The following is a 115343-nucleotide window of genomic DNA, read 5'->3' as shown; positions in this document are numbered from 1 at the left end:
TATGAAAGAATATAAAACCAAGCAACAGCGAAAGTTCTACGATAAATACAAACGGGATAAAGAAGCGAAGAAGTTCTATGATAGCACAGCGTGGCGAAGGTGTAGAGAGTTAGCATTGATACGAGACAGTTACCGTTGCCAAGAGTGTATGAAGCATGATCCATTGATACCAGTACCTGCTGATATGGTCCATCATATCAAAGAAAGAAGTGAATATCCTGAACTTGCATTAACATTAGATAACTTAATTAGTTTATGTAATGCATGTCATAATAAAGAACATCCTGAAAAGGGTGGAGGGAAAAAGAAAAGCAAAAGGAAGATTCAGTTCTTAAAAGTAAAAGCGAACAAAGAATTCATATAGCCCCCCTCCTTTTATTGTTCAGAGTCATTTCTGCCCAGACCGGACGCCTCCTTCGTGGGTAGCGCAAGTGATTTTTCTAAAGGGGGGTAAAGCCTGAAAATAAGAGCTTTTTATTTCTGAATTGGTACTTTTTATCCATAAAATGTAAGTGAGGTGATATCGTGGATAAAGGATTGATTGAGAGGAAACCACCTACGCATTTAAAAAAGGTAGGAAAAGATACTTGGATTCGTATTTGGTCTGTTTTAGAAGTTGAAGGAAAGGCTGATATCAATGATCCTATTGTAGTTGAAGCGATTGCCTTCAGTTATCAAATGTTTAGAGAGATGGCAGCTAATGTTAAAAAAGAAGGTCTGACGATGGAGTATACAAATAAAGCTGGTGCTACAAATCTGACTAAGCACACTTTGATACCAGAGATACCTAAGTATTTACAACAGATTCGACAATATTTAGGGGAGCTAGGGTTGACTGGGGCAAGCCGAAAAAAGCTTCAGGAAGAGCTAACTGGAGATTCTGATGATGATTACGACAACTTCTAAGCCTTCTGAAATAGCTAAGTGGTATAAAAATTGGCGAAATGAGCAGATACAGCATTTTAATATTTTGGTAGATCCATCTCCTGAACTAAGAACAACTTGGTATGCAGAACAAGTTGTGAAAGGAAACATAATAGCTAGTAAGAAAAATGTCTTGTCTTGTCAACGTCATCTAAACGATTTGAGGAGACAGGGGACTGAGGAGTTCCCTTGGGTTTTTGATGAAGAAAAAGCGCATCGACCTATACGATATATCGAAAAGTTTTGTCGTCCATCAAAAGGTGATTATAAAAAGTTGGTTCTTCAACCGTGGCAACACTTTGTTATAGGTTCTTTGTATGGATGGATTCATAAAGATACAGGTTATAGGCGCTTTCGTGAGGGCCTTATTTTTATTGGACGTAAAAATGGAAAAACTACAATGATTTCTGGTTTATCTAATTATGCTGTTGCTAAAGATAATGAACCAGGTGCTCGTGTTTATGTTTTAGCAAATACAAAACAACAAGCTGGGGAGTTATTTGATGAAAGTCGTGCAATGGTTCAAAAATCACCCCTTCTTCGGAAACATTTACGCGAAAATCAGAAAGGTATTTTCCATGATAAAACGCATTCTAAAATTGAACCTCGTGCATCAGATAGTAAGAAACTAGACGGATTAAATACACATCTTGGTATTTTTGATGAAATACATGAATTCAAAAACTTTAAGTTAATTAATGTTATAAAAAAATCACGTGGTGCACGTAAACAACCAATGATTGTTTATATTACTACGGCAGGATATCAGCTTGAAGGACCACTTGTTCAATACTATGAAATTGCAACGGATGTTTTAGAAGGAGTTATTGACCAAGATAGAAAGTTTTATTTCATGGCTGAAATGGATAGCGTGGATGAAATTGAAAATCCTGAATTATGGATTAAAGCAAATCCTAATATGGGAGTTTCGTTAGATCTTCCATCGCTTATTGATGATTGGAATACAGATAAGCATACTGATGCTGAAAAGAATGACTGGATTACAAAACAATTTAACATCTTTGTTGATAATGATGAAATGTCCTTTGTTGGTATTGAGATATTAAAAAGGAATGAAGAAGTTATTGATATAAAGGGATTAACTGGTAAAGAATGTGTTGCAGGTTATGATTTATCTGCAACAGAAGATTTTACAAGCGCTTGTTTAGAGTTTCCTTTAGATGATGGAAATGTTTTTGTGCTATCTCACAGTTGGGTTCCGCAGGCTAAAGTTGATCGTGATAACGAAAATATTAGTTTCAAAGAGTTTAAAGACAAAGGTTGGCTCACTATTATCCCTGGTGAGTATGTGAAATATGAGTATGTTTATGATTGGTTTGTTGAGCAATCCGAACACTATTTCATAAAGAAAATTACTTATGATCCAGCAAATGCCTATCGTTTAAATGAAGATTTGAAAGCATATGGATTTAAAACTGAACCAGTTCGACAAGGGCATTTAACTTTAAGTCCAGCATTAAAGGATGTAAAAGAATTGTTGTTGGATGGAAAAATAATCAGTAATAAAAACCGTCTCTTCCGTTGGTATATGAACAATGTAAAGCTTGTGGAAGACAGAAACGGGAACTTTTTACCATCTAAACAGAGTAAATATCGAAAGATTGATGGCTTTGCAGCGTTTTTAAATGCTCATACAGAAGTAATCCCTATGTTATCTCAATTACAAGGTGATGGAAATATTGAATTTATATCAGTCAACGATCTTTTTAAATAGAAAGGCGGTGAGAAATTGAAACTGATAAATCGTGTTAAGGGAGCGATTAAAGGAGCTTCATTGGGATGGAAAGGTGCTGGATATAACTTTTCTTCATGGTTTGGAAGGAAGTTTTGGGGTATTGATAATACAAAATTAGCTACAAATGAGACGATTTTCAGTGTGATTAGTAGATTATCTAATACGGTAGCATCTTTGCCATTAAAGCTCTATAAGGATTATGACACTGTTGTTAATCAAGTGTCTGATGTTGTGATGAATGAACCTAATCCAAACATGACCGGATTTGAATGGATAAATAAAATTGAAGTTTCAAGAAATGAAACTGGAAATGGATATGCAGCTATCATTCGTGATATTAGATTTCAAGTGGAATCATTAATCCCTATTGAATCTACTTATGTAACGCCTTTTTTAAATACGGATGATAATAATTTGTGGTATGAGGTACGTGGGATTGAAGGAACGTATTACATCCACAATATGAACATGTTTCATGTCAAACACATCACAGGTATTTCAAGATGGAAAGGTATTTGTCCAATTGATGTTTTGAGAAATACTCTTGAATACGATAAGGCAGTACAAGAATTTAGTTTGTCAGAAATGCAGAAGAAAGATAGCTTTATTTTGGATTATGCGACGCAGGTAGATAATGAAAAGAGACAAAAAATCATTGATGATTTTAGACGGTTTTATCAAGAGAATGGTGGTATTTTATTCAGGGAACCAGGTGTCAATATAGAAGAGATGGAGCGGAAATACTTCGCTTCAGACACGTTAGCATCCGAACGAATTACACGTTCACGGGTTGCTAACGTTTTTAATGTTCCGGTTACATTTTTAAATGACACGGAGGGACAGAGTTATAGCAGTAATGAACAGCTGATGATTCAGTTTGTTCAAATGACTTTAACTCCTATTGTTCGCCAGTATGAGCAAGAAATGAACCGTAAGTTGCTGAATAAAAAAGAACGACAAGAAGGCCATTACTTTAAATTCAACCTTGGAGGACTGTTAAGAGGTGATACAGCTTCAAGAACAGCTTATTATCAAGCCGCAATTAGGAGTGGATGGTTATCACAAGATGATGTTCGTCAAAAAGAAGATGAACCGCCTGTGGGTGGTAATGCTTCAAAACTTTGGGTAAGTGGTGATTTATATCCTATTGATATGGACCCAACTCAACGGAAGGGGGTGAAAAACGGTGGCAAAGAACAAACAGAATAAGTTTTTTCAAATGAAAGCATCGGCGAATGGTAAAACAGCTGATGTTTTTATTTATGGAGAAATTACAAAATATGCATGGGAAGAATATGGCGAGGTGTCATCTATTACTTTCAAAAACGAATTGGAAGCATTGGGTGATGGTATTGAGACTATCAATCTATACATTAATAGTCCTGGAGGTAGTGTGTTTGAAGCAATGGCTATTATCGCTATGTTAAAACGACATCCAGCCGATATTATATCGCATATTGATGGGGTAGCGGCATCTTGTGCATCTGTTTTACCAATGATTTCAAAACGTATTATTATGCCAAATAATTCATTAATGATGATTCACCATGCAATGACAGGAGCTTGGGGTAATGCTAAGCAATTAAGAAAAGCGGCTGATGATGTGGAACGTATTAGCCAGGCAATGTGCCAGTATTATCTTGATCGATCTGGTGAAAAAATGTCAGAAGAAATGTTATACGAAATGCTTGAAGAAGATACATGGTTAACAGCCGAACAATGCTTAGAATTAGGGCTTTGTGATGAAATTGTTGAAGCTAACCAAGCTGTTGCATATGCATTTGATGACAAGTGGGCGAAACAATATCAGAATGTGCCACAACAACTATTACAAATGCAAACCGATAAATCAATTATGAGCACAGAAGAAAAGGAATTACGAGAAAAAATTGTTGCAGATTCAAAAGCAAATCTTGCCTATTTAGAAACAATATTTTAAAAAAACGGGGGAATTAATTTTATGAAAACCATTTATGAGTTAAAACAAGCAATGGCAACAATTGGCCAACAATTGGCGAAAACAGAAAATGAACTAGCTACAAAGGCTATGGATCCATCAGCCTCGTTAAATGATATCAAAGTATTGCAAACATCAAAAGCAGACTTACAAGCTCGCTTTGATGTTGTAAAACAACAACATGATCAACTAGAAGCAGAACAAACAGCTAAATTTGCTCAACAGAAAAATGTTATTACTGGTATTGAAGATCCGAAACAAAAAGAAGTAGCGGCAAAAGCAGAATTTATTCGTGCGGCAGTACAAGGTCGAGCAGTATCAGATGATGTTAAGGCTTTAATTGCTTTACCAGCTGGTAATTCAACGGGAGGCGATAAGTTTTTCCCAACAAATATGCAAAAGGAATTGGTACATGAGCCTTTTGCGAAAAATCAATTACGAGAAGTTTCTCAAGTAAGTGCGATTAAAGGCTTAGAATTACCTAAAATTTCATACACACTTGATGATGATGATTTCATTACAGATGAAGAAACAGCGAAAGAAATGAAGCTTACAGGTGATACTGTGGCATTTGGGCGTAATAAATTTAAGGTGAAAGTGAAAATTTCTGATACAGTTATTCATGGTACCGATGTTGAACTCACACAATATGTAGAAAATGCATTACGTTCAGGATTAGCCGCGAAAGAGAAGAAGGATGCACTAGCAATTACACCGAAATCTGGTTTAGGTCATATGTCATTCTATAATGGATCGGATGTAAAACGTGTGTCAGGTGAAGATTTATTTGAATCTATCACTAATGCAATTGCGGACTTACATGAAGATTATCGTGAAAATGCTAAGGTTGTTATGCGATATGCAGACTATTTGAAAATTGTTAAATCGTTATCTAACGGAACAACAAATTTCTTTGATACACCACCTGAAAAAGTAATGGGTAAACCTGTAGAATTCGTTGACGCGGCAGTAAAACCGATTGTAGGAGACTTTAACTTTTTCCGTATCAACTATGATGCAATGACATATGACACGGATAAGAATGTGGATTCAGGAGAATATCTATTTGTATTAACAGCTTGGTATGATCAAAAACGTTCTTTAAACTCTGCATTCCGTATCGCAGAAGTTAAAGTTACGCCCTAATCCACCCCAAACTCCAACAGGATTAAAAGTTGATTCTGCAACAGTAACAACGGCCAACATTAGTTGGTCTCCTGTTGTGTATGATGGGGGCATTAAAGAATATCAAATATTACGTAATGGCAAACAAGTAGGAACGTCAGTAGCAACAACTTATAAAGATACAGGATTAACAGGTGATACAACATATTCTTATCAAGTGAAAGCTGTTGGGAATAACGGATTAAGTTCAACGTTAAGCGTTGAATTATCAGCAAAAACAAGTGCTTCAGGATCGTAGGTGATAGCATGCTGGAGCTTATAAAAGGAAAATTAAAAATTGATGGGAATGAAGAGGATACAGTTATTCAACTTCTAATTGATGGAGCAAAAGAAGCTTTACTAGGTTCTGGTGTTCCTGAAAGTGAAAAGGCCCTTTACAAAATAGCGGTAATTACACATGTTTTATTAAACTATGAGAATCAAGATAAATCATTAAATGTCCCTGCGTTAAAACAGTCATTAGAAACTACTATATTACAATTAAGGGACTATAATAACGGTGATAATCATGAATCCAAGTAAATTAAATAAACGAATAACAATTCAAAAGGAAATTACAAATAAAAAAGATGAAGAAGGGAATCCAATTCCACCAGAATGGAAAGATGTTGTCACTGTTTGGGCAAGAGCAAAAACACCATTTGGAAAGGGATTTAACTATGAAATATTCGCTGGAAATACTGAAAATGCCGTGCGTACAGTGAATTTTTTTATGCGATTTCGTAAGGGAATTGATTCGAAAATGCGAGTCTTATATGATGACCGACTCTTTGAAATAAAAGCTGTTGTAGATGTTGATGAACAACATCAAGAGACATGCTTGGTGTGCGAGGAGCGATCTATATGGCAGAAGTAACAACCTTTGGAATACAAGAAGCAATTCAGCGTTTTGAAGCTTTAGGAAGAAGTGTAAAAACAATTGAAAACTCAGCATTAAAGAAAGGTGCTGAGGTAGTAAGGGATGCTTTAGAGGTAGAAAGCCCAGTAAGTGCACATCCAAAGCCACCTTCACCAAAAGAATCATGGAGAACAGGTAAACATGCAAAGGACGAGGTGCTTGTCGGAAAAATAAAAACTCGAAATGGAGTCAAATCAATTAGTGTGGGGTGGGAAAGAGATGATAATTCCCCACACTTTTATATGAAATTCCAAAACTGGGGAACAAGTAAAATGCCACATCCACCACATAAAGGCTTTATTGAGAAGACAGTAACTCACACGGAAGTAAAGGCAGTTCATGAGATGCGAAATGTCTTTGCAACGGCATTGCATATCGTATGAGATTCTTAGAAAGAGATGTGTTACGTGCACTTACAACGCCTTTTATTGTAGAAAAAATTGGTGGAGAATATATCTACAATATGATTCGTGGTGACGATAACGGAAAAACATGGATTACTTATTCTGAGTTAGATAATAGTGCTAGGAGATACGCGGAGGGTGCGGAATCTACTAGCACTATTTTATTTCAAGTAGACATTTGGTCTTTTAGCCCTGTTAAGGGTGATTTAAAAGAAGCAGTAAACACTTCTATGAAAAATATAGGGTTTCAGCGTATTACAACAGCAAATTTATATGAACCCGATACGAAAATCTATCATTATGGTATGAGATTTCGTACAGAATTAAAAATTTAGGAGGAAAACAAATATGGCAATTGCAGTCGATTTTAGAGATTTACATTATGCGATTTTGACAGAAACACCAGATGGTAAGTTTACGTATGCAGCACCTAAGAAAATTGGAGATGCAGTAAGTGGCAAGGCTTCACCTAAAAATGAATCCGTAACGTTCTACGCAGAAGGAGGTCCACTAGCAACAGCAAGTGCCTTTGGTGGTGTGGAGATTGAACTAGAAACAGCGGATATTTCATTATCTACTTACGCTGAATTATTAGGAAAGAAACTAATTAAGGGTCAGGTAATTGATAATGTAAATGATGTTGCTCCATATGTAGCGTTATTATATCGTTTACCAAAAGACAATGGGAAAAATCGTTTTTATTGCTACTACAAAACGAAGTTTGAAATTCCTGAAGATGAACACAAGACAGCAGAAGACAAACCGACTTTCCAATCAGCTAAAATTAAATGCAAAGCGATCCAACGTTCAGATGGAAACTGGAGACATCGTTTAGATGAAGAAGAAACAGGATATGATGCAACTGTTGCATCGAACTGGTTTAAAACAGTTCCAGCACCACCAACAGAAACGGCACCATCACTTAGCAAATAAAATTATAAAAAGGGTACAGCTCAATGCTGTGCCCTTTATTTATGAAGGGAGATTCAATTATGCAAGAAAATCAAAAGACAGAATCGTTTAAATTGGTTTTAAATCTACCCACTGGTAAAAAAACTTTCTTTTTACCAACATACATTTCGTCTACTGATGGTTTTGAAGCAGCTGAATGGACAGAGAAATTGAGTGTTGAGAATGTTCACTTTGATGTACTAAAAGAAGCTACTCATTTTGTTGTTAAAGTGTTTGGAAATCGATTTACAGTGGAAGAGTTTCTTGAAGGAGTACACATTTGGTTTTTAACATCAACTATCTATGCAATTTGTTTAGCGATTGTAGGTCGTATTGCTGAGGCTGTGGCAGTTATTAATGCTATTGATTCAAAGACAAATACAGCAAAAAAAAAGAGACAGAGGAACAGAAAGAACCGTTCAAACCTACAGAAATGATGTTAGGGATATATAGTATGTTACAAGATTCTGGCATGTCCCAAGCGGATATTAATCAGATGGATCTAGTACTTTTCTTTAAAACGTTAGCTTATAAGAAAAAGCAAGAAGATAAAAATGTAGTCCGTACAGCAAATCAAGCACCAGATTGGTTGTAAAGGTAGGTGAGATAAATGGCTGGAGATATGGAAATTGGCGCACGAGTCACGTTGGATACCCAACGTTTTGAAAATGGAGTAGCAGGAATTAATCGTGGTTTACGTTTGTTAGATTCAGAGTTCAATTTAACAAGTGAAAGAGCTAGATTACTTGGTAATTCTGTTGAACAGTTACAAAATAAGTTAACTCATTTGAATGAAAAATTTACATTACAAGGACAAAAGGTAGAACATTACCGCCAAAAGATTGAACAAGCAAGACAAAAACAAGAACAATTACAAGCTTCAAATTTAACATTGGCGGCATCGATGGAACGTCTTGAAACACAGTATGATCAGGCTGTACAAAATTTCGGACGTAATTCCCAAGAAGCCAAACAATTAAAGCAAGAATTAAAACAACTTCAAGCTGAATACACATCTAACGGTCAAGCGCTTCAACGATTAAATACGCAAATCGATAACAATACGATTGCTATGAATCGTGCTGAAACAGCTCAAGAGCGAATTCAAAATGAAATAAGAGAAACAAACCGTGAATTAGCCGAGCAACAAAATCGTCTTCATCGTACCGGAGAACGGATGCGCGATACAGGAAATAAAATGCAAGATGTAGGCGGACAGGTCGGTACTACCTTTGCAGCCATGACTGGGGTTATTGGTGCTGGACTTGCGATGGCTGTAAAAGAATCTATGAATTTCGAGCAGAAGATGGCTGATATTCAAGCAGTTTCTGGTGCAACTGGCGATGAAATGAAGAAAATTAGCGAACTTGCAGTACAGATGGGAGAAAAAACAAAATATTCATCTGTGGAAGCAGGGCAAGGTATTGAAGAGCTAATTAAAGCAGGGGTAAGCCTAACTGACATTATTAACGGCGGTTTAGAGGGTGCCTTGAACTTAGCGACAGCTGGGGAATTAGAATTGGGGGATGCAGCAGAAATTGCTTCTACAGCTTTAAATGCATTTAAGGATGATAACTTATCAGTAGCACAAGCAGCTGATCTATTAGCTGGTGCAGCAAATGCTTCAGCAACTAGTGTTGGAGAAATGAAGTTTGGGTTATCGATGGTTTCAGCGGTTGCATCTGGTGTGGGACTTAGTTTTAAAGATACAACAACGACATTAGCTTTATTTGCACAGAACGGCTTAAAAGGTTCTGATGCAGGTACGTCATTGAAGACAATGTTAGCAAACTTAATTCCAAAATCTAATGAAGCTTACGATATGTTTAGTGATTTGGGATTAATAACAATCGATACTGGCAAAGCAATGCAGTTTCTTGGAGAAAAAGGGATTAAACCAACTTCAAATTCATTTAAAGATGTAACTGGTGCTTTATCTGAGTACGCAGCAAAACAAGCCGGTGTGAAAGTTGGATCTGAAAAAGCAGAGAAGGCGTTTCAAAAATTAACTTTTGAAACGGGTATTATGACAAATGCTTTTTTCGATTCAAATGGTAATTTGAAAGAAATGTCCGATATTGCTGAAATTCTTCAAATGGCAATGCAAGGATTAACGGCTGAGCAAAGACAGTCGTACATGTATACATTATTTGGGTCAGATGCTATTCGTGCCGCTAATATCCTTTATAAAGAGGGCTCAGATGGTGTGAAAAATATGTATACGGAAATGTCAAAGGTAACAGCATTAGAAGTTGCTGAGACAAAGATGAATACAACAAAAGGAAAAATTGAAGAATTAAGTGGTGCTGTAGATACTCTTAAAAAGTCATTTGGTGATGCGTTATTACCTATTTTAGTTGATGTAGTATCTGGTGTTCAGGGTGTCGTAGATTGGTTTAACAATTTAGATGAATCGACACAACAAATGATTGCAAAAAGTGCTTTATTGGCTTTCGGGATAGCAGGAGTAACGACCGCTGTAGGATTTTTAGCAATGGGGATAGGTGCTTTATTAGCAAACCCGATTGCTTTAGCTATTACTGGAGCTGTTCTTGCAGTAGGGGCGCTAGGTATAGCAATAGTTGATCTGAACGAAAAATCCAAACAGGCACAAACTGATATGGATAAGTTTGGTCAAAGAGTAAGTGACGCAACGAGTAAAGCAGCTGGTGCTTATGTGGATTTAAAAGATAAAGCTATCAATAACATGATGGATTTAAAACTTAAAACAGGTGAAGAAGCGAATAAAGCAGCGGACGAAACCATTAAAGCTTTTCAAAGAATGACAAATGAAGTTATTAAAGAGTTAGAAGGAAAGAAAAGCGAATTCAATAAAATGTTTAGTCAGTTGATGGGAACTGTTCCTGAGGGTGCTAAACAAACCCTAGAACAAGTGAAAAATAACGTCATCGAATCCATTAATAAAGAGATTGAAGTTGCTACACAAGCGGAAAAGATTTTGGAAGAGGGTATTAAAAGGTATCAAGGAGATACCATGAAAATGCCAAAAGATTTCGCTCAAAAATTCGAACAAGCATTACAGGTTGCTGATAAAAACGTTCAACAATTTTACACAAAAGCAAAGGAAATCACTTCTATTTCGAAAGAAATTGAAGCTGGCGGCATGCTATCTTTAGATGCTGGAAAAAAACGGTTTGAAAGCATCATAAAGGTTTATGAAGATGGTGTTAAATCTTTAGAAAAGCAAACCAAAGGTTGGCGTGAAAATGTAGAAAAAGCATTTAAATTAGGCGAAATTAAACCGGAAGAAAGAAAAGCGACATTAGATGCTATTGCACTTTATGAATCGAAGCATGTAAATGACTTGCAGACAATTAGAAATGATGGATTTAAAGTGTTACAGCAACATATGAAGGAAGAAGATTCAGAAGTTTTGGCATCACAAGCTAAAAGGATAGAAGCAGAAGATAAGGGATGGGGCGAAAGGTTCAAAGCGGCATATGGATTCCGTGAAAAATCGGCTGATTTGGAACAACGCTTTAGAAGTGATCAAGAGAAAGCTGAAAAAGATTATCAAGATAAATTACTTCGATACGAGTTGCAATATGGCAAATCTAAAATTGAAAGTATAGGAATGTATCTTTCTGAATTACAAAAGGGTACAGAATCATCTAGATTGTTAGCCGAATCAATGGCAAAAGAAATTGATGGCAAAATGAAAATTGATTTAGGACCAGCTGGACAATTCACAATTGATACATTCTTACAGAAGCTTCAAAAGGGTGAATTAGATTCTTCAGCTGTAGCCACCGCAAATGCTAATAAGTTAAAAGAAGTTTATAAAGTGGATTTATCACAAAGTGGTATTGAATCCATGCAAAAATGGATCGATGGTATTAAAACAAAAGATACTGGTGAAGTAAGAGAATTCCTAAGTAAAAATATGCAAGGTAATACCACAATTGATTTAGGAATCTACGGGAAAATGACAATGGACTCGTGGATTACAGGACTTCAAACAGGGACTTTATCTTTTGATACTGTATTCCAATTCTTTCAACAAAACGTTAAAAACGGAATGAATGTTGACGCTACTCAAGAAGGTCAGAATAACATTCAAACGTTAATTAATGGAATGCAAATTGGGGCATTATCTTTACCGCAAGTCGCACAGACTATGGGACTAGATATTAAAAGTAATGTTCAAGTGGATCTTGGTGAAGCAGGACAATTTAATGTACAGACACTCGTTCAAGGTATGCAAAATGGATCCATTAACGCTGAACTAGCAGCGAAAGCAATTGCTTTACTAGTTGAAAATGGAGCGAAGTTAGATTTAACGCAAGTTGGATTTGATATTAGTCAAACGCAGGCTAATGGTATTTCTGGTAATATGGCTCCTGAGAATGCGGCAACCGGAAAGAAACAAGCTGTAGAAGGGATTATAGGAAGTACTACAGATGGTGGCGGTGGAAGTAAGAGTGGCAGTGAACTAGGCCAAGGGATAATAAGTCAAGATGGTTATATCAGGGGGAGCGCTTTGCAAGTGGTTGCTAGTGCTCATAATGCTTTTAGCACTATTAATGGAAACCCAGCTGGTAATCAAGGTGGACAAGGTGTGGGGAGTGGCATTGTTAATCAAAAAGGATATATCAGAGGAAGTGCTCTAGAAGCTGTAGCTTCAGCTCATGCTGGTTTTAATACAGTCAATGGTACTCCACAAGGGCAAAAGGGTGGTAGTCAGTTTGCTCAAGGTATGGAAGATACAAAAGGGCAAGCGAGGTCGAGTGGTTCTAATGTAGCGGAAAGTGGTAATTCTGGTCTGAAAAGCGTTAGTTCAGTGAGTCCTGGTGAAGCATTTTCCAGTGGATTTGCCAAAGGTATTTCTAATGGTGAATGGAATGTACAAAGTGTAGCGTCTAGTTTAGCAAGAGGTGCATTTGAAGCGTTAAAAGCTACATTAGATGTGAACTCTCCGTCAAAGTTAACTAGGGATCAAGGGGGGAAACCTTTTAGTGAAGGATTTGCTCTAGGTATTCAAAAAGGATCTTATATGGCTGAACGTGAGAGTCGTACGCTAGGTTCAAGGGCAAATAATGCTTTAGTAAATGAATTAGCGTTAGGTAGCAGTTCAAATAAAATGCTATTTACAGGCGTTCAAATGGCAAGTGGAATTGCAGAAGGGATTAAAACGCAATACTCTGTTGTACGGGATGCATTACAAAATACAGTATCTGGAGCTATTGATAGTATTCGGAGTATAAAACCAGAAGAAATATTTAGTTTCCAAGGTGATGACCCACTAACAAAGTATTTTAATGCAATCTTTGTAGATGGAGATTGGCAAAACGATTGGATCACTCATATCCCTGAAAGTATGCGTGATATGGTAAGAGAAATTGGACGTCAAATGGAACGCTTTGAAGGACTTTCAATCCAGGATGTTGGTAATCTTTCTAAGTGGAGAGAAGTGCTATCTGACAATCCTAATGTCATACAATACAGACCTGACAATGATAATCCAGATAAGCAACCATATATGAAACCAGAACCTACTTATATTGAAATTCCGGTCATACTAGAAGGAAGGGAAATAGCGCGTGTGAGCCATCCGTATGTAACTGAATATCAAAATAGAGCACAAGCAAGAAACTCAGTCTTTTAGATTTGGGTTTCTTTTCTTTTGTGCAAAAGGAGGGAGACAATGAGTTCCTTTGAATTTAATGGAGAAAGAAAAAGTTATATTCATATTGAAAGAGGATGGAATCCTCCAACATGGGCACCTTTAAGGAGGAATTTTCTAAAAACCCCCGGATATCCAGGCGCAAGGTTATTAAGTACAGATACCGAAACCCGTCCTCTTCCTGTGCCTGTGGGGGTTATTGTTCCAAATGGGACAAATTTAGAAACATTAAAAGAAGAAATAGCGGAGTGGCTTATTACTGAAAATCCAGCAGAACTGATTTTTGATGTAATGCCAGATAGAACATATATGGCAGTTGTAGACGAAGATTTTGATATTGATAAATTTGTAGATATAGGACAGGGTATTTTAAAGTTTATTTGTCCAATGCCTTATAAGTTAGGACCTACTAGAACGGTGGAATTTGAAATGGACGGTCGAGGATTAATTGCAAATGTTCAAAACAAAGGAAGCGTCGAATCTAACCCGATTATCGAAATTGAAGTAACGAAACCTTCCACATTTCTTGATGTATGGAATGGCCCGAATTATTTTCGCATTGGATATCCGTTGAAAGCAGATCAGGTTCCGGTAGAAAGGAATCAACGTGTGTTATGGGATGAAATGGGGACAACCATAGGATGGACAGATGTTCCTAAAACAGAAGATATGACTGGTGGAGGAAAGTTTAAATCGGATGGATACCGTTTTATGGCCGAGTATCTAGGTGAACCTACAGTAAAAGGATGGCATGGTTGCATAGCTAAAAAGAATATCCCACAAGGACCATTACAGGATTTTATCATGCAAGCTTATGTACACATTAATAGTTATCATTGGGATCAAATGGGGCGTGTGGAAATCGGTCTTCTTGATGAAAATAGCGATTATGTAGCCCGTATATCAATGAGTGATGTCCAATGGGAAGCGGAGCAAAACAGTGGATTTGCTAGTGTGGGTAACAGTAAGAAACCTGGTGGACAAGTTTTGATTAATGAACATGGAGATCATCCAGATACTTGGACTAATTTTAGAGGGCGATTATGGCTCGCTAGGACCGGTAATAGATGGGAAGCGTATATTTCTAAGTTTATATTAGGTACTGAAATCGATGATGCTGAAAGGTTTGTTGTCTGGTTTGATGAAAATAACGTGAATATGAACAAAGTAGCCCAAGTTCAAATTAGCATTTCGCAGTTTTCAAATAACATGTTTTGTTCGCAAATGTCTATTGATGATTTGAAAATCTGGAAAGTAAACATGAATACACAAAATAATCCGCCTTATATCTTTGATGTTGGTGACAAAGTAGTTATAGATACCGAGCGAAGCCTTGCATCAATCAATGGTAAAAAAGCTATTAATCTAAAAGACATATTCAGCGATTATCCTGTTATTCATAAGGGTTCTAATAAACTAGAAATCATGCCTTCCACTGTCGGAACAGCCAAAGTAACGTATAGGGAGCGATTTAGATGAGGACACCAAGTGGGATCTTACATGTTGTTGATTTTAAAACGAGTCAAATTGTTTCCAATATACAACCAAAAGACTATTGGGATGATAAACGACATTGGGAGATAAAAAATAACATTGATACATTAGAGTTTAAAGTATTTGATAATACAGAAGACGCAGCTACACTTATGCAGCAAAATATAGTTTTAAAAGAGGTAAGAGATGGACGGATTGTTCCGTATGTTATTACTGAGACTGAAAAAAATTCAGATGATAGATCAGTAATTGCTTATGCATCTGGAGAATGGATTCAACTAGCGAAAGCGGGCATTATCAATCCTCAGAAGATTGTGAGTAAAACAGTTAATGAGTTTATTGATATGGCTCTTGTGGGCACGAAGTGGAAAAGGGGGAAAACAGAATACGCTGGCTTCCACACGATGACAATTGATGAATTCATAGATCCACTGAAGTTTTTAAAAGACATTGCTTCTTTGTTTGAATTAGAAATTCAATACCATGCAGAAGTTGTAGGCTCTCAAATTGTCGGTCGTTATGTGGATATGGTCAAAAAGCGCGGGCGTGATACTGGTAAAGAAGTAACTCTTGGTAAAGATTTAATGGGTATCAAACGAATTGAGAATTCTCAAAACATCTGTACGGCCTTATTAGGATTTGTTAAAAAAGAGGGTGGGGACTTTATAACCATCTCAAGTATTAATAATGGAATCCCTTATCTTGTAGACAATGATGCATTCCAACGCTGGAATGAAAAAGGACAGCATAAATTTGGATTCTATACTCCAGAGACAGAACAAGATATAACACCACAACGTTTAATGACTCTTATGAAAACAGAGATAAAGAAACGCGTTAATTCATCTGTTTCTTATGAAGTGAATGCACAAAGTATCGGTCGTGTATTTGGACTAGCTCATGAGCTGATTAATGAGGGGGATACAATCCGAATAAAAGATACAGGATTTACACCGAAACTTTATTTAGAAGCACGGGCAATCGCTGGTGATGAATCATTTACTGATCCTTCACAAGATAAATATGTGTTTGGAGACTATCGTGAACTTGTTGATCAGTCTGAAGAATGGCGTCGTTATTATAAACAATTGGTATCGCAACTAGGTGGAAAAGCAACACAAGATTATGTTGATCAATTGAAATTAATCGCCGAAAAAGCTGAAGCAGACGCAGCACAAGCAATAATTGACGCTAATCTAGCCGATAGAGTAGCACAAAAAGCGAAAGAGGATGCAGAATATGCAAAGGCGTTAGCGGATCAAATTAATAAGGATTCTGCAACCTGGCAAACAGTCATAATAGAAAGCACTAATGCACCGACAACGGGACTAGTTGCAGGAAAATCATTGTGGCTGGATATCTCAAAAGGAAAGCCAGGAATTTTGAAAAAGTGGAATGGCACAACGTGGGAAGCAATCGTTCCAGATACCAAACAACTTGAACAAGATGTGCAAACTTGGGTTAATGGCGAGTTAGACAAGATCAAAGGCGATATGGAGGATTTAGTCGATATTAACTGGCTTAATCAGCAAATGGAAGGTAAAGCAAACAAAGCAGACACCTACACAAAAACAGACGTTGACACAGCTTTAAATGGTAAGGTTTCTAATAGTAAATATACAACGGATCAGCAGGGTGTTTTACAGAAATTTGAGAACCAACAAACGCAAATTAACCAAAACGCGAAAGATATCACACTAAGCGCAACTAAAACGGAATTATCAACGGTTGATGGAAAAGTTACTACGGTTGACGGTAAACTAAACACGACAAACGGAAAAGTCTCAGGTTTAGAGGGCGATATGGTCAACGTGAAGAAGGAAGCAAGTGAGTTAAAAGTCGAAGTCGGCAAAATCAGTACGAGCGTTTCAGAAGTGACGGGCAAAGTTAACGGGATGAAATTCGGCGTTGAAAACTTGTTAATCAGATCAAAGGATAATGAAACGCCTTTCTGGGCAATAACAGGCAATACAAAAACTGCTGAAAAATATCTCGATACGAGTGTTTGGTCGTCAACTGAAGCATGGAGCGGGCTTGAATATTTAACTGCATATTTACGAGATCAAGGTGTACAGAAGTTACAAACGGACTACACATTCAGCATGTATATGCGAGTAGTTAGCCCAAATAGTGACAAGAAAGTCGATGTGAAGTTCTACTGCGGATCAGCTACGGACAATGGGAAAACAGTTGCAAACGTGGGCGCTGCATGGCAACGAGTAACACATACTTTCAAATGGATCAGTACGTCCGATGATCGTTTACGTTTCGAACCGATCAACACGGCTACGGAAATTGGAGCAACTAGGTTCGAATATGCAGCTTATCAACTGGAAGAAGGAAATATCGTTTCTAGTTATAAACCATCATCAAAAGATGCGTTCACATCGGGTGGCGGTAACGTTATTCGAAATTCGAGTTTTGATCGCGGTCTTATGGATTGGGACTACAATAATTCAACCGCTAAAACAAAAATAACTGTTCCGCAAAATCCAGATTTAGGATCAGTTTTAAAGATTGCTAACACGGGCGCTTCTACTGATCAATATTTAGGTGTTAAACAACAATTGATCGATCTGATCCCTAAAAGTGGTCAAGTAGGCGAGCAGATTTCTATTTCGTTCTTTATTAAATGGAATTCAGCAGCAGCCAATCTTAATGATGATCAATTTGCAGTAGAATTACAGGATACAACGGATTCTAACAAGCCTTTCGTATCGAACCTGTATGTTACTAGAACGGCGGTTCAACAATGGAGAAAAGTTACACACACGTTTGTAACTACGAAATCATTTAGAAACCCACAAATTGTAATGTGGTTACGTCGAAATGGTGATATTGAAGTATCTAACTTCATGTTAAACCGTGGTAATTTACCGCTCGAATGGTCGCCGTCGCCGATGGATCGTCAATTGTCCGGCGGTACTAACTTATTGTTAAATTCATCGGGTAACAACGAGTTTGTAAAACATAAAGGCGCAGCGAAACATTTCACGAATAAAGCAACCGTTACAAACGTGGGTGATTATATTCACATGGTATGTAACGATTACACCGACTCTTTCTATCAGTTCACGGATATAACAAGCGCTAAAACGGAAATGTACGGTTTTAAAGCTGATACAAATTACGTTCTATCATTCGAAGCCGACACGGATTCAACCGATATGAATTTCGTATTGTTTGAATATCTATCGAATGGGACGTTAACAGAAGTTAATACAAAAACATTTGCTTGTGTTTCGAATTGGAGAAGATATGAAGTCAGATTCCGAACTACTGCGGGCATTACGGGTTTATTCTTCAGGTTACGTTTTCCGAAAAATGCAGCATCAAACGGAAAGATTTTCAGATTTAAGAAAGTTCAAATCGAAGAAGGAGAGATTGCATCCGACTGGAATCGAAATGCCGATGATCTTACATTAAATACCGAGTTCGTCAAGAAAACATCCGAGATTATCCAAACAGTGGACGGAATCACTCAACGTGTGGAAAATACGGAGTCTGGTTTAACAGGCGTCAAAAGCCGTGTAGGGACGTTAGAAACTACATCTACTGATATTACGGCGCGTGTAACTGAAGTTGAAAAAGTGAATACTGCACAAGGCAACACGTTAACGTCACAAGGACAAACGATCACAGAGCATACGAGCGAAATTAACGTACTGAAGAATCAAATCACTTTAACCGTTTCTAAAGACGAAGCGCAGGGATATGTTTCGGCAGCAGGAAGAGAGAACATTATTAAAAACGCGGTTCTGTCTAGCGGAAAGTATTGGGGATTTCATGCAGGTGTTTCGCATGATCCGGCTTTAAATTACAAAGGATATGGCGTTTTAAAAACTGTACAATCTGGTTTAACTACTGATTCATGGCGTGGAGCGTATACAGACAGATACCCATGTGTAGGTGGTAATTATTACGTAGCGAGCGCGTGGGCGTACAGAACAACGGCAATGGATCGCGGTGCGTCGTATGAAATTCAGTTCTTTGATAAAGCGGGCAATCGAATTGGTACGGCTTATTCATCTATTACAGATGCAAACCTTCCTATCAATACATGGAAGAAATTCCAAACGGATGAATACAAAGCACCAGATAGCGCAGTTTCGATGTTTTTCCGTTTCCATGTTGTAAGAAATGGAACATTGATGATTTCGCAGCCTACGTTACAAGCGGGGAAAATTGCGTCAACTGATTTTTACCCTTCACCTTTTGATTATACGAATCAAGAGCAATTAATCAGCGACGTTTCAAATAAAGTCAATACTTCAGACTACAACCAAAAGGTAACGCAGATTGATAATCGTTTAACCATCAATGAGCAAGGATTAGATTTAAAGGCTTCAAAATCAGAAGTATATACACAAACTCAATCTGATGGTAGGTATGCTAAAGATGCATATGTAAAAGAGCTAGAAGGGCGTGTTCAAGTTACTGAGAAAAATATTCTTAGTACTGTAAAAAAAGGCGATATTATCTCTTCTATCAATCAAACGGCAGAGCAAATAACAATTGATGTTTCAAAGCTTGCTATTAACGCAGCGACAATTGTAAAGTGGCTTACGGCTGAAGGAATTGATACCAACTTTATATCTGTTCGTGGTGATAAAATTATCATCGATAAAAACGGTGTAACTGTTAAAATGCTAGACTTCCTTTTTGAAGATGAATGGGGAACGAAAACAACTGCAGTATCAAGGCGAAATCTAATAGCAGATCCCGACTTTTCTAGTGTTACAAAGAAGAACATTGGGAATGCAGATTATTATGGATTTGAAGGTGGATATGGTCTTACTTGGAAGTCATGGGGAAATGTCGTAATAGAAAAGAATACACATATATTTGATTACGAGCAAATGGTGAATGCTACAAGGGTAGATATGTATAACTATCCAGAAGCTATCGTGAATAATGGGATACATCCTGGAAATGAATACACAGTATCTGCTCATTTTAGAACAGCAATGATAAATGGGGTACGTAAAACAGGGAAGCCGCGTTTACAAGTATGCTGCGTTACATTCCGAGACAATGTAAGTTACGATACATGGCATGAACAAAAAATGGATTTTCCTGAACCGTCTACCTATTATGGAGAAATCAGAAGATACTCTTTCACTTTCAAAGTGCCAACAAACTATATTCCGCAACAGCACGCATTAATTATTAAGGTTTGTTCTGGAAATGCTGACATGAGACAAGGGACAGCGGTCTGTGTATCGGGTGTAACGCTATACAGTGGTAAATATGCATCTATGTATAACTGGGATCGAGCAGCAGCCGAAAGGGCCGATGGCCTTCAACCGTTTAATAGAATTGCTATAGGCGGTGTAAATAACAACATAGGTCCAGCTGATAACGGGCAGACCTTTGATATAAGTACAGAAAAGGATGTATTCATACATCAACCTATTCTAACGCAGGGAATAAATTTAGGACGTAATAGAATGGGTCAAGCTGGGTCCATTCGTTTCTTTGATGGTGGTCAAGGCTATGGGTTTTATTTTATGGGCATGGCAGGACAATGGTACAAGCTACCTAACGTTTAGGAGGAAAATATATGGATGATTACAAAGATTTACAAGGTTATCCCTTACAAGCAGGGCAAGGTGCTCCGTTTGCTGGTAGGTTAGTAGATTCAGAAAGAAACGAAAACGGAGTATTTGTGCGAATTCCTTTTGATATGCTAAACAATGCCGGTTTATATGGTGCGAATAAAGTAGAGGTGTGGGGGGAAACGGATGGAACGATATATTTCCGTATTGCAACAAGATGCGAAATATGTAAACGTGGCGCGCGTTTGTACCTACTAGATATGGGGTTTGCGAAAAAAAACATTTGTTTAGATTGTTATACATCACTTACAGGGAATTATCCATCTCAAGAACCGCCAACACCAACTAATGAAAATAACACACATACAGAACTGGGGCAGCAATAGCTGGTCTTTTTTTATTTTGTACAAAATACGGCTTTTATAAGAAAAGAGGGGCAAATAGATGTCTCTCTTTTTATTTTGAAATGAGGTGGTCAAAGTGGAAGGATTACAAGAAGTAAGAAGTGATGTTCAAGAAATAAAGCAAGATATTAAGGACATTCGCTTAGAGATTAAAAGTTTAGAAATGCGGACAACAGGTAACGAGAAAGACATTATCAATATCAATAAGCAATTAGATAAGATTAGCGCTAATACTACCTGGATCTTGCGACTTATTGTAGGTGGAATTATAGGCGCAGCACTCACTTTCTTAATGAAAGGAGGTGGTATGTAATGTTTGAAATTACTGTAATGATTGGAATTATAGTTGGTCTTTCACAGATTGGAAAAACAATTGGATTACAAACAAAATATGTTCCGTTACTAAATTTAACGCTTGGCATTGTGCTAGGCGTTTTATTTTTGGGCGGAGATATCAAAACAAATGTATTTCAAGGAATCATCATTGGACTGTCAGCAAGTGGATTATTTGACCACACAAAAATTATAAAAAAGGATGTTGATGCTAAATGAAAAAGACAATGAAACATATTACCTCGTTCCTTATGATTCTAGTACTTGCTGTTTCTTTTGCTACAAGTGCTTTTGCTGATAGAACACTTATTATTCCTGACTTACCAAAACAACCATACCGTTATGGTGTAGGTGCTTATGAGGGTGTTGTAGCACATTCTACAGCAACTCCAGAAGCTCCAGCTATTAACATTCAAAAATATGAGTCTCGTACATGGAGAAATGCTTTTGTTCACTATGCAGTCGATTGGGACGAAACAATCCAGATCGCTGATACAAAGTACATTGCTTATGGCGGTGGACCTGCTGCTAATAAACGATTTGTACATGTAGAGTTATGCGAAACAGCGGACTATACAAAATTCAAACGCAGCTATGACAAATACGTTAAGTTACTAGCTAAAATCTTACGTGACCGTAGTTTATCTGTAGAAAAAGGATTGTGGACACATAGCGATGTAACTCATTACCTTGGCGGTACGGATCATGAAGATCCAATTGATTACTTAAAGTCTCATGGCGTTTCAGAAGCTCAATTTAGAGCAGATGTACAACGAGCATACAATAATTCTAGTGTGGATGTTTCTGTTCCTGAGAAGCCATCTAAACCAGCGGAAGTACCAACAGCAGTAACAGACGGTATCGCCTATATTGAAGGTTTCAACGTTAACTTACGTAAAGGACCAGGTACAAGCTATTCTAAGATTCGTCAGTTAAACAAACCAGAATCTTATATTGTGTGGGCTGAAAAAGACGGGTGGTTAAATCTCGGTGGAGATCAGTGGATTAAGAACGATCCATCTTATGTGAAGTTTAATAAGAAAAGCACCGTAGATTCTTCTATTGTTGGAAAGCGCGTTATTTCAAAAGTTAACAATCTACGTTTCTATGATGCTCCATCTTGGCAGGATAAAGATGTTGCTGGTTTTGTAGATGCAGGTTTAGGATTTACGATTGATGCGAAGGTAAGTGTAAATGGTTCACCACAGTATAAAGTGAAAAATAGTAGAGGCAAAACATACTATGTAACAGCTAATGAAGCCTATGTACATGTGAAGTAGGAAGAGAGAGTCTGCTTATATTGAGCAGACTCTCTCTTTGTTTAAAATGATTAAATATAATAATCAGGATTTTCAACCATTTTATTTATAAATTCCTCTAAAGAATCCGCTATTTTTGTAGAACTCGAGTAAATAGGACATTGGCCTAATTCATTTTCTTCTTTGAATTTAATTGTTAAAAAATTCAATTCTGTTACTTCAAAGAAAACCAGCGATTCTTCATCATCAACACCATCTATGTTGGGGTTGTATTCATAAATATCTTCCCTTAAACGAAAATCAGAAACCGAAAATGGGTCCATAAATCTATTAAAAAAGAACCTATCTGATGCTTCTAAAAAACCATAACCAATTTCCTTGTAAAAATCTTTTAATTCTTTAGGGAATTTCATTTTTAACAACTCTTCTGCCTCTTCTATTTCCTCACTTTTTAAAGGATAGAAAATAGGTGTTTTGTCAGATTTTACACCTTCATTAGCTACAACATACTTTTTCAAAAAATCAAACATAGCTTTCGTTACCTCCATTAATTACTTTTTAAAAATTTCTCTTGAGATACTGTCCTTAGCGTGTATACCACCTTGATGTTCATCAGGGTATTTAGCTGGGTGCATATTCCACCATTCATGTTCTCCGCCATGTGCATTTTCAACAAAATGATGTGCATCAAATGGCTTATCAATTCTCCGTGATACTTTACCTCTTCTCGAAATAACTTCCTCCGTATATGTAGGCCATGTTTGGCCTGTTTCTTTTTCCCATTCAGCTATCAGCTTATTTTTTAGAGTATTGAACTCAGCCCTTCTTTGATCTACTTCTTCTTTGCTTAATCGTTCATAAGCATTCTTTTCTAAAGCTTCCTGAAGTAATTCTCTTTGATTTTCAGGGATTTTTCTGTTTGTTATTTCTTCTACTTGGCTAAGATATTCTTGGAATCTAGGTGTATTTAAATTACCAGGGTCAGCAAACATAAATGTATTACGTGCTTCTTCTAAAGAATTAAAAGAAGTTTTTGGAATATCTCTAAACTCACTAACGCTAGCATATGCAAAGCGATCTCCCATTTGCAATTTATTTGTAAAATGCGAAATACCTGCTGAGAATTTTGCTACACTCGCACCCTTTGCGAGTGTAGTGACTTTGCTTATTCCTTTATCACCAATAAGTCCTAAACCAACTTGAGTTAAAGCATAACTTCCCCATTTTGCACGACTTTCTGCGTCACCATTTATTACATCATTAATAAATGAATCTGACAATACATTATACATGGTACTAAGGGTATCAATAGGGTGCAGGGCGGCATTCCCCATGTTTTCCCACGTCTCCCATTTACCAAGTGCCTTAAATCCTTCTAGTGTATCTTCAACAGCTTGTCCCGTACCTTCTACAATACCATCCCAAACCTTTTCTATTGTAGATTTTCCAGGGGGTTTACCACACATTGCCCCTTCTTGGATATTTCCATCATATGAAGTATCTGTGGTACGGAATTTCTCAGCAATTCGTTTTAATTCTTCTTCCACATTTGTGATTGCATTGATAGAGGTAAATGCTTTTGGTCTTGCACCATTGAACATTTGGACGAAATTTTGATTAGAAGCACCTACCCATTGATAACATAAATAATCAATTTGATTACATAAGTCGTTATGTATGGATTCTAACGCGTTTCTAGTGTTATTTGCACGATTAGCAACTTCTTCTAGCATTTCAGGTGTTACTTTGATTTGAACCATTTCTTTCCTCCCTTTCCCCAATTAAAATTATGAGATAAAAAGAAAAAAATGTAAATACAGAAACTTTGGATTAGTATAATAATATTTACGTGAAATAAAATCTGCTTAATTGTAAATGAAGCCTATGTATATGTTTAATGTTTTTTTACAAAAGAATAGTTTTATAAAAATGTTATCTGATTCTATAGGTAGGTACGTATATCTTGATTTTCATCTTTATAGATGTTAGTGTAAATATACACCGTTTCTTATTGATCTATGAACCAGTATCTGTAGAACGAATAGATTAATTTAAAAAATCCCCTTTTGCATCCATATGCAGAAGGGGATTTTTATTTTTATGAGATTTAAAATTTACTTTTAGATAATGCTTTAAGTACGGGTTTTACAATTAAACCTATTAAACGAAATCCTTTGAATATAGAGCGTACAACCTTCATAATATACCCTCCCTAAAAAATAGTCATTCTATTTATTTATTTTATTTAAAGCTTTATCCATTTGGCGTTCGTTTGCTTGTGTAGCACTACTTGTCGCATTTTCTACACCGCGGTAGTTGTATTTAGAGTTTTGCCAGAAGTCGAAAGCGAAATCTTTTAATGGCTTTTCTGATGCATTTTTATCAACAACTTGTGATTTGAAAATATTCGTTAACATGTACTCATGGTTAGATATATCTTTAATATAATTTTTATCTTTATATTCTTTAATAATGGCATCGCCAAACTGTTTTACTTCATCTTTAGATGGTTTGTAATCGTGAGCATATTTACTTACCTCATCAAACTTCTCATTTGGATTTTTATTACTTAATGCAACTTCTTTAATTTTTTCTTCCCATTTAGCTGTTGATGTAACAGTTTCCTTTGTTTTGTCTTTTGATTTTGGGTCGTCATTAGCGATATCGATAATCATTATGACAACAAGGATTGCAAAAATCGCAATAATACCTAGACAACCAAATTTGAAAAATTTCTTCATAAATTGTTCCCCCTAGTTAATGTTAATAACTGTATCATTATATCAAATTTTAGGGATTTCTGTATTATCTATATTATCTAAATAAAAACGAGCTGAATGGGAGTCCAACTCGTTTTGTCCCTTTTTCTCAGTGACGCCCCACATTTGCCCCACTTTATAGAAAAAGATAGAAAATGATTAGAAAAGCTCATGGACTAAAACGTTGATATAGCAAGTTATTTGTAATGATAAAAAAACAAATAAAAGGGGGGTATGTATTTTTAGGGCGAGTACAATAAAAGAAATAAAAAAGTGCTAACAAGTTTGCAAACGAACTTGCTAACACTTATACGGAATAGGCATAAAATATCGCTGATATGTCACCTTCAATAATAGTTAAAATCAATTAGAAAACACTAAATCGAAATGCTTATAAAATCAAATTGAATATACGTGGTATTGTAATAAATTCAAGCGCAATTTGCTTTGGATAAAAAAGTATTTGAGTTAAATCTAGAGCATGTATTAATAGTATCATGAAGCTTGTAAGAATGATAAAACTACCCCAAAAGAAACTTTTTGAAGTGTTGCGGAAATCTTTTATTAAAGAAAAGAATGAAAAAAATGCGGTAACAATGAGAATAAAAAATTTATACTTATCAGCCATTGTGATCCTCCTAAAGAACAGTAATTTATATTATATCGTATTTTTCAATATTATTATAAAAAGATTTTAAAGTGAATAATAAGAAAAAAATAAAGCCATAACTTAAAATCTTAGTTTAGGTTCTATTGTTTGAATTCTTTGTTTTAGAAGGTATAAAATCTGAAATTGAAAATTTTCCAAATGAACTACCATTTTTTATTTCTGATCCAACATCAAGTGCTTAATGAAATGGTATGAAAGATTATAGGCTAGTGATACGAGATTAAATAAGAGGAATTTCCGTGCAGCAAGAGTTCTAGCTCAGATTTCTACTAGAGAAAAGTATTTAGTTGGAGTTGGTATGTTAATAAAAAACGGATGGATGTCGAAACTAAATATTCATGACATTAAGGACAAAGATCAGGAAATATAATTTGGTATTCTGGGAATAACCGGAGATCCGTAGTTAAGGTTGCATAGTATTTGTATTTTTTTTCTAATTTTTCAATTGTTGTTAAGTGATGAGAACCTAATCCGCGTCGTACACTATGTTGAGAAAGAGTAGGCCCGATTTGTAATTTTCGTTTTTTCATTGCATCGTTCCATGGACTATAAAAAAATTTAAAAATAAAAGCAGGTTCCATGTAAATGCTATAAGGATAATGCGAACCATGTCTCCCGACTCTATAGTTCCCGTGCGAATTATTGTGAATTAATCTACCGTTAAGATATAGTTGGTTTGGATTAGGTTGAATTATTATGCCGTGATAACGTTGTTTAACAAGCGGAGAGCTATATCTTGGATTAGTGTAGCCATGAGTCGGTTCATCAATCATCATAATCATTCTTATTGAAAACATATTGCCGCCCATAGTGTTAAGTGATTTGAAAAATTGTTCTTTATTATAACAGCACAGGAATTCTGTCGTATTCAATACCATTTTCCATCCTGTAATTTCTCTTTCAATTTCCATAACTTCTTGATCAACTAAATAAGCATCAAATTCGAATGATTTTGAGTTTCGTATTTCCCAATTAGGAGCGAATGTTTTACAGATTTCAACTGAACGATCAGTGGATCCACGGTTAATAAGAATGCCATGATCAAATAGCTTTGTATGGTGCATTAACCACCACGGAAGTAAATATTCTTCATTGTAAAAATGAGAAATTAAAGTAGTCTTAATCAAAATCACCTCCGTATTTAACCTGCTTCTTATTTAATATAATATGGAAGGAAACCTATTGTTAGAAGGTTTCCTCTTAAAAGTTTTAAACCACATAGGGTATGTGGATGGATTAGTATGTAAAGTAGTCTGAATGATAAAGAGTGGTATTAAAAAGTACAAAATCTAAAATGAGCATCGAATTAGTGTATAACGATTGAAACGGCACTGAAAACTAATAAAACAGCCATAATGATGTTAAATAATTGATTATGTTTTAATAAAAGTTTTTGGAACATGGAACCAAAAAGGCTCCAACTAAATGTACTCAGTAAACCGACTATACCTAGAAATAATGAGAAAAGTAGAAAACTTGAATATGAATTGTAGTAAGGGAGTATAAAAGTAGAGACTACTGTGAGTCCGAATAATATTCCTTTAGGGTTAATAAATTGAAGGAAAATACCCACTGTAAATAAGTTTTTATTATTTTTTTCATTGTGACCGGCACCGCCTTTACTAGTAATTATTTTAAAGGCTAAATATAGCATATACGCGACACCTAAAATTTTTAAAGGAAATTCAATTATAGGGATAATATTAATTAATACAATATTAAAGAAACTGCATAAAGAAGTGAGGATGAAAAAACCGAATGCTACTCCAAAGCAAAAGTTTATGCTTCTCTTTAATCCATGTTGATTTGCGTATGTCATAGCTAAGAAATTGTTGGGACCAGGTGTGAAGCTACTTATAAATACAAATAACAAAAAAGAAAATATAGGCATTTCAAAACCCCCTATTTTTTGTGTGTTATAATGACTGAAAAGAACAATATAACGTGTGCTTTTTATTATACATAACGGTCGTTATATTGTATACAGTGTAGGAGTGTTTTTTATGGAAGAAATTCAACTTATTCTGGCAAAAAATTTAAAATCAATACGTGAAAAAGAAAAATTAAGTTTAGAAAAGGTCTCTCAATTAACAGGTGTAAGTAAAACAATGATTGGACAGATAGAAAGAGGAGATTCAAGCCCGACACTAACAACAATATGGAAAATTGCTAATGGTTTGAAAGTATCATTTACCTCTTTAATTAATAATCCACAGCCTGATACGAAAGTAGTTTTACGAAATGATGTTCAAGTATTGTCTGAAGACAATGGGAGATATAAGGTGTATCCCTCATTTCCTTTCCAAGATAATAGGAATTTTGAAATCTATATGGTTGAAATTGATACAGAAGGGAAATTAAGTTCAGAAGCGCATAAAGAAGGAACAGAAGAGTTTATAACGGTATTTGAAGGGAAATTGACAATTGACATAAACGATTGTCAATATACGTTAAATAATGGAGACTCAATTCGCTTTAAGGCGGATAGACCGCATACTTATACTAATTCAGGAAGAACATTAACGCGGTTAAGTATGACTATTTATTATCCAGCTTTATAAGCTGGCAATAATATAAAGAGTAAATGTGTATTGTTAAAACCATCTATAAGAGATGGTTTTATTTTTTGAATATAAAAAAAGACACTCAATTGAGTGTCAATATAGTATTGCTCTCGCGTATAGGATTGGAGATGTTCCTCAAATACATATTGAGATGGTCTGTAAAGAAGAAACGATCTTCATCTTTAATGTAACACCGACATGGGGGAAGTGTAAATTGATAATATATATACGGAAAATTTAGTATAGATGTTTTCTACTATGGATATAGTACAATTTATTTTTATTACGTCATCACTCTCGTAATATTTACCAATTGAGTATTTAGATTGTTTATTATAAAAAGAATGAATCATTTTTTAATCAATTCGTATAATTGTAAGAGAGGCACCTGTTGATCCACCTCCAACTAAATTCACGACAGATAATATACCAAATAATTGTAGTGAAATTGTATTACCAGCATTTAAATTAGTAATTAAATTATTACTATAATTTGAAGTTGATAAAGCGGGAGAAAAAATAGAGCCAGGAATTGGCGTAGAAGCGTTTAATAGTAGTCTAGTTCCAGCAAGTAGAGCGGTTGTCGTATTAACTTGATAGGTTAAATGATATCTTCCAGTTACAGGAATTGTAAATACGTCATTTGAAGCGTTAACTGTAAAATTACCAAGACTTTGGTTATTTGAAAGTGGAATGTTTGTTCCTCCTAATATGACTGAAACAGGACCACCTGATGTATTATTAGCGAACATAGAGTTTGTTGTAACGATAGACCCAGTACTTCCGGTAGGCCCAGTACTTCCGGTAGGCCCAGTACTTCCGGTAGGCCCAGTACTTCCGGTAGGCCCAGTACTTCCGGTAGATCCAGTACTCCCGGTAAGCCCAGTACTTCCAGTAGACCCCGTAGGTCCAGTAAGCCTGTAAGGGAAAATAATGTCAAGGGCCATTGACATTATTTCTTTTTTTCTAATTTCATTATTATCTTGAATATAAATCACCTCATCTTTTTAAATAAGAATGTAATAGATTTAGTACTTTTTAAATAGAATGATTAATTTATTATATTAATTAAAGCGGTTATAGCAACGGTAAAATGTTTAATATATGTAATAATTCTTTGGGAAGAAAAAAGAGAATAGTTATAAAGTTATTCTTTAATGATAGGGTCATAATGATGTGTATGAATTAAAAAACATGTGGAATGAGGTATTAAATTGAAACGCAATGACAATTTATCATTGAATAAGGGGATGATAGGCCCAGAAAATATTGGACCTACATTTCCGATTCTTCCACCAATTTATATTCCAACCGGAGCAACAGGCCCGACTGGAATAACGGGGCCGACCGGAATAACAGGCCCAACCGGAGTAACAGGCCCAACCGGAATAACGGGCCCGACCGGAGCAACAGGTCCAACTGGAGAAACGGGACCAACCGGAGAAACGGGGCCGATCGGAGTAACAGGCCCGACTGGAATAACAGGCCCAACCGGAGCAACAGGCCCGACTGGAATAACGGGCCCGACCGGAGCAACAGGTCCAACTGGAGAAACGGGCCCGACTGGAATAACGGGACCAACCGGAGCAACAGGCCCAACCGGAATAACGGGCCCGACCGGAGCAACAGGTCCAACTGGAGAAACGGGCCCGACTGGAATAACGGGACCAACCGGAGCAACGGGCCCGACTGGAATAACGGGACCAACCGGAGAAACAGGCCCAACCGGAGAAACAGGCCCGACTGGAATAACGGGCCCGACCGGAGAAACAGGCCCAACCGGAGAAACAGGCCCGACTGGAATAACAGGCCCAACCGGAGAAACAGGCCCGACTGGAATAACAGGCCCAACCGGAGCAACAGGCCCGACTGGAATAACGGGACTAACCGGAGTAACCGGGCTAACCGGAGAAACAGGACCAACCGGAGCAACGGGCCCGACTGGAATAACGGGACCAACCGGAGCAACAGGTCCTACCGGGGGGATTGGCCCTATAACAACCACCAATTTGTTATATTACACTTTTGCGGATGGAGAGAAGCTTATATATACAGATGCTGACGGGATACCTCAATATGGTACAACGAATATTTTGTCTCCTAGTGAAGTTTCTTATATTAATTTGTTTGTTAATGGAATACTGCAGCCACAACCATTATATGAAGTGAGTACTGGTAAATTAACTTTATTGGATACGCAACCACCATCGCAAGGATCTTCAATTATATTACAATTTATTATTATTAATTAAAAGGACAGATCCTTAATGAAAAGGAATCTGTCCTTTTTGTTTTATATTTAAATAGTTAAAATTAAGTGAAGGTACATTCAATTTCTAGCTGTCATAAATGGTTGAATGATAGGAATTTTAACTTCAATTCTTTTCATAGTGTATTGGAATAAAATATAAAATGAATTTTTCAATATAGTATATGAGAGTTCTCTATAATACAAAGGGCTTCATGTTTAAAAAGAGAACACAATCTTAGTAAAGAAATAATGTATATTTATATGAAAAAATGGCACTGTTAATTGTTGAGTATATTCAAATTAATATGTGTATTTAAACCTAAGAGATAAACGTGGAAAAATAAAATAAACCCGTAAGTTTAGGTATTTAATCTAAGCAGTCAATTATTAAAAACATATAATTAATATGTGAGTCATGAACATAATTAAATAACGTTTTTAAGTTTAATTATATTTCATGTTTCCTATTTTAAGTCAATATATAACACATACTCTTTTACAACTTTATGATCCTTATAATAGGAAAAACTCAAATATAAAACAAGTAAGGAGGACATAAATGACAAGTAATAATTGTTTCGGTCATAACCACTGCAATAATCCGATTGTTTTCACTCCAGATTGTTGTAACAATCCACAAACAGTTCCGATTACTAGTGAGCAATTAGGTAGATTAATTACTTTACTAAACTCTTTAATTTCGGCTATTGCAGCGTTTTTTGCAAATCCAAGTGATGCAAACAGATTAGCTTTACTCAATTTGTTTACTCAACTATTGAACTTACTAAATGAATTAGCACCTTCTCCAGAAGGGAATTTCTTAAAACAATTAATTCAAAGTATTATTAATTTACTACAATCTCCTAACCCAAATCTAAGTCAATTACTTTCTTTATTACAACAATTCTACAGTGCTCTTGCACCATTCTTCTTCTCTTTAATTATTGACCCTGCAAGTTTACAACTTTTATTAAACTTATTAACTCAATTAATTGGTGCTACTCCAGGAGGCGGAGCAACAGGTCCAACAGGTCCAGGAGGTGGAGCGACAGGTCCAACAGGTCCAACAGGTCCAGGAGGCGGAGCGACAGGTCCAACAGGAGCAACAGGCCCAACAGGAGCGACAGGTCCAGCAGGTACTGGTGGAGCAACAGGTTTAACAGGAGCAACAGGCCCAACGGGAGCAACAGGTTTAACAGGAGCAACAGGTTTAACAGGAGCAACAGGTTTAACAGGAGCAACAGGCTTAACAGGAGCGACAGGTCCAACAGGAGCAACAGGCCCAACAGGAGCAACAGGCCCAACGGGAGCAACAGGTTTAACAGGAGCAACAGGCTTAACAGGAGCAACGGGTGCAACTGGTGGCGGAGCTATTATTCCGTTTGCTTCAGGTACAACACCAGCAGCGTTAGTTAATGCGTTAGTAGCTAATACAGGAACTCTTCTTGGATTTGGATTTAGTCAGCCTGGTATAGCATTAACGGGTGGAACAAGTATCACATTAGCATTAGGTGTAGGTGATTATGCATTTGTAGCACCACGAGCAGGGGTTATTACGTCATTAGCAGGTTTCTTTAGTGCAACAGCTGCATTAGCTCCATTATCACCTGTTCAAGTGCAAATACAAATATTAACTGCACCTGCAGCAAGCAATACGTTTACAGTACAAGGCGCACCTCTTTTATTAACACCAGCATTTGCCGCAATAGCGATTGGTTCTACAGCATCAGGAATCATACCTGAAGCTATTCCAGTAGCGGCTGGGGATAAAATACTGTTATATGTTTCATTAACAGCAGCAAGTCCAATAGCTGCAGTTGCTGGATTTGTAAGTGCAGGTATTAATATCGTTTAATTTGTTACATTTAGTAGGAAATTAAACAGGGGTTTGTATATAGTCCTTCCTAATAAATTTAGGAAGGACTATATTTTTTGGGGAAATAAGTAATAAATCCATTGAACAATTACTCTTTGTTAAGTTCGTATAAAAAAGTATAATTTACCCTTTCTCATTTAAGGAATAAGTTATGTAACTTTAAAAATTTCCGATCAGCAAAAAAAGATGAATTCTTTTAAAAGAATTCATCCATAAAATAAACTATTTATTTTTATTACAGTTACATCCTTTTTTCTTTACATAGCCTTGCTCGGCTAAGTCTCTTTGCGATTGGGAATTGGAAGATTGAGAATTGGAAGATTGAGAGGATGCTGAAGAGCTACTATTTTTATTATAAGAGTAGTTTTTTCGATAGTTATAATTACTCATAGTACTATCACCTCCAATTTAATATATAAATATTATATGTATGTACACTATCAATTGTTACTATTATTAATAGGAAGAGAACATACAATAAAAAAATCTCCTTGGTATTTTCCTAGGAGATAAATGATGATTCTTTTGAAAATTTACAAATTAATAGCCCCAGTAAAGAGGAAAGTAATAAGAATCTTGGTGATACGGATTCTGTTGTTGAGCGAGGGGCTGGGTTGGATAATTTTTCATTTCACGGTTTTGATTGCAGTTTGCCGGAGGACCAATTACGGTAGTTGATTGGATAGGGGAAACCGCTTGTTTCCATTGTTGTTCATTGAGACAATAAGTATGGGCCATCATATGAGCTGGAGTTAACCTTAAAATGTCAGAACCGAAAATAACTTCTGGAGTTGGAGCATTGAAAATAGCTAATAAATGAGTATTATCTGCTGTAGCAATTTCATAATGCCACCACGCTTGTGGAATGTTGGCAACTTGCCCGGGTTTTATCGGTAAGTTTAATATTTGATTCGTAAATGGATTAAGTAAAGAAACAACAGCAGACCCTGAAATACAATAAACAAGTTCAGCTGCATTTTGATGAATATGTGGTTCTACAACATTTCCTGTACTTAAATAAATATCTAATAAAGAAGTATTTTCTAAAGTGTTTAATTGTTTAATACCAAGTACATTTATATAATTTTGGGCATCTTTCCGAAAAAAATTACTTTTATTTACATCATAAGTAAAATTGGTTGAGGGGGAGGTATAGTCGATGTTGGCAGTCAATTGTATTACCCGCCTTTCTATAGGTAAGTTAGGTTACAAAATTAGGATATGTGTCTAGTCTTTGTTTTGTGCTGTTGTCGGTAGCTTAATAAATTCACTTATTCCATAAAGAATAAAGTATAAAGATTAAACTATATTCGTATTCCCATTCATACTTTGGATTGATGGAAAAAAGTAATGAAAATGTTAATTTAAAAGTACATCAATCATTTATAAGGAGTGAATGTTCATGTCATTTAGTGAAATGATTAGAAATGAAGTACTCAGCTGGGCGGGTGTTTCTGAAAAACCGCATCGATTTGGTGGTATTGAAATAAATTATGGCAAGAAAGAACTTGGCCATCTTCATGGTGATAAATTAGCTGATTTACCATTTCCGAAGTTAAAGCGAGATGAATTAGTGAAGCAAGGCTTGGTAAAACCACATCACGTATTACCTGAATCAGGATGGATCAGTTATTATTTAAAGAGTGAAGAGGATATTCCATTTGCAATTGAGTTATTTCGTATGCAATATGACCGAATTAAAAAGTAATGAAATATAGTAGGGTAATAAAAATTTATTTTTATGTCACATCCCTCCTTAATCGTTCGTCTTGTATGTAGAACGATTAAGGAGGGATTTTATTATGAAGAAATTTGATGTAGCAATTGTTGGCGGTGGGCTTGCTGGATTAACAGCATCTATATATTTAGCGAAAGTTGGAAGGAAAGTGATTGTATTAGAAAAGTCCAGTCAATTCGGTGGCCGAGGGATGACTACAAATAAAAATGGAGTCTGCATGAATCTTGGTGCACATGCTTTATATAGAGGCGGGGCAGCGTTTATAACTTTTAATGAGCTCGGTATGACTCTTCCAGGTGGAATACCATCTACAAAAGCACATGGAATATGGAAAGGGGATATATTCACCATCCCAACAGATTTTCGCTCAATTTTATCAACACCACTACTTTCTTGGTCTGCAAAAGTACAATTCTCACGTCTTATGATTCGTTTAGGAAATTTAGATGTAGGAGAAGTTCCGAAAATGAGTCTAACTACATGGGCAGAAAATGAAATAAAAGATCCAATGGTTCGCAATATATTTTATGCGCTATGCCGGACAACAACATATACGTTTGCTCCTACAATACAATTAGCATCATCTGTACTAAGGCAAATACAGCTTTCTATAAAAGAAGGAGTGCTTTATGTAGATGGTGGTTGGGAGACGATAATAACAAAATTAAGAGCTATAGCAAATGATATCGGGGTGCAGTTTTTGGCTAAAAAGCATGTTGTGGAAATTGAGCATTCCGAAGGTAAACAAAGAATACATTGTGTTGATGATGAGGTTTTTGAAGTAGGTACAGTCATCGTGACGACTCCGCCGAAAGAGGCTTGTAAAATAATAAAAGGTGCAGAAGGAACAAGTTTGCATAAATGGAGTGAACAATCGGTACCGGTTACTGTTGGTGCATTAGATATTGGCTTGAGACAATTACCCAATCCTACACATCAATTTGTATTAGGATTAGATCAACCTATATTTTTCACAAATCAATCGAGAGCAGCTAAATTAAGTGAAGACGGATCAATTGCAGTGAGTCTAATTAAGTACCATAATCCTGTGCTAGAGATGAATCATATTCATGAAGATAAAGAACAGTTGGAAAGTACGATGGAGTTGTTACACCCAAATTGGAAAAGAGAAGTTGTTGCACAGCAATATTTACCGAAAATAACAGTAGTACATGATTTTCCTCATATTGACCGTGTTGAAAAGCCGGGTCCTAATATACCTGAAATGCCAGGTGTTTATGTTGCAGGAGATTGGGCAGGGCATGATGAAATATTAGCTGATGCTGCGGTAGCAAGCGGGAAACGTGCAGCGTTACACATTTTAAAGCAATATGAAAGTGAGGCAGTTCATCATGGAAACGGAGCAGTTATATGAAGCGTATCAACCATTATTATTTTCGTTATCATACAGAATCCTTGGGAGTGTTATGGATGCTGAGGATATCGTTCAGGATGTATTTATATCGCTAAATAATATAGAAGATCCACAATCTATAGAAAATATGAAAGCATATTTATGTAAGATGGCGACAAATCGTTCAATTGATAAATTACGATCGGCAGCGCATAAACGTAACGTGTATGTAGGGATGTGGTTACCAGAGCCACTTGTAGAAGAGAGTGATGAGCCATCAAAGTCATTTATAATGAAAGAATCCCTTTCCACCGCATATTTATTACTTTTACAACAACTATCTGAGGTAGAAAGGATTGTTTTCATATTAAGAGAGGTTTTCAGTTATGAATACGAAGAAATAGCTTCAATTGTTGATAAGAGTAGTGTGAACTGCAGGAAGATCTTTCAACGTGCACGAAAAAGCATGTTGGAGAAACCGAAGCAATCAAAATTAAGCACGGAGAAAATGGCTTCTTATGTTGAAAAGTTTGTAGCATCATTACAGTGTGGGGATACGGAAGGTATGTTGGAAGTATTAAAAACAGATGCTATACTCAAAGCTGATGGTGGCGGTAAAGTTACGACTGCGATCAATCCAATTTATTCTGCAGATCGAATTATACGTTTGTTCTTTGGAATTGCACAACGATTGACAGAAGAGTACACTGTTGATTTCAAAATGGTAAATGGTATACCAGGAGTTATAGTTACAATAAATAATAAAGTAACATATGTTCTTTCGTTTGCATTTGAGGATGAGAAGATTTCAAATATTTATATGATGGTTAATCCTGAAAAACTTATGCATTTAAATGTAAAAATATAAAAAAGCGCATTTCTTCAGAAATGCGTTTTTTATTATTTTTCTAACATTTCAAGAGGTACATCTTTTTCGCCAGCTACCTCAAATTTAATTTCCCCGTCTTCTTCATAAATACGTGTAATAATCGGTATAGTAATCATTAATTTTTTATGCTGCTTTCGTTTTCGAGCAGCATCTAAGCTAATCACGTTCATTTGTAAGCATCCTTTCTTCTGGAAATATATAAACAAAGAAAATGCGTCCGAAAAGGGCGCTTAATTGAATTTGAAATACCGATTCATTTAAATGGGGTTTATATAATTTAATAACTGCAATTTTTATATGAAATAATATGAATGGAATAATTGCACGTAGAAATTAACTTTACCAAAAAACGAAACAATATGCTATAAAAAATTATAAATCTTTGTCATATAACAGGAAAAAGGTTTTTGTTTCGCATATAATAAAAAGTAGACGGGCAGCAAGAGTTTTTTCATCATATTGCTTGGAAAGGCGATGAAAAGAATGGATACAGTAGATTCATTATTATTGCAACTTGAACAATATGGAGAAGAGCATGATCGAAATAAAAAAACAAGGGAAGAAAAATTACGGAATGTTTCTCGTGAGATGGGGCAATTTTTATCAATTTTAGTAAAAGGGTGTAATGCAAAAAATATCTTAGAAATTGGAACTTCTAATGGTTATTCTACATTGTGGTTGGCTAATGCGGTAGAAGAAACAAATGGAAATGTAACAACTGTAGAGCTTTCTTCAGAACGAGTTGGAGAGGCACTTGTCAATTTTGAAAAGGCAAACCTGTTACAAAGAATTGATATTCATAATCAAGAAGCAGGGGCATTTTTAGATTCCCAATTAGATCATTCATTTGATTTTATTTTCCTAGATTCAGAGCGCACGCAATACATGTGGTGGTTTGAGCATATAAAACGTATGTTACAACCAAAAGGCTTTCTTGTTGTTGATAATGCAACTTCTCATGCAAGTGAATTAGATGAGTTTATAAAAATGATTGAAGAAGATGATACGTTTGAAACAGTGTTATTAGCGTTTCAAAAGGGAGCATTTGTAGCTCGCAAAAATAAATAGAAGTGAGTGTAATAGAATTATCACATTGAAAACGGGTGAATGTCAAAAGATTGAGTGTAGCACGATTAAAAGAACGTAAATTATTTAGGAAATATATGAAGAATCCGCCTTCAGCATGTAGTTCTCTAGGTCTTAAGTCTGAGGAAAATTATGTTGATTACAGGTATACTTATAGTAAGAAACAGGGAATGACTGCATAAACAGACATTTCTAAAAAAATCGATTTCAAGCAATCAGAATGTGTATGAAATACGATATAATTGATGAAATATAGTGCATATAAATTCGCACATATAAATAAAGGAGCGATTTTGTTGACTGAACTCGAGAAAAAAGAACCTGTATCCATTGTGAAAGATAATAATGTAGAAGTAGTAGTTGATACAGTTATAAAAGATGAAGAATTAGAGGAACTAAATAAAGAAGCTGATCTTTATGTACAAAAGTTAAATAGCGAGCAAAATACAGATTTATCAAAAGTATTATCTCAGCTAGGAGATTTAGGGGATAAAGAGCAACAAGCAGCAGGACAAACGTTATCAGCTTTAAAACGCCCTGTAACAGCGATGATGAATGGGAAAAATGAAGAAATTCCAAATACATTGTTAGAATTACGAAAAGTGGTATCAGAGCTTGATCCCAATTCACTTAAAGCAAGTGGTATGAAGAAAATAATGTTTAAAGTATTCAAGAAAAATCCACTTGAAACATACGTGCATAAATATCAATCTATAGATAAACAAATCGAGGAAATTATTAGATCCCTTCTAATTGGCCGTGATAACTTACAAGAGGACACAGTTGGTCTTGAAATGTTAAAAGAACAATCGCACGATAAAATTCATGCGCTTGATAAACAAGTATACTTAGGGAAAAAGCTTGCTGGCATGCTTGAAGCTGAGAAACAAAATCCAGAGCGTCAAAGGGATATTCCGTTAATTAACGATGCATTAGAAAAGATACTTGTACGTACACGTAATATGCAGCAAGCGAAAAGTGTATTATTACAATCTATAGCTTCTGTAGACATCATTAAGAAAAATAATGAAAAATTAACAGAGGCAATACGTAATGCGATTACGATGACACAAAACGTTGTAACAGTTTCAGCTGCTATTCAGCTTGCATTAACGAATCAACGGAAAACAATTGATGCCGTAAATGCGACGAATGAAGCAATTGAATCGATGGTATTAAGTAATTCTCAAGCGTTAAAACAAAATACAGAAGAAACGACGAAATTGCTTGAAAACCCTGCTATTAGCATGGATAAATTACGTGAATCATTCCAAAATGTGTTCGCTGCAATTGAAGCATCTGAAAAATCGTCAGAACGTATTATTGAGTCAAGCAAGAAGTTCGTTATTGAACTAGACACATTTAATGATGAGATGAAGCAGAAACTCATTCAGCGTCCAAGGAAATAACGGATTATTAGAGGAGGTGAACAAATGAGTTTCATTCAAACAGTACTATTACTACTCGGTACATTGCTTTTAATAGCATTTACTGTCGTTGTTTTAGTCGTATACTTCGGGCGGAAACTGTATTTTTCATGGACGAAGCCATATAAAAGAGCGCAAGATTCTTTAGATAAGATATCAAACAAATCAATACCGTTTCTACAAGAATTTACACAACATCCACTGTTTTATCGCTGGATTCGCACCGAAGGAAAGAAAGAACAAAATACATTAAATACTCTATTTTGTGCATCAGGTCAACGTACGAGAGAGCAAGTCTTCTCGATGTTACCGAAAGAAAAGCAGAAAAAAGTGCATGTAATGGCAAAAACTACGAAAAAGCTTACGAATGAAGATATTGATGTGGCTGCGATGAAAGTGAAAGATTTCTTAAGACAAGAAGCGCAGCAAACTGTAAAACCGACAGACTTATCATTTTACAAATTGTATTTTTATGACCGTTATCCAGACGCATTAAATACAATTCAAGCGTATAAACGCTCAATAAATCCTTCATTACAAAGAACGGTTGATGATATTACAATTTCAGTATTAAATGCACTTCCGTACTATCAAGAGCAACGCATGTTTGAACAACAACATAAACTTGAAACATTCTTAATGAAAGATTTAACGGCCATGTTATCGTTGGTAGTACAATTACCACCTTCACAAAGACCAGAGAAGGAAGAAGAACTGAAGATCTACTTGGAAAATTTCAAAAAAGAAATGGAAGTAGTAGAGCGAGATATTCGCGACTCAATTGATCACGATTTAAATGTGAAGATGAGAGCAGCGACTGAGAAGTTTAAGAATAAATAGAAGAGATCGCCTAAAAAGTTGAATGTTTCAGCTTTTAGGCGTTTTTTTTTTGTAAATTGAGAGCGTTTAATCTTTTGTAAAATTGTATATGCAAACGTAAATAAATGGTAAAATATAGAGTTTTTTTTTGTACTTTGTGTAAATAATTATTATAAAAGGGGTATGGTATTGTGTTATTTGAGTTAGTCATCCTATTTGTAATTTTATTTTTATTTCTGGGCTATCCCATTAGTAAAGCTTGGGATAGTTTCCAATCGAAGAAGGAAAATTCCTCAAGTATACTAAAGTTCGAGCCACAGGAAATATTATCAATATGTTTGAGTTATTTTATATTTGGTTTAGGCATTATGTGGAATGCAAATGATGTAAGAGGAGGAATACCATTACATAAATTTGAAAAGAACGGAATGATGTCTGATCAATATGCTTCTTTAGCACATGACCACATTGCTATAGTAGTTCTCTTAGTTATTTTAGGTGCGGTTTCGTATTGGAGATTAACGAAAGGCTTAACAAAACTTTCACCAATATTTTATATTTTTTATAGTACTTTAATGATAGTAAACATTGTATATACATTCATCTATATTACCCATACAGGCTTTGCCTTTTATACGGAACTCGGAGGATTGAGATACATTCCAGTCTTTTGTATTCAAGTTGGGATGCTTGCATTTAGTCTATTATTCTTAGCTAAATTAAGAAATACATTAGATTATTTCATACAATCTCAGCATGAGAAAGATTATACGCAGAGCAACAGAATTATATTATTGCTGTATCGTATTTCTTTTGGATATCAAAAAATGGCTACAGTCTGGATGATAAGTTTATTTCCTGTCTTGTTAATTGTTCAATTTATTTTAATACTGTTTGGCCAAAAACCAGATAGTTTTATAAGAGTGTTTATGGAAACAAGTAGTTTTAATTATTCTAAGATTCCTGCCCCAAGTCCTCAAATTGTCTCCGGGGATGGGCATTATTTATGTACAGTTTCTGTGAAAGGCCATAAAAACATCGTTAAGCCATTACGAGCATGGGGAAAGAATTACAGTTAATCGACAGTTATTAATTGCGAACGCTTTTGAAAATGTAATTGAGGAGCGGGTACCAAAATGTCATAAAGTGATTCGTAATTTTTATGATAAATACGGTTATCCAATTAGTAAACATATTAATACGAAATGGTCGGCTGATTTTGTTTATATTTTAATGAAGCCACTAGAATGGTTCTTCTTATTTGTACTTTACACAGTAGATAAAAATCCTGAGAATAGAATTCATATTCAATATAGTGAACTACGAAAATAAAAGTAAGAGCCCCCATTTTTTTGAATGCGGGCTCTTACTTTTATTTTGCTTGAATAGTAGATTTACTAGAAGCCACACTTTCATTATGCAATCGATCAACTGCAGTTACGACATAGGTATACGTTTCTCCGGAAATAGCGGTTTTATCTACATAAATTTCTCCAAGTTTTGTTTTTCTTACAGTAGTAAGTAAATTTTTGGGATTTTGTATATCCACTTCATTTTTCCCATTCACGCGGTAAATAGCGTAATAAGCAGAATCATTATCTCTATTGTCAATGATACCGATTGCAATACCTTCATCTCTTGGAATGGCGCCTTTTAAAGTCGGTTGTTTTGGTGGATCATGATCAAGCCAAGGCATAGGCGGGATTAATGCAGGATGTTTATATATGTTTTTTGAAAGTCTATCTTTAACTCCGAGTGGATTGTTATTAATATCTTTTAAGCTAAAATGCATACTACCTTTTATATCAGGATATAGCCGGTTTAATGCAATTTGTTTTGGATATTCTTCTGGATCAGACCAAGCAGGGACGGAGTTATTATTAATTTTATAGGCCGCTTGACCGATGTATAGGTGAAGCGGTTTGTTATTTGTTTCTTTAACCCACCAATCTACTAATATGTCATATGCAGCTGGGGTGAAACCTATATTCCAATATATTTGCGGTGTAATGTAGTCAATATATCCTTTTTGTATCCACTCACGTGTGTCAGCATAAAGGTCATCATAGTTTCTTTGGCCTGCGGTTGTGTTAGAGCCAGTGGGATCGTCAGCTATATTTCGCCATACGCCGAACGGACTAATGCCAAACTTTACATATGATTTTTCTTGTTTTATAGCAGTATTTAAATCTTTTACAAGTTCATTTACATTATTACGTCGCCAATCTTCTATATTTGTAAATCTACCATTATTATATGTTTCGTATGTTTTCTGATCTGGAAATTCTTCACCGGCTACTTTATATGGGTAAAAATAATCATCCATATGCAGCGCATCAATATCGTAATTTTGTACGATTTCTAAAGCGCCTTCTGTTATAAATTTTTTCACTTCCGGAATACCGGGATTGTAATATAACTTTCCGCCATAAGTGACAACCCAATCGGGATGTTGCCTTGCAGGGTGATTATTTGATAATCGATTTATATCGGTGTGATTCATCGTTATTCGGTATGGGTTAATCCAAGCGTGGAATTCTATATTTCTTTTATGAGTTTCTTCAATCATAAATGCGAGCGGGTCATAACCAGGATCTTTTCCTTGTGTTCCTGTAATGTATTCAGACCAAGGACCGTAATTTGAAGGATAGAAAGCATCAGCGGTTGGTTTAATTTGTACAACAACTGCATTCATACCAGTGCTTTTTACATCGTCTAATAATCTTATAAATTCTTGCTTCTGTTTTTCAATAGGTAAGCCAGTTTTTGAGGGCCAATCAATATTCAGAACTGATGCGATCCATACAGCACGTAATTCATGTTTTTTGTACGTAGTATTTACTTCAGCATAAGTAGAGTGAGGGGGAATGAAAGAGAAAGGGATGAACAAGATAACGATACAACATATCATTAATAAACGTTTAACGATCATTTATACGCCTCCCTATCATATGATTATTTAAAATAATATCTGAGGCGAGGTTGACCTTGCAATAGAGAAAATTGCATATTGAAACATTAATTTAATAGGAAAAATATTTTTAATGAAATTTACTTTCATTATAACTAAATTCATTTACTACTTCATATGCTTGTTAGTAAAGTGAAACTTCCTTTTATTTGAAGGGTAATAAATTATAAGTATAGGAGGATTAATAAATGAAAGTTTTGTTCGTCTGTTCTGGAGGAATGTCCAGTGCAATTGTTGTAAACGCTTTAAAAAAAGAAGCGGAGAAAAATGGTGTGAACATGGAAGTGCATGCAATTGGAACGAATGAGGTAGAGGAAGAAGTAAAGAATGGCTGGGATGTCGTAATGGTGGCACCTCAAATAAGACACCGATTTGACTCTGTAAAAAAATTTGCAGAGGAGGAATCTATTCCGTGTGGCATCATACCGCCGCAAGCATACACACCGCTTGGCGGCCCGACTTTATTAAAAACTGTAAATGAATTAATCAGTTAGGGGGAAACGTTATGAATAAGTTTGTCACGTTTCTTGATAAAAACTTATCTGGACCGATGGCAAGGCTTTCTGAGCAGAGACATTTACAAGCAATCCGTGATGGAGTTATTTCGGCGTTACCATTTATTATAGTAGGAAGCTTCTTTTTAATAGTAGCATTTCCACCACTGCCGAAAGATAGTTTTATATCAGTTTGGGCATTAAAGAATCAAACAAGTATATTGATACCATATCGTTTAACCATGTTTATTATGTCCTTATATATCGCATTTGGAATAGGATATAATTTAGCGAAAAGTTATAAATTAGATGCTTTATCAGGAGCACAGCTCGCGGTATGTTCACTACTTTTAACATTAACGCCTGAGTTAATTGATAAAAAAGGATTCATGCTTCCGATGACAAATCTCGGAGGTCATGGATTATTTGTGACGATGATTGTTTCTATTTTATCCGTAGAGATTTTAAGGTTTTGTAAGAAGAAAAATGTAATGATTAAAATGCCAGAACAAGTACCGCCATCTGTATCGCGTTCATTTGAAGCACTTATACCTGCAGCATTCGTTATTATTATAATGAGTCTAGTAACTGTCGTTTTTAGCATTGATTTACACCATGTTGTTGATAAATTAGCAGCACCATTAGTAAAAGCTGGGGATAGTTACTTCGGTGTAATGATTCCAGTGTTTTTAATTACGTTTTTTTGGTCATTCGGAATCCATGGTGTGTCGGTTGTTGGAACTGTTGCTCGGCCATTATGGGAAGTATACCTAGGGAAAAATGGTGAAGCAGTTGCTAGTGGAGCAGATCAGTTGCCATTTATTTCACCAGAGCCGTTATATCAATGGTTTATATGGATTGGCGGTTCTGGTGCGACGTTAGGGCTTGTATTAGCTATGATTGTATTTGGTCGATCGAAATATTCGAAAGCATTATCAAGAACTTGTATTGTTCCGGGTATTTTTAATATTAATGAACCAGTCATATTCGGATTACCGATTGTACTAAATCCAATTTTAATTATCCCATTTATCATTACACCACTTGTAACAGCAACTGTTGCATATTCAGCAACTGCGATGGGATTTGTAACACCAACGCATATTATGCCGCCATGGACATTACCTGCTCCAATTGGTGCATATTTAGCAACAGGTGGAGATTGGCGTGCGATTGTATTAGTTTTTATAAATATAGCAATATCGTTCCTTATTTATTTACCATTCTTTAAAATGTACGACAAAAATATGCTTGAAATTGAAAAAAATGGTGACGGGGAATCTGTTAATCCTTAATCTGCACGCTGTTATTTTGAGTGATAGACTTTTTGTCTATCACTTCTTTCACATTAAAACTAGAAAGGGGGAAATAGAATGAATATAAAATTTAGTTATAAAGGTGTATTTTTATTATTATTTGGAGTGATTTGTGCAAATTTACTTTTTGTCCCTTTATTAGGCATGCTAAATCTATCACAAATGCATAGTATCTGGCTTGTTACAAGTATTGCGGCAAGCGTTTTGCTTACGGTAGTTGTTTCTTTCATTGATGGATCGTTTGCATCGAAAGCTCAGTTGTTTTTTAGATTTATATTGTTTTCGATTGGTTGTACGTTCGTTACTTACATGATTGTTTTTTAGTAAATAGGAGGTCATGCACGTTATGTATATTGCAGGGGTAATGTCTGGTACTTCATTAGATGGAATAGATGTAGCGCTCGTTCATATAGAAGGAAGTGGTGTAGATTCTAAAATCGAACTCATCCATTTTACTACTGTTCCATTTTGTAATGATATGAAAAATGAGATCCAACAAGCGTTATCAATTGAAACTTCGAATGTCCAACTTATATGTAGTTTAAATTTTAAACTTGGTTTATGCTTCGCCAATGCTGTAAAGGAAGTTTGTAAAGAGGCCAATTTTCCTTTGAGACAATTAGATTTAATAGGCTCTCACGGACAAACGATTTATCATCAGCCAAAGCAAGAAGGGAATATTATTTCTTCAACATTGCAAATTGGGGAACCAGCAGTAATAGCATATGAAACGAACACGACGGTTATCTCGAATTTCCGAACGATGGACATGGCGGCAGGGGGACAAGGTGCACCACTTGTACCATATTCAGAGATTATTTTATATCGGCATCAAACTAAAAATAGACTACTACAAAATATTGGTGGGATTGGTAATGTTACAGTGGTTCCAAGTAAACGAAGTAAAGAGAGTGTTATTGCTTTCGATACTGGACCAGGCAACATGGTAATCGATGAAGTATGTCAAAGATTATTTCATGTACCATATGATCAAAATGGTTGGATTGCAAAGCAGGGGGTAGTTGTAGATGAAATTTTAACATACTGTATGAACCATCCATTTTTGAACATGAAACCACCAAAATCAACAGGTAGAGAACAGTTTGGAGAAGCGTTTGTGACTGAATTATTGAATCGATTTAAAAAGCATAGTAAAGAAAATATATTGGCAACTGTCACGATGTTTACAGCATGTTCAATTGTTCATCATTATAAGGCGTTTATTTTGCCGTATTATGAAATTGATGAGGTGATTTTAGGTGGTGGTGGAAGTTATAATAATACACTTGTTGAAATGTTACGGAATGGATTAAGAGAAGAGAAATGTAGCATATGTATACAAGAAGATATTGGTCATTCTTCAGCAGCGAAAGAAGCAATTGCATTTGCTATTTTAGCAAACGAAACGTATCATCGTAATCCGAGTAATGTGCCGAGCGCAACAGGTGCTAAGAATTCCATAATTTTAGGGAATATAACATTCCCTCCATACGCAAATGAAAATGAGGCGAACATATGAAGTATATGATTGGAGTAGATGGCGGGGGAACGAAGACCGAGGCAATTGCATTTGATAAAGACGGAAATGAACTTGTAAGAGCTACCAGTGGTTTTGGAAACATATTAATAGATTTTGAAGAAGCTCTTGTGCATATTATGGAAGCAATTAATCAATGCCAGAAGAGTTTAATAAATGGGCATTGTGTTTGTGTTTGTTTAGGATTAGCTGGTATAAGCGGAGCGAATACAAATGAATTAACATTACGTTTAAAAAAGAAATACGGAACAAAAATTGAAATTTTTAATGATGCAATGATCGCACATGCAGCTGCTTTAAAAGGTAAGGATGGAATATTAACTATAGGTGGTACAGGTGCAATTTGTATAGGAAAAAAAGGAGAAGTATATCAGTATAGCGGTGGATGGGGACATATTTTAGGAGATGAGGGGAGCGGATATTGGATTGCATTACAAGCTTTAAAGAAAATGGCAATTCAGTTCGATCAAGGAATCAGTCTTTGTCCATTGAGTTTGAATATTCAAAGGCAGTTTCAACTTTTGACACCGTCTCATATAAAAAGCTTAGTATATACTTCTTCTAAAGATAAAATTGCAGCAATCGCCCCATTAGTTATTCAGGAAGCGAGAGATGGCAATGATGATGCGCATGAAATTATGATGCAAGCTGGAAAGGAATTAGCAAGGATTACAGTAAATGTTTATAACAAGTTGAACTTTAAGCACTCAACGCCAATTGCAGTAAGTGGCAGTATATTGCGTTTAGTTCCTGAAATATTTGCTGTATTTAAGAAATGGTGTGAAGAAAGTATGAAAGAAATTACATTCGTATCACAAGCAGAAATGGCAGTGAAAGGAACATATTATTTAATGAGGGATATATATTTTTAAAAATAGGTATGAGAATTTTTGTATGATTTGTAAAAATATGATGTTAAAATGTATAAAGGGATGTATGTTAAAAACGTACAATATACGTAGTAATTGAATATTGTATATGTATTCCCATGTAGAAAGTGAATGATTACATGATTAATAGTATGCAGTTTTTATATTTGGTGGCTTCTTATTTAATTGGAAACATATTGACCGCATATATAGTAACAAAATTGAGACATAACGTTGATATTAGGGATGAAGGAAGCGGAAATCCTGGCGCAAGAAATATGGGGCGCGTATATGGAAAAGGGTATTTCATCGCTACATTTTTAGGTGATGCAATTAAAGGGGCAATCGTTGTTGCTGTAGCAAAATACCTTTTTGAAGATCCTACATTCGTAATGTTAACATTATTGACCGTTATTATTGGACATATTTATCCAGTTTTATTTAAAGGCAAGGGCGGTAAAGGTATTTCAACATTTATAGGAGGACTAATCGCATTTGATTATTTGATAGCGCTTACCCTCTTATGCATTTTTATTGTATTTTATTTAATATTTAAAGGGTTTACGAAGCCAGGACTAATTACGATTGCTTGTTTACCAATTTGTATGATTCTTTATTCTTATTCTATTGTTACCACTATATTAAGTGGAATAATTATTGTACTCATTCTATATGTAAATCGAGAATAAAATGAATGTTTAATAAGTGGGGATAATCTCCACTTATCATTTTTTATTAAATAGATAAAGGAGATAAGGCATGGGGTTAATTTATAAAGTTGCTGATCAAGATTGGGAATTTGAAAGTATACATAAATTGAATTATAAAACTTTTGTAGAAGAGATACCACAACATGAAGAAACGAAAGAACGGTTTCGTATAGATCGGTTTCATAAAGAAAATACATATTTAATTTGTTTAGATGAGGATAGATTAGTAGGTATGGTCGCAGTGCGGGGAAAACGACCATTCTCGTTAGATTATAAAATTTCAAATTTAGATATTTATTTGCAAGAGCATGGAGAAAAAGTGTATGAAATTCGTTTACTTTCAGTAGAACGTGAATATAGAAATGGAAGAGCGTTGTTAGGATTAATTCGTTTTCTACATCGTTATTTGCTTCTAAATGGATATGAATTAGCACTCATTTCTGCAACAACACGTGAACTAGCTTTATATGAGCAAATGGGATTCAAATCTTTCCATACGTTAGTTGGTACAGAAGAAGCAGCCTTCCAGCCAATGTATGTTACCCCTGCTATGTTTGAAGAGTCGAGTGTTGGGGGGATTATGACGAAAGAATATACGTTTTTACCTGGTCCAGTAGATATTGAAGAGAACGTTCGAAAGGCATTTTCTACGCGACCTATTTCCCATCGCTCTAAGTCATTTCAAGTGATGATGGACAATGTGAAAAAACGGTTACTTCACATGACAAAAGCAAAACATGTACAGCTTATGTTAGGAACAGGGACGTTAGCAAATGATGCGATTGCTTTACAGTTACGTTCTTTAAAAGGGAAAGGACTAGTATTAACAAATGGGGAATTTGGTAATAGATTAGTTGGACATGCAAAACGAGCACGGTTACATTTTGATACGTATAAAAAGGAAATGGGAGATCCATTTATTTATACCGAATTAGAAGAAATTATGACAACTGGAAATTATGAATGGATTTGGTTTGTTCATCATGAAACATCTACTGGAATGTTAAACGATTTAAACGAGCTAAATACTCTTTGTAACGAGAATCAAATGAAACTGTGTGTAGATTGCATAAGCTCAATTGGAGCAATACCATTAGACTTGAAGGATGTGTATTTTGCAAGTGGTGTTAGCGGTAAAGCGATTAAATCATATACAGGAATTTCTTTCGTTTTTCATAACCACATTGTAAAAATAAACGAGGCTGTGCCGGCCTATATGGACATTGGCATGTATGAAGAAAATGAAAGTATTCCATACTCACAATCATGGAATTTAATTTATGCATTGCAAGAAGCGTTGAAGAGATTTGAAGATGAAAAGGCATTTGTAAAAATTAAAGAGACATATGATTATGTTGAAGAAGTTATTACTGATATGGGTTTAAAGCTTGTTTCACCTAAAGAACATGCCGCGCCAATTATACTTACTATTGTATTGAGCGAAGATTATTCTTCTAAAGTAGTAGGCGATACATTAGCATTACAAGGATACATCGTTCATTATGAGTCATCTTATTTACAAAAGAATAATTGGATCCAAATTGCATGTTTAAATCATTATAAAGAACGCGATATGAAGAGGATGTTAAATTGTTTGCAAATGTGTTTATTTCAGAGTGGGGTACATATATAAAGACTTTTTCTTTTCGTATAAAGGAGCTACGACTTACGAAAACTTAGGAATAGAACATTGGAAGAGGTGTCAGTATGATAACTAGAAAACTACCATTACATATAGACGATATTAAAAAAGCTCACAAAATTCTAGATAGAAATGCTCGTAAAACGCCATTAGTAAAATCTTTTTACTTGACTAGTAAAACGGGTGGAGAAATTCATTTGAAATTAGAAAATATGCAATTAACGGGTTCTTTTAAATTTCGTGGCGCATTTAATAAAATGTCGCGGCTCACGGATCAAGAAAAAGAAAGAGGTGTAATTGCATGTTCAGCAGGTAATCATGCACAAGGAGTTGCATTATCTGCTCATTTACTCGGTATTAAGAGTAAAATTGTTATGCCAATTTCTGCACCTCAGGCAAAAGTTGAAGCAACTAAAGGATATGGATCTGAAGTGATTTTACATGGTGAAACCTTTGATGATGCAAAGGCAAAATGTGAAGAAATTATAAGAGAAACAGGTGAAACATACTTACATCCATATGATGATGTAGAGGTAATGGCTGGTCAAGGTACAATTGGATTAGACATTCTTGATGATATGTGGGATGTAGATACTGTCATTGTACCAATTGGTGGAGGCGGAATTATTTCTGGCATTTCTGTAGCATTGAAATCTTTTAATCCATCCATTAATATAATTGGTGTCCAAGCAGATAATGTTCATGGAATGAAGGCATCTTACGATAAAGGAGCAATCGTAGAACACTATGAGGCGCCTACTATTGCAGATGGTTGCGCAGTTAAAATACCAGGTGAATTAACATTTGAAATTGTAAAAGAATTAGTAGATGATATTGTAACTGTATCAGAAAAAGAGCTGGAAGTAGCGATGAAAGATTTATTACAACGTGGGAAAGCTGTTGTAGAAGGTGCAGGTGCATTAGCAACTGCTGCACTTCTTGCAGGGAAAGTTGATAGTTATATAAAAGGGAAAAAAGTAGTGGCTGTTATATCTGGTGGGAATGTGGACTTACAGCGCATATCAAGTGTATGTGAGCACTTTTTTGTCGCTAATGAAGTGAAATAGTTTTATGAAAGAAGAGCTAAGAGAAAGGATCTTAGCTCTTACTTTTTGTCTACCGTTTACTGTAAGTAGAAATAAACTTGCAAAATTTGCTGTTTAAAAATTATTTTATTTAAGCGCCTATTTTTACACATATCTTTAATGTTATAATAATTATTTCAATATTGTCGAAACGTAAGCAGAAATTTAATATAATAGTTTTAATGTGCTAATGAGCGGTGAGGAGGGCAGGGCATGAATAAAGAAGAACAGGTCATGAACGGTTTCAGGGAATTATATAATAAGCTGGTTTGGCTTAATAAAGATAAGATGGAAGAGGGTCTTAAAGGTTTTAAGTCTTCTGAAGTCCACTGCATTGAATATATTGAAAACAATGCAGATTCTAACGTGACACAACTCGCAGAGGCTTTTTATGTGACTCGCGGTGCTATAAGTAGAATGACTAAGAAGCTCATACAAAAAGGCCTTGTTGAAAGCTACCAAAAGTCAGAAAATAAGAAAGAAATTTATTTTAGGCTTACCGAACAAGGGAAAGAAATTTATAAAATCCATGAAAATTTGCATAAAGAGTTTCAAGAGCGAGATAAAGCTGTATTTGAACAAGTGACTGAAGAAGAATTCAACAGTATAATTAGCTTTGTGGAAAAGTATAGTAGACATTTGGATGCAGAAATAAAGAAACAAGGTATACATATTAAATCGTAATATATTTTAATAATAAAGTGAAACTTTAATCAGTGAGGGGCTTCATCTCCACTGATTATCAGTCCTCACCAATCGGGCTTTTACGGGCAGCCTTACTCTAATGAGAATAGGCTGCTTTTTTATTATTTTATTTTTGTTGACTAATCAACAAAATAGAGTTATTATTTTGTTGACAAAGCAACAATTTTTTTTAGGAGAGAAGTTAAATGTCTATATTTAGATTGAAAAATGAAAGGGGAACTGAAAAAAGCATAGATAAACATGCTTTACTATTCGGACTTATTTCTGTATTTCTTTGTGGTATAGGTTTCAGCATCATCATGCCTGTAGTCCCATTCTTAGTACAGCCATATACAAGTAATCCGGAAGAACAAGCATTGGTTGTTACACTACTAACTTCCGTATATGCGGCCTGCGTGTTTTTAACTGCACCAGTACTCGGAGCTTTAAGCGATAAGTATGGCCGTCGTCCATTACTTTTAATATGCTTATTTGGTTCTGCAATTGGGTACTTAGTTTTGGGAATAGGAGGAGCTTTATGGGTACTATTTGCTGGACGCATAATAGAAGGTATAACAGGTGGGAGCATAAGTACTATCTTCGCATATTTTGCAGACATCATTCCAAAAGAACAGAGAACGAAATATTTTGGATGGGTGAGTGCAGTTGTAGGTGCGGGAACTATCATTGGCCCAACCATTGGGGGGATACTTGCCAAGTTTGGTGATACTGTACCTATATATTTTGGTGCAATCATAACGTTAATAAATGTTGTATATGGGATCAAATATATGCCTGAGAGCCTTGAAAAAAATAATAGGTTGAAAGAGATTACGTTTGTAAGGTTAAATCCTTTTGTACAGCTAGCAAACATACTTTCCATGAAAAATTTAAAGTGGTTACTTGTCTCAGCGTTTTTACTTTGGATACCTAACGGATCTTTACAAGCAATTTTCACGCAATTTACAATGGATACTTTCAGTTGGAAACCTGCATTAATCGGACTTATGTTTTCAATTTTGGGCTTTCAAGACATTGTTTCACAAAGTTTTATCATGCCAAAGCTTTTGATCAAGCTTAGTGATAAACAAATAGCAATTCTTGGGATGGTTTCGGAGATTATAGGATACAGTTTTATTGCGGCATCAGCTTTGTTTTCACTCTATCCACTACTTATCGCTGGGATGCTGATGTATGGTTTTGGGGATTCAATTTTCGGACCTTCATTCAACGGGATGCTTTCAAAGTCTGTCAGTTCTAGTGAACAAGGAAGGATTCAAGGTGGAAGCCAATCTATTCAAGCTTTAGCAAGAATGATTGGTCCTATTCTTGGAGGACAAATCTATGTATCACTTGGTCATGCCGCACCTGCTTTTATGGGTATGATTCTTATAGTAGCGGCAATAGCAGTTTTATATAAGGGAACGCATGAAACTGTATAACAGATAGATATAAGAATAAATAAAAGGGAGTCAGAACTTAGGAACAAGTGCTGATTCCCTATTTGTTTACGGTTTGAGGACTAAGAGAAATTCTTTTACTGTTTAGGAATTTATTCTGCAATGCTCTCATGGTAAATGACTAGATAGTTTCATTATGCTTGTGCTGAAGTAAATAATGACTCCATCTTTACTTTGCTCTTCTCTCGAATTTCAGCATCTGCGTGTCTCATCACGTATTTATGCGCTACAGCGATTGCTAAAACATCATCTAATAAGCCGATCCCAATAATAGCAGCTATATCTGGAATGAAATCAATTGTTAATACGTAATAAGATAAAGCGGCTAATATTATGAATTTCGCTTTATTAGGTAATTCTTTCTTTTTCATTGTATAGAATAAAATAATACTTTCATATACGCTAGATTTACCGAGGTTTACAGAGCTTTTTTTGAACTTTTTCCAAAGGGTCTGTTTCTCCATATAAACACTCCTTTTACAAAAACATAGATTTTTTTAAAGGATGGACAAAGAAGAGAGAGATTAATCAATTTTATTGTTTTTCTTAATTATATATTTCCATAAAAATAGGGGAATACCTGTTCAAAATAATATAATGTGGATTATGTAACGATTCACAGTGTTCCGCTAAATAGTATATATATTGTAAGATGTATGTGGATGATTTAGTTATTATTATGCATTTTATAAGCGGTATGGGGGAAGAAAAATGAAAATAATAGAACTACCAATTGAATTCGAATTTAACGGGCAAAAACAATGTATTTATCCAAGTTTAATTATATTACATAATGAATTAACGTTAGTCGATACAGGATATCCAAGTTTTTTACCTTTAATTGAAAATGCAATATTAAAACATGGATATGAGATGAAAAACATAAAGAATATAATTATTACCCATTATGATGACGATCATATAGGGGCTGTATATGATTTTAAAGTGAAATACCCAAATATTAATGTTATTGCTAGTGAAATTGAATCTAACTATATTAGTGGTGATATAAAATCAGAGAGGTTAGTTCAAGCTGAAGAAATGTTAGAACGTATGCCAAATGAAGAAAAAGAATTTGGTAAATGGTTTATACAACAGTTAAAAAATATAAAACATATTTCCGTCGATGAAAAAGTGCATGATGGTCAAATGATTTTGAATAATGAATGTCAAATAGTAGCGACGCCAGGACATACTTCGGGGCATATTTCATTATATTTTCCGAATTTAGACTGTGTAATTACGGGAGATGCGGCTGTTCAAGAGAATCGTGAGTTAGTAATAGCTAATCCGAATTTTTGTTTGGATATAGAAAAAGCGAAACAGTCTTTAAATAGGATTAAAAGTTTTAAAGCAGCACAGTATTATTGCTATCATGGAGGAAAGCTTACTGTATAAATTAATGAAAAGCGGTCTTTCCTAAATCGAAAAGATCGGTTTTTTAGTTCATATATTTTGCGATTTCAACCAAATCAGTAACATTATATTTCGGTAAAATTGAAATATATATGTAAAGAAGAATATATATAATTTGAGCAAGGGTATAGGGGGGAGAAAATGGGTTCGTTATTTGATGTAATAGCAGATATCATTTTATTTTATCCTCGAAATGACATGAAATTGAAACACCATATCGCAAAATTAAGTGAATTAGAGTGGTTTCGAAATCTAAATGAAGATCCGAAGTATACAAGTTTAATTTGGAGTAATAGAAAAATTAAGAAGTTCATTTTGTCTTCTACTAACATGGAAACATTAATAAAATCTGAGAAAAAGCAAAAAGAATTTGTTCATCTAGTACAGGATGAATATAAAAAAAGAAGATAAGAATTTTTTTATTTTTCATATTTGGCGAAACAAATGGTACAATGAAAGCTAATGTGAAAAATAAGGAAAAGAAGTGGTCTATTTGAAAAACTTTTTAGAATTAGGAATTAGTGAAACTTTTAATCATACATTACGTGAAAATGGAATTACAGAAGCAACACCAATTCAAGAGAAGGCAATTCCAGTTATTCTGTCAGGTAAAGATATTATTGGGCAGGCGAAAACAGGAACGGGTAAAACGTTAGCATTCGTGTTACCGATTTTAGAAAAAATCGATCCAGAGTCTAGTGATGTTCAGGCTTTAATTGTTGCACCAACAAGGGAACTAGCTCTGCAAATTACAACTGAAATTAAAAAAATGCTTGTTCAAAGAGAAGATATTAATGTACTAGCGATTTATGGTGGGCAAGATGTAGCACAACAATTGAGAAAATTAAAAGGTAATACACATATTGTTGTTGCAACACCAGGACGATTATTAGATCATATACGACGTGAAACAATTGATTTAAGTAATCTTTCAACGATTGTACTAGATGAAGCGGATCAAATGCTTTATTTTGGTTTCTTATATGATATTGAAGACATTTTAGATGAGACACCAGGTAGTAAACAAACGATGTTATTCTCAGCAACGATGCCAAAAGATATTAAAAAATTGGCGAAGCGTTATATGGATGAACCGCAAATGATTCAAGTACAAAGTGAAGAAGTAACGGTTGATACAATTGAGCAGCGTGTCATTGAGACGACAGACCGTGCAAAGCCAGATGCACTTCGTTTTGTTATGGATCGTGATCAGCCATTTTTAGCTGTTATTTTCTGTCGTACAAAGGTTAGAGCAAGTAAGCTTTATGATAATTTAAAAGGACTAGGTTATAATTGTGCTGAACTTCATGGTGATATACCTCAAGCGAAACGTGAAAGAGTTATGAAGAGTTTCCGCGAAGCTAAAATTCAGTACTTAATCGCAACGGATGTAGCAGCTCGTGGACTTGATGTAGATGGTGTAACGCACGTATTTAACTATGATATCCCTGAAGATGTAGAAAGTTACATTCATCGCATTGGCCGAACAGGACGTGCAGGTGGATCAGGTCTTGCAATTACGTTCGTTGCAGCGAAAGATGAAAAACATTTAGAAGAAATTGAAAAAACGCTTGGTGCACCAATACAAAGAGAAATAATCGAACAACCGAAGATAAAACGTGTAGATGAAAATGGAAAACCGGTACCAAAGCCGGCTCCGAAGAAATCAGGTCAAAATCGTCAAAGAGATAGCCGCGAAGGTTCAAGAAGTGATTCAAGACGTGATTCGAGAAATAGCTCAAGAAGTGATTCAAGAAATAGTTCGAGAAATAGTTCTAGAAATGAAAATAACCGATCATTTAATAAGCCAAGTAATAAAAAAGGTAGTACAAAGCAAGGTCAGCAAAGACGTGGTCGTTAAATGGTTATAATTGTAAAAGAGTTGCAAAATATTGTGGCTCTTTTTTTGTTTGAATACAACAAGGATGATGGCAAGAAAAAATTTCATTCACCGTATTTGAAATTTATAAAGGGAATTTTATAGTTCAAAACCAGTAGAGCAAGGGTATTACTGTCATTCAGCAGAACACTTTGGTTAAAAGAAAAGGTATTGAAGCGAGCGAGTATTTTCATTATACATTCCGCAATTATCGAAATAGAACAAGAGAAGTTTATGAAGGATTAAACTCGTATTGGTGTACGATCGTTGGAAACTGGAAAACTAATTTGTTAGTTTTTATCGATGAGGAACTCGAGAAGCACCACTGCCATCCTTATGGGGAAATTGCTTACGACGACGATGAAGGTAATGTAGTGATAATATGCGAAATAAGAAAAAAGGACTAGCAGTCGTACCTGCCGTCCTTTAATAGGAGAAAAAGTAATCTTGTTTAGAACTACGCATAAACAGAAAATCTGCTTGTAATTAGTTTTACCCTAAATATACGTGTCTATACAAAAAAGGGATAAGTAAAAAATACTTATCCCCGGAAGGGAAATCCCAAGTACCAAAATGGCTCGTATTGGTCTGCAGGTTCAAAAGTAGTATATGTAAAACGAAAAATCTCATACAAAAAGCAGACAACGATTTTGGTTGTCTGCCAGTGAGTTCAATGAGTTAGCTAATTGTGATAATTTGCATCCCCATTGCGAGAAGAGTGAAGCTGCTAGTTCAAACAGCTTGTTGGTATTATTTTCGATTTCTTAAAAAATATACATCAAAAGAAAGAGGTATTAGCCATGGACACGGCAGCTTGAAAGTAGTATGTATTTTTATTTGAAAAATATTCAAGGGGTGAAGAAACATGGAATGTTTAATAAAGGTGTTTGTTTTATTAATCAGTTAATTAATAAAACAAAATAGTTATTTGGGAGAAAGGGAAAATGAATATGAGATGAATTGAAGCTGTTGAAAAATTACTTGAAGTGATGAAAGAATGCTTTTGGAACGGAACATCTTTAAAGGGTGAAGCTAATGATTTTAATATTGTATCTTGGCTGATTGAAGAAGCGACGCGTAAAACAAAATAAAAATTTCATTTTGTAGCAAAGGGGAATAGATATGTGTACTTATTGGGGAAAAGTAGATAAAGAGTTCTTTAAGAGGCAAGAACCGGAACAAAATAAAAGAGCAGCTAGCAAAAGCTAACTGCTCAATACAAGGAGATACAGAGAAGACTACTTTAAATGAATGTTGGCATACAGCCTACATACAGTATTGACCGAATATTTATTTTAAATTCAATTTATTTAAAGTAAATATTCCAACAGATAAAATGGTTGCGCCTGCTACAGAACCTAGCCAGTCTCTCCAGCCTAATGTATTTAAAGATGCATCTGTTAAATCCGTAATTAAGAAGATAGCAAACATTAATACACCAAATGCTAAGCATCCCCAAAATGTTTGCAAATATTTAATCATTTTCTTTCGGAACTTGCTCATATAAATCACCCTTATTAATAATTATATTTTTATAAATAAATTATCGCATGTGCAAAAATTAAAAGTACAAAATATGCAATATTACATATTGGAACTCAACAAAATACTCCATTGATAAGTACATAGATCGAACGAAGGCATCGTTCTTTTCCTAAAATGAAAGGTGACAATAAGAAACATGAGATACGTTTTAAACAAATTGAGCGGACGTTAAAAAATAAAAATTTATAAAGGAAATAGAAAGTATGGTGTTGTATATGTACGATAATAGGAAACTTTTTGCAAACTAAACATATAATTTTAATAGACCGACAGTCGGTCTGGTGGGAAGGAGAACTTGAATGCGAATTGTAAAGGAGTATGAGGAGCGTAGAAAGGAAATTTTAGAAACAGCTGAGCGTTTGTTTCTTACGAAAGGTTATACGAAAACAACCGTGAATGATATTTTAAAAGAAATTGGTATAGCAAAGGGGACGTTTTATCATTATTTTAAGTCGAAGGAGGAAGTAATGGATGAAATCATTATGAGGATTATTAAAGAGGATGTCACTAAGGCGAAAAGGATTGTCTCCAATCCCGATATCCACGTTTTAGATAAGTTATTTAAAATTTTAATGGAACAATCACCAAAATCAGGAGATGTCAAAGAAAAAATGATTGAACAATTCCATCAACCAAATAATGCAGAAATGCATCAGAAAAGTTTAGTGCAATCCATTATACATTTATCTCCTGTATTAACGGAAGTTTTAGAGCAAGGAATAGAAGAAGGCATATTTTATACTCCATACCCACAAGAAACAATTGAATTATTACTCTCTTCAGCACAAGTCATATTTGATGATGGTTTATTTCAGTGGAAACCGGAAGAAATGATGAGAAGAGCTAAGGCTTATATTAAAATGATGGAAGTATCTGTTGGAGCGAAAGAAGGGTCCTTTGATTATATGATCGAGGTTTTAATGAAACAGAAATAGCTTTTTTCTGTTTGAGTATTATCGACCGGCAGTCGGTCTAACTAAATGAAGGATGTGATGAGGATGCCAGCAAGTATTCAATCTTCCTTGAAAGATTTTCACTTAATGGTAAGTGGTCAAATTATTACTATTTTAGGTTCAACACTATTACGTTTTGCACTGTCTTTATATGTGCTAGATATAACAGGACGTGCCGATATATTTGCAGGGTTATATGCCGTAACGAGTATCCCGTTTTTGTTAGCTCCTCTTGGCGGAGCGATAGCAGATCGTTTCAACCGCCGTAATGTAATGGTCATTTTGGATTTTATAAACGCTGCTATTGTATTAAGCTTTATAGTTTTGTTATTAACTGAATCGGTATCTATTTTATTGATTGGAACAATTATGTTTTTACTAGCAGTCGTTAGTGCAATGTACGCACCAGTTGTTATGGCAAGTATTCCGCAATTAGTTCCAGAGAAAAAGTTAGAACAAGCAAACGGTATCATAAATGGTGTGCAAGCATTATCTAATATAGTTGCACCTGTACTAGGAGGAATATTATATGGCATAATTGGTTTGAAAATGCTCGTCATAATAAGTTGTCTTGCTTTCTTTTTATCTGCAATTTTAGAAATGTTTATTACAATACCTTTTATAAAAAGAGCGCAAGAAAGCCATATCATACCGACAATTATAAAAGATATGAAAGAAGGTTTTCTTTATGTTTTAAAGCAACCTTTTATTTTGAAGGCTATGTTACTTGCAGCTTTACTAAACTTAATTTTTACACCGTTATTTGTTGTTGGAGGACCTATTATATTACGAGTAACTATGCAGAGTAGCGATACGATGTATGGAATTGGAATGGGATTAATTGATTTTGCAACCATATTAGGGGCATTGTCAATCGGTTTCTTTGCTAAAAAGTTACAGATGAAAACATTATATAATTGGATGCTTATCATAGCTTTATTAGTTATACCAGTGGCACTATCAGTTACACCGTTTACTCTTAATTTAGGATACTATCCACCATTTATCCTCTTTATACTTTCTTCTCTTCTAATCGCAATGATTATGACAATTGTATCCATCTATGTGATTACTGTAGTCCAAAAGAAAACACCAAATGAAAATCTAGGAAAAGTAATGGCAATTATAACAGCGGTATCTCAATGTATGGCACCAATTGGGCAAGTCGTATATGGTTTTATGTTTGAAGGATTCAGTACGAAAATTTATTTACCTATATTAGCTATAAGTTTCATAATGATAATAATAGCGGTGGTGACGAAGAAAATATTAAGAAATGAAGGGAACTAGCTTCATATGCTTAGAGTATTAGCGAAACCCAATCCTAATCAATTCTTTATCATTTATTTCAATTACGAATCTATATTCTTTGTCTAATATCCAGTAATAAAAACTGACTGCATCAACGTCAACTAATGATTGGAATACTTTATCAAGATTTGTACTTACTACAGGGATTTCATAGTTATCCCATATTATAAAAATCTGTTCGTCAAAATCTAGTTGGTTTGCTCTAATAAGGGAAATTAGTTGTTCTTTGTTCGAAGCTATGAATTGGTTATCTATCTGTTCCCAATCTATTCTTCCCGAGACAGTTATAGGAAATGAATTCATTAAAATAATAGCAATCTGCTGGCTTTTTTCTTGGGAGAAAATGAGAGTTTCGTTTCCTAGGGATTCAAGGCATTCACTAAACAAAGGGTTTGTGTCATTGTTGTTTTTGGTTTTCAGTGCTCTTAACTTTTGTCGCAATTTCCATTGTCTTGACGATCTATCATCCATTTTTAACATTCCTTATACAATTATTTAATAATGAGTATAGCATATAAGGGAAGTCTTTATGAAAAGGAACTTTTTAAATATAAATTAAATAAAAGCGTTATTTGAAAAAAAGCCTTTTAAGGAAAGATAAGAGGCCATCAAAAAATATAACAACATGAAAATTTTATATTATGTATATACAATTTAAAGAGTTAGTGGAAATAATAAAATGTATAAAATTCTTATAAAAAAGCCCTAGGATTAGGGGATCTAGGGCTTCCTCTGTTGGTATATCTCACACGACATTATAAAAAGAAAAGAACTTAATGAAGGTAACACATGAATGTTTCGTAAATGTATCAAAAAAGTGAACAAAAGCGTTATTTTATTAGAAAAGTATGATTGTATGAAATAACATGTATGAAAGAAGAGGCGTTAGCAAAAATATCCCTTAACGAAATCGGCTTTATTTTTCAGCAAAGTAACCTTCTTAAGTGACTCATGTTGTATAGGTAGCAGAGAAAACAGAAAGAGTTCTTTTTATGGAGGACGGAGAAGTTGTTAGTGAAATACAACTAGGCAAGTTTAGGAATGATGATTTAAAAGCGCGAGAAGAGAAATTGTTAAAATGGTTAGCTGTACTCGGATTTTAAAGACAAAAACTCCTATTGAATATAGGAGTTTTTTCTTTGTTTGAAAGTTCGAAAAGATATATAATAATTTTCTGACTATTAATTTATGGAGGGGTATTAATGAAAACTGAAACGTTACACACACAAGAAGACATTTTAAAAATGCTTGATTCATTATTAAGACCTGCAGAATCATTTTGGAATGATTTTTATGAGAATAGAGAAAAGGATGTTCCGTTTTTTGAAAATGTTCCAGATGAGAATCTAGTTTCGTATATACAAAAAGAGAGAGTTTCAAAAGGGAAGGTATTAGAACTTGGATGTGGTCCAGGTAGAAATGCCATTTATTTAGCGACTCAAGGATTTGATGTAACAGCAGTGGATTTATCTGTAGAAGGCATTAATTGGGCTAAAGAAAGGGCATTGGCAAAAGGGGTAGCAATTCATTTTATTTGTGATTCAATTTTTAATTTAGAGGTTCAAAACGAATTTGATTTTGTATACGATTCGGGCTGTTTGCATCACATTCCACCGCATAGAAGAATAAATTATGTGGATTTAATTAAAAACTCATTAAAATCGGGTGGTTATTTCGGATTAACATGTTTTGCGGCAGGCGATTTAGATGAGCGAAATGGATCGGAAATAACAGATTGGGATGTATATAGAGGATGGAGTCTACAAGGTGGTCTTGCATACTCGGAAGAAAAGTTAAGAGAGATATTTAAAGAATTTGAGGTAATTGAGATTAGAAGGATGAAACAAATGAAACAACCGAAAGAAATGTTTGGAGAATCATTTCTTTGGACAGCATTATTTAAGAAGAAATAATAAAGTAGATAATTGACAAACTCATCGTTTTTATAGACAATACACTTATAGGAATATACGTTCGGTTTTTGGCCGACTTATGTTTTACATAAATATATAACAAGGGGCTGTCTCCATATGAGTAACACAAATCAAAAAATTACTACGTTTTTAATGTTTGAAGGCAAAGCTGAGGAAGCAATGAATTTTTATACGTCGCTATTTGATCAATCGGAAATTGTAAGTATTTCTCGCTACGATGAAAATGGACCTGGTAAAGAGGGAACTGTAATTCATGCAACTTTTACGTTAAATGGCCAAGAGTTTATGTGTATTGATAGTTATGTAAATCATAATTTTACATTCACTCCAGCTATGTCTCTTTATGTAACTTGTGAGACAGAAGAAGAAATTGATACGGTCTTTCATAAACTAGCGCAGGATGGAGCAATTCTTATGCCTTTAGGTTCTTATCCGTTTAGTAAAAAGTTTGGCTGGTTAAATGATAAGTATGGTGTATCTTGGCAGTTAACTCTTGCTGAATAAAAAAGAAAAAGCGTAACTTATTTGTTTAATCGATTTAGTTAAAAGCTTGAAAAATTAAATAACATAAAAAAGCGTTCCAACTGTCAACAGGTTTGGAATGCTTTTTTTTATGTGGAAGTGAGTTGTTTAAAAGTTAACAATTCTATGATTAGTTTAAATGAATGGAATAGATGTGTAATTTTTTGTCTTTTTAGAATTTTTTTAGTAATTTTTGCATTTATCTGTTAATGTAAATATAGACAACTATGTATGAACTATTAGGCAGGTTAATAGAAAAAGGAAAGCATTAAGCTTACACATTGAATGCAACTAGATCGTTAGGAGGACTAATCGCAATGGATACTACACAACAAAACAGTAATGCATGGGATAAGAAGGTTGAAGAAGGTTCTAGATACACGCAGCCTGTAAGTAGCGAGGTTATTGAGAAAAGCAAATCAGGTGAATGGGAGATTACAGTCACTACGGAAAAATCAGTTCCTAGAAAGTGGTTTCCAAAGTCATTAGATGGATTAAAGATACTTTGCTTAGCATCAGGTGGCGGACAACAAGCACCTGTTCTAGCTGCTGCTGGAGCAGATGTAACAGTTACTGATATATCTAAGAAGCAATTGGAACAAGATGAAAAGGTAGCAAAACGGGATGGTTTGACTTTGAAAACAGTACAAGGAGATATGTCAGACCTTGGTGATTTTGAGGATGAATATTTTGATATTGTTATAAATCCTGTTTCTAATTTGTTTGTAAAAGATGTTCATCTTGTATGGGATGAAGTTTCTAGGGTTTTAAAGAATAAGGGTATTCTTATTGCTGGATTTACAAATCCGTTACTATGGATTTTTGATGATAACCAAGAACAAAAAGGTATTCTTGATGTTAAACATTCAATTCCTTCATCAACATTGGATTATTTACCAGAGGATGAAGTTCAAGATTACATCGATTCAAATCAAACAATAGAATATGCGCATACTTTAGAAGACCAAATCCAAGGCCAAATTGAAGCTGGTTTTGCTATAACAGGTTTTTATGAGGATGATTTTGGTGGAACAAGGATATTAGATAAGCATATTAAAACATTTATTGCGACAAAAGCTATAAAGTTAAAGATGGATTAAGAATTTTTGCTTGTCGCACGGGGCGTTAGTCGAAAAACGCTCTTAAAATAGAAAAGGATGGTGCTTTCCATCCTTTTCCTTATGTATTTTGATTGTCGAAACTATTCTCAAAACAAGTTTTACACTACCAATTGTATAATTAGGTTATGCTTTTATATTAAGAATTTTGCTGACCAAATCTTTTCCCGAGTTTAGCTAACAATTCAGGTTGATCGCTTTGGCTCATTATAACTTCAATAAAGATAAGTTGATTCTTATTAAAAGTTATATTTGTTAAGACTTCTGCTAATTCTGATTCATTTTCTACTTTAAATGTTAGACTTTTTTCTTCTGCCCCAAATACCATTGATAGTTTATTGTAATCCCACATTTGTATATCATTATAAGGTTGGTTTTGGCCGTGAATGGCACGTTCAACAGTGTATCCGTTGTTATTGATTAAAAATATAATTGGTTTTAAATTTTGACGTAATATAGTTGATAACTCTTGGGCAGTTACTTGGAAAGAACCATCACCAATAATTAAAATGTTGCGCCGTGATAAATTGGCGAGCTGTGTACCAAGTAGAGCGGGCAGTGTATATCCGATAGATCCCCATAACGGTTGTCCTACATATGCAGTGTTATTAGGTAGAGGGATAGCAGCACTACCAAAGAAAGGTGTTCCTTGCTCTACAATTAATACGTCGTTTTCTTGTAAGAAATGGTACATTTGCTGCCAAAAACGTTTTTGTGTGACCAGTTGTGCTTTTGGAATGAACTCTTCAGTAAAAGGTGAGGATTCTAAAATAAATGGCTTAACGTCAAGGGTATCTTTATTACGATGCTCAATTGAATCACTTAAATGTTGTAAAACATCCTGCATTACAACTGGACCGTATTTTTTATCTATAATTTTCACAGTGTAGGGATGGATTTCTATAACTTGTTCTTTTGTAAAACCTTGTGTGAAGCCGCCTGTAATAGTATCAGTTAACTTCACACCAATACTAATAATACAATCAGATTCATCAATTCTTTTTCTCAAGTACGGAGAACTTACATCACCAGTATAAATCCCTATAAATTGAGGGTGTTTTTCTGGGAATATTCCTTTTCCCATACTTAACGTCGCGATGGGAAACCCAGTTTTTTCTACAAATTGATGTAAATTTTCTTTAGCGTGAAATCGATCTACTTCAAAATCAGCTAAAATTACAGGTTTTTTGGCGTTATTTATTATTGAAGTGGCATGTAGTAGCATTTTATCCAACGCTTCTTTATTACTTAAAATCGGTTTATATAAAATTGGTTCTGTAGGTTTATTAATTGGTTTATTATATACATCAATCGGCAAATTAATATGAACCGGGCGTTTTTCATTCCAACATGCGCGTAAAACACGGTCAATTTCCTCAGCAGCATGCTCAGGTGTTACATTTGTTTGTGCCACAGTGATTTCTCGATACATATTGGAAAAGTGATCGAACTTTCCATCGCCTAACGTATGATGAACGATTGCTCCATTTTCCATTACTTTTGTTGGTGGCGTACCCGTGATTTTTATAACTGGCACGTTTTCCGCATATGAGCCAGCAATACCGTTAATAGCGCTTAATTCTCCAACTCCGAAAGTAGTAATAAGAGCAGCGATTCCTTTTATGCGAGCGTACCCATCTGCTGCATATGCAGCATTTAATTCGTTACAATTGCCAATCCACTTTAAATTTTCATGTGCTACCACATCATCTAAAAAGGCAAGATTATAATCACCAGGAACCCCAAATATATGTTCAATTCCTAATTCATGTAGTCTATCCAATAAATATGTACTTACAGTATATTGTTTTTTCAAATGAATCATCTCCTAATTATGCAATGAATGTTTCAATAGACTAAATAAGTTCTAATGCGTTGATTAAAATATTCATTACTAGATTGTGGTATAATTTACATACAGGGGGAAAGTAGATGACACAACATAAAGAAGAACAGATGAATGAGGCATTAGCATTATTTTATTTTGCATATAAAACATTTACTGAAAAGCCAGATGAAATTATAAAAGAATATGGCATTCAACGAGTACATCATCGAATTTTATTTTTTATCGCACGTTTTCCAGGGATAAGTGTAAATGAGTTATTATCACTATTAGAAATAAGTAAACAAGCTCTCCACGGACCGCTACGTCAACTTGTGGAAAAGGGCTTAATTGAGAGTAATGAAGCTATGCATGATCGACGTGTGAAACAGTTGTCTTTAACAGAAAAAGGTACAGATTTAGAGAAAAAACTGAGTGATGTACAAAGACAACAAATGGGTGCTATTTTTTCAAAATTTGGTGAATCATGTGAGGACAATTGGCACCAAGTTATGAATGAAATGGCAAATAGCCGATCAGGTTTTGATGCTTGGATATCCAAACGTGAAATACCAGTCGATCAAAAATAATGAAAAAACTTCTGTTTTTATCGTTTGAAAAAGAACAAATTTTATCCATACATTTGGCAACTATGATTTGGTCATAGAGTGAATGGATAAAAAGATACATTACTAGATACTTTATACGTGTACGCAATGGAACAATAAAATTCACATTTCCGAAAGGGGAATTATAATGATAAAACTTGTACTTATTCGTCACGGACAAAGCTTATGGAATCTTGAAAATCGCTTTACGGGATGGACAGATGTTGATCTATCAGAGAATGGATTAAGTGAAGCGAGAGAAGCAGGAGCAATATTAAAGAAAAACGGATATACTTTTGATGTGGCTTATACATCAGTATTAAAACGCGCAATTCGGACGTTATGGATTGTACTTCATGAGATGGATCTTACTTGGGTTCCAATACATAAATCTTGGAAGCTAAATGAAAGACATTATGGTGCATTGCAAGGGCTGAATAAAGATGAAACTGCACAAAAATATGGTGAGGAGCAAGTTCATATTTGGAGAAGAAGTGTTGATGTAAGACCACCGGCTCTTACTGAAGACGATCCTCGATATGAAGCGACCGATCCAAGATATAAAACACTCAAAAAAGGTGAATTTCCATTAACTGAATGTTTAGAGGATACGGAGAAGAGAGTACTTGCTTATTGGCATTCAGAAATTGCGCCGACATTAAAAAGTGGTAATAAAGTAATTATTTCATCACACGGTAACACAATTCGCTCGCTAGTAAAATATTTAGACAACCTTTCAAGTGATGGTGTAGTTTCATTAAATATTCCCACTAGCATTCCGCTTGTTTATGAATTAGACGAAAACTTACGTCCGATTCGTCATTATTATTTAAGTATGGATGGAGAAGTACCTGAAGGGGAAATTCCGAAACATATTTCTTTTTAATACGAAAATTTGAAATGAATGCTTGTCTACATATACAATATAGACTCATGGTAAAGTGAAATTTTAATCAGTAGGGGTCTTATTTCCCACAAATAACAGGATAAAAGACGTGGTACTTTCTAATATATATGCGATGTAGCTAATTTTAGAAGCTTGTCCACGTCTTTTGTCATAAAGAGAGCAGCTTGCGCATGTAATGATATCGTGAGTAGTTTTTGAATGGAGGGTGATGTGATTAATGATCTCTAACATTCGAATTGGCTTATTTGTTTTAGCGATTGTCTTTGTAGTCCTTGTTTTCTTTTATTGGAAAAATGAGGAGTTGTACGAGGAGAAAAAGCAACGTATTAGAAAGACTTGGTATGGTTTGTTTATCATATCTGTCACCGTGTATTTCATGATAAAAGGAATTGATTTAACCCTCTGGAAAAATCTTTTAATGTTTACTGCAATGGTTATTTTTGTTGATATTGCGTTCATTTTAACGCCTAATATTTCAGAAATATGGGGTGCGAAATTTAGCGATATTGGCAAGACAGTTCAATCAATAAAACGATCATTAATTGCATCTAAAGCGAGAGGGGAAATATACACGACAATTATTCAAAATGTTAATCCAGCAGTATTCGGTACGATGGAATGGCATACGGAAGAGGAATATACAAAGAGCTTAAATGCATTTTTAGATTCATATGGGGAAAAGATTGGCGCGAAAATTGTTGTTTTTGAAGCCGCGAAGGAATTAAATACAAACTTTCGTGGTATTCGCTCGCAATTTAGTATTATCGTTCCGTTAGAACATATCGAGCAATTGAATGAGCAGAAAGCGGTGCAAGTAGAAAATGTCGGGATTATACCAGCAAAAATAGTAAGTGACGTTTTCATTGTTATTGATGGAAAGAAAAATAACCTGCAAGATCGGGATTTTGAAAATGTATATAATTTAACAATACATCATAGTTATTTTAGTAAATAAGGACAGAATCTTTTTCTGTCCTTTTCTTCTATACATAAATTAAAAACAAAATCCGACAAAGTTGAATAAAATTGGACAATCATTCCTACACTAGCATGTAGAGGTGATTGTAGTGGTAAAAGATTATGACAATGATTTTTTTAAAGAAGGTAACGAAGATACAACAGATTTCTCTTTAATAAAAGGGGATACGTTGCAGCAAGTAGAAGAATTAGAAGAAGAATTAAAAAGAAAATCATAAGTGTACACTCTTTCTACATTTGCTATATAATATAAATAAAAGGTTGTATCTTTTTGAAAAGGGGGAGAAGAGATGGCTGAAGTCAATGTGCAAAAGTCTTCGTTTTTTAAAGAAAAAAAAGAAGAATCCAATACAGATTTCTCTCTTGTGAAAGGTGCATTAACGGAGAATATAAATCGGTTAGAGAAACTAATGAATAATAGTAGTTCAAAATATATACAGGTGAAAAGAACAAAAGAAAATGCATAGAGCATTTTCTTTTGTTTTTTTATTTAATAGTAAACTTATCTTTTACTTTTTCAGGTAAATCTGCTTTCTGAATCTCTTCATAGGACTTTACTTCAATTGATGATATTTCATTTTTGCTATTATCATCTTGATCTACATAAAGGCGTAAAAACGCGTATTTATTTAATTTATGGTCGTTTTCTTTTTTTGTACTTCTAAATGTAATTTGTTTTTTGACACCATCTTCATCATATGCGGGCAGCGTATAGTTTCGTAAGTTTCTACCATCTACTTTTTCGATAGTTCCTTCACCTTTTATCTGCATGTAATATACATCTTTACCAATTCTATTTAGTGACGCTCTCTCACAGCCAATAGTAAAACTAAAAAATAATAAACATAGTGTAATAATTGCTAAAAACTTTTTCATTTTCTTTATCTCCTTTAATGTGTTTCTTTAAAAAGTATACGATTATTATTAAATGAGAAAAATCGATATAGATTACAACGCCCTTACAATATTGTAAGATTGTTGTACATAAAATGAACAATAAAAGTTAAAACAAAGGTAAAATAATGAATCATGGTATAATGATATGAGACTTACATATTATTTTGTCATTTGGAGAGGAGCTTGAAAAATGTATTCTACCTTAGAACAATTAACAAAGCACCCTGTATTTTATCATTTTGCAGAAATTTCAAAGATTCCTAGAGGATCAGGTAATGAAAAGGAAATTAGTGATTATTTAGTGGGCTTTGCAAAAGAGCGTAACTTAGAAGTCATTCAAGATGAAGCATTAAATGTCATTATTAAAAAAGAAGCAACAACTGGTTATGAAAATGTACCAGCTATTATTATTCAAGGTCATATGGATATGGTTTGCGAAAAAAATCAAGCAACAGTACATGATTTTGAAAAAGATCCAATTGAATTACGAATCATTGGGGACATGTTATATGCAAATCAAACAACTTTAGGTGCTGATAATGGTATTGCAGTTGCGTATGCATTAGCTTTATTAGATTCAAAAGAAATTACGCATCCAGCACTTGAAGTCGTTATCACTACTGAAGAAGAAACGACAATGGGCGGGGCTTTTGCTATTGATCCAAATCATTTTGAAGGAAAGATATTTATAAATATTGATTCTGAAGAAGATCATAAATTACTTGTAAGTAGTGCAGGTGGTGCGAAAGCTGTTGAAACAATTCCCGTAATTTGGGATGAAACGCCAGCGAATATGGATGCATACCGTCTATATGTTGGTGGTCTAAAAGGCGGACATTCTGGTATGGAAATTGATAAACAACGCGGTAATGCGAACAAAGTATTAGGACGAGTATTACGTGATTTATCAGCACATACGGAGTTTAACATAAGTGAAGTTCACGGCGGATTAAAAACGAATGCAATTCCGCGTGAAAGTGTAGCTACAATTTTAATTCGTACAGAAGATGTAGGACAAGTAGAAGAAAAACTAGAATCATGGACACGTGTATTACAAGAAGAAATGCGTGCTGTTGATCCAGATGTTCATGTTACACTGACAAAATTGGATGAAACAGTTGAAAAAGTATTTGCTCAAGAGACACAAAAGCAGCTTATTTCATCATTATTCTTAATTCCAAATGGCATTCAAAGTATGAGCATGGATATTAAAGGTCTTGTAGAAAGCTCAACAAATTTAGGCGTTATTGAAACGTTGCAAGATGAAATTAAATTACGTAACGAAGTGCGAAGTTCTGTAAGTAGTTTAAAACAACATGTTGCAGAAGAAATCAAATATATTGCTGAATTAGTTGGTGCTACATTTGAAATAGAGTCAGAGTATCCAGAATGGCCATACAATCCAAACTCACAAATTCGTAATTTATTTGAAAAAGTGCATCAAGAAAAATACAATAAAGAAATTGAAATCTTCGCTGTGCATGCGGGGATTGAGTGTAGCGCATTCGTTCAAAAAATGCCTGAATTAGATGCAATTTCATTCGGACCAGACATTTTTAACGTCCACACTCCAGATGAACATATCAGTATCTCTTCTGTAGTGAATAACTGGGGATTCTTCATTGATGTAATGAAGGGTACAAAAGAATTAGCTAAGTAATAACGACGAAATAAAAAGGAGCCTATAAAAATTTATAGGCTCCTTTTTTGTATTGGAATTTATCCCGCTATTTGCCGAGCAGCCCGATTGGTTTAACTAACAATCAGTGGGGGATGAATAAAACCACTACTGATCAAAGTTTCACTTTATGAGAAGTCATTTTTCGTTAGTATGTAATATTAAGCTTGAACAATTAATAAGGATGAATTGTTGATGTTTTTTAGTACTGATGAAGGGGTGGAGAAATGAAGGGAAGAAAGCATTTTATTGTTTGTATGTTTTTATTGTTCTTCACATTTAGTTTTATTGGTGTTCAGAAAATAATAGCAGAGGAAGTTGAATTTACAGGAACAACAGCTCCATTGAATGTTAATGTTAGAGAGGCAAAAAGTTTGAATGCAAATATTGTAGATGTGATTCCCGGAAATACAACAGTATCTTTTAAAGGATGGGAGTATGGTGAAGCGGTTAAAGATTACTGGACAGGAAATTTAGATAATCGTTGGTTTTATTATTTTAAAGATGGAAAAAAAGTATATGTAACGTCAGCGTATATTAATGGAAATCCTCCAAATACATCAATAGATCGTAAATTATCTGTACCTAACATATTACAAGAAAGATCAAATTGGTGTTGGGCAGGCACTTCGGTTTCAGTTTTAAATTATTTTGGGAAAACTCCTTCACAAGATCAGTACGTTAGGTATGTTAAGGGTGGATCATATAATAATCCTGCAACTTCACGTGAAATACAATATGGATTATCAGGATATGGTGTTAGCTCAGCTATAAGTTCTGGAGCAAAATCATATGATTGGTTCAAAAGTCAAATTAATAGTAATCAGCCGATGATTGCACTCATTATGTGGCAAAATGGAGCTAACATCGGACACTTTCTAGTACTTGATGGATTTTATAAAGGGACAAATGGAACAGATTATATAACGTACATGGACCCTTGGTATGGTGATCATTATAATCATAATTTCAGTACGTTCCATAACAATAATAATTTTTGGTGGAGTGAAACTGTTTATAATATCCATGCAAACTAATAATATTAAAAGCGGGGGTTCATAAATGGGAAAACTACTTAAGCTTGTGATACCGTGCATGTGCTTAATGACCGTTATTATTTTCGCTAGTAAAATTAGTTATGCATCAAAAAATAAAAGTGAATCAGTACAATCGATCGCATTAAAAGATTATCAATATAGTAAGGGAAGTTCTTCTGAAAATTTAAGTTTTGAAAAAATAACAACATCTCCATTTTCGTTACCAATCTATGCAACAATTCCAGCACAGCAAATTTTAAATAGCTCTGAATTTAAGCATTTACTATTACCAACAAATGAAAAGCTGTGGTTTATTATGAAGGGTGAGCAGCCAGAAGGACTGATTGTTGCGATTGATACTGAACCGATTCGAACGGGCGGAGAAAATAGAAGTAAAGATTTATATGGATTATATAAAGCAATAAAAAATAATACAAATGAAACAAAAGATATTAGTTATTTCGAATTTGAAGGGCAAGGAATATTGGTAGTAAATCAAAATAATGATCAAGAAATATACCTTAGTAAAGGTGCCGCTGCCATATTAAAACTTCCTGCTGGTCAAAAAGTATTGAGCAGTGAAGTATTACAGAAAATGAAAGAGAGAATTGTAACTGGTTTTGAATAGTGTAATGTCTGATTCTTTTTTGTGTTTATATAAGGTTGAATAGGGAACAGGATCAATGGTAGCATTAGGGCATCTTTACTGTTTGAAACCTAATAGTGTATATAAAAAGGTTAGAGAAGTTAATTCTCTAACCTTTTTATATTAATGTATGAAATTTAAAAACTGATGGAGTAAACCAAATAATAAAAATTTGTCTGCTCTTCTATTTTTATTTGCAATTTAAACTCGTTATATTCCGCTATCTATTGTACAACCTTTTTACATAGCTGAATTTTTTTATTTGAAAATAAGGGTGCATCTATAAAACCATAATGATAAACTAAAATACCTAATTCCACTCTAGAATTAATATGCCATTTTTCTTTAATATGATTAATTATCGTTGAAATTCTTCGAGGGGTAACATATATTTTTTTGGAAATTTCTGCATCTGTATATCCTTTTGCTACATAAATAGCTACTTCTAACTCTCTTTCGGTCAACATTCTTTTCATAAAATACGCTCCTTCGAAATTATTTATATAAAAATCAAAAGAAACTATTAAAAGAAAAAAAGGTGAAAAATCATATTTATTTTAATCAGGCTATTTGCGGATAGTAAGATTCCCACCTCAAAATTTAGATGTGGCAAAGAAGTCTAACTCCCTGTAAAAGCCTGCCTGGAGTGGACTAATAATCAGTGGGGGGATAAAACTCCCATTAATTATTAGTGAACCATTTTTTAATAATTTCTCGTATTGTAATACAAGTTTGTAAAAGAAACTATAAATCCATATAATTAGTAATTGTAACTATATTAATTTTACATTACATTAAAAGTTGGGAAATATTCTTATACTCATAAAGTGTTACATTTGAGGGAGGAAAGATGGAATTCTACAATCTTGGTATTATTATTAAAGAACTTAGAAAGAAAAAAAACATGTCACAATCTGAATTATGTCATGGAATATGTTCACAAAGTCAAATTAGTAAGATAGAAAAAGGTATTATTTATCCATCTAGCATATTGTTGTATCAATTATCTGAAAGACTTGGTATTGATCCAAATTATATATTCGCACTAACCAAAAATAAAAAAATAAAATATATTGAAAATGTAAAATGTGTAATGAGAGATTGTGTGAAACAAAAACAATATAATGAGCTTTACGAAATAGTAAAAAAAGAGAAAGATGAGAATAATTTTCAATCAAAAGAAGATAAACAATTTCTATTATGGCATGAAGCGATTGCTATATATTATGTAAATGGAGCAACAAGTAATGCCTTTGACATTTTAAATAGAGCACTAAAACAAACCTTAAGTAGTAGTAACTTTTTATCAGAAAAAGAAATAAGCATAATGAATTCAATTGCTATAATACATGCAGAAAATGAAGAGTATGAGAAAAGTATAAATATATTAAAACAAAGTTTAATTAATTTTAATAAGATAGAATTTCCTAGAGAAAAAGAAATCAAATTAAGACTCATTCATACGTTAACAAAATGTTTACACCTTGCAAATCAATATGAAGAAGCAATAAAGTATAGTGAAATAGGTATAAAATTAGCGATAAATATGAATACTTTATACTTATTAGGTGAATTATTTTTTGAAAAAGGTGCAATTTTATTGAAAGTTCAGCACTCTAATGAAGTTGGTTTAACAGACATAAAAAAAGCATTATTTATATTTGAACTAACTGAAAGAAAACAATATATAAAAATGATCAAGGAAAAATATATTAAAAATCAAGAATAAACAAGAAAGAATTCTAACATAAACTATTCCTAATTGTTATTTTTTTCTAAAAAAAGTACTGTAATACGAACTATTCCTAATTGTTGTTTATTGCTAAAATAAATACCGTAATATTAGATAAATATAAAGGGTGGCATTTTATGAAATCAAGAGGAATTACTCGTAAAGCAGATAGCATGGGGCGTATTGTTATTCCAATGGAAATAAGACGGAGTTTAGGAATTGTAGAAAAAGATTCTCTTGAAATGTTTATAGAAGAGGACCAGATTATTTTACGAAAATATCAATCTCCAAGAGCTTGTGCACTTACAGGGGATATTTCAGACAGCAATATTTCGTTAGCGAATGGGAAGATTATTGTAAGTCCAAACGGGATGGAACTGTTAATAAAGAAGTTACAGCAATATCTTTTAAAATAAAGTGAAACTTTAATCAGGGGGAGTTTTGTTCATCCCCACTGATTATCAGCCCTCACCAATCTTGCTTTTATGGGCAGCCCGAACCCCCACCTAACTTCTTTGCTTCCGCTGTATTTTAAGGTAGGGGTCTTACTGCCCGGCAAATAGCGGGGTAAAAGGTAAGTAAGAACTTTAAAATAGAATATACTTGAAAAAAATTCCTCTATCAATTTAGGGGTTTTTTTATTGTTATCAATAAAATTGAGGGGCCGTAGTTCGTTCAATGGAATACGAATTACTTCATAAATAGTCTGACTATTTTTTATAAAAAAACTATTCATTTACATTTTTTGGTTTCGTGTTATATTTTTAATGTTAACATAGTTGTATTGAAAATTCTGATTTCGAAATTAGGAAAACTTTAGAAAATGAAAGAGATTTTTAAATTAAATTTACCAATTCAATAGAGGTTCGTCGGGGAAATGTACCTAAGAAGAAATCTCTTATAATCCACGTTTTTTATTTGTAAATCGGTAGTTCTAATAGCTCTGACGAAAAGCGAAGGAGCAAAAAAGAAATGGATAGTTTGTTTAATAGAAGATAGGGTATAAAAAATAAAACAACGGAGGTTTTATAATGAATAAAGGAATACTGCAGATTACAGAAATTGAAGAAATTAGCATTCCTAATGTATTGAAGGATAAAATGAAGAATCTGATAGAAAATGAATTGAAAACTCATAATCCTTATACTTGTGATCAAGAAATAGCAGCATATTTTTCAAAAGAGTGGCTTAATTGTTTGATTGACTATTCAAAGAAAAATCCGAATTCAGATATGAAAAACCTACTACATATAATAAAAATAGCGAATTGTGGCGGAAACGTACCACCTACTCTTATTAAAAATACTCCATGTGATCCTATGGAAACACTATTACCTGGGGAAAATCGCAGAGGTTTTAATTATGGCGAAGACGAACACGATAGAATGAAAAAATATTTTTATGCAGAATGGGTCACATGGCTTTTTGCCACACTTTTTAATTATGATGCTTTAATTCACCCATCCGAACATGCAGGGAAAAATAGATTTCATCTTATTTCACCTTTAAACAACGATGAAGTTTTGCGAAATGTCGGTGCAAGCACCGGTGGCGGGAACTTTTATCAACATAACGATGCCACAGTGTATACAGATATGAAAGACCAATCAGATATTGAAGCAAGATTGAAAACATTCAATACGAATTTAGAAATTGTATCAAATAGACTTAATAAATCCGTGGAACGAATAGTGTCTGAAATTACTTGTGGAAAATTTACTAGAGTTGATGCTCTTTTATTAAAAGGAGTGTTAAATTTAAAAACTCAAACTCATATTGGAACGCCAAAATTACTGCAAAAGCATCTTGAAGAAAATCACTTCAGTAAAGATGACATATTGGCGGTAAGTAAAATGCCTATTGCTCATATCGCAGGAATGGCTGATGGTGAAATATCGGGATTTGTAGGAGAAATAAACCAAATCATATTTTTAGATGATAATGGTGATATTATTGCAACTTGTTTGAATGGAGCGGAAAATAGATTAATTTATGTGGGAGAAAGTGAAGAAGAAAAATTGAAATTTGACATGTTTTTAGAACTCTTACGAACAACGCCTACTTATAAGGTTCCACTTACATCTGAAGATTTATTACTTATACCAAATTCATACTATGGTAAACAAACAAATGTAACTCATGGTAGGGAAAGGTTATCTGAGGAAGAATATAAAATCCCGATTGGAAACAATAAATATGGAAGAAGAATTGTTTGCAGACAATACGTTTCCAGTCGATTACGTGATCAAAAAGAAAGTTACTTTACAGATTTAATTAACTAGTTTAAAGAGAGGAGGGACGATGGGGAGGTTTGGGTTATAATAGCTCAAGCCTCCCCATATTCTTTGTATGGATTTTACTATTGAATTACTTATACTACTATTTTTAGTAGCTGTATTAGCAGGATGGATAGATACGATTGCTGGGGGCGGTGGTATGATAACTATCCCGATAATGTTATTAGTAGGTATGTCTCCTTCTGTAGCGATAGCAACTAATAAACTACAAGGGAGTAGCGGAACTCTCATGGCAACAGTGTTTTTTATTAAGAAGAAAGAAATTAATCTTAAAGAAATGCGTTTGTCCATCTTAATGACCTTTTTGGGATCCGTTTTCGGTGGATGGCTTGTTTTACAGATACGAGCAGAATATTTAATCATGATATTACCTTTTTTACTTATTATTATTGGTCTTTATTTTCTATTATCTCCAAATATAGCAAACGAAGATCGACCGAGAAAAATAAGTATGTTGTTGTTTGCGTTAACAGTGGCTCCATTCCTTGGATTTTATGATGGTTTCTTCGGCCCAGGAACAGGTAGTTTAATTGCTTTAGCGTTCATTCTTTTATGTGGATATAGTGCTACGAGAGCAACTGCAAATGCTAAAATCTTGAATTTTACAAGTAATTTCGCTGCTTTGTTATATTTTATTATTTTTGGCCAAATCGATTGGACAATTGGGTTGATTATGATGCTTGGTCAAATTATAGGATCGTATATTGGAGCGAAGATGGTGCTTACAAAAGGGACGTCATTAATACGACCAATAGTGGTTATTGTTTGCTTTGTCATGGCAATTAAAATTTTTTTACAAAATATAAACTAAATGTAATCAATATATTATTTGGATCAAAGTTAGAGTGTTTTCATGTTCTTATTGCAGTATTACGCTGTTTAAGATGTGTTCAAAATTACACAATTTGACTAGTGTAATATATTGCGTTATGCTTTTTTATAGTATAAAAGAAAGGCTTGAAGATAATGATTCGTCGTTTGAGAAAGCTAAAAAATGTAGCAGTCGTAGTAAGCTTCTAAGTAAATAGCAAAATATATAATACTTAGAAGCGAGGAATAAAGTTATGAAGTATCCATTATTTAATCATTGGTCAGAAACAAAGTATATAAAAGATATAGTAACAAATCCACTCATTGAAGTAGGAGAGTACTCCTATTATTCAGGCTATTATAGCCATCAAAATTTTGAAGATGGCTGTGTAAGGTATTTGTGGGGAGATGCTAAGTCTCAAGCACTTTTCAATCCAATTGAACAGATGGGATGGCATCTTGATAAACTCATTATTGGGAATTATGTTTGCATTGCAAGTGGGGTAGTCATTTTAATGGGTGGTAATCATAATCATCACTCAGAATGGATTACAGTATATCCATTCGCTGAGCAAATCAAACAATCATATGAACCAAAGGGCGATACAGTCATTCAAAGTGATGCTTGGATTGGAATGAATGCTATAATAATGCCTGGCGTTACTATTGGTGAAGGGGCAATTGTTGCTGCAGGATCTGTCGTAAGTAAAGATGTTCCGCCGTATACAATAGTTGGTGGAAATCCTGCTAAGGAAATAAAGAAACGATTCACTGATATAGAGATAAATATGTTAATGGAAATGCGTTGGTTTGATTGGGATAGGAAATTGATTGAGAAGGCAATTCCGCTGTTATCTAGTCCATCCATCGAACCATTATTTGCTTTTTATAAAAATGAAGTGAAAAATAAATAAATCAGTTAGAAAAACTACATCCAGTATAGGGTGTAGTTTTTTTATTACAAAAAACTAATAGTTTAGACTAAATAAAATTCATCTCTAATATAGGTCTAGCAAATAGCTGAATTGAATAATTAAAATCCTTGATAGCTAATAAAGCATTAACGGGCAGTAAGACTCCCACTGATTAAAGTTTCACTTTATTTTTTGTAAATATGGAACAAATGTAGCATCTAGATTGTCTATTAATTGTAATCCTAAAAAATATGAAAGTGCGAATCATTTTGAAAAATATAAGGGGATTAAAAATAAGGATATGTGTGGGAATACAAAGTATCAGGGCGCCTAAAAGTGTCGGATGAGATGGTCTATATGAAAGCGATTCTAACGTTTTATATGTATATATAATTTGAGAACACTGTCTATTTTTTTGCGGGATTATGTTAGAATAACCCTTTTTTTGAGTACAAAGAAATTGGAGGTAACAGAAGTGAAAGGTATGTTTTGTAAGAGATTTATTGCAATAGTAACAGTGCTTACACTATTTTGTAGCATGTTCGTTACATTTGGAAAAGCAGCAGCGGAAACAGTTTCTGCTATAGACGTTGAAGCAGGATCAACAATTTTAATAGAAGCAAATTCCGGGAAAATTTTATATGAAAAAAATGCAGATGAATCATTGGCAATTGCTAGTATGACAAAAATGATGAGCGAATACTTAGTTCATGAAGCGGTGGATAAAGGAAAACTTAAATGGGATCAAAAAGTTAAAATCTCTGAATATGCACATAAGATTTCGCAAGATCGTTCACTATCAAATGTTCCATTAGAAAATGGTGGCTCTTATACGGTAAAAGAGTTATATGAGGCAATGGCAATTTACTCTGCAAATGGTGCAACAATTGCTTTAGTTGAACAGATTGCTGGTAAAGAGGTCAATTTTGTAAAAATGATGAACGATAAGTCAAAAGAGTTTGGTATGAAAGATTATAAGTTTGTAAACTCTACTGGCTTAACAAATCAAGATTTAAAAGGATATCATCTAGAAGGGACAACTCTAGACGAGAAAAATAAAATGTCTGCAAGGGATTGTGCAATTTTAGCACAACGTCTTATTCAAGATTTCCCCCAAATATTAAATACAGCAAAAATTCCTAAAAAAACATTCCAAGAAGGTGGTAAATATCCAATTGATATGGCGAACTTTAATTGGATGTTAAAAGGCTTAATTAAGCAATATGAAGGTGTAGATGGTTTGAAAACAGGAACGACTCCAGAAGCGGGAGATTGTTTCACTGGTACAGTAGAAAGAAATGGTATGCGACTAATTTCTGTAGTGATAAAAGCAAAATCTCATACGGCACGTTTTGATGAAACAAAGAAATTATACGATTATGGATTTGCGAATTTTGAAGTGAAGAATGTCTATGGAAAAGATTCAGTAGTAAAAGGGCATGAAACAGTTCGAGTAGCAAATGCAAAAGAAAAAGATGTAGTAGTTCAAATGAAGCAAGCTGTTTCGCTTCCAATGCCGAAGGGCAACAAAGACATTTATAAAAAAGAATTTAAAGTATTGAATACGGAACAAGAAGCGCCTATTAAAAAAGGTGCAACAATTAGTAAAATGATTATCTCGCCTAAAGATAATACAGATCCTGGGTTCTTATCGGGTAATTCATTACAAATAGACCTTGTAACAAAATCTGATGTGGAACAAGCAAATTGGCTTACACGTTTTATACGTAAAACAGGATCTTTTTTTAGTGGTATGTGGGATAGTGCGATTGATATAGTAAAAAGCTAATTTTATAGGATACAACTAAATGTTTCACTTTATAAAAATTTAATAAAATCTTTTCTTTGTATTAAATATTTTGTTTTAAATTATGTATATAAAGAAATGGAGGTCAAATTAACTTTGTACTGCTTATATTAGGAATTTAAAGAAAGAATATGTACAATTCTCCCACTACATTCTTATAGTGGCCTTTATGAACAGCAAAATTTACAATTTACAAGGAGAACATTTTATGAGTAAGAGAATAAAAGAATTAGATTCCATACGAGGGTTAGCGGCACTTACTGTGGTATTTGGACATTTTTGTTTAATGCTACCATCGTTGCCTAATTCTATTAAATTTTCCCCGCTTAGGTTTTTATGGGCGGGTGGGGAAGCTGTTATCGTTTTTTATGTACTAAGTGGTTTTGTGTTATCTATGGCACTTTATCATTCAAAAACAAATTATTGGGGATATTTAATTAAGAGATTTGTAAGAATCTATATTCCTTATTATTTTTGGATAATCGTTACCTTTGTTTTATTTATTTTATTTTCGTCGTATGAAGTGGTAGGACTACGGGATTGGTTCTATGATAGGTGGCAAGGGTCTATAACAAAATTAGATATTTTAAACCACTTTGTGCTTCTTAATAACTTTTTTACGGAAAATTATAATCCAGTTATTTGGTCATTGGCTCAAGAAATGCGTATATCTATTGTGTTTCCTTTGTTATTCCTTCTTTTTTATAAACTGAATTGGAAGAAAACGATACTATTTGCTTTGAGCTTTTCTTTAATTAGTGTTGTTCTTAATATGTTGCATATTGGGAAAGCTGAAGGATTTTATAATGGTTATGCTGATACACTGCATTTTACATCTATGTTTATGGTTGGAATGTTACTTTTTAAGTATCAGGAAAAACTTATCTACTCATATAGGAATATGAAAAAAATTAAAAAAGGATTTCTTATTGCATTAGGGGTTATTCTATATTTATATTCCATTTTAATTTATGGTTTTTCCCGTAATGATACAACTTTCTTATTAAAAGATTGGGGTGTCGTAATGGGGGTTAGTATATTTATTATAATGGCTATGAGTAACCTAAAAGTAAAAGTATTTTTAAATAAGAGTGTATTTGTATATTTAGGAGAAATTTCATACAGTATCTATTTATGTCATTTTCCAATCATGATGGTACTATTTAAACTTTTGTATACAAAGATACCTATCTTTTTTCTTCTTACTTTGTGCATTGCAATGACACTACTTTTTTCTATAGTTTCATATCATTTAATCGAAAAGAAATGTATCAACTGGGCGAAACAAAGAACAACAAATTTTTGGGGAAAAGTATAATTCCTAGGGAGATTTTATTTCTTTAGTAAATATATGAATATGACCGATTCCTAAGTATACTTAGGAATCGGTCAATTTTAGATTCTAAATGTCAATATAGTAAAGCGGAATATAATTGAAATCGAAAACCACTTAGAAATAACAATTACGGTGTGAGCTATTGTATAGTATAGATATGGTTAATAATAAAGGGGGAATACATATGTAGAAGCGATTTGTAGCAATTGGTGATAGTTTTACAGAGGGGATAGGGGATCAAGTTGAGGGAATTGCATTAAAAAGCTGGGTAGATCATTTTGTTCAACTGTGTGAAAACGATATAGAATATGCCAATTTTGCAAAGCGTGGGTTAGTAACTAAAGAAATTCGCTCGCAGCAATTGGAAAAGGCGTTAACTTTTAATCCAGATTTGGTTAGTCTCATTGCAGGGGCAAACGATGTTTTAAAAGGACGTTGGAATCATGATGCATATAAGAACGATATGGATTTTATGATAGATACATTAAGTAAAGCAGGGGCTGATATTATTATAGCAAACCTTCCAGATTTTACAGTTAGGCTTCCTTTTGCTTCTGAAAAAAAACAAGTAATAAAAGAACAATTATTAGAGGCAAATGAAGTTATACATTCACTGAGCAGAGAGTATAAGCTTCATCATGTTGATTTTTGGAATCATCATTTAGTTAATGACAATACGCTTTGGTCTAAGGATTTAATTCATCCAAACTCAAAAGGATATGTAAAAGTTGCTGAATTAATTTTTAGTAGTTTGCCTGTACAGAAGACAAAATAATAGTTTGCAATGTAACGAATATGATATTAAGTGTATGAAGCTATGTTTTTTAGTAAATGGAAGAATTGAACATTTAGCAAACAAAGCGTTTCTACGATATATTTCTACAGTAGTGCACAAATACAGAATCACAAAGAAAGATCACTTATGGAAATAGGTGGTCTTTAAATGTTTTTATAACTAAATTAGTATATACTGTATTACTAACAATTTCGTACTACATAAAAATTAAGTTCTCTTATAGAAAAACTGATTTTATATTATCTTAAAATATAATAAAACGTTCAAATCATATTTTGGGTATGTATCCTAATTGTGAATGATGTGTAATTTTTTTGAAGTATAAATATCCAATAAATAAAATAGGTAGTAGGTGCAGAAGTATTAATACTATATTATTCAATTCTTGTTATGAGTACATTAGTGATTGGTAATATTATATTTTTATTATCAACTTTAGTTATTGGAATTAATTTGCATAGAAAATATGTAGGATAAGAAAAAAATATACTTTATTGTATATTTTTTTTTGTTTAGTAGGATTTACGGTCTCTTTAAACTATTATGTTAATAAAATTAAAAAACTTAATTCTTGATACCCTTATGGTTAAAGCTATCTATAAAATGAAAATATAAATAAATAATAGTTTGTTATGATTTGTGGATTTGGTTTTTTATCCGAATTTTCTGATTCAAATATTTCAACTTTATGAATATAGTAGGTGAAATATTTTTGTGATAGTATTTGAGATAGAAAAAAGCCAACTTTAAAAAGGATGTGAATTGAATGTGTAAACGACTGTAAAGGGTTATATTAAGGCAACGTTTAGCTGTTATTAGTGTAAGGTAAAGATATATTTTGTAACAGTTGATATAAAAATGAAGAAATAGGTACGCTTTCGTTTGTCTGACTATTTTAAATATATGAAAAATAAGACCAGTTTGAGTTTTGACGAAGTTAAATTCTAGGTGAGATGTCAATAATGATTAATTAGGTTTAATAAAGAGGTACCTTATACGCAAAAGCGTTTATATTAGTAACCTAAGGAGCTTGCTTTTATGAAAACTACTGATTCAAAAGGCCTATTAGGAAATAGGGTTTATTTACAAGTTTTCTCTGCCTATTCATTGCTTATGCTTGGTGTTTTTATTGATATGTTAGCGATTATGACTATAGTTGGGTTTGAATGGGAAGTAGATCCTACTATGATTGGATTGATTCCTGTTGCATATGCACTTCCTGGAATTATTTTTGGCTCATGGGCAGGTGTTATTGCAGATCGTTTTAGAAAAATTCCAATTATGATGTTCTGTAATCTAATGGTTGGTCTAATAACAATTGCTCTTTTATTTGTACAAGATATCCACTGGCTCTTAGTGGCATTAATGATTCGTTCCATTTTTATTGTTTTCTATTATCCTGCACAGCAAACACTAACAAGACAGATTGTATCTCCGGACTTGCTTACTAAAGCAGTAAGTATCAACGGAATAGTAGAGCAGGGTACCAAGATAGTAGGCCCACTTATAGGGGGCATGTTGTTGAGCTGGTTTCAACCAGAGTTCTGCCTCATTATAAGAGCTATAAGTTGTTTATTAGCTACCTTAGTTCTCATACCCACAATAAAATTTAAAGAAACTATATCGAAAGAATTTGTTGAACAGCAAAAACAAAGTACTTGGACCGCTTGGGTACAAGGGTGGGGTTATGTGTTATCTAATCGGATAATATTATCAACCATGATTTTCGTTACAATAGCCATGGCAGTATTACAATTAGTAGACTCACAATTCCCAACTTTATTTAAGAGCTTATTCCCACATGATAAAAGTAAAATGGGATATATCATTTCTATTATTGGTCTTGGCGGAATACTTGGTGCATTACTAACTCAGAAATTAAAACAGTTTCAATATGGCTGGGTAGTATGTGGAGGTATGGTTTTAATGGGAATTGGTTTTGGGGGGATTGGTTTGATAACGCCCGGTACGGTCTTCGTTTTAGCCTATTTAATTAGTTTTATCGCTGGTATTGGAAGTGGGCTGATGCTTGTATCTAATCAAGTCATATTACAAATAGAATCCGATCAAGATCAAGTAGGAAGAGTATTTGGTATTCAAAGCAGTTTAACAAACGCAGTTTTAATTATTTCTCCTGCTATGAGTGGCCCATTAGTGCATTTGTTTGGAGTAACTCAACTCTATGTTTATGGAGGGATTGGGCTTGTTATTATTGGAGTAATTGGAGTTTCACTGCAGAAATATTTATGGGGTAAACATAAACACGAACCTATAAGAGCAAATAATTTTTGAAGGGAAGATTTTTATGACCAATGAGGAATGTTATCCATTAAGCCATCCGCAGCGAAGAATATGGTATACAGAAGTTATTCATTCTGATAAAGGAATATGTAATTTAAGATTTTTATTTAAACTTCATCGGAAAATGAATTATTCAAAATTAAACCAAGTTGTGAATCGCATTATCAGTGAAAATGACGGTCTGTGCATTAGGTTAAAAGAAAATGGGCATCAGGAACCGAAACAATATTTTATTAAACATGAAGAACAAGAATTTGAGTTTTTTGATTTCAGTAATGTGGAGAATACAAATTTGCTTGAGGAATGGATTGAGCAGAAAACAAAAGAAACGTTTACATTATTTAATTCGAATTTATACTATTTCGCTTTAATAAAATTAAACGATAATGAATGTGCAGTCTTTGGAAATGTTCATCATATTATTATGGATGGTTTATCAATTCAAATATTTACTGAGCAGATTGCAAAATATTATTATGACATGCATAACGAGAATGAGGAAGGCGAAATTAAAAATTCATATGTTCAATTTCTGACTAATGAACAAACATACTTGAATAGTAGTCGCTTTCAAAAAGATCAAAAATTTTGGTTAGAGGAATTTAAAACACTGCCATCTGTGACTGGATTGAAGCCTTATAATACGTACCAAGTTAGTACCAAAGCATCACGCGAGACGTTTATATTAACGGAGCATTTGAAGAGAAAGATAGAGAGGTTTTCTGAAGATTACAAAATTAGTTTATACACCCTTTTTGTTGCTGCTTTCTCGTTGTCCATGTATCGGTGGACCTCATCGCTTGATATTGGTTTAGGAATGGCTTACGGCAACCGTATGACTAAAATGGAACGAAAATTGATTGGAATGATGGTGAGTACAGTTCCTTTAAGAATGGATATTGATCCAGAAGAAGAAGTACTTTCATTTATTAGTAGGGTGTCCAGAAAACAAAGTAAATCATTAAGACACCAGAAATATCCATTTGATTTGTTATTAAAGCAGATTAATAAAGAGAATAACAGTAATGTGAGACTTTTCGGAACTACGATTGATTATAGGGATCGTGATGAAAGTGGTGACTCACTATGGATTCCAAACCGTGAAGAGGTACAAGATTTTGCAGTGCATATTGAAAATCTAATTGATATAGACTCTATACATGTACATATTGATTATCGTGAGGAGCTATTTTCTAAGGAAGAGATAGAACGATTCTTTAACGTTATGTTAGTGATACTGGAAAATACTTTTGAAAACCCAAAGCAGAAGGTGGCTGAAATAGAAATCATTTCTGAGGAAGATAAAAGAATAAGTTTAGTTGAGTTCAACAATCCTAAACTGGATGTCCCACCTCAAGTAACTATTCATGAAATGTTCGAACGGCAAGCGATGATTTATCCAAATACTATTGCAGTTACGTATGAAAAAGAAAAAATTACTTATAAGGAGCTTAATGAACGTGCAAACCAGTTAGCTCATTATTTGCAGAAAAAGAGAGTAGGACCTGATACTTTAGTTGGAATATGCTTTGAACGTTCCCTCGAAATGATTGTAGGTATTTTAGGGGTTTTGAAGGCTGGTGGGGCTTATGTTCCACTGGATCCAACATATCCAGAGCAGCGACTTCAATATATTTTAGAAGATGCTAGCATTCAGTTATTCGTAACGCAAGAAAGTTTAAAAGAATTGAAATGGTTACCAGAAAATGTTGAGTCGATTTGCCTGGATTGTGATCAAGATGAGATTGGGAAAGAAAGTAAGACTTTGCCGGTTTCTAATGTCGGTCCCAAAAATCTGGCATATGTAATCTATACTTCGGGTTCAACGGGAAATCCAAAGGGCGTTATGATAGAGCATCACAATGTCATTCGGTTATTTAAATCGACGGATTGTTGGTATCAGTTTAATGAAAAAGATACTTGGACGCTTTTTCATTCGTATGCATTTGATTTCTCAGTATGGGAAATTTGGGGAGCATTATTATATGGTGGAAAATTAGTTGTTGTTCCGTACTGGATTAGTCGATCACCTAAGGATTTTTATCAATTATTGGTGGAGGAAGAAGTCACAGTTCTAAATCAGACACCTTCCGCATTTAGACAATTAATACGAGTGTGTGAACAGGAAGATAAGAATAAAAATTTGCAGCTGCGTTACGTAATATTTGGCGGAGAAGCGTTAGAACCTATTAGCTTGTTACCGTGGTTTAAAAGGTATGGGGAGAAAAAACCACAGTTAATTAATATGTATGGAATTACAGAAACTACAGTTCATGTTACATATTATCCAATTACTTTAGATGATGTGCAGCATGCTTCAAGAAGTAATATTGGAAAGCGGATTCCCGATTTAGAAGTGTATATACTAGACGCTTATCAACAACCTGTTCCTATAGGTGTTGATGGTGAACTTTATATTGGTGGAGCAGGATTGGCACGTGGGTATTTAAATAGACCTGAATTAACAGCAGAGCGTTTTATATCTCATCCATTTAGTAGTGATCTGAAAGCAAGATTATACCGGACAGGAGACTTAGCGAGGTATTTGCCAGATGGGAATCTAGATTATCGTGGAAGAATTGATCATCAGGTTAAAATACGTGGTTTCCGAATTGAGATTGGGGAAATTGAGTCTACTTTAAATACATATGCATATGTAAAAGAGGCAGTTGTAATTGTAAGAGAAGATCAGCCAGGCGATAAACGATTAGTAGCATATGTTGTAGGAGATGGAAATGTAGATGCGTGGAGAGAGTATCTTAAAGCGAAACTACCAAGTTATATGGTTCCTTCGGGATTTGTGGCGATGGAAGCTATTCCACTTACAGCTAACGGTAAAGTTGATCGTGAGGCCTTACCTATGCCAGAGGAAAAGCAGATTAATAGTGAATGGGTTGGCCCTCGGAATAGTAACGAACAGATACTGACTACCATTTGGAAGCGAGTATTAGGTGTTAAAAAGGTGGGAATCTATGATAATTTCTTTGAAATTGGTGGCGACTCGATTCTCAGTATTCAAATCATATCTCAAGCAAGTCAAGTGGGGTTAAAACTTACTCCAAAGCAAATGTTTGAATGCCCAACTATCGCTGAGCTGGCACAAGTGGCTATAGAAACGCAGGGAGTACAAGCGGAGCAGGGAATTGTGATAGGTGATGTGCCTCTTACTCCAATTCAGTGCTGGTTCTTCGAGCAAGAACATCCACATACAGAGCATTGGAATCAATCAATGCTTTTAAGAGTAAAAGAAAGATTGGATGTGAAATTACTAGAGGGAGCGATATTAAATTTACTGAAACATCATGATGCTTTACGTTTCCGGTACGAACAATTACCAAACGGAACGTGGAGGCAGAGAAATGAAGGGACTGATGAGCTGTCAGTACTCCATGTTGTAAAACGGAATCAAGTTAATGAAAAAGAGTGGAATAAAATAATACAAGAAGAGATGAATATTCATCAAGCTAGTTTCAATTTAATTACTGGTCCGTTAATGAAAGTAGTGTACTTTGAAGATAACTTGACTGAAAATGATCGAATATTCTGGGTGATACATCATTTAGTAGTAGATGGAGTGTCATGGAGGATTCTATTGGAAGATTTACAGGTGGTATATAACCAGATGAAACAAGGTCAAGAAATTCGCTTACCTGCGAAAAGTACATCTTTTAAAGAATGGTCTGAACGACTTCAGACATACAGTGATTCGGGTATTTCAAAAGAAGTAAAGGATTATTGGAATCAACAAGTAGAAAAAGAAACGATGAAAATTCCAATGGACTATCCAATACAAGAAACGACAGAAGAATCGATTGATCAAGTGACGAGGACTTTAGGAATAGAAGAAACACAAGCATTGTTACACGAAGTTCTAGTCACTCATAAGACAAGGATTGATGAGGTACTATTAACGGCATTAGGACAAGCTATCGTCGATTGTACAAATCAGCAAACCGTTTCTATTCATCTAGAAGGACACGGAAGGGAAGAGATGATTGAAGGTATTGATTTATCAAGGACAGTGGGCTGGTTCACGAGTATTTATCCCGTTCATCTCAATTTTCAAGGAACTCAGACACCTATTGAAGGGTTAAAGGCAGTCAAAGAACAATTGCGTCGAATCCCAAATCGCGGAGTAGACTATGGTATTTTACGTTACTTGAATAAAGGATTACTTCCGTTTTATCAGCAAAAGCCTTCAATAAGCTTTAACTATTTGGGCCAATTTGATCAGGTGTTTTCAAGGGACTCTTTGTTTATGCAAGAGACAGGATTTACATTTTTAGATCATGCTCCAGATTCCAAACCATCTCATCTAATTGATGTTATCGGAATGTTGAAGGATGAAAAGTTACATTTTATTTGGCTGTATAGTAGGGAACAGTTTTCTAAATTAAAAATTCAAGTGATAGCAGATGGTATGTTAAGGCATCTTCGTCAACTTATAAATAAACCAACAACAGAGTCTGCTTTTACGGTATCAGATTTTGCTGATGCAGAGGATCTTACGGAAGAAAGCTTGAGCAAAGTATTACTTAAATTAACAAAGAAGAGGGTGTAAAAATGGGAGACGTTATTGATATATATGGTTTATCACCTTTGCAAAAAGGAATACTGTTTCATACTTTATACGATCAAGATGATGAATATTCTTTTTCCTATATTGTACAAGTAGGTTTCTTGCTCGGGGGGCAATTGGATGTTGCTACTTTTGAAAAAGCTTGGGAATATGTTATTCAACGACATGAGGTTCTGCGCTCAGTATTTGTTTGGGAGGAAGTAGAAAAACCTCTACAAGCAGTTTACGAACGTCTTCCTTTTACTATTCATCAAGAGGATTGGAGTACCCATTCGCATGAGGAGAAGGAGAAGAAATTACACCAGTTTTTGACTGCAGATCGTAGCAAAGGGTTTTTATTGGATGAAGCACCATTGATGAGAGTCACTGCGATTAAAGAAGCAGAAGGGGAAACGAGAATTATTTGGACACATCATCATATTTTGCTAGATGGATGGAGTGTGTCATTGGTCTTTAGTGAAGTGATGGAAGTTTATCTCAAGATGATAAAGGGAGAATTGTTGAATCTTCCTAAATCTCTTCCTTATAAAAAATATATCCAATGGATAAATAAACAAGATCAAAGTCAAGCAGAGGAATTTTGGAAAGAAGAATTAAAAGGGTTCTATGCACCTACTCCATTAGCAATGGAAAGAAAGGATCAAGGACAAGAGAAGGGTTATGGGGAGTTTGCTTATCAAGTATCTGAGGAACTTACTGAGAATTTACAAGAGTGGGTACGAAATAGTCGATTAACGTTGAATACGTTAGTACAAGGTGCATGGGCTTATTTGATGAGTAGGTATAGCGGTGACAGTGACGTCGTATTTGGCGTAACTAGCGCTGGACGTCCTACTGATTTAATAGGAGCAGAGAATATGGTGGGGCTATTTATTAACACATTACCTACCAGAATTCGATTAACGGATAATACATCAGTAGTAGATTGGCTTCGTAAAATACAAATGAAAGAAATGGAACGAAGACAGTATGAGTATAATTCGTTGATAGATATTCAAGGCTGGAGTGAGGTTCCGCGAAATAGCTCCTTATTTCATACCTTGTATGTATTTGAAAATTATCCAATTCAAGGTGAGAGAAATGATGATTTAAGATTACTAGATGTTACAAGCACGGAACAAACAAATTATCCTTTAACACTCATTGTAATGCCCGGTAAGAAAATTACTTTAAAGTTGATGTATGATCGAAGCTATTTTAATGAAGAAACAATAAATCGGATTCAGAATCACTTATTGCAAATATTAATTCAGATGACGAAGAGCCTAGATTCAAAACTATTTGAAATTACTCATTTAACAGAAGAAGAACAGATGCGGTTACTAGAGGAATGGAATCATACTCAAGTTAATTATTCGGCTGAAGGCATGATTCATACGATGTTTGAGGAGCAAGTTAAAAAAACACCGGAAGCAATCGCGGCTAGTTACGAAAATGAACAAATTACCTATAAAGAGTTGGAGAAGCGTGCAAATCAGCTAGCTCATTATTTACAAAAGCATGGTGTAGGCCCAGAGTCTCTAGTTGGGGTATATATGGAACGTTCATTACAAATGATGATAGCGTTATTAGGTATTCTAAAATCAGGAGCAGCGTATGTTCCACTTGACCCTACTTATCCAGAGAGTCGACTTCGATATATATTAGAGGATGCTGGAATCGAAGTACTAGTGACGGAAGAGAATTCTAAAAATTTGTTTGTATCTGAAAATATTGAAACGATTTGTATGAATAAAGATTACACTGCAATTGAAAAAGAAGAAACAACCCCATGTATAAGTAGTGTAACAGGAGAAAATTTAGCGTATGTTATGTATACTTCAGGATCTACAGGGAATCCAAAGGGAGTAATGATTGAGCATCATTCAGTAATTAATTATCTAGAATGGATGCAACATAAACATCCGCTCTCTGAAAAGGATGTGGTCTTGCAGAAAACGCCATTCTCATTTGATGTCTCTGTTTGGGAATTGTTTTGGGGCATTCACGTTGGTGCAAGTGTATCTTTCCTACCTCCAGGTGGAGAAAAAGATCCTTCTATTATAGCTGAAGTGATTAAACAACATCAGGTTACTATAGTTCAATTTGTACCTTCGATGTTATCTGTTTTCTTAGATCACTTCAATCATATTGAAATGAACATGAATTGTTCGTCCGTACGCCATGTATTTTCTGGTGGAGAAGAACTAAGTTCAGGGTTAGTTAGACGATTTCAACAGAAATGGAATTATAGTGGACAAGTGAAATTAACCAACTTTTATGGACCAACTGAAGCCACTATTTATGTGAATGCATTTGATATTCAGCCTAATCAAGAATTTGTTTCTATTGGGCAGCCAATACAGAACACGCAATTATATGTATTAGACCAAAATCAACGCTTGCAATCAATAGGAATTGAGGGTGAGTTATATATTGGTGGTGCTGGTTTGGCACGTGGATACTTAAATCGTCCGAATCTTACTGCTGAAAAATTCGTTTCGCATCCATATCGATTTGGGGAACGACTATATCGAACAGGAGATTCAGTAAGATATCTAACTGATGGAAATTTAGAATTTATAGGTAGAATGGACCACCAAGTCAAAATGCGTGGTTTTAGGATTGAATTAGGAGAAATTGAAGCGACTTTAGAAAAATGTTCGTTTATTAAAGAGGCTGTCGTATTAGTTAGAGAAGATCGTCCAGGTGATCAACGATTGGTTGCATATGTAATAAGCGATGGAAATACCGAGGAGTGGAGAGAGTATTTACAAAAACAATTACCGACTCATATGATTCCAGCGCACTTTATAGAGTTAGAACACTTCCCGCTTACTCCAAATGGGAAAATTGACCGAAAGGCCTTGCCAGCACCTGATGAGCAAGTTATTGAAGATTTAAATGTGCTACCTCGGACGCCATCGGAAGAGCTTATTGCCTCGGTTTGGGGTCAAGTGTTAGGGATAGAAAATATTAGTATTCAGGATTCCTTCTTTGAACGTGGTGGGCACTCACTACTTGCTACTCAAATTGTCTCTCGATTGCAAGAACTGTTCCAAATTAAAATTCCATTACGTGAACTTTTCAAGCACGATACAGTGGAAGCATTGGCGAAACGGGTGGATCAGTTACGAAAAGAAGATAAAAAACGAGAGGTTGCTCCCCTTGTACCTATGAAACGAGAAGAAATTATCCCACTTTCCTATGCGCAGAAACGTCTATGGTTTATTGATCAATTAATGCCAAATAGTGCTATGTACAATATTCATGCAGCGTGTCGCTTAACAGGTGAATGGTCAATTGAAGCATTGGAGGCCGGATGGAATCAATTGTTGGAGCGTCATGAATCATTAAGGACGATAATTCTAGAACAAGAGGGTGAACCTTTTCAACAAGTTCAATCTCATGTATTCAGACATATTCCTCAAACGAATCTAACAGATCTCTCTTTGGAAGATAGGGAAAGAGAAATGAAACGGCTCATTCAAAACGAAGCTGAGGAACCATTTCATTTTGGACAAGATCCTCTGATTCGAACACGAATATTGAAAGTGGACAGGGAAGAATGGATTCTCATTTGTACGATGCATCATATTATTTCAGATGGATGGTCAATGGGAATCTTACTTGAAGAATGGATGGCTTTTTATGAAGGAGCATTAAGCGGCAAACCGGCGGAATTGAAGGAGTTATCTATCCAATATGCAGATTTTGTCATGTGGCAGAAGGAATGGCAAAAAGAAGAAAATTTGAATCAGCACCTTCAATATTGGAAGGAAGAATTATCTGGGGAACTACCGGTTTTACAATTACCGATGGATCGTCCTCGACCTGCAGTTCAAACCCATCGTGGTGCAAGTCAGTCCTTAATAGTGGCGAATTCCCTACAGGAAAAGCTCAAAGATTTAAGTCTGCAAGAAGGATGCACTTTATTTATGACATTGATGGCAGCGTATCAAAGCTTCCTTTCTCGTTATACAGGACAGGACGACATTATAGTTGGAAGCCCAATCGCTAATCGAAATGTGAAAGAGATTGAGGGATTAATTGGATTCTTTGCAAATACGTTGGTTTATCGAGCTGATTTCAGTGAAAATCCGACGTTCCAAGAACTTTTGTCGCAGGTAAGAAAAAAAGCGCTAAAAGCATACGAGTATCAGGACATCCCATTTGAGAAAGTGGTAGAATCCGTAAAACCTGAACGGAATACAAGTCATTCACCAATATTCCAAACTATGTTTACTTTACAGAATACGAAACAAGAGTTTCTTCAGCTATCTGAAAGACAAATGGAACTCATGGAAAGCCATGCTTCTGTTGCCAAATTTGATTTGAGTTTATTTGCTTCTGAGACGGAAGAAGGATTATCACTAACCTTTGAATATAATACTGATTTGTTTAATGATACAACCATTGAGCGTATGGCAAGTCATTTTGAGCATTGGTTAAATCAAATTGTCTCTCATCCAAAAGGTGTATTATCAGAACTGAATATGTTATCGAAAGTAGAATATAAGCAACTACTAGAGGAATGGAATAAATCGCGTGTTATAGATATGGAAGAAAGTACGATTCATACAATGTTTGAAGAACAGGTGAAAAAAACACCAGAAGCAATTGCAGTAGTGTGCGAAGATGAAGAACTAACATATCGAGAGTTGGACGAACGCTCGAATCAGTTGGCACATTATTTACAAAAAAATGGTGTAACATGCGAATCATTAGTTGGGATTTGCGTCACACGTTCATCTGAGATGATTGTCGGTCTCTTAGGAATTATGAAGGCGGGAGGAGCATATGTCCCAATTGATCCAGTGTATCCGGAAAGTCGACTACAGTACATTTTAGAAGATGCTCAAATAAAGGTACTGGTGACACAGGAAAAGTTACAACAAAAAATGGTTATACCTAAACTCGTCAACGTGATTTGTATTGATAGTAATCGAGCAGAAATAGAACAAGAAGTAACTACGGTATGTACGAGTGAAGTGACGGGCGATAACTTAGCCTATATTATCTATACTTCAGGTTCCACTGGAAATCCAAAGGGAGTAATGATTGAGCACAGGAATACAGTAACAATGATTCATTGGGCGCATCATACGTATTCCCGAAAGGAATTAGCGGGAGTGTTAGCTTCAACTTCGCTATCTTTTGATTTATCCGTTTTTGAAGTATTTGTTCCCTTAACGATGGGTGGTAAGGTGATTGTCACTGAAAATGCTCTACATCTAGAGAAGTTGTCTACCAAAGGTGTAACTTTGGTTAATACTGTGCCATCGGTAGCGAAGGAACTGGTTCGAGTAAAAACAATCCCTTCTTCGGTAAAGGTGATGAATTTGGCTGGAGAACCATTGCCATATTCGCTTGTTCAAGATTTATACGAGAGAAGTACAATCGAAAAGGTGTACAACCTATATGGACCGTCCGAAGATACTACGTATTCCACGTATATGGAATTAGAAAAGGGTGTCATGTATAGGGTACCACCAATTGGTAAACCAATATTCAATACAGAAGTATATGTACTAAGTGCCGAACAAAAAATGGTTCCAATTGGTGTAGTTGGTGAGCTATACATTGGTGGATCAGGGTTAGCACGTGGATATTTAAACCGCCCTGACTTAACGCAAAATCTTTTTATATCGCATCCGTTTAAAGAAGGAGAGCGAGTATACCGGACTGGAGATCTAGTAAGGTATTTACCAGATGGAAATTTGGAGTATGTTGGACGAATTGATCATCAAGTAAAAATTCGTGGGTTCCGGATTGAACTAGGAGAAATTGAAGCGGCATTACAAAGGCATATATTAGTTAACGAAGCTATTGTAATGGTGCGGGAAGATTATCCTGGCGATCCACGTTTGATCGCCTATGTTGTAGGAGACGGGGATGCTCAAAAGTGGCGTGATTATCTCAAGGATCAACTACCAAATTATATGATTCCATCCTATTTTGTTGGATTAAATGCATTTCCACTCACTCCTAATGGGAAAATTGATAGGAAGGCTTTACCAGCACCAGAGAAGCAGGAGATAGCGAGTTGTTATATTGCTCCTCGTACGTCTACGGAAAAAACAATTGTTTCGATATGGCATGAAGTTTTAGGTATGGAAAACATCGGAATTCAGGATTCGTTTTTTGAAATTGGTGGACATTCATTACTTGCTACGCAAGCTGTTTCCAATCTTAAAGAGGCTTTTGGAATCGAGATACCATTGCATGATTTATTTATGTTTCATACGGTGCAGCAATTGGCAGAACAGATTGATCAATTGCTCGATAACAAAAATCAAGAAATGCAGAATGATAGTAAGGAGAATGTAAGTCTTCAAGACTATGTTCAAAAAGAAGCAGAAGTGAGTAATGATGAAGAATTATTGGAACTACTTAAGCAATTAGAGGAGCTATCAGAGGAAGAAGCACAAGGGATATTCGAGAGTAATTTGATTGAGGAAGGGGTAAAAAAATGAGAAGTGATTTACTTGCAAAGCTGAGTTCACTTTCTCCTGAGAAGAGAGCATGGCTTCAGAAGCAAATGCAAAAAAAGGAGAATAAAGAAGCACTCCCGTTGTCTTATGCACAACAACGTTTGTGGTTTATGGACAGATTTAACCCAAACAGTTCTTTATATAATATTCCAACAGTATGGCATCTAAAAGGAAATTGGATACCTGAAGCATTAGAGAAGGGATTCAATCGACTCATTGAACGTCATGAATCATTACGAACTGTTTTTAAAGAAATAGGAGAACAGCCTGTGCAACAAATTGTCGAATTCCTTCCTAGCGCATTACCTGTAAGGGATTACTCTCAACTTCCTCTAGAAGTAAAAGAAAAAGAGGTAGATAGTTTAATTGCGAGAGAAGCGCAAGAACCATTTGATTTAATGAATGGTCCTTTAATTCGTAATCAGCTTGTTCAATTAGAGAAGGATGAATGGTTATTACTGTGTACGATGCATCATATTATTTCTGATGCTTGGTCCATTGGTATATTCATGAATGAATGCCTTGCTTTCTATGAAGAAGAAACAGGCGGAAATCCTGCTAAATTAAGTTCATTATCTATTCAATATGCAGACTTTGCGAAGTGGCAAAAGGAGTGGTTGCAAGGTGATGTGCTAAATCGTCAGCTTACGTATTGGCAGGAAGAATTGTCTGGTGAGCTTCCTATCTTACAACTGCCAGTGGATCGACCTCGACCGGTTAAGCAGACTTACTCTGGGGCTGCGCATCACGTGATTTTTCCTTATAAATTGCTCAGTCAATTGAAGGATATAAGTCGACAAGAAGGATCCACTTTATTTATGACTTTAATGGCCGCATACCAGAGCTTTCTCGCTCGTTATACGGGACAAAAAGATATTCTAGTTGGTAGCCCGATTGCAAATCGGAACCATAAGGGAGTAGAAGGATTAATTGGTTTCTTTGTTAATACATTGGTTTATCGATCAGATTTGAGTGGCACCCCTACTTTTCGGGAGATATTGAACCAAACAAAGAAAAAGGCGTTAAAAGCTTACGAATATCAAGATATACCATTTGAAAAAATGGTAGAAGCTGTGCAACCTGAACGAAGCATGAGTCATTCCCCTATATTTCAGACCATGTTTACGCTACAGAATATAAAACAAGAACGACTAGATTTGCCTGATAGAAGTATTGAAATGGTAGAAAGTAATATGTCTATTGCTAAATTTGATTTGAGCTTAACTGCCTATGAAGTGGAAGAAGGTCTATTCGTCTCATTTGAATACAACACGGATTTATTTGATAGTAGTACCATTGCACGTATGGCAGGACATTTTGAGAACTGGCTAAATGAAATCACGTATCATCCAGATGAATCATATACAAAGCTGTCAATGTTATCGGATACTGAGCAAAAACAACTCTTAGAAGAATGGAATGATACGGACGTAGTTTATGGTCATGATTGTATGATTCATGAGCTATTTGAGCAACAAGTTGCACGGACACCTGATGCAGTGGCGGTAGTTTATGAGGGTGGAAAGCTAACGTATCAAGAACTAAATGAAAAATCGAATCAATTGGCACATTTTCTACAAAAACGAGGTATCGGACCTGAATCATTGGTTGGTATATGTATTGAACGTTCTCCTGATATGATTATCGGTCTCTTTGGGATTTTGAAGGCAGGTGGGGCTTATGTCCCACTGGACCCAAGTTATCCTGAAAACCGCCTGAGATATATTTTGGAGAATTCACAAATTCAAGTGCTGTTAACAAAAGAGGCACTACAGGACTGGTTACCTAAAGATATTCAAGCAATTTGTTTAGACCGGGATCAAGTGATGATTTCTAAAGAGAGTAATTTAGCTCCGGTAAGTGGAGTAACAGCAAATAACTTAGCCTATATTATATACACTTCGGGTTCGACGGGAAATCCAAAGGGGGTAATGATTGAACATCATTCCGTTATCAACCGCCTACAGTGGATGCAGAAAAAATACCCATTGTCCGGGGAGGATACAATCCTACAAAAGACACCGTTTTCATTTGATGTTTCTGTATGGGAATTATTTTGGTGGTCATTTGTAGGAGCACGTGTTTGTTTACTTCCACCAGGAGGAGAGAAAGATCCTGCGGTGATTGAAGAGTATATTGAACGATATCGCGTGTCCACCATGCACTTTGTTCCGTCGATGTTATCTACTTTCTTAGATTATATGGAACTATATAATTCGAAAAGGGATGTATCGTCTTTAATTCAAGTTTTTACTAGTGGAGAAGCGTTAAACACTGAGCAGGTTCGCCGGTTTAAGGGGATCTTTTACAATGTTCAGCAAACAAAGTTAATTAACTTGTATGGTCCTACTGAAGCAACTGTGGATGTGACTTATTACGATTGTGATTTAGAAAAAGAACCAATGCTTATTCCGATTGGTCGTCCGATTGATAATACAGAGTTGTATGTGTTAGATCAATATCAACAAGTCGTCCCGATTGGTGTGGCAGGGGAACTTTACCTTGGAGGAGTAGGATTAGCACGTGGCTACTTCAATCGACCGGATTTAACTACTGAACGTTTTATTCCGCATCCCTTTAAGGATGGGGAACGATTATATCGAACGGGTGACTTGGTGAGATATATGAATGATCGTAACTTAGAATATATTGGAAGAATAGATAACCAAGTTAAAATTAGAGGATTCCGAATTGAATTGGGAGAAATTGAAGCAGCTTTACATGATCACTCATCTGTAAAAGAGGCAGTCGTGTTGGTGAAGGAAGATCGACCAGGAGATAAGCAGTTAATAGCTTATGTAGTGGGTGAAGGCGATACTGGGGAGTGGCGTGAATATCTCAAGAAGCAACTGCCACATTATATGGTTCCGGCATACTTTTTCAAAATTGAAGGTATGCCACTCACTCCAAATGGTAAGGTGAATCGGAAAGCCTTACTGGAATTAGAAGAACAGTTCATAAGTGAAGATATTACTTCATCACGAACACCAGTGGAGGAGCTTATCGTTTCCGTTTGGAGCCAAGTGTTAGGAATAAAAAATATTAATGTTCAGGATTCCTTTTTTGAAATCGGTGGTCATTCACTACTAGCTACTCAAGTAGTTTCACGTTTACAGGGAATTTTTCAAATTGAATTACCAGTACGTGAACTATTTGAATATACAACGGTGGAGTCACTGGCAAAGCGATTAGATCAGTTACGTAAAGGAGATAAAAAACGAGAGATTCCGCCGCTGATACCAATGAAACGAGGAGAAGCTATCCCACTATCTTATGCCCAACAACGCTTATGGTTCATTGATCAATTTACACCTAATAGTGCCCTTTACAATATACCAATGGTATGCCGCCTTACAGGGAATTGGCTACTTGAAGCATTGGAAACGGGATGGAATCAACTAATAGAACGTCATGAATCACTGCGGACGGTCTTTCACGAAGTGAACGGTCAACCCGTACAGCAAATTGAACCGTATGCTTTTCAATCAATTCCGAAAACGGATTTAACTATGCTTTCTTCTGAAGATCAAGAAGAAGTTAAACGTTTAATTCAACAAGAAACAGAAGTGCCATTTGATTTAACAGAGGGTCCATTAATCAGGGCAAGTATTTTGCACGTGGGAGAGGAAGAATGGATACTCCTTTGTACTCTACATCATATCATTTCAGATGGATGGTCAATGGGAATCCTACTTGAAGAATGGATGGCATTTTATGAGAAAGCAACGGATGGAAAGGTAGCGGAACTTGAACCATTGCCGGTTCAATATGCCGACTTTGCTCAGTGGCAAAAAGGATGGCTAAAGGAGGATGTGCTTGATCAACAACTCCAATATTGGAGGGAAGAATTGTCTGGGGAGCTTCCTGTACTCCAACTTCCTATGGATCGCCCGCGTCCCGCGATACAAACTCATCACGGGTCGATATACACTCTGGTTCTGCCAAGCACGCTACATGATAAATTGAATGAACTTAGTCGAAAAGAAGGGGCTACACTCTTCATGACGCTTTTAGCTGCATATCAAAGTTTTCTATCTCGTTATACGGGACAAGAAGATATTCTGGTCGGAAGCCCAATTGCGAATCGGAATTATAGAGAAATTGAAGGACTAATTGGTTTCTTCGTTAACACGCTGGTTTATCGAGCTAATTTGAGTGGTAGACCGACATTTCAAGATGTACTGTATCAGGTTCGTCAAAAGGCATTGAAGGCGTATGAATATCAAGATATTCCATTTGAAAAAATTGTAGAAGTTGTGCAACCGGAGCGAAGTACAAGTCATTCGCCAATCTTCCAGACTATGTTCATTTTGCAAAATATGAAACAAGAGTTTCCGGTGTTATCTAGTAGAAGTATTGAAATGATAGAAAGCCATAGTCCAATTGCAAAGTTTGATTTAAGTGTAATGGCAGCTGAGACGGAAGAGGGGTTACTTTTTACTTTTGAGTATAATAAGGATTTATTCAATGCTACTACTATTGAACGGATGGCAGGACACTTTGAGAAATGGCTACATGAAGTTTCTCATCGTCCACAAAATCCGTTGCATGACCTGAGTATGCTATCAGAACCCGAGCGTACTTTGTTATTAGAAACATGGAATGACACTGTAATGGAAATGTCTCATCAGGGTCTTGTTTGCGACAGATTTGAGGAGCAAGTAGCAAGGCGTCCTGATGCGATTGCGGTAGTTGACCAAACAAAACAGTGGACTTATGGTGAACTGGATACACAAGCAAATCAGTTGGCAAATGTTTTACAACGAAAGGGAGTAGCCCCAGAGTCAGTGGTAGGAGTTTATCTTCCGAGGTCAGCTGAGCTGATGGCAAGTTTACTGGGCATTTTAAAAGCTGGTGGAGCTTATGTCGTTTTAGATCCGTTGTATCCAAAATCAAGGTTAGAATACATGATTGAAGATGCAGGAATTCAATTTGTAGTGACGGCGGAAGGACAAGAAGGACATTTCGCACACGTCGAAATGGTGAGGTTAGAAGAATTAACGGTGGAAAGCGTAATCGCACCTACACGTCAAATAAATCCAGAGAACTTAGCCTATATTGTCTATACCTCTGGTTCTACAGGAAAACCGAAGGGTGTCATGGTTGAATATCGCTCATTAATGAATATGGTTTCTTGGCATCAGGAAGTTTATCATATTTCAGCAGAGGATCGTGCGACTCAGATTGCAGGGGTTGCTTTTGATTCGGCTGTCCAGGAGATTTGGCCGTATCTAACTGCTGGCGCAGCACTCTACTTGTCAACAGAGGAACTGAGAATTAATCCAGAAGCACTAAGGGACTGGCTCATTGATTCACGAATAACAGCTAGCTTTGCACCTACGCCTATTCTGGAAAGGCTCTTGAAATTATCTTGGCCAGATAAAACGGATCTTCGTTTTATCATTACTGGTGGGGATCAATTAACGCAGTATCCATCTAACGATATTCCTTTTGCGGTAATTAATCAGTATGGGCCATCGGAAAATACCGTTGTTACCACAGATTGTTATGTACCTGTAGGAGTGACAACAGGTACGCCATCGATTGGTCGACCGATTGCGAATACAGAAGTTTATGTGTTAGATTCTCATCTTCAGCTAGTACCAATTGGTGTAATTGGAGATCTCTATATTGGAGGGAAGAATCTTGCACGTGGATATGCTAATCGTCCGGATCTTACAAAGGAAAAATTTATTCCACATCCTTTCAAGTCAGGAGAACGTCTCTATTATACAGGAGACAAAGCAAGTTATCTTTCTGATGGTAATCTCCAGTTCCATGGCCGTATAGATGACCAAGTGAAAATTCGTGGTTTCCGGATTGAATTGGGAGAAATAGAAGCTGTTTTGCAGGCACATTCTTCTGTGAAAGAAGCAGTTGTATTGGTACGAGAGGATAATCAAGGTGACAAGAGATTAGTAGCTTATGTAGTTGGTGAAGGAAGTGTACATGAATGGCGAGAACATCTACAAACACATTTACCAAATTACATGGTTCCAACAAACTTTATTGAGATGGAAGTTTTACCACTTACACCGAATGGAAAACTTGATTTGAAGGCATTGCCTATACTTAGTGAACAATCCGCCGAAAATACTGTATACCCACGAACTCCGCTGGAAGAACTTATCGCTTCAGTGTGGAGGCAAGTGCTAGGAATAAAAGAAATTGGTGTTCAGGATTCTTTCTTTGAGCTTGGTGGTCACTCTCTACTTGCTACACAAGTGGTCTCACGTTTACAGGAAGTCTTTCAAATCAAATTGCCAGTACGTGAACTGTTCGAATATTCAACGGTCGAGGCATTATCAAAACGAATAGATCAGTTACGTAAGGGGAGCGAAAAACGAGAAATTCCACCATTGGTGCCGATGGAACGCGGAAATAATATTCCACTATCTTATGCCCAACAGCGCTTATGGTTTATTGATCAATTTGCACCTAATAGTGCACTTTATAATATGCCAATGGCATGCCGCCTTACAGGGAATTGGTTACCTGAGGGATTGGAGTTGGGATGGAATCAGTTAATAGAGCGTCATGAATCTTTGCGGACGGTATTTCATGAAGAAGAAGGTCATCCTGTGCAGCAGATTCAACCTTATATTTTCCGTCCTCTTCCGCAAATGGACCTAACTAAGCTTTCATTAGAGGAGAGAGAAAGAAAGTTGGAGCAATGGATTCAAACTGAAGTCGAATCTCCATTTGATTTAGAACAAGGGCCATTGTTCCGTGGGAAACTCATAAGAATTTCAGAAGAAGAATGGGTTCTTCTGTGTAATATGCATCATATTATCTCAGATGGATGGTCGATGGAAATCTTACTTCAAGAATGGATGGCATTTTATGAGAATGCGATTGGTGAAAAACAAGCAGAGCTGGAACCACTACCAGTTCAATATGCAGATTTTGCTCAGTGGCAAAGAGAATGGTTGAAAGATGAAGTACTAAATCAACAGCTTGCATATTGGAAGGAAGAATTATCTGGTGAGTTACCAGTCTTAATGTTGCCAATGGATCGTCCGCGTCCGCCAGTGCAAACCCACCATGGATTAACTCATAATGTGCTGTTGTCACGCTCATTACTGGATAAATTAAACGAACTAAGTCGTCAAGAAGGGGCAACGCTTTTCATGACCTTATTGGCATCGTATCAAAGTTTCCTTGCTCGTTATACGGGACAAACGGATATTATTGTTGGCAGCCCAATTGCAAATCGAAATTATCGAGAAATTGAAGGGCTGATTGGTTTCTTTGTCAATACATTGGTTTATCGAGCTGATTTAAGTAATGCACCGGCATTTCAAGAGTTGTTGTCTCAAGTGAGGATAAAAGCATTGAAGGCGTATGAGTATCAAGATGTTCCGTTTGAGAAAATTGTAGAGGTTATCCAACCTGAACGAAATACAAGCCATTCTCCGATTTTCCAAACCATGTTTACTTTGCAAAATACGGGACAGAAGCTACCAGAACTACATGGAAGAAATATAGAAGTAATAGAAAGTAATGCTCCTATCGCTAAGTTTGATTTAAGTTTAACTGCTGCAGAAGTGGAAGAGGGTTTATTACTTACTTTTGTTTATAGAACTGATTTATTTGACAACTTAACTATTGAATCCATGGCTGAACATTTTGGGAACTGGTTGAATGTAATCGTGGAGAATCCTGATAAATCATTAGCTAAGTTGCCTATATTGTCAGGATTACAGCAAAAACAGTTGGAGGAGTGGAATAATGATGCTGTAGCATATCCACAGGAAAGTACGATTCATCAGCTGTTTAAAGAGCAAGTAAATCGTACACCTGATGCGGTAGCAGTGGTAGATGAAAAACAGAAGTTAACGTATCGAGAGCTGAATGAAAAAGCTAATCAATTGGCCCACTATCTTCAGCAATGCGGGATTGGGAATGAATCATTGGTTGGACTTTGCTTTGAGCGTTCAGTTGAGATGATTGTTAGTATTATGGGGATTTGGAAGGCTGGAGCAGCCTATGTTCCATTAGACCCATCATATCCAGAGAGTCGTCTACGATATATTTTGGAGGACACTGGAATTCAAGTATTAGTTACGAACGAGTCATTGGAAGACTGGATACCTAAAGAAATCAAGATAGTTTGTCTAGATAGGGATCAGGCAATGATTTCAAAAGAAAGCATTCTTTCACCAAAATGTGAAGTAACAGGAGAAAACCTAGCGTATGTTATCTATACTTCGGGATCGACGGGGAACCCAAAGGGTGTCTTGATACAGCATCATTCTGTACTAAACTTGTCGCATGGTTTACAAAAAGAGGTTTTCGAACATGAGATACCATCTAACATGCATGTCGGTTTAAATGCGTCAATTGCCTTTGATGCATCTATCCAGCAATTACAAATGCTGCTTTATGGTTCAAGTTTGTATATTATTCCGAATGAAGTACGAAGTGATCCGGAGCAGTTTGTAGCTTATATTAGGGAGAACAAGTTAGAAATCTTTGATATAACACCTTCATTGCTTCAATTACTTATAGATGCCGGATTGTTAGAAACGTGCGATGGCGTTCATGCTCCAAGTAAGGTACTGGTTGGTGGTGAAGCAATTATGCCGTCATTATGGGAACAGCTAGTAGAGACTGATAAAATACAGTTTTATAATGTATATGGACCTACAGAATGTACGGTTGATGCAACATGCTATCATATCAAAAAAGATAGTAAGAGAGTAACAATTGGACGTCCATTGCCTAACGTCCAAACTTATGTATTAGATAGTAATAGGTTGCTAGTTCCAGTTGGTGTGATGGGGGAACTTTATATCGGAGGAGTAGGTCTAGCAAAGGGGTACTTGAATCGTCCAGAGTTAACATCCGAACGATTTATTTCTCATCCATTCAAAGAAGGCGAGAGGTTATATAGAACAGGCGATCTTGTGAGATATCTTCCTGATGGTAATATAGACTACTTAGGAAGAATGGATAATCAAGTGAAGATTAGAGGATTTCGAATCGAACTTGGGGAGATTGAGTCGACTTTACAAGAGCATGACTTGGTAAAAGAGGTAGTTGTAATAGTTAGGGAAAATCAGTCGGGAGATAAGAGGTTAGTAGCTTATGTAGTGGGCGAAGGTAGTGTAGAAGAATGGCGAGAGTATCTTAAAACAAAACTGCCAATCCATATGATACCTTCCTACTTTGTCGAAATGAAAGAATTACCGCTAACCATAAATGGAAAGGTTGATCGGAAATCGTTACCTATACCAGATTATCAAGGAATACAAGAAGGCTACGCAGCCCCAAGAAATGAACGTGAACATAAGCTTTCTATCATTTGGGAACGTGTGCTAGGTTCAAAACGTATTGGTATTTATGATAACTTTTTTGAAATTGGTGGAGATTCAATTCTTAGCATTCAGATTGTCTCTCGCGCAAAGCAAGCTGGTTTACAGTTGACACCAAAACAACTATTTGAACACCAAACGATTGCTGAGTTAGCGCAAGTAGTCAAAGAAGAACAAGGTGTACAAGCTGAACAAGGAATTATAACTGGAGAGACGATACTTACACCTATTCAGCAAATGTTTTTTGCGCAAAATCATCCTAATCCACATCATTGGAATCAATCCATGTTCTTTAGAACGAAAGAAAAATTGGACATAGGATCACTGGAAAAGGCAGCGCGTAACCTTCTACTTCATCATGATGCCCTGCGTTTAAGATATGAACGTTTACCTAATGGGACTTGGGAACAGTGGAATGAAGGAATTGAAGAACAATTGATGCTGACTGTCATTTCATTAGACGAAGTGCCGGAAGCGGATTGGCATGAAGTTATTCAAAAAGAGATTAATGTTGCACAAGAAAGATTGAATTTACATGATGGTCCTTTAATGAGAATGGTGTATTTTGATGAAGGTGAGGAGACTGGTCGATTATTTTGGACAATTCATCACTTAGCCGTGGATGGTGTTTCTTGGCGGATTTTATTGGAAGATTTGCAAACAGCATATACGCAAGCGGTCCAAGGGCAAAAAATTCAATTACCTATGAAGAGTACATCTTTTAAAGAATGGTCGGAGAAATTACAACATTACGCTCAAACTGGAATATCAAAAGAAGTGCTACATTACTGGGAGCAGCAGGTTGAACAAGACGTAGTTATACTGCCAGTAGATGGTACTATAAGTAATCCAGTAAGCGCAGTAACTGAGGAAATTACTGTGGTGTTAAACGAGAATGAGACCCGTATGTTATTGCAAGAGACTTTAAGCACTCACCGTGTCCAAATCAATGAAGTATTATTAGCAGCATTGGTACAAGCTACAGCAGCATGTACGGGGCAGCCGATATTAAGCGTAGATTTAGAGGGACATGGTCGAGAAGAGATTATTGAAGATGTTGATTTATCGAGAACCGTGGGATGGTTTACAAGTATTTACCCAGTTCATTTAAATATTACTAATGCTAATACGCCAATTGCAGCATTAAAAGCAGTTAAAGAACAAGTTCGCAAAATTCCTAATAAGGGTGTTGATTATGGGGTGTTGCGTTACATGAACACAACAATGTGTGAGCCATTAAGCTCCCAATATACACCGTCTATTAGTTTTAACTATCTTGGACAATTTGACCAAATGTTTTCTAGCGATGCAATGTTTATTCCGGAGAACGAATTTAAGCGTTTAGATCATGCTGCCGGTTCCAAGCGATCGCATGTAATTGATGTAATTGGGGTTGTAACGGATGGAAAACTTCAGTTCACTTGGGTATACAATGTTGGACAATTTGCCAAATCAACGATTCAAAGTATTGCACAGAATATGCTATATCAACTGAGTACATTGATTCAATTTTCAGATAGAGAATCTGCACTGACCATTTCGGATTTTGCAATGGCTAATCTTAGCCAAGAAGGTTTGACAAATGTACTAAACAAAATGCATCGCGGAAAGAACAATCAGATTACTGATTTATATCCACTATCACCTTTGCAAGAAGGTATGATTTTCCACACATTGCATGACCAAGGGGATGAACATGTTGCACCGTATATAGTGCAATTGAGTTTTATGATTCGAGGAAAAATGAATATTTCTACATTTGAGCAGGCGTGGAAATCTGTAATTCAGCGGCATGAAATTTTTCGTACAGCATTTGTATGGGACGAAATTGAAGAACCTGTACAAGTGGTGTATGAAAATATCCCATTTAAAGTGAACAAAGAAGACTGGCGTACAATGACAAGTGAAGAGATAGAGGAAAAAAGAAAAGTCTTTTTGGCATTAGATCGAAAACAAGCCTTCCAATTTGATGAAGCACCATTGATGCGGGTAACAGTCATTCAAGAAGGTGAGGAAGAATATCGGATTGTTTGGACCCATCACCATATTTTACTGGATGGATGGAGTTTACCATTAGTATTTAATGAATTACTTACAGTCTATCAGAAGAGAATGAATGGAGAAGCTGTGAAGTTACCTAAGTCCTCACCATATAAGAAATATATCCAATGGCTAAGAGAGCAAGATAAGGAGCAGGCGGAACAATTCTGGAGAGAGAAGCTAAAAGGTTTTACTGCGCCAACTTTGCTGGGCTTAGAAAGTAAAGAGGAAGAAAAAGGTTACACAGAGAAGGTTACGTATTTATCAGAAGAGCAGACTCAAGCGTTACAAGGATGGGCGAAACGCAATAAACTTACTTTGAGTACAGTAATTCAAGGTGCATGGGCATATCTCATGAGCCGATATAGTGGAGAAAATGACATTGTTTTTGGTGTAACAAGCTCAGGGCGTTCTACGGAGATTATTGATGTTGAAAACATCGTAGGTCCTTTCATTACAACGTCACCGACGCGAATTCAATTGATGGATGATATAAAATTAATAGATTGGTTGCAGAAGATACAAGAGGAAGAGATAGAAAGAAGACAATATGAGTATGCTTCTTTGACAGAGATTCAGGGGTGGAGTGAAGTTCCTAGAGGAATACCGCTGTTCAATAGTTTATATGTGTTTGAAAATTATCCAGTGAAAGAGGAGTCTTCAGAAAATCTGGAAATTGGTGAATTGGAAGGGGTAGAACAAACCCACTACCCATTAGGGTTAGCTGTAGTTCCAGGAATCCAGTTATCGTTAAAGTTAATGTATGACCGTAGTAAGTTTAATAGAGTAACCATTGAACGAATGCTGGGTCATTTACACCAAGTGTTAATGCAAATGCTCAAAAACATTGATCAAAATCTATCGGAGCTAGTATATATTACGGAAGCTGAACAAAGAAAGCTATTGGAAGAATGGAATAATAATACTATATCCTATCCACGTGAGAATGCAATCCATCAACTATTCGAAGAGCAAGTACATCGTACGCCTGACGCGTTGGCAGTGGTAGATGAAAAACAGCAACTAACATATCGAGAGCTGAATGAAAGAGCTAATCAATTAGCCCATCATTTACAGAAATGTGGAATTGGGACAGAGTCATTAGTTGGCCTTTGCTTTGAGCGTTCAGTTGAGATGGTTGTTGGTCTCATGGGAATTTGGAAGGCTGGAGCAGCCTATGTTCCATTAGATCCATCGAATCCGGAAAGCCGCCTGCAATATATTTTAGAAGACACGGGAATTAGAGTGTTAGTTACAAATGAGGTATTACTAGGATGGATACCTAAAGACATCAAGACAGTTTGCCTAGATAGGGACCAAGCAATGCTTTCTCAAGAAAGCAAACTTTCACCAATATGTGAGGTAACAGGGGAAAACTTAGCGTATGTTATCTATACTTCTGGTTCGACAGGGAATCCAAAGGGGGCTTTAGTACAGCACCATTCTGTAATAAACCTATCCTATGGTTTACAAAAAGAAGTTTTCTCACATGAGATACCTAGTAATATGCGCGTCGGTTTGAATGCGTCAATTGCCTTTGATGTATCTATTCAGCAATTACAAATGCTGCTGTATGGTTCAAGTTTATATATTATCCCAAGTGAAGTTCGCACTAATCCGGAACGATTTGTGTCTTATATTAGGGAGAATAAATTGGAAATGTTTGATATGACACCTTCATTACTTCAATTACTTATAGATGGAGGATTACTAGAAACAAGTGCTGATGTTCATGTGCCAAGCAAGATATTGGTCGGTGGTGAAGCAATCATGCCGTCATTATGGAAACAGCTAGTAGAGACTGAAAAAATTGATTTTTATAACGTATACGGTCCTACAGAATGTACGGTTGATGCAACGTGTTATCATATCGAAACAGATAGTAAGAGAGTTACAATTGGACGTCCGTTGCCGAACGTTCAAACTTATGTATTAGATAAAAATTTGTTACCTGTTCCAGTTGGTGTAACAGGTGAGCTATATATTGGTGGTGCAGGTATAGCGCGAGGATACTTGAATCGTCCAGAATTAACAACAGAGCGATTCATCCGTCATCCATTTAATGAAGAAGAGCATTTATATCGTACGGGAGATTTGGTTCGTTATTTACCTGATGGTAATTTAGATTACTTGAGAAGAATTGATAATCAAGTGAAAATTAGGGGCTTTCGTATTGAACTTGAAGAGATTGAAGCGAGTATAGAGAGGCATCCATTGGTAAAAGAAGCAGTAGTTTTGGTGACAGAGGATAAGCTAGGAGAGCAGAGATTGGTTGCTTATGTAGTTGGAGATGGAAGTATGCATGACTGGCGTGAATATCTCAAGACACAAGTACCGAATTATATGGTTCCCGCACACTTTATAAAGGTAGACAAGATTCCTCTTACACCGAATGGAAAAGTTGATCGAAAGGCATTGAACAGTTTAACAATTCAAAGAGAAAATAATTTGTCTACACCAATCATTCCAAGGGATGAAATTGAATATCAGTTGATTAAAATCTGGCAGGATGTGTTACAGATAGAAGATGTCTATGTAAATGATGATTTCTTTAATAGAGGGGGACATTCTCTCCTTGTAATTAAATTGATTTCAAAAATTAAGGAGAAGTTTGGAAAAGAGATTAAGGTGTCTACATTGATTAAGAATCCAACATTGGAAGGAATCGCATGCCTTATTCGTGATAAGCATGATATGACAAAATCTGTATCAGCGCTGGTTCCACTACAAGAATCAGAGAAAAGACCTTTCTTCTGTGTTCATCCGTTTATGGGGAATGTATTCTGTTACATTCAACTAGCAAGATTACTTAAGAACCATTGTTCATTTTATGGTTTACAGAATCCTCTTATAGAAAAGGGAGAAATTGATGAATTGACCTTGCCGGAAGTAATTCAACTTTACATTGAAGAAATCAAACGTGTTCAGCCAGAAGGTCCATATCGTCTTGGAGGATGGTCTTTAGGCGGTGCGATTGCTTATGAAATCGCAACTGTACTAAAGAATCAAGGTGAGGAAGTTGAGTTGTTGATACTAATGGATACGAAAGTACCTTCAGAGCAGGACTATAAAACAACGGAGGATATGCTCTCATATATATATGAGCATTTCATTTCTAGAGATTTTACTGAGCGGGGGGAAGGCCTCTTCCATGAACAAGATATGCTTGTAGAGCGATTACTTATGGAAGGAGTACTCCCGCCTGATGCAGATCTTATGAATTTGAAGCAAGTTATCAATGCTCATAGGAAATGCCTGAACATAATGGCAGATCATGATTTAATACCATACTCTGGAGAAGTTCTCTATTTTAGTGCTGAGGAAGGAAAAGAGTTGTTTACAGATTGGGGACCTTTATTAAAAGGAAGAGTAAATAAGTATTCTGTCCCTGGATCACATGAGGAAATAGTAGACTTCCCCGCAGTTGAAAAGATAGCTAAGTACCTATTAAATGAATTTGAAGAGATAAAAGAAACATCCCTTTCATTAACTGAAAAGTAGAGAGTGCAAAAGATGCAACGCTATGAACGAAAAGGGCAGCCCAATAACTGCAAATAAAGTGTAGGCAATAATGAATATATCAAGAGTATTACTTTTTAAGAGGATAATGTAAAAAGTAATTGGTAGAGACATAGAAATCTTTGTAATAGAAGCGAATGCTTGATGATATTACTGAGGAAAGGTGCATATTTTCATTGATATGTAAATATGCACCTTTTCTATTGTATTTGCAATTTAATAAAGTTAATTTGAATTTATGTAACGCACATATATGAAGCCATCTTTTAAAAAAGGAAGTGATTTATCATACACATTCAAGCTGTGAAAATACCAAAGAATATTGAAAGTCATTTGTTTAAGCAACTTAGTAACTTGGTTTCAAATGAGAAGAAAGAACGAATAAAGCGTTTATTAAACTCATGCGACGTTAATAGGACCCTGATAGGGGATTTACTAATCCGATCTCTAATCTGCCAAAAGTATAAAATTAATAATGAAGAAATTAGATTTAAATATAATGAGTATGGAAAACCTTTTGTTGAAAATTTTTCTGACTTTCATTTTAATCTGTCACATTCAGGAGAATGGGTGGTTTGTACTACTGCTAATTTTAATGTGGGTATTGATATAGAAAAGATTTCAGAGATAGAGGCTCTTAAATTAGCAAAAGAATTTTTTTCAGCGGATGAATTTTATGATATATCTAATATGAATTCTGATGAACAAATTATTTGTTTTTTTGATTTATGGACATTAAAAGAAAGCTATATAAAAACGATTGGAAAAGGGCTTTATACCCCATTAAATTCATTCTCTATAAAAAAAGAATCACGAACTTTAATTTCATACAAGAATATACCTAAAAACTTTTACTTTAAACAATATAACATTGATCCAAATTATAAGTTATCTGCTTGTGCAACAAGGGATGAATTTCCGCAAGAGATAATAATTAAAGACATTTATGCAATTTTCCAAAATATATACAAATTTGAAAGTAAGGAGAAAATCAATGCAGAAGACTAAACTTTTTTGCTTTCCACATGCTGGGGGATCTGCGTTTAGTTACGCAAAATGGAAAAATCACTTTAATCCATATATTGAGGTAGTCTCGGTAGAGTTAGCTGGTAGAGGATATAGAATTGAAGAAAACTTGTACCAAAGTATGGAAGAGGCAGTAAATGATGTCTACAATAAAATAGTTATGCAGATAGATGATTCGCCCTACATTCTATTCGGGCATAGCATGGGAAGTTTGATCGCCTATGAAGTAGCCAGAAAAATAAAAGATTCTAAAAACGTATCGCCTGAATTTCTTGTTTTGTCCGGTAGAAATCATCCAAATAGTAAAATAAAAAATATCCGACATAATCTTTCTAATGAGCAATTTAAAAGAGAAGTTATTGCAATGGGAGGTACACCATCTGGGGTACTGCAATCAGAAGAATTAATGGAGATCTTTCTCCCTATTCTAAGAGCAGATTTTAAAATCGTTGAGACGTATATTCATGACAAAAATACACAACCATGTGATATTGATTTTCTTATATTTAATGGGGAAAATGATGAATTTACTACATATGATCAAGTAATAAAATGGGAACGATACACAAGTAAAACGTGTACTTTTCATTCTTTTGAAGGTAATCATTTCTTTCTAAATGAAAATATTGAAGAAATAGCAAATAGTATTAAAAGAAAGTTAGATTCTAAAAGATTATCAAATAGTTTTTAGAGTTTTATAAGTATGCTCATAGCTAAAAATATTAAAGGGTTTGAAGTATACACTTCTTGTGCAGATATGCATGGCAAAAAGACAATCGAGTACATTCGGTGGTCTTTTTCTATTTTTATGGAGTTTGTGGCGAAATGCTAGACTTGCTAGATTGTGGATCTGCGGGTTCAAGTCCTGTCATTCCGACCACGAGGGGGTATAATTTAAGGGTAAAACAGGGGCCTCCAGAACCTCTGATGTGGGTTCAATTCCCGCCATCCACTTATACTTGTTCATTAAAAGGTTTCACAAACAATATGTAATACGTTATGGGTACTTACATAAATTTATTGATTTTCAGTTAAAAAGTATTGTGCGATTATACACGTTATGTTACAGTTATGTTACTAAGTTGTTACAAGATATCATAAATGTTTCGGTATTATTTCTTGTTATTTCCGTAATGTTACGAAAAACTATAAATATTGTTATGTGTATAGGAGTGTGTGTAGTAAAAAGTCTGAGTTGAAAGTACGTGCACACTTTAAATTTCCTTTTTGTCTGAATGAAGAAGACTACCAACTAATTAAGGGCTTTAAAGTAACCACTTTAAATAAAATGTGCTTCCTTTCCCACACACAATTGAGTACATATTTAAAGTACAGTCTAATTGCTACACAGACTCTTGTACATATAAACATTAAGGTGAAATAGAGATAAGAATTCATTACATAAAAAGCATTACCAAGCTAAACGTACAAAATATCATCTGTGCATTTTGATGAAATGTTAAAATGCCTAGATGATATTTTTTTGAAGAATTCTTGGATATGTTTATGAATAACAATTCCTAATACTTAATGATTCTCTACTACTAAAACATCCGATAATTTATGTAATTAGATTTATAGGGTGTATGTACATTCACTTATATAGGGAAAATGAGGTTTTTCATATGAAGTATAGTTATAAAGTGTTTATATTTATTTGGACAATTATTTTATTGTTTTTTCTACTTTATTTTGGTTACAGTGAAATTTCCGAAAACGAGCAAATGCCAGTCATAACAATCAAACAATAAAAATAAGAAATACTACAAAAGCAAAACATAATAAAAATAGATACCCGAAAATGTTTAAGAACAGGAACAATTACATGCATAAACAACCTTACGATTTCCATGCATACCCCACGTCATTTGGGCAATAGGGGAAAAGTATTATTATTTGGCGTGCGCAATCTTCCATCACTAGTAGAAACGGAAAGTTCCGTATACCTGCTGAAGGAGGAAGATGTCTACCTGCCAGGGGGCGGATCTATTCAGCATCTAGAAATATTGGAATTAAAAGTGTAGAAAACAAATAGTGAAAAGGGAACATATCTTGTGATTCCTTTTTTATTCTTGTAGATAAGTCTGGGGAGAAAACGGGGATTTCTGCACGTAACATAGATCTCATCGGTATACTAATTGTGTTTTACGTATAGCTGGGAGTTGGTGTGATGGTATTTGCAATGGATGTGAGATTCCGTCATTCTTTTCATGAAATTGAATCATTAGACATTCCAAATATATTGTTTCCGAGTCAGTGCAGGAAATTGTATCAAGTGATTGGAATCGGCATTCAAGAAGAATTCCGCAATCCCTATGTCATTATAAAAGAGCAACATGGTTCCGTTACATTCCGATTACCAGAAGAATTATCAACATGGGTGCAGAACAAATTATTACTTGTTAAAGGGGGCCAGTTTGTTTCCATACTGCATTTCAGTTAGCCATGCGAAGTTTTGTGCCATTTTTTGATCTCGGATATAAAAAGAATAGTCTGTCAGGTTAGGTGAGGAGATGCCACCTCTGACTTTCACATCATACGTAGGATGTGGTGTAACTTGAATCAATTCAGATTTATGATTCTGAATAAACATTCTAACCTTTTCAAACTTGTTAATTACAGGCTGTATCTCCATTTTAAACCGATCATAGGGATATGTTTTATTTTTATTGTAATACCTATCCAGTTCAATCAACTCTGACACTGCTGTATCAAATTCACTCTTTACTTCAGGATTTACTTTTTGCAACCATTCTTTTGCATAAGAGCGGAATGAAGATTTATAAAACAAATTCATATCAAAACCAGCTAATGTGAGTGGCTTTCCTTTTTCTTTTTGTTCTTTCATATAGGTAAATAATTGTTCAAGTTCTTCAGTTTTCCATACAGAGTATAAGGATTGTTTCATCGCTTCTGTAGCGGTTGAGTTATCAAAATTTTGCTGAACAGCTGCTGCTTCCCAAAGCCCTGTTTCAAATGCAATCACATCATATTCCAGGTGTAACAGCTTGAGAGGAAGTGCTGGAAGACGGGATCCCTAAGAAAGCAAAAAAACTAGGTGTGAAATAATCAATTATTTGTGATGGTGGATTCTCCTAGGTGGAGGTTCGCCGTTTTTTATTATATGTTATGTTGTGGTTTTTATATAAAGCATATTGAAAAGATGGATTAAATCTTCTGGAATGATGTCTCCATAATTAATAACTTGTACAATAACCTTTCAATTATCACTAAATCCATTCATATCAACAAGTTGTCCCATATATCCCTTTGTAGCAATATCTTTTAAAGTACGCTAAAAAATACCCTTTATTTTATCTTTATCTTATCTTTACCTTATCTTTAAATTTTTATATTAAACTTAAAACCTTAAAGTATTGATGTTTGAGTCTAAAAAGGGCGGGAGATAGATGTTCATTACATAGTTTGTAAATAACCAATTACCTTTGAAAAATTAAATTTTTTATACGAGGAGGAATATATGAAGGATACAAGTAAAAAACAAATTATAAAAGTGTTCCTTATTAGTATTTTAGGCTTAGTAATAATACTTGGAATGCTATATTTTAATCATAAAACCAATATTCAACAAAATAAAGCGCAAGCCACCGAAAAACGTGTATTGCAATATGAGTCTACCTTAAAAAAAGAATTAGAAAAATATAATTTAGGAGAGAAAACACCAATTTTATTAGGAATTATGTATCAAGAGAGTAGAGGTGAGGGAAACGATCCTATGCAGTCATCTGAATCACTTGGATTAAAGCCAAATGAAATTCAAGAGACAAGCTTGAGCATTGAACAAGGGGTAAAACACTTTGCTAAAATGTATAAATATGGAACGGACAAGGATGTTAGCATGGATACAATTATTCAAAGCTATAATATGGGGCCAGGTTATATTGATTTTGTTGCTAGTCAAGAAGTTAAACAACACTCGGAGGATTCAGCCAAAAAGTTTTCTAAGATGAAAGTTGATCAAAATCCAGCGATGTATACTTGTGGTGGAAATAAAAATAATTTTAGGTATCCATATTGTTATGGTGATTTCGTGCGCCCATAAGGGGCAAGGAAAAACGGTGATTGCAAGCCGTTAGGTTAACCTTACATGACCTAGTATCACTTGGTTTACCTTGGAGGGAAACTGAAGGGGGACAACAGCATGCCAAGAAAG

The 115343-nt window shown here is 35.1% G+C and carries 89 protein-coding genes and 3 pseudogenes; 74 read left to right on the top strand and 18 right to left on the bottom strand.

Going from position 1 to position 115343, the window contains the following annotated elements:
* Position 1: 1 nt before the first annotated feature.
* The 21 genes from ACTFR3_RS15425 (at position 2) to ACTFR3_RS15325 (ending at position 22788) form a co-directional block, all read left to right on the top strand.
* The gene (locus tag ACTFR3_RS15425) at positions 2-364 is read left to right on the top strand and encodes an HNH endonuclease (protein WP_420953181.1); all 363 of its coding nucleotides are present in this window, start codon (positions 2-4) and stop codon (positions 362-364) included.
* A 161-nt stretch (positions 365-525) separates the two neighbouring features.
* Positions 526-906: a phage terminase small subunit P27 family gene (locus tag ACTFR3_RS15420; protein WP_000357492.1), complete on the top strand. Its 381-nt coding sequence runs from the start codon at positions 526-528 to the stop codon at positions 904-906.
* Complete coding sequence (locus ACTFR3_RS15415; RefSeq protein WP_440044547.1) at positions 887-2659, top strand: terminase large subunit; 1773 nt, start codon at positions 887-889, stop codon at positions 2657-2659. The genes ACTFR3_RS15420 and ACTFR3_RS15415 overlap by 20 nt, the downstream gene beginning before the upstream one ends.
* Positions 2660-2674: 15 nt before the next feature.
* Positions 2675-3889: a phage portal protein gene (locus ACTFR3_RS15410; protein ID WP_330939899.1), complete on the top strand. Its 1215-nt coding sequence runs from the start codon at positions 2675-2677 to the stop codon at positions 3887-3889.
* Positions 3867-4619, top strand: coding sequence for a head maturation protease, ClpP-related (locus ACTFR3_RS15405; RefSeq protein ID WP_440044545.1), 753 nt, complete (start codon positions 3867-3869; stop codon positions 4617-4619). Before ACTFR3_RS15410 ends, ACTFR3_RS15405 begins: the two co-directional genes overlap by 23 nt.
* Positions 4620-4640: 21 nt before the next feature.
* Complete coding sequence (locus tag ACTFR3_RS15400) at positions 4641-5783, top strand: phage major capsid protein (protein ID WP_330939901.1); 1143 nt, start codon at positions 4641-4643, stop codon at positions 5781-5783.
* Positions 5746-6060: a fibronectin type III domain-containing protein gene (locus ACTFR3_RS15395; RefSeq protein ID WP_142337630.1), complete on the top strand. Its 315-nt coding sequence runs from the start codon at positions 5746-5748 to the stop codon at positions 6058-6060. Before ACTFR3_RS15400 ends, ACTFR3_RS15395 begins: the two co-directional genes overlap by 38 nt.
* Before the next feature lie 8 nt (positions 6061-6068).
* A complete protein-coding gene (locus ACTFR3_RS15390; RefSeq protein WP_000891191.1) occupies positions 6069-6344 on the top strand; it encodes a head-tail connector protein in 276 nt (91 codons plus the stop codon).
* On the top strand, positions 6331-6678 hold the full coding sequence (locus ACTFR3_RS15385) for a phage head closure protein (protein ID WP_001069938.1): 348 nt from the start codon (positions 6331-6333) through the stop codon (positions 6676-6678). The genes ACTFR3_RS15390 and ACTFR3_RS15385 overlap by 14 nt, the downstream gene beginning before the upstream one ends.
* Entirely contained in the window at positions 6666-7103 is a 438-nt protein-coding gene (locus ACTFR3_RS15380) for an HK97-gp10 family putative phage morphogenesis protein (RefSeq protein ID WP_000852721.1), read from the top strand. The genes ACTFR3_RS15385 and ACTFR3_RS15380 overlap by 13 nt, the downstream gene beginning before the upstream one ends.
* Entirely contained in the window at positions 7100-7459 is a 360-nt protein-coding gene (locus ACTFR3_RS15375; RefSeq protein WP_001211430.1) for a hypothetical protein, read from the top strand. The genes ACTFR3_RS15380 and ACTFR3_RS15375 overlap by 4 nt, the downstream gene beginning before the upstream one ends.
* 13 nt (positions 7460-7472) lie before the next feature.
* Entirely contained in the window at positions 7473-8057 is a 585-nt protein-coding gene (locus ACTFR3_RS15370; protein ID WP_136999395.1) for a major tail protein, read from the top strand.
* A gap of 59 nt (positions 8058-8116) precedes the next feature.
* Positions 8117-8512, top strand: a complete 396-nt coding sequence (gene gpG / locus ACTFR3_RS15365; RefSeq protein WP_440044543.1) for a phage tail assembly chaperone G — start codon at positions 8117-8119, stop codon at positions 8510-8512.
* Positions 8513-8529: 17 nt separating this feature from the next.
* Positions 8530-8670: a hypothetical protein gene (locus ACTFR3_RS15360; protein ID WP_000938713.1), complete on the top strand. Its 141-nt coding sequence runs from the start codon at positions 8530-8532 to the stop codon at positions 8668-8670.
* 15 nt (positions 8671-8685) lie between these two features.
* A complete protein-coding gene (locus ACTFR3_RS15355; RefSeq protein WP_440044542.1) occupies positions 8686-13701 on the top strand; it encodes a phage tail tape measure protein in 5016 nt (1671 codons plus the stop codon).
* 39 nt (positions 13702-13740) lie between these two features.
* A complete protein-coding gene (locus tag ACTFR3_RS15350) occupies positions 13741-15198 on the top strand; it encodes a distal tail protein Dit (RefSeq protein WP_277558217.1) in 1458 nt (485 codons plus the stop codon).
* Positions 15195-20765, top strand: a complete 5571-nt coding sequence (locus ACTFR3_RS15345) for a phage tail spike protein (protein WP_277558215.1) — start codon at positions 15195-15197, stop codon at positions 20763-20765. The genes ACTFR3_RS15350 and ACTFR3_RS15345 overlap by 4 nt, the downstream gene beginning before the upstream one ends.
* An 11-nt stretch (positions 20766-20776) precedes the next feature.
* Entirely contained in the window at positions 20777-21157 is a 381-nt protein-coding gene (locus ACTFR3_RS15340; RefSeq protein WP_078404600.1) for a hypothetical protein, read from the top strand.
* A 94-nt stretch (positions 21158-21251) separates the two neighbouring features.
* Positions 21252-21488: a hemolysin XhlA family protein gene (locus ACTFR3_RS15335; RefSeq protein ID WP_000398737.1), complete on the top strand. Its 237-nt coding sequence runs from the start codon at positions 21252-21254 to the stop codon at positions 21486-21488.
* Positions 21488-21727 (top strand): holin, encoded by a 240-nt coding sequence (locus ACTFR3_RS15330; RefSeq protein ID WP_161520528.1) that lies wholly within the window; start codon positions 21488-21490, stop codon positions 21725-21727. The genes ACTFR3_RS15335 and ACTFR3_RS15330 overlap by 1 nt, the downstream gene beginning before the upstream one ends.
* Complete coding sequence (locus ACTFR3_RS15325; protein ID WP_440044541.1) at positions 21724-22788, top strand: N-acetylmuramoyl-L-alanine amidase; 1065 nt, start codon at positions 21724-21726, stop codon at positions 22786-22788. The genes ACTFR3_RS15330 and ACTFR3_RS15325 overlap by 4 nt, the downstream gene beginning before the upstream one ends.
* A 50-nt stretch (positions 22789-22838) precedes the next feature.
* On the opposite strand, the gene ACTFR3_RS15320 is transcribed toward ACTFR3_RS15325, so the two are convergent.
* The 6 genes from ACTFR3_RS15320 to ACTFR3_RS15295 form a co-directional block, all read right to left on the bottom strand.
* The gene (locus ACTFR3_RS15320) at positions 22839-23297 is read right to left on the bottom strand and encodes an SMI1/KNR4 family protein (protein WP_440044540.1); all 459 of its coding nucleotides are present in this window, start codon (positions 23295-23297) and stop codon (positions 22839-22841) included.
* 21 nt (positions 23298-23318) lie between these two features.
* The gene (locus ACTFR3_RS15315; protein WP_440044539.1) at positions 23319-24527 is read right to left on the bottom strand and encodes a WXG100 family type VII secretion target; all 1209 of its coding nucleotides are present in this window, start codon (positions 24525-24527) and stop codon (positions 23319-23321) included.
* Positions 24528-24995: 468 nt separating this feature from the next.
* Positions 24996-25508 (bottom strand): hypothetical protein, encoded by a 513-nt coding sequence (locus ACTFR3_RS15310; RefSeq protein ID WP_197234734.1) that lies wholly within the window; start codon positions 25506-25508, stop codon positions 24996-24998.
* 409 nt (positions 25509-25917) lie between these two features.
* On the bottom strand, positions 25918-26154 hold the full coding sequence (locus ACTFR3_RS15305; RefSeq protein ID WP_000774113.1) for a hypothetical protein: 237 nt from the start codon (positions 26152-26154) through the stop codon (positions 25918-25920).
* Positions 26155-26540: 386 nt separating this feature from the next.
* Positions 26541-27323, bottom strand: coding sequence for a glycosyltransferase family 2 protein (locus tag ACTFR3_RS15300; RefSeq protein WP_000598280.1), 783 nt, complete (start codon positions 27321-27323; stop codon positions 26541-26543).
* A gap of 179 nt (positions 27324-27502) precedes the next feature.
* On the bottom strand, positions 27503-28087 hold the full coding sequence (locus tag ACTFR3_RS15295; RefSeq protein ID WP_001121273.1) for a LysE family transporter: 585 nt from the start codon (positions 28085-28087) through the stop codon (positions 27503-27505).
* 55 nt (positions 28088-28142) lie between these two features.
* Between ACTFR3_RS15295 and ACTFR3_RS15290 the strand changes: the two genes are divergently transcribed.
* Positions 28143-28757: a helix-turn-helix domain-containing protein gene (locus tag ACTFR3_RS15290; protein WP_113732221.1), complete on the top strand. Its 615-nt coding sequence runs from the start codon at positions 28143-28145 to the stop codon at positions 28755-28757.
* A 359-nt stretch (positions 28758-29116) separates the two neighbouring features.
* On the opposite strand, the gene ACTFR3_RS15285 is transcribed toward ACTFR3_RS15290, so the two are convergent.
* Positions 29117-29758: a BclA C-terminal domain-containing protein gene (locus tag ACTFR3_RS15285; RefSeq protein WP_440044537.1), complete on the bottom strand. Its 642-nt coding sequence runs from the start codon at positions 29756-29758 to the stop codon at positions 29117-29119.
* Positions 29759-29974: 216 nt separating this feature from the next.
* Between ACTFR3_RS15285 and ACTFR3_RS15280 the strand changes: the two genes are divergently transcribed.
* Positions 29975-31012 carry a DUF4183 domain-containing protein gene (locus ACTFR3_RS15280; protein ID WP_440044535.1) on the top strand — a complete coding sequence of 346 codons (1038 nt, stop codon included), beginning with the start codon at positions 29975-29977 and terminating at the stop codon, positions 31010-31012.
* A 558-nt stretch (positions 31013-31570) separates the two neighbouring features.
* Positions 31571-32866 carry an exosporium glycoprotein BclB-related protein gene (locus ACTFR3_RS15275; RefSeq protein WP_440044534.1) on the top strand — a complete coding sequence of 432 codons (1296 nt, stop codon included), beginning with the start codon at positions 31571-31573 and terminating at the stop codon, positions 32864-32866.
* Between the two features lie 561 nt (positions 32867-33427).
* Here ACTFR3_RS15275 and ACTFR3_RS15270 read toward each other — a convergent pair.
* Entirely contained in the window at positions 33428-34060 is a 633-nt protein-coding gene (locus ACTFR3_RS15270) for a cupin domain-containing protein (protein WP_000126325.1), read from the bottom strand.
* A gap of 229 nt (positions 34061-34289) precedes the next feature.
* On the opposite strand from ACTFR3_RS15270, the gene ACTFR3_RS15265 reads away from it, so the two are divergent.
* The 3 genes from ACTFR3_RS15265 to ACTFR3_RS15255 all read left to right on the top strand — a co-directional run bounded on the left by ACTFR3_RS15265 (position 34290) and on the right by ACTFR3_RS15255 (position 36847).
* Positions 34290-34595, top strand: coding sequence for a luciferase domain-containing protein (locus ACTFR3_RS15265; RefSeq protein ID WP_000010319.1), 306 nt, complete (start codon positions 34290-34292; stop codon positions 34593-34595).
* A gap of 94 nt (positions 34596-34689) precedes the next feature.
* A complete protein-coding gene (locus tag ACTFR3_RS15260; RefSeq protein ID WP_440044532.1) occupies positions 34690-36000 on the top strand; it encodes a phytoene desaturase family protein in 1311 nt (436 codons plus the stop codon).
* Positions 35978-36847: a sigma-70 family RNA polymerase sigma factor gene (locus ACTFR3_RS15255; protein WP_000447162.1), complete on the top strand. Its 870-nt coding sequence runs from the start codon at positions 35978-35980 to the stop codon at positions 36845-36847. Before ACTFR3_RS15260 ends, ACTFR3_RS15255 begins: the two co-directional genes overlap by 23 nt.
* Positions 36848-36879: 32 nt before the next feature.
* On the opposite strand, the gene ACTFR3_RS15250 is transcribed toward ACTFR3_RS15255, so the two are convergent.
* Positions 36880-37038 carry a hypothetical protein gene (locus ACTFR3_RS15250; protein WP_001100984.1) on the bottom strand — a complete coding sequence of 53 codons (159 nt, stop codon included), beginning with the start codon at positions 37036-37038 and terminating at the stop codon, positions 36880-36882.
* 304 nt (positions 37039-37342) lie between these two features.
* On the opposite strand from ACTFR3_RS15250, the gene ACTFR3_RS15245 reads away from it, so the two are divergent.
* The 4 genes and pseudogenes from ACTFR3_RS15245 to ACTFR3_RS15230 all read left to right on the top strand — a co-directional run bounded on the left by ACTFR3_RS15245 (position 37343) and on the right by ACTFR3_RS15230 (position 41532).
* The gene (locus tag ACTFR3_RS15245; RefSeq protein WP_002094007.1) at positions 37343-37936 is read left to right on the top strand and encodes an O-methyltransferase; all 594 of its coding nucleotides are present in this window, start codon (positions 37343-37345) and stop codon (positions 37934-37936) included.
* A 314-nt stretch (positions 37937-38250) separates the two neighbouring features.
* The gene (locus tag ACTFR3_RS15240; protein ID WP_000137407.1) at positions 38251-39363 is read left to right on the top strand and encodes a toxic anion resistance protein; all 1113 of its coding nucleotides are present in this window, start codon (positions 38251-38253) and stop codon (positions 39361-39363) included.
* Positions 39364-39387: 24 nt separating this feature from the next.
* Positions 39388-40221 (top strand): DUF3974 domain-containing protein, encoded by an 834-nt coding sequence (locus tag ACTFR3_RS15235; protein ID WP_000008369.1) that lies wholly within the window; start codon positions 39388-39390, stop codon positions 40219-40221.
* Positions 40222-40391: 170 nt separating this feature from the next.
* A pseudogene (locus ACTFR3_RS15230) lies at positions 40392-41532 on the top strand (DUF6688 domain-containing protein).
* Between the two features lie 40 nt (positions 41533-41572).
* Here ACTFR3_RS15230 and ACTFR3_RS15225 read toward each other — a convergent pair.
* Positions 41573-43132: a glycoside hydrolase family 10 protein gene (locus ACTFR3_RS15225; RefSeq protein WP_025688153.1), complete on the bottom strand. Its 1560-nt coding sequence runs from the start codon at positions 43130-43132 to the stop codon at positions 41573-41575.
* 227 nt (positions 43133-43359) lie between these two features.
* On the opposite strand from ACTFR3_RS15225, the gene ACTFR3_RS15220 reads away from it, so the two are divergent.
* The 10 genes from ACTFR3_RS15220 (at position 43360) to ACTFR3_RS15175 (ending at position 52950) form a co-directional block, all read left to right on the top strand.
* A complete protein-coding gene (locus ACTFR3_RS15220) occupies positions 43360-43665 on the top strand; it encodes a PTS sugar transporter subunit IIB (protein ID WP_000865907.1) in 306 nt (101 codons plus the stop codon).
* Between the two features lie 11 nt (positions 43666-43676).
* A complete protein-coding gene (locus tag ACTFR3_RS15215; RefSeq protein ID WP_001032280.1) occupies positions 43677-44960 on the top strand; it encodes a PTS sugar transporter subunit IIC in 1284 nt (427 codons plus the stop codon).
* A 78-nt stretch (positions 44961-45038) separates the two neighbouring features.
* Positions 45039-45305: a hypothetical protein gene (locus tag ACTFR3_RS15210; protein ID WP_001021963.1), complete on the top strand. Its 267-nt coding sequence runs from the start codon at positions 45039-45041 to the stop codon at positions 45303-45305.
* Between the two features lie 22 nt (positions 45306-45327).
* The gene (anmK, locus tag ACTFR3_RS15205; protein WP_000274965.1) at positions 45328-46500 is read left to right on the top strand and encodes an anhydro-N-acetylmuramic acid kinase AnmK; all 1173 of its coding nucleotides are present in this window, start codon (positions 45328-45330) and stop codon (positions 46498-46500) included.
* The gene (locus ACTFR3_RS15200; protein ID WP_000876588.1) at positions 46497-47390 is read left to right on the top strand and encodes a BadF/BadG/BcrA/BcrD ATPase family protein; all 894 of its coding nucleotides are present in this window, start codon (positions 46497-46499) and stop codon (positions 47388-47390) included. The genes anmK and ACTFR3_RS15200 overlap by 4 nt, the downstream gene beginning before the upstream one ends.
* Before the next feature lie 137 nt (positions 47391-47527).
* Entirely contained in the window at positions 47528-48076 is a 549-nt protein-coding gene (gene plsY, locus ACTFR3_RS15195) for a glycerol-3-phosphate 1-O-acyltransferase PlsY (protein ID WP_025688161.1), read from the top strand.
* Positions 48077-48146: 70 nt separating this feature from the next.
* Positions 48147-49730, top strand: a complete 1584-nt coding sequence (locus ACTFR3_RS15190) for an aminotransferase class V-fold PLP-dependent enzyme (RefSeq protein WP_000523061.1) — start codon at positions 48147-48149, stop codon at positions 49728-49730.
* A gap of 74 nt (positions 49731-49804) precedes the next feature.
* Positions 49805-50806: a bifunctional threonine ammonia-lyase/L-serine ammonia-lyase TdcB gene (tdcB, locus tag ACTFR3_RS15185; protein WP_000632955.1), complete on the top strand. Its 1002-nt coding sequence runs from the start codon at positions 49805-49807 to the stop codon at positions 50804-50806.
* Between the two features lie 231 nt (positions 50807-51037).
* Positions 51038-51508, top strand: a complete 471-nt coding sequence (locus ACTFR3_RS15180) for a MarR family transcriptional regulator (protein WP_001030904.1) — start codon at positions 51038-51040, stop codon at positions 51506-51508.
* Positions 51509-51714: 206 nt separating this feature from the next.
* Positions 51715-52950, top strand: a complete 1236-nt coding sequence (locus tag ACTFR3_RS15175; RefSeq protein WP_000021784.1) for an MFS transporter — start codon at positions 51715-51717, stop codon at positions 52948-52950.
* 152 nt (positions 52951-53102) lie between these two features.
* Here ACTFR3_RS15175 and ACTFR3_RS15170 read toward each other — a convergent pair whose 3' ends face one another.
* Positions 53103-53432 (bottom strand): YkvA family protein, encoded by a 330-nt coding sequence (locus ACTFR3_RS15170; RefSeq protein ID WP_000415079.1) that lies wholly within the window; start codon positions 53430-53432, stop codon positions 53103-53105.
* A gap of 247 nt (positions 53433-53679) precedes the next feature.
* Here ACTFR3_RS15170 and ACTFR3_RS15165 point away from each other — a divergent pair, with 247 nt between their 5' ends.
* The 3 genes from ACTFR3_RS15165 to ACTFR3_RS15155 all read left to right on the top strand — a co-directional run bounded on the left by ACTFR3_RS15165 (position 53680) and on the right by ACTFR3_RS15155 (position 56245).
* Positions 53680-54366: an MBL fold metallo-hydrolase gene (locus tag ACTFR3_RS15165; protein ID WP_440044531.1), complete on the top strand. Its 687-nt coding sequence runs from the start codon at positions 53680-53682 to the stop codon at positions 54364-54366.
* Positions 54367-54525: 159 nt separating this feature from the next.
* The gene (locus tag ACTFR3_RS15160) at positions 54526-54795 is read left to right on the top strand and encodes a hypothetical protein (protein ID WP_440044530.1); all 270 of its coding nucleotides are present in this window, start codon (positions 54526-54528) and stop codon (positions 54793-54795) included.
* Positions 54796-54868: 73 nt separating this feature from the next.
* Positions 54869-56245 (top strand): DEAD/DEAH box helicase, encoded by a 1377-nt coding sequence (locus tag ACTFR3_RS15155; protein ID WP_065212736.1) that lies wholly within the window; start codon positions 54869-54871, stop codon positions 56243-56245.
* A gap of 1308 nt (positions 56246-57553) precedes the next feature.
* Here the strand turns inward: ACTFR3_RS15155 and ACTFR3_RS15150 are convergent.
* Positions 57554-57766, bottom strand: a complete 213-nt coding sequence (locus ACTFR3_RS15150) for a hypothetical protein (protein WP_000033157.1) — start codon at positions 57764-57766, stop codon at positions 57554-57556.
* 341 nt (positions 57767-58107) lie between these two features.
* Between ACTFR3_RS15150 and ACTFR3_RS15145 the strand changes: the two genes are divergently transcribed.
* On the top strand, positions 58108-58743 hold the full coding sequence (locus ACTFR3_RS15145; RefSeq protein WP_001223578.1) for a TetR/AcrR family transcriptional regulator: 636 nt from the start codon (positions 58108-58110) through the stop codon (positions 58741-58743).
* 63 nt (positions 58744-58806) lie between these two features.
* Positions 58807-60051 carry an MFS transporter gene (locus ACTFR3_RS15140; RefSeq protein ID WP_440044529.1) on the top strand — a complete coding sequence of 415 codons (1245 nt, stop codon included), beginning with the start codon at positions 58807-58809 and terminating at the stop codon, positions 60049-60051.
* A gap of 18 nt (positions 60052-60069) precedes the next feature.
* Here ACTFR3_RS15140 and ACTFR3_RS15135 read toward each other — a convergent pair whose 3' ends face one another.
* Positions 60070-60543 carry a CDI toxin immunity protein gene (locus ACTFR3_RS15135; protein ID WP_000342724.1) on the bottom strand — a complete coding sequence of 158 codons (474 nt, stop codon included), beginning with the start codon at positions 60541-60543 and terminating at the stop codon, positions 60070-60072.
* A 491-nt stretch (positions 60544-61034) separates the two neighbouring features.
* Here ACTFR3_RS15135 and ACTFR3_RS15130 point away from each other — a divergent pair.
* The 4 genes and pseudogenes from ACTFR3_RS15130 to ACTFR3_RS15115 all read left to right on the top strand — a co-directional run.
* Positions 61035-61175: pseudogene (locus tag ACTFR3_RS15130) on the top strand (ABC transporter ATP-binding protein); the annotation flags it as partial.
* 99 nt (positions 61176-61274) lie between these two features.
* On the top strand, positions 61275-61985 hold the full coding sequence (locus tag ACTFR3_RS15125; protein ID WP_065212734.1) for a class I SAM-dependent methyltransferase: 711 nt from the start codon (positions 61275-61277) through the stop codon (positions 61983-61985).
* 117 nt (positions 61986-62102) lie between these two features.
* A complete protein-coding gene (locus ACTFR3_RS15120; protein ID WP_000072493.1) occupies positions 62103-62510 on the top strand; it encodes a VOC family protein in 408 nt (135 codons plus the stop codon).
* A 335-nt stretch (positions 62511-62845) separates the two neighbouring features.
* Positions 62846-63628 (top strand): class I SAM-dependent methyltransferase, encoded by a 783-nt coding sequence (locus tag ACTFR3_RS15115; protein ID WP_142408670.1) that lies wholly within the window; start codon positions 62846-62848, stop codon positions 63626-63628.
* Between the two features lie 157 nt (positions 63629-63785).
* Here ACTFR3_RS15115 and ACTFR3_RS15110 read toward each other — a convergent pair whose 3' ends face one another.
* The gene (locus ACTFR3_RS15110; protein ID WP_440044528.1) at positions 63786-65471 is read right to left on the bottom strand and encodes an alpha-keto acid decarboxylase family protein; all 1686 of its coding nucleotides are present in this window, start codon (positions 65469-65471) and stop codon (positions 63786-63788) included.
* Positions 65472-65578: 107 nt separating this feature from the next.
* On the opposite strand from ACTFR3_RS15110, the gene ACTFR3_RS15105 reads away from it, so the two are divergent.
* The 5 genes from ACTFR3_RS15105 (at position 65579) to spoIISB (ending at position 68431) form a co-directional block, all read left to right on the top strand.
* Positions 65579-66061 (top strand): MarR family winged helix-turn-helix transcriptional regulator, encoded by a 483-nt coding sequence (locus tag ACTFR3_RS15105; protein ID WP_000191888.1) that lies wholly within the window; start codon positions 65579-65581, stop codon positions 66059-66061.
* A gap of 166 nt (positions 66062-66227) precedes the next feature.
* A complete protein-coding gene (gene gpmA, locus ACTFR3_RS15100) occupies positions 66228-66965 on the top strand; it encodes a 2,3-diphosphoglycerate-dependent phosphoglycerate mutase (protein WP_000594152.1) in 738 nt (245 codons plus the stop codon).
* A 238-nt stretch (positions 66966-67203) separates the two neighbouring features.
* Positions 67204-67941 carry a type II toxin-antitoxin system SpoIISA family toxin gene (locus tag ACTFR3_RS15095; protein WP_000624977.1) on the top strand — a complete coding sequence of 246 codons (738 nt, stop codon included), beginning with the start codon at positions 67204-67206 and terminating at the stop codon, positions 67939-67941.
* Between the two features lie 112 nt (positions 67942-68053).
* Positions 68054-68182, top strand: a complete 129-nt coding sequence (locus ACTFR3_RS15090) for a hypothetical protein (protein WP_000237819.1) — start codon at positions 68054-68056, stop codon at positions 68180-68182.
* A 72-nt stretch (positions 68183-68254) separates the two neighbouring features.
* Positions 68255-68431 carry a stage II sporulation protein SB gene (gene spoIISB, locus ACTFR3_RS15085; RefSeq protein ID WP_000852629.1) on the top strand — a complete coding sequence of 59 codons (177 nt, stop codon included), beginning with the start codon at positions 68255-68257 and terminating at the stop codon, positions 68429-68431.
* 19 nt (positions 68432-68450) lie between these two features.
* Here spoIISB and ACTFR3_RS15080 read toward each other — a convergent pair whose 3' ends face one another.
* Positions 68451-68840 (bottom strand): YxeA family protein, encoded by a 390-nt coding sequence (locus ACTFR3_RS15080; protein ID WP_000713863.1) that lies wholly within the window; start codon positions 68838-68840, stop codon positions 68451-68453.
* A 211-nt stretch (positions 68841-69051) separates the two neighbouring features.
* Here ACTFR3_RS15080 and pepD point away from each other — a divergent pair, with 211 nt between their 5' ends.
* The 3 genes from pepD to ACTFR3_RS15065 all read left to right on the top strand — a co-directional run bounded on the left by pepD (position 69052) and on the right by ACTFR3_RS15065 (position 72204).
* Positions 69052-70521 (top strand): beta-Ala-His dipeptidase, encoded by a 1470-nt coding sequence (pepD, locus tag ACTFR3_RS15075; RefSeq protein ID WP_440044527.1) that lies wholly within the window; start codon positions 69052-69054, stop codon positions 70519-70521.
* Between the two features lie 245 nt (positions 70522-70766).
* Entirely contained in the window at positions 70767-71576 is an 810-nt protein-coding gene (locus tag ACTFR3_RS15070) for a papain-like cysteine protease family protein (protein WP_000678370.1), read from the top strand.
* Positions 71577-71601: 25 nt separating this feature from the next.
* A complete protein-coding gene (locus ACTFR3_RS15065; protein ID WP_440044526.1) occupies positions 71602-72204 on the top strand; it encodes a hypothetical protein in 603 nt (200 codons plus the stop codon).
* A 242-nt stretch (positions 72205-72446) separates the two neighbouring features.
* On the opposite strand, the gene ACTFR3_RS15060 is transcribed toward ACTFR3_RS15065, so the two are convergent.
* On the bottom strand, positions 72447-72698 hold the full coding sequence (locus ACTFR3_RS15060) for a response regulator transcription factor (protein ID WP_000827560.1): 252 nt from the start codon (positions 72696-72698) through the stop codon (positions 72447-72449).
* A 374-nt stretch (positions 72699-73072) separates the two neighbouring features.
* Here ACTFR3_RS15060 and ACTFR3_RS15055 point away from each other — a divergent pair, with 374 nt between their 5' ends.
* The 15 genes from ACTFR3_RS15055 (at position 73073) to ACTFR3_RS14985 (ending at position 113612) form a co-directional block, all read left to right on the top strand.
* Positions 73073-73951, top strand: a complete 879-nt coding sequence (locus ACTFR3_RS15055; RefSeq protein ID WP_000397979.1) for a helix-turn-helix domain-containing protein — start codon at positions 73073-73075, stop codon at positions 73949-73951.
* 140 nt (positions 73952-74091) lie between these two features.
* The gene (locus ACTFR3_RS15050) at positions 74092-74370 is read left to right on the top strand and encodes an AbrB/MazE/SpoVT family DNA-binding domain-containing protein (protein WP_000842216.1); all 279 of its coding nucleotides are present in this window, start codon (positions 74092-74094) and stop codon (positions 74368-74370) included.
* A 615-nt stretch (positions 74371-74985) separates the two neighbouring features.
* The gene (locus tag ACTFR3_RS15045; RefSeq protein WP_001032358.1) at positions 74986-76236 is read left to right on the top strand and encodes a hypothetical protein; all 1251 of its coding nucleotides are present in this window, start codon (positions 74986-74988) and stop codon (positions 76234-76236) included.
* A gap of 67 nt (positions 76237-76303) precedes the next feature.
* A complete protein-coding gene (locus tag ACTFR3_RS15040) occupies positions 76304-77062 on the top strand; it encodes a TSUP family transporter (RefSeq protein WP_000347993.1) in 759 nt (252 codons plus the stop codon).
* Positions 77063-77315: 253 nt separating this feature from the next.
* The gene (locus tag ACTFR3_RS15035; RefSeq protein WP_000876937.1) at positions 77316-77975 is read left to right on the top strand and encodes a CatB-related O-acetyltransferase; all 660 of its coding nucleotides are present in this window, start codon (positions 77316-77318) and stop codon (positions 77973-77975) included.
* Positions 77976-78450: 475 nt separating this feature from the next.
* Complete coding sequence (locus ACTFR3_RS15030) at positions 78451-79764, top strand: D-alanyl-D-alanine carboxypeptidase family protein (RefSeq protein ID WP_440044525.1); 1314 nt, start codon at positions 78451-78453, stop codon at positions 79762-79764.
* 187 nt (positions 79765-79951) lie between these two features.
* The gene (locus tag ACTFR3_RS15025; protein ID WP_124749712.1) at positions 79952-81100 is read left to right on the top strand and encodes an acyltransferase family protein; all 1149 of its coding nucleotides are present in this window, start codon (positions 79952-79954) and stop codon (positions 81098-81100) included.
* Positions 81101-81323: 223 nt separating this feature from the next.
* Positions 81324-81893, top strand: a complete 570-nt coding sequence (locus ACTFR3_RS15020; protein ID WP_440044605.1) for an SGNH/GDSL hydrolase family protein — start codon at positions 81324-81326, stop codon at positions 81891-81893.
* A gap of 1059 nt (positions 81894-82952) precedes the next feature.
* Positions 82953-84206 carry an MFS transporter gene (locus ACTFR3_RS15015; RefSeq protein ID WP_098564082.1) on the top strand — a complete coding sequence of 418 codons (1254 nt, stop codon included), beginning with the start codon at positions 82953-82955 and terminating at the stop codon, positions 84204-84206.
* A gap of 13 nt (positions 84207-84219) precedes the next feature.
* Positions 84220-88776 (top strand): amino acid adenylation domain-containing protein, encoded by a 4557-nt coding sequence (locus tag ACTFR3_RS15010; RefSeq protein ID WP_440044524.1) that lies wholly within the window; start codon positions 84220-84222, stop codon positions 88774-88776.
* Positions 88777-88778: 2 nt separating this feature from the next.
* Positions 88779-95249, top strand: a complete 6471-nt coding sequence (locus tag ACTFR3_RS15005) for an amino acid adenylation domain-containing protein (RefSeq protein WP_440044522.1) — start codon at positions 88779-88781, stop codon at positions 95247-95249.
* Positions 95246-110125, top strand: a complete 14880-nt coding sequence (locus tag ACTFR3_RS15000; RefSeq protein ID WP_440044521.1) for a non-ribosomal peptide synthase/polyketide synthase — start codon at positions 95246-95248, stop codon at positions 110123-110125. The genes ACTFR3_RS15005 and ACTFR3_RS15000 overlap by 4 nt, the downstream gene beginning before the upstream one ends.
* 321 nt (positions 110126-110446) lie before the next feature.
* Positions 110447-111151 carry a 4'-phosphopantetheinyl transferase family protein gene (locus ACTFR3_RS14995; protein ID WP_440043811.1) on the top strand — a complete coding sequence of 235 codons (705 nt, stop codon included), beginning with the start codon at positions 110447-110449 and terminating at the stop codon, positions 111149-111151.
* Positions 111138-111860: a thioesterase II family protein gene (locus ACTFR3_RS14990; RefSeq protein ID WP_440044520.1), complete on the top strand. Its 723-nt coding sequence runs from the start codon at positions 111138-111140 to the stop codon at positions 111858-111860. The genes ACTFR3_RS14995 and ACTFR3_RS14990 overlap by 14 nt, the downstream gene beginning before the upstream one ends.
* Positions 111861-113339: 1479 nt before the next feature.
* Positions 113340-113612, top strand: coding sequence for a hypothetical protein (locus tag ACTFR3_RS14985; RefSeq protein WP_002164541.1), 273 nt, complete (start codon positions 113340-113342; stop codon positions 113610-113612).
* On the opposite strand, the gene ACTFR3_RS14980 is transcribed toward ACTFR3_RS14985, so the two are convergent.
* Together ACTFR3_RS14980 and ACTFR3_RS14975 are read right to left on the bottom strand one after the other, a co-directional pair.
* Positions 113565-114155, bottom strand: coding sequence for an erythromycin esterase family protein (locus ACTFR3_RS14980; RefSeq protein ID WP_002183587.1), 591 nt, complete (start codon positions 114153-114155; stop codon positions 113565-113567). The two genes, ACTFR3_RS14985 and ACTFR3_RS14980, sit on opposite strands and share 48 nt — an antisense overlap.
* Before the next feature lie 159 nt (positions 114156-114314).
* A pseudogene (locus tag ACTFR3_RS14975) lies at positions 114315-114437 on the bottom strand (vancomycin resistance histidine kinase VanS); the annotation flags it as partial.
* A 213-nt stretch (positions 114438-114650) separates the two neighbouring features.
* Between ACTFR3_RS14975 and ACTFR3_RS14970 the strand changes: the two are divergent.
* Positions 114651-115232, top strand: a complete 582-nt coding sequence (locus tag ACTFR3_RS14970; RefSeq protein ID WP_060852128.1) for a lysozyme family protein — start codon at positions 114651-114653, stop codon at positions 115230-115232.
* The last annotated feature ends 111 nt before the right edge of the window (positions 115233-115343 follow it).

The organism is Bacillus cereus group sp. MYBK14-1 (assembly GCF_051916885.1).
Taxonomy (GTDB): domain Bacteria; phylum Bacillota; class Bacilli; order Bacillales; family Bacillaceae_G; genus Bacillus_A; species Bacillus_A cereus.
The sequence above is the reverse complement of the archived record's forward strand: the minus strand, read 5'-3'. Positions and strand labels throughout refer to the sequence as shown.

Excerpts from the sequence above, each read along its gene's own strand:
- gpG (WP_440044543.1), top strand. The coding sequence starts at position 8,117 with ATGCAAGAAAATCAAAAGACAGAATCGTTTAAATTGGTTTTAAATCTA.
- ACTFR3_RS15095 (WP_000624977.1), top strand. The coding sequence starts at position 67,204 with ATGATCTCTAACATTCGAATTGGCTTATTTGTTTTAGCGATTGTCTTT.
- ACTFR3_RS15265 (WP_000010319.1), top strand. The coding sequence starts at position 34,290 with ATGTCATTTAGTGAAATGATTAGAAATGAAGTACTCAGCTGGGCGGGT.
- ACTFR3_RS15190 (WP_000523061.1), top strand. The coding sequence starts at position 48,147 with ATGGGGTTAATTTATAAAGTTGCTGATCAAGATTGGGAATTTGAAAGT.
- ACTFR3_RS15145 (WP_001223578.1), top strand. The coding sequence starts at position 58,108 with ATGCGAATTGTAAAGGAGTATGAGGAGCGTAGAAAGGAAATTTTAGAA.
- ACTFR3_RS15225 (WP_025688153.1), bottom strand. The coding sequence starts at position 43,132 with ATGATCGTTAAACGTTTATTAATGATATGTTGTATCGTTATCTTGTTC.
- ACTFR3_RS15400 (WP_330939901.1), top strand. The coding sequence starts at position 4,641 with ATGAAAACCATTTATGAGTTAAAACAAGCAATGGCAACAATTGGCCAA.
- ACTFR3_RS15170 (WP_000415079.1), bottom strand. The coding sequence starts at position 53,432 with ATGGAGAAACAGACCCTTTGGAAAAAGTTCAAAAAAAGCTCTGTAAAC.
- ACTFR3_RS15000 (WP_440044521.1), top strand. The coding sequence starts at position 95,246 with ATGAGAAGTGATTTACTTGCAAAGCTGAGTTCACTTTCTCCTGAGAAG.
- ACTFR3_RS15385 (WP_001069938.1), top strand. The coding sequence starts at position 6,331 with ATGAATCCAAGTAAATTAAATAAACGAATAACAATTCAAAAGGAAATT.
- ACTFR3_RS15250 (WP_001100984.1), bottom strand. The coding sequence starts at position 37,038 with ATGAACGTGATTAGCTTAGATGCTGCTCGAAAACGAAAGCAGCATAAA.
- ACTFR3_RS15035 (WP_000876937.1), top strand. The coding sequence starts at position 77,316 with ATGAAGTATCCATTATTTAATCATTGGTCAGAAACAAAGTATATAAAA.
- ACTFR3_RS15175 (WP_000021784.1), top strand. The coding sequence starts at position 51,715 with ATGTCTATATTTAGATTGAAAAATGAAAGGGGAACTGAAAAAAGCATA.
- ACTFR3_RS15325 (WP_440044541.1), top strand. The coding sequence starts at position 21,724 with ATGAAAAAGACAATGAAACATATTACCTCGTTCCTTATGATTCTAGTA.
- ACTFR3_RS15360 (WP_000938713.1), top strand. The coding sequence starts at position 8,530 with ATGTTACAAGATTCTGGCATGTCCCAAGCGGATATTAATCAGATGGAT.
- ACTFR3_RS15380 (WP_000852721.1), top strand. The coding sequence starts at position 6,666 with ATGGCAGAAGTAACAACCTTTGGAATACAAGAAGCAATTCAGCGTTTT.
- ACTFR3_RS15165 (WP_440044531.1), top strand. The coding sequence starts at position 53,680 with ATGAAAATAATAGAACTACCAATTGAATTCGAATTTAACGGGCAAAAA.
- ACTFR3_RS15160 (WP_440044530.1), top strand. The coding sequence starts at position 54,526 with ATGGGTTCGTTATTTGATGTAATAGCAGATATCATTTTATTTTATCCT.
- ACTFR3_RS14985 (WP_002164541.1), top strand. The coding sequence starts at position 113,340 with ATGGTATTTGCAATGGATGTGAGATTCCGTCATTCTTTTCATGAAATT.
- ACTFR3_RS15415 (WP_440044547.1), top strand. The coding sequence starts at position 887 with ATGATTACGACAACTTCTAAGCCTTCTGAAATAGCTAAGTGGTATAAA.
- ACTFR3_RS15045 (WP_001032358.1), top strand. The coding sequence starts at position 74,986 with ATGAATAAAGGAATACTGCAGATTACAGAAATTGAAGAAATTAGCATT.
- gpmA (WP_000594152.1), top strand. The coding sequence starts at position 66,228 with ATGATAAAACTTGTACTTATTCGTCACGGACAAAGCTTATGGAATCTT.
- ACTFR3_RS14990 (WP_440044520.1), top strand. The coding sequence starts at position 111,138 with ATGCAGAAGACTAAACTTTTTTGCTTTCCACATGCTGGGGGATCTGCG.
- ACTFR3_RS15135 (WP_000342724.1), bottom strand. The coding sequence starts at position 60,543 with ATGGATGATAGATCGTCAAGACAATGGAAATTGCGACAAAAGTTAAGA.
- ACTFR3_RS15200 (WP_000876588.1), top strand. The coding sequence starts at position 46,497 with ATGAAGTATATGATTGGAGTAGATGGCGGGGGAACGAAGACCGAGGCA.
- anmK (WP_000274965.1), top strand. The coding sequence starts at position 45,328 with ATGTATATTGCAGGGGTAATGTCTGGTACTTCATTAGATGGAATAGAT.
- ACTFR3_RS15150 (WP_000033157.1), bottom strand. The coding sequence starts at position 57,766 with ATGAGCAAGTTCCGAAAGAAAATGATTAAATATTTGCAAACATTTTGG.
- ACTFR3_RS15215 (WP_001032280.1), top strand. The coding sequence starts at position 43,677 with ATGAATAAGTTTGTCACGTTTCTTGATAAAAACTTATCTGGACCGATG.
- ACTFR3_RS15120 (WP_000072493.1), top strand. The coding sequence starts at position 62,103 with ATGAGTAACACAAATCAAAAAATTACTACGTTTTTAATGTTTGAAGGC.
- ACTFR3_RS15425 (WP_420953181.1), top strand. The coding sequence starts at position 2 with ATGAAAGAATATAAAACCAAGCAACAGCGAAAGTTCTACGATAAATAC.
- ACTFR3_RS15110 (WP_440044528.1), bottom strand. The coding sequence starts at position 65,471 with ATGATTCATTTGAAAAAACAATATACTGTAAGTACATATTTATTGGAT.
- ACTFR3_RS15055 (WP_000397979.1), top strand. The coding sequence starts at position 73,073 with ATGGAATTCTACAATCTTGGTATTATTATTAAAGAACTTAGAAAGAAA.
- ACTFR3_RS15115 (WP_142408670.1), top strand. The coding sequence starts at position 62,846 with ATGGATACTACACAACAAAACAGTAATGCATGGGATAAGAAGGTTGAA.
- pepD (WP_440044527.1), top strand. The coding sequence starts at position 69,052 with ATGTATTCTACCTTAGAACAATTAACAAAGCACCCTGTATTTTATCAT.
- ACTFR3_RS15140 (WP_440044529.1), top strand. The coding sequence starts at position 58,807 with ATGCCAGCAAGTATTCAATCTTCCTTGAAAGATTTTCACTTAATGGTA.
- ACTFR3_RS15070 (WP_000678370.1), top strand. The coding sequence starts at position 70,767 with ATGAAGGGAAGAAAGCATTTTATTGTTTGTATGTTTTTATTGTTCTTC.
- ACTFR3_RS15345 (WP_277558215.1), top strand. The coding sequence starts at position 15,195 with ATGAGGACACCAAGTGGGATCTTACATGTTGTTGATTTTAAAACGAGT.
- ACTFR3_RS15245 (WP_002094007.1), top strand. The coding sequence starts at position 37,343 with ATGAAAAGAATGGATACAGTAGATTCATTATTATTGCAACTTGAACAA.
- ACTFR3_RS15320 (WP_440044540.1), bottom strand. The coding sequence starts at position 23,297 with ATGTTTGATTTTTTGAAAAAGTATGTTGTAGCTAATGAAGGTGTAAAA.
- ACTFR3_RS15375 (WP_001211430.1), top strand. The coding sequence starts at position 7,100 with ATGAGATTCTTAGAAAGAGATGTGTTACGTGCACTTACAACGCCTTTT.
- ACTFR3_RS15040 (WP_000347993.1), top strand. The coding sequence starts at position 76,304 with ATGGATTTTACTATTGAATTACTTATACTACTATTTTTAGTAGCTGTA.
- tdcB (WP_000632955.1), top strand. The coding sequence starts at position 49,805 with ATGATAACTAGAAAACTACCATTACATATAGACGATATTAAAAAAGCT.
- ACTFR3_RS15310 (WP_197234734.1), bottom strand. The coding sequence starts at position 25,508 with ATGAAGAAATTTTTCAAATTTGGTTGTCTAGGTATTATTGCGATTTTT.
- ACTFR3_RS15260 (WP_440044532.1), top strand. The coding sequence starts at position 34,690 with ATGAAGAAATTTGATGTAGCAATTGTTGGCGGTGGGCTTGCTGGATTA.
- ACTFR3_RS15005 (WP_440044522.1), top strand. The coding sequence starts at position 88,779 with ATGGGAGACGTTATTGATATATATGGTTTATCACCTTTGCAAAAAGGA.
- ACTFR3_RS15340 (WP_078404600.1), top strand. The coding sequence starts at position 20,777 with ATGGATGATTACAAAGATTTACAAGGTTATCCCTTACAAGCAGGGCAA.
- ACTFR3_RS15255 (WP_000447162.1), top strand. The coding sequence starts at position 35,978 with ATGGAAACGGAGCAGTTATATGAAGCGTATCAACCATTATTATTTTCG.
- ACTFR3_RS15275 (WP_440044534.1), top strand. The coding sequence starts at position 31,571 with ATGACAAGTAATAATTGTTTCGGTCATAACCACTGCAATAATCCGATT.
- plsY (WP_025688161.1), top strand. The coding sequence starts at position 47,528 with ATGATTAATAGTATGCAGTTTTTATATTTGGTGGCTTCTTATTTAATT.
- ACTFR3_RS15370 (WP_136999395.1), top strand. The coding sequence starts at position 7,473 with ATGGCAATTGCAGTCGATTTTAGAGATTTACATTATGCGATTTTGACA.
- ACTFR3_RS15305 (WP_000774113.1), bottom strand. The coding sequence starts at position 26,154 with ATGGCTGATAAGTATAAATTTTTTATTCTCATTGTTACCGCATTTTTT.
- ACTFR3_RS15025 (WP_124749712.1), top strand. The coding sequence starts at position 79,952 with ATGAACAGCAAAATTTACAATTTACAAGGAGAACATTTTATGAGTAAG.
- ACTFR3_RS15210 (WP_001021963.1), top strand. The coding sequence starts at position 45,039 with ATGAATATAAAATTTAGTTATAAAGGTGTATTTTTATTATTATTTGGA.
- ACTFR3_RS15050 (WP_000842216.1), top strand. The coding sequence starts at position 74,092 with ATGAAATCAAGAGGAATTACTCGTAAAGCAGATAGCATGGGGCGTATT.
- ACTFR3_RS15065 (WP_440044526.1), top strand. The coding sequence starts at position 71,602 with ATGGGAAAACTACTTAAGCTTGTGATACCGTGCATGTGCTTAATGACC.
- ACTFR3_RS15315 (WP_440044539.1), bottom strand. The coding sequence starts at position 24,527 with ATGGTTCAAATCAAAGTAACACCTGAAATGCTAGAAGAAGTTGCTAAT.
- ACTFR3_RS15105 (WP_000191888.1), top strand. The coding sequence starts at position 65,579 with ATGACACAACATAAAGAAGAACAGATGAATGAGGCATTAGCATTATTT.
- spoIISB (WP_000852629.1), top strand. The coding sequence starts at position 68,255 with ATGGCTGAAGTCAATGTGCAAAAGTCTTCGTTTTTTAAAGAAAAAAAA.
- ACTFR3_RS15330 (WP_161520528.1), top strand. The coding sequence starts at position 21,488 with ATGTTTGAAATTACTGTAATGATTGGAATTATAGTTGGTCTTTCACAG.
- ACTFR3_RS15235 (WP_000008369.1), top strand. The coding sequence starts at position 39,388 with ATGAGTTTCATTCAAACAGTACTATTACTACTCGGTACATTGCTTTTA.
- ACTFR3_RS15355 (WP_440044542.1), top strand. The coding sequence starts at position 8,686 with ATGGCTGGAGATATGGAAATTGGCGCACGAGTCACGTTGGATACCCAA.
- ACTFR3_RS15350 (WP_277558217.1), top strand. The coding sequence starts at position 13,741 with ATGAGTTCCTTTGAATTTAATGGAGAAAGAAAAAGTTATATTCATATT.
- ACTFR3_RS15060 (WP_000827560.1), bottom strand. The coding sequence starts at position 72,698 with ATGAAAAGAATGTTGACCGAAAGAGAGTTAGAAGTAGCTATTTATGTA.
- ACTFR3_RS15010 (WP_440044524.1), top strand. The coding sequence starts at position 84,220 with ATGACCAATGAGGAATGTTATCCATTAAGCCATCCGCAGCGAAGAATA.
- ACTFR3_RS14970 (WP_060852128.1), top strand. The coding sequence starts at position 114,651 with ATGAAGGATACAAGTAAAAAACAAATTATAAAAGTGTTCCTTATTAGT.
- ACTFR3_RS15080 (WP_000713863.1), bottom strand. The coding sequence starts at position 68,840 with ATGAAAAAGTTTTTAGCAATTATTACACTATGTTTATTATTTTTTAGT.
- ACTFR3_RS15015 (WP_098564082.1), top strand. The coding sequence starts at position 82,953 with ATGAAAACTACTGATTCAAAAGGCCTATTAGGAAATAGGGTTTATTTA.
- ACTFR3_RS15390 (WP_000891191.1), top strand. The coding sequence starts at position 6,069 with ATGCTGGAGCTTATAAAAGGAAAATTAAAAATTGATGGGAATGAAGAG.
- ACTFR3_RS15125 (WP_065212734.1), top strand. The coding sequence starts at position 61,275 with ATGAAAACTGAAACGTTACACACACAAGAAGACATTTTAAAAATGCTT.
- ACTFR3_RS15180 (WP_001030904.1), top strand. The coding sequence starts at position 51,038 with ATGAATAAAGAAGAACAGGTCATGAACGGTTTCAGGGAATTATATAAT.
- ACTFR3_RS15295 (WP_001121273.1), bottom strand. The coding sequence starts at position 28,087 with ATGCCTATATTTTCTTTTTTGTTATTTGTATTTATAAGTAGCTTCACA.
- ACTFR3_RS15220 (WP_000865907.1), top strand. The coding sequence starts at position 43,360 with ATGAAAGTTTTGTTCGTCTGTTCTGGAGGAATGTCCAGTGCAATTGTT.